This window comes from Pseudomonas mediterranea CFBP 5447 (assembly GCF_000774145.1).
Taxonomy (GTDB): Bacteria; Pseudomonadota; Gammaproteobacteria; order Pseudomonadales; family Pseudomonadaceae; genus Aquipseudomonas; species Aquipseudomonas mediterranea.
This window is the reverse complement of the sequence record NZ_KN322983.1, coordinates 172,628-287,970: the sequence shown is the minus strand read 5'-3', so window position 1 is coordinate 287,970 and position 115,343 is coordinate 172,628. Positions and strand designations below refer to the sequence as shown.

The 115,343-nt window shown below is 62.0% G+C and carries 90 protein-coding genes and 2 pseudogenes (2 of these 92 running past the window's edge); 55 read left to right on the top strand and 37 right to left on the bottom strand.

What is annotated here, in order from left to right; translation table 11 throughout:
* From pilO to gspM, 21 genes are all read left to right on the top strand, one after another.
* Positions 1-461: the 3' portion of a type 4a pilus biogenesis protein PilO gene (gene pilO, locus N005_RS06750; RefSeq protein WP_047700490.1), read on the top strand. The gene continues 163 nt to the left of window position 1, outside the view; only the last 461 of its 624 coding nucleotides appear in the window; the start codon falls outside the window, past its left edge; its stop codon occupies positions 459-461.
* Between the two features lie 14 nt (positions 462-475).
* Positions 476-1,000, top strand: coding sequence for a pilus assembly protein PilP (locus N005_RS06745; protein ID WP_392397492.1), 525 nt, complete (start codon positions 476-478; stop codon positions 998-1,000).
* The gene (locus tag N005_RS06740; protein WP_047700488.1) at positions 997-3,069 is read left to right on the top strand and encodes a type IV pilus secretin PilQ; all 2,073 of its coding nucleotides are present in this window, start codon (positions 997-999) and stop codon (positions 3,067-3,069) included. The genes N005_RS06745 and N005_RS06740 overlap by 4 nt, the downstream gene beginning before the upstream one ends.
* A 4-nt stretch (positions 3,070-3,073) precedes the next feature.
* On the top strand, positions 3,074-3,592 hold the full coding sequence (gene aroK / locus N005_RS06735) for a shikimate kinase AroK (protein ID WP_041020548.1): 519 nt from the start codon (positions 3,074-3,076) through the stop codon (positions 3,590-3,592).
* A gap of 148 nt (positions 3,593-3,740) precedes the next feature.
* Positions 3,741-4,841: a 3-dehydroquinate synthase gene (gene aroB, locus N005_RS06730; protein ID WP_047700487.1), complete on the top strand. Its 1,101-nt coding sequence runs from the start codon at positions 3,741-3,743 to the stop codon at positions 4,839-4,841.
* Positions 4,842-4,851: 10 nt separating this feature from the next.
* A complete protein-coding gene (locus N005_RS06725; RefSeq protein WP_047700486.1) occupies positions 4,852-6,429 on the top strand; it encodes an AAA family ATPase in 1,578 nt (525 codons plus the stop codon).
* Positions 6,430-6,779: 350 nt separating this feature from the next.
* The gene (gene gltB, locus N005_RS06720) at positions 6,780-11,228 is read left to right on the top strand and encodes a glutamate synthase large subunit (protein ID WP_047700485.1); all 4,449 of its coding nucleotides are present in this window, start codon (positions 6,780-6,782) and stop codon (positions 11,226-11,228) included.
* Positions 11,229-11,261: 33 nt separating this feature from the next.
* On the top strand, positions 11,262-12,680 hold the full coding sequence (locus N005_RS06715; protein WP_039592434.1) for an FAD-dependent oxidoreductase: 1,419 nt from the start codon (positions 11,262-11,264) through the stop codon (positions 12,678-12,680).
* Between the two features lie 186 nt (positions 12,681-12,866).
* Positions 12,867-13,934 carry a uroporphyrinogen decarboxylase gene (gene hemE, locus N005_RS06710; protein ID WP_047700484.1) on the top strand — a complete coding sequence of 356 codons (1,068 nt, stop codon included), beginning with the start codon at positions 12,867-12,869 and terminating at the stop codon, positions 13,932-13,934.
* A gap of 335 nt (positions 13,935-14,269) precedes the next feature.
* Positions 14,270-15,736: an N-acetylglucosamine-binding protein GbpA gene (gene gbpA / locus N005_RS06705; RefSeq protein WP_047700483.1), complete on the top strand. Its 1,467-nt coding sequence runs from the start codon at positions 14,270-14,272 to the stop codon at positions 15,734-15,736.
* A gap of 67 nt (positions 15,737-15,803) precedes the next feature.
* Positions 15,804-16,319 (top strand): type II secretion system protein N, encoded by a 516-nt coding sequence (locus tag N005_RS06700; protein WP_047700482.1) that lies wholly within the window; start codon positions 15,804-15,806, stop codon positions 16,317-16,319.
* Positions 16,320-16,327: 8 nt separating this feature from the next.
* Complete coding sequence (gspD, locus tag N005_RS06695; RefSeq protein WP_047701015.1) at positions 16,328-18,244, top strand: type II secretion system secretin GspD; 1,917 nt, start codon at positions 16,328-16,330, stop codon at positions 18,242-18,244.
* Positions 18,241-19,713, top strand: a complete 1,473-nt coding sequence (gene gspE, locus N005_RS06690; protein WP_047700481.1) for a type II secretion system ATPase GspE — start codon at positions 18,241-18,243, stop codon at positions 19,711-19,713. The genes gspD and gspE overlap by 4 nt, the downstream gene beginning before the upstream one ends.
* A gap of 4 nt (positions 19,714-19,717) precedes the next feature.
* Positions 19,718-20,926: a type II secretion system inner membrane protein GspF gene (gene gspF, locus N005_RS06685; RefSeq protein ID WP_047700480.1), complete on the top strand. Its 1,209-nt coding sequence runs from the start codon at positions 19,718-19,720 to the stop codon at positions 20,924-20,926.
* A 3-nt stretch (positions 20,927-20,929) separates the two neighbouring features.
* Entirely contained in the window at positions 20,930-21,385 is a 456-nt protein-coding gene (gspG, locus tag N005_RS06680) for a type II secretion system major pseudopilin GspG (protein ID WP_047700479.1), read from the top strand.
* A 2-nt stretch (positions 21,386-21,387) separates the two neighbouring features.
* Positions 21,388-21,855 carry a type II secretion system minor pseudopilin GspH gene (gspH, locus tag N005_RS06675; RefSeq protein ID WP_047700478.1) on the top strand — a complete coding sequence of 156 codons (468 nt, stop codon included), beginning with the start codon at positions 21,388-21,390 and terminating at the stop codon, positions 21,853-21,855.
* Complete coding sequence (gspI, locus tag N005_RS06670; RefSeq protein WP_047700477.1) at positions 21,848-22,231, top strand: type II secretion system minor pseudopilin GspI; 384 nt, start codon at positions 21,848-21,850, stop codon at positions 22,229-22,231. The genes gspH and gspI overlap by 8 nt, the downstream gene beginning before the upstream one ends.
* Positions 22,224-22,757: a type II secretion system protein GspJ gene (locus N005_RS06665; RefSeq protein ID WP_047700476.1), complete on the top strand. Its 534-nt coding sequence runs from the start codon at positions 22,224-22,226 to the stop codon at positions 22,755-22,757. The genes gspI and N005_RS06665 overlap by 8 nt, the downstream gene beginning before the upstream one ends.
* Positions 22,754-23,599 carry a type II secretion system protein GspK gene (locus N005_RS06660; RefSeq protein WP_047700475.1) on the top strand — a complete coding sequence of 282 codons (846 nt, stop codon included), beginning with the start codon at positions 22,754-22,756 and terminating at the stop codon, positions 23,597-23,599. Before N005_RS06665 ends, N005_RS06660 begins: the two co-directional genes overlap by 4 nt.
* Positions 23,599-24,702 (top strand): type II secretion system protein GspL, encoded by a 1,104-nt coding sequence (gene gspL / locus N005_RS06655; RefSeq protein WP_047700474.1) that lies wholly within the window; start codon positions 23,599-23,601, stop codon positions 24,700-24,702. The genes N005_RS06660 and gspL overlap by 1 nt, the downstream gene beginning before the upstream one ends.
* Positions 24,702-25,157: a type II secretion system protein GspM gene (gene gspM / locus N005_RS06650; protein ID WP_047700473.1), complete on the top strand. Its 456-nt coding sequence runs from the start codon at positions 24,702-24,704 to the stop codon at positions 25,155-25,157. The genes gspL and gspM overlap by 1 nt, the downstream gene beginning before the upstream one ends.
* A gap of 152 nt (positions 25,158-25,309) precedes the next feature.
* Here the strand turns inward: gspM and N005_RS06645 are convergent, their stop codons facing one another.
* Positions 25,310-26,566, bottom strand: coding sequence for an MFS transporter (locus tag N005_RS06645; RefSeq protein ID WP_414057986.1), 1,257 nt, complete (start codon positions 26,564-26,566; stop codon positions 25,310-25,312).
* Between the two features lie 140 nt (positions 26,567-26,706).
* On the opposite strand from N005_RS06645, the gene N005_RS06640 reads away from it, so the two are divergent.
* The 3 genes from N005_RS06640 to N005_RS06630 are packed head-to-tail and all read left to right on the top strand — an operon-like array spanning position 26,707 to position 28,254.
* The gene (locus N005_RS06640) at positions 26,707-27,642 is read left to right on the top strand and encodes a LysR family transcriptional regulator (protein WP_047700471.1); all 936 of its coding nucleotides are present in this window, start codon (positions 26,707-26,709) and stop codon (positions 27,640-27,642) included.
* A gap of 22 nt (positions 27,643-27,664) precedes the next feature.
* Positions 27,665-27,970 carry a type II toxin-antitoxin system RelE/ParE family toxin gene (locus tag N005_RS28050; RefSeq protein ID WP_081993227.1) on the top strand — a complete coding sequence of 102 codons (306 nt, stop codon included), beginning with the start codon at positions 27,665-27,667 and terminating at the stop codon, positions 27,968-27,970.
* Entirely contained in the window at positions 27,967-28,254 is a 288-nt protein-coding gene (locus N005_RS06630; RefSeq protein WP_047700469.1) for an addiction module antidote protein, read from the top strand. Before N005_RS28050 ends, N005_RS06630 begins: the two co-directional genes overlap by 4 nt.
* A 47-nt stretch (positions 28,255-28,301) precedes the next feature.
* On the opposite strand, the gene N005_RS06625 is transcribed toward N005_RS06630, so the two are convergent.
* The 21 genes from N005_RS06625 to N005_RS06525 form a co-directional block, all read right to left on the bottom strand.
* Positions 28,302-32,318, bottom strand: coding sequence for a dermonecrotic toxin domain-containing protein (locus N005_RS06625; RefSeq protein ID WP_047700468.1), 4,017 nt, complete (start codon positions 32,316-32,318; stop codon positions 28,302-28,304).
* A 310-nt stretch (positions 32,319-32,628) separates the two neighbouring features.
* Positions 32,629-33,075 carry a hypothetical protein gene (locus tag N005_RS06620; RefSeq protein ID WP_047700467.1) on the bottom strand — a complete coding sequence of 149 codons (447 nt, stop codon included), beginning with the start codon at positions 33,073-33,075 and terminating at the stop codon, positions 32,629-32,631.
* Positions 33,076-33,105: 30 nt separating this feature from the next.
* Positions 33,106-34,332 (bottom strand): beta-ketoacyl-ACP synthase, encoded by a 1,227-nt coding sequence (locus N005_RS06615; RefSeq protein ID WP_047700466.1) that lies wholly within the window; start codon positions 34,330-34,332, stop codon positions 33,106-33,108.
* Positions 34,332-35,060: a 3-oxoacyl-ACP reductase FabG gene (gene fabG, locus N005_RS06610; RefSeq protein ID WP_047700465.1), complete on the bottom strand. Its 729-nt coding sequence runs from the start codon at positions 35,058-35,060 to the stop codon at positions 34,332-34,334. The genes N005_RS06615 and fabG overlap by 1 nt, the downstream gene beginning before the upstream one ends.
* Entirely contained in the window at positions 35,057-35,524 is a 468-nt protein-coding gene (locus tag N005_RS06605; protein ID WP_047700464.1) for a hotdog family protein, read from the bottom strand. The genes fabG and N005_RS06605 overlap by 4 nt, the downstream gene beginning before the upstream one ends.
* Entirely contained in the window at positions 35,521-36,717 is a 1,197-nt protein-coding gene (locus N005_RS06600; protein ID WP_047700463.1) for a beta-ketoacyl-[acyl-carrier-protein] synthase family protein, read from the bottom strand. The genes N005_RS06605 and N005_RS06600 overlap by 4 nt, the downstream gene beginning before the upstream one ends.
* Positions 36,714-37,208 carry a DUF3261 domain-containing protein gene (locus N005_RS06595; protein ID WP_047700462.1) on the bottom strand — a complete coding sequence of 165 codons (495 nt, stop codon included), beginning with the start codon at positions 37,206-37,208 and terminating at the stop codon, positions 36,714-36,716. Before N005_RS06595 ends, N005_RS06600 begins: the two co-directional genes overlap by 4 nt.
* A complete protein-coding gene (locus tag N005_RS06590; RefSeq protein ID WP_047701014.1) occupies positions 37,205-37,933 on the bottom strand; it encodes a class I SAM-dependent methyltransferase in 729 nt (242 codons plus the stop codon). The genes N005_RS06595 and N005_RS06590 overlap by 4 nt, the downstream gene beginning before the upstream one ends.
* Before the next feature lie 5 nt (positions 37,934-37,938).
* Positions 37,939-39,186 carry an NAD(P)/FAD-dependent oxidoreductase gene (locus N005_RS06585; protein ID WP_047700461.1) on the bottom strand — a complete coding sequence of 416 codons (1,248 nt, stop codon included), beginning with the start codon at positions 39,184-39,186 and terminating at the stop codon, positions 37,939-37,941.
* A gap of 51 nt (positions 39,187-39,237) precedes the next feature.
* Positions 39,238-41,577: an MMPL family transporter gene (locus tag N005_RS06580; RefSeq protein ID WP_047700460.1), complete on the bottom strand. Its 2,340-nt coding sequence runs from the start codon at positions 41,575-41,577 to the stop codon at positions 39,238-39,240.
* Positions 41,561-42,154, bottom strand: a complete 594-nt coding sequence (locus tag N005_RS06575) for an outer membrane lipoprotein carrier protein LolA (protein ID WP_047700459.1) — start codon at positions 42,152-42,154, stop codon at positions 41,561-41,563. The genes N005_RS06580 and N005_RS06575 overlap by 17 nt, the downstream gene beginning before the upstream one ends.
* Positions 42,151-42,576: an acyl-CoA thioesterase gene (locus N005_RS06570; RefSeq protein ID WP_047700458.1), complete on the bottom strand. Its 426-nt coding sequence runs from the start codon at positions 42,574-42,576 to the stop codon at positions 42,151-42,153. The genes N005_RS06575 and N005_RS06570 overlap by 4 nt, the downstream gene beginning before the upstream one ends.
* Positions 42,569-44,113: an HAL/PAL/TAL family ammonia-lyase gene (locus tag N005_RS06565; RefSeq protein WP_047700457.1), complete on the bottom strand. Its 1,545-nt coding sequence runs from the start codon at positions 44,111-44,113 to the stop codon at positions 42,569-42,571. Before N005_RS06565 ends, N005_RS06570 begins: the two co-directional genes overlap by 8 nt.
* A complete protein-coding gene (locus N005_RS06560; protein ID WP_047700456.1) occupies positions 44,094-45,038 on the bottom strand; it encodes a lysophospholipid acyltransferase family protein in 945 nt (314 codons plus the stop codon). Before N005_RS06560 ends, N005_RS06565 begins: the two co-directional genes overlap by 20 nt.
* Entirely contained in the window at positions 45,035-45,769 is a 735-nt protein-coding gene (locus N005_RS06555) for a glycosyltransferase family 2 protein (RefSeq protein ID WP_047700455.1), read from the bottom strand. The genes N005_RS06560 and N005_RS06555 overlap by 4 nt, the downstream gene beginning before the upstream one ends.
* Positions 45,770-45,930: 161 nt before the next feature.
* Positions 45,931-47,610, bottom strand: a complete 1,680-nt coding sequence (locus tag N005_RS06550; RefSeq protein WP_047700454.1) for an ApeI family dehydratase — start codon at positions 47,608-47,610, stop codon at positions 45,931-45,933.
* Entirely contained in the window at positions 47,607-48,152 is a 546-nt protein-coding gene (locus tag N005_RS06545) for a COG4648 family protein (protein WP_047700453.1), read from the bottom strand. Before N005_RS06545 ends, N005_RS06550 begins: the two co-directional genes overlap by 4 nt.
* Positions 48,149-48,403 carry an acyl carrier protein gene (locus tag N005_RS06540; protein WP_030140951.1) on the bottom strand — a complete coding sequence of 85 codons (255 nt, stop codon included), beginning with the start codon at positions 48,401-48,403 and terminating at the stop codon, positions 48,149-48,151. Before N005_RS06540 ends, N005_RS06545 begins: the two co-directional genes overlap by 4 nt.
* A 9-nt stretch (positions 48,404-48,412) precedes the next feature.
* On the bottom strand, positions 48,413-48,670 hold the full coding sequence (locus N005_RS06535; RefSeq protein ID WP_024779865.1) for a phosphopantetheine-binding protein: 258 nt from the start codon (positions 48,668-48,670) through the stop codon (positions 48,413-48,415).
* Positions 48,651-49,460, bottom strand: a complete 810-nt coding sequence (locus N005_RS06530; RefSeq protein WP_047700452.1) for a lysophospholipid acyltransferase family protein — start codon at positions 49,458-49,460, stop codon at positions 48,651-48,653. The genes N005_RS06535 and N005_RS06530 overlap by 20 nt, the downstream gene beginning before the upstream one ends.
* Positions 49,436-50,164: a beta-ketoacyl synthase chain length factor gene (locus N005_RS06525; RefSeq protein ID WP_047700451.1), complete on the bottom strand. Its 729-nt coding sequence runs from the start codon at positions 50,162-50,164 to the stop codon at positions 49,436-49,438. The genes N005_RS06530 and N005_RS06525 overlap by 25 nt, the downstream gene beginning before the upstream one ends.
* Before the next feature lie 347 nt (positions 50,165-50,511).
* Here N005_RS06525 and N005_RS06520 point away from each other — a divergent pair, with 347 nt between their 5' ends.
* Positions 50,512-51,282, top strand: coding sequence for a ParA family protein (locus tag N005_RS06520; protein ID WP_047700450.1), 771 nt, complete (start codon positions 50,512-50,514; stop codon positions 51,280-51,282).
* A gap of 120 nt (positions 51,283-51,402) precedes the next feature.
* Here N005_RS06520 and trxC read toward each other — a convergent pair whose 3' ends face one another.
* Complete coding sequence (trxC, locus tag N005_RS06515) at positions 51,403-51,837, bottom strand: thioredoxin TrxC (protein ID WP_047700449.1); 435 nt, start codon at positions 51,835-51,837, stop codon at positions 51,403-51,405.
* A gap of 146 nt (positions 51,838-51,983) precedes the next feature.
* Here trxC and N005_RS06510 point away from each other — a divergent pair, with 146 nt between their 5' ends.
* Positions 51,984-52,262, top strand: coding sequence for a hypothetical protein (locus tag N005_RS06510; RefSeq protein ID WP_047700448.1), 279 nt, complete (start codon positions 51,984-51,986; stop codon positions 52,260-52,262).
* A 165-nt stretch (positions 52,263-52,427) separates the two neighbouring features.
* On the opposite strand, the gene selO is transcribed toward N005_RS06510, so the two are convergent.
* The 4 genes from selO to N005_RS06490 form a co-directional block, all read right to left on the bottom strand.
* Entirely contained in the window at positions 52,428-53,891 is a 1,464-nt protein-coding gene (selO, locus tag N005_RS06505) for a protein adenylyltransferase SelO (protein WP_047700447.1), read from the bottom strand.
* Positions 53,892-53,927: 36 nt separating this feature from the next.
* Positions 53,928-57,290 (bottom strand): mechanosensitive channel MscK, encoded by a 3,363-nt coding sequence (mscK, locus tag N005_RS06500; RefSeq protein WP_047700446.1) that lies wholly within the window; start codon positions 57,288-57,290, stop codon positions 53,928-53,930.
* A 36-nt stretch (positions 57,291-57,326) separates the two neighbouring features.
* Positions 57,327-59,069 carry a potassium/proton antiporter gene (locus N005_RS06495; protein ID WP_047700445.1) on the bottom strand — a complete coding sequence of 581 codons (1,743 nt, stop codon included), beginning with the start codon at positions 59,067-59,069 and terminating at the stop codon, positions 57,327-57,329.
* A gap of 201 nt (positions 59,070-59,270) precedes the next feature.
* Positions 59,271-60,929 carry a methyl-accepting chemotaxis protein gene (locus N005_RS06490; RefSeq protein ID WP_052126362.1) on the bottom strand — a complete coding sequence of 553 codons (1,659 nt, stop codon included), beginning with the start codon at positions 60,927-60,929 and terminating at the stop codon, positions 59,271-59,273.
* Between the two features lie 257 nt (positions 60,930-61,186).
* Between N005_RS06490 and N005_RS06485 the strand changes: the two genes are divergently transcribed.
* The 4 genes and pseudogenes from N005_RS06485 to N005_RS29935 all read left to right on the top strand — a co-directional run bounded on the left by N005_RS06485 (position 61,187) and on the right by N005_RS29935 (position 63,756).
* Positions 61,187-61,417 carry a hypothetical protein gene (locus tag N005_RS06485; protein WP_041024593.1) on the top strand — a complete coding sequence of 77 codons (231 nt, stop codon included), beginning with the start codon at positions 61,187-61,189 and terminating at the stop codon, positions 61,415-61,417.
* Positions 61,414-61,716, top strand: a complete 303-nt coding sequence (locus N005_RS06480) for a cell division protein ZapA (RefSeq protein ID WP_047700444.1) — start codon at positions 61,414-61,416, stop codon at positions 61,714-61,716. The genes N005_RS06485 and N005_RS06480 overlap by 4 nt, the downstream gene beginning before the upstream one ends.
* Positions 61,717-61,818: 102 nt before the next feature.
* Positions 61,819-62,889 (top strand): annotated as a pseudogene (locus N005_RS29940) (cache domain-containing sensor histidine kinase); the annotation flags it as partial.
* A 21-nt stretch (positions 62,890-62,910) separates the two neighbouring features.
* Entirely contained in the window at positions 62,911-63,756 is an 846-nt protein-coding gene (locus N005_RS29935) for a methyl-accepting chemotaxis protein (protein WP_408003360.1), read from the top strand.
* Between the two features lie 264 nt (positions 63,757-64,020).
* Here N005_RS29935 and N005_RS06470 read toward each other — a convergent pair whose 3' ends face one another.
* Together N005_RS06470 and putA are read right to left on the bottom strand one after the other, a co-directional pair.
* Complete coding sequence (locus N005_RS06470; RefSeq protein WP_047700442.1) at positions 64,021-65,823, bottom strand: acyl-CoA dehydrogenase; 1,803 nt, start codon at positions 65,821-65,823, stop codon at positions 64,021-64,023.
* A gap of 242 nt (positions 65,824-66,065) precedes the next feature.
* Positions 66,066-70,019, bottom strand: a complete 3,954-nt coding sequence (gene putA / locus N005_RS06465) for a trifunctional transcriptional regulator/proline dehydrogenase/L-glutamate gamma-semialdehyde dehydrogenase (protein WP_047700441.1) — start codon at positions 70,017-70,019, stop codon at positions 66,066-66,068.
* 457 nt (positions 70,020-70,476) lie between these two features.
* Between putA and putP the strand changes: the two genes are divergently transcribed.
* On the top strand, positions 70,477-71,961 hold the full coding sequence (gene putP, locus N005_RS06460) for a sodium/proline symporter PutP (RefSeq protein WP_047700440.1): 1,485 nt from the start codon (positions 70,477-70,479) through the stop codon (positions 71,959-71,961).
* Positions 71,962-72,107: 146 nt separating this feature from the next.
* Here putP and N005_RS06455 read toward each other — a convergent pair whose 3' ends face one another.
* Complete coding sequence (locus tag N005_RS06455; protein ID WP_047700439.1) at positions 72,108-72,602, bottom strand: DUF2165 family protein; 495 nt, start codon at positions 72,600-72,602, stop codon at positions 72,108-72,110.
* 264 nt (positions 72,603-72,866) lie between these two features.
* On the opposite strand from N005_RS06455, the gene N005_RS06450 reads away from it, so the two are divergent.
* The 3 genes from N005_RS06450 (at position 72,867) to N005_RS06440 (ending at position 76,576) form a co-directional block, all read left to right on the top strand.
* Positions 72,867-74,924, top strand: a complete 2,058-nt coding sequence (locus N005_RS06450) for a type VI secretion system Vgr family protein (RefSeq protein ID WP_047700438.1) — start codon at positions 72,867-72,869, stop codon at positions 74,922-74,924.
* Positions 74,921-75,652 (top strand): DUF4123 domain-containing protein, encoded by a 732-nt coding sequence (locus N005_RS06445; RefSeq protein WP_047700437.1) that lies wholly within the window; start codon positions 74,921-74,923, stop codon positions 75,650-75,652. The genes N005_RS06450 and N005_RS06445 overlap by 4 nt, the downstream gene beginning before the upstream one ends.
* Before the next feature lie 84 nt (positions 75,653-75,736).
* Positions 75,737-76,576: a 23S rRNA (adenine(2030)-N(6))-methyltransferase RlmJ gene (locus N005_RS06440; protein WP_047700436.1), complete on the top strand. Its 840-nt coding sequence runs from the start codon at positions 75,737-75,739 to the stop codon at positions 76,574-76,576.
* A 277-nt stretch (positions 76,577-76,853) separates the two neighbouring features.
* Here the strand turns inward: N005_RS06440 and msrA are convergent, their stop codons facing one another.
* The 5 genes and pseudogenes from msrA to aceE all read right to left on the bottom strand — a co-directional run bounded on the left by msrA (position 76,854) and on the right by aceE (position 86,609).
* Complete coding sequence (gene msrA, locus N005_RS06435; RefSeq protein ID WP_024779845.1) at positions 76,854-77,501, bottom strand: peptide-methionine (S)-S-oxide reductase MsrA; 648 nt, start codon at positions 77,499-77,501, stop codon at positions 76,854-76,856.
* Between the two features lie 135 nt (positions 77,502-77,636).
* The gene (locus N005_RS06430; RefSeq protein ID WP_047700435.1) at positions 77,637-80,330 is read right to left on the bottom strand and encodes a putative bifunctional diguanylate cyclase/phosphodiesterase; all 2,694 of its coding nucleotides are present in this window, start codon (positions 80,328-80,330) and stop codon (positions 77,637-77,639) included.
* 193 nt (positions 80,331-80,523) lie between these two features.
* Positions 80,524-81,903: an alkaline phosphatase D family protein gene (locus N005_RS06425; protein WP_047700434.1), complete on the bottom strand. Its 1,380-nt coding sequence runs from the start codon at positions 81,901-81,903 to the stop codon at positions 80,524-80,526.
* Positions 81,904-82,309: 406 nt separating this feature from the next.
* Positions 82,310-83,952, bottom strand: a pseudogene (gene aceF, locus N005_RS06420) (dihydrolipoyllysine-residue acetyltransferase).
* An 11-nt stretch (positions 83,953-83,963) separates the two neighbouring features.
* Complete coding sequence (gene aceE / locus N005_RS06415; protein ID WP_047700433.1) at positions 83,964-86,609, bottom strand: pyruvate dehydrogenase (acetyl-transferring), homodimeric type; 2,646 nt, start codon at positions 86,607-86,609, stop codon at positions 83,964-83,966.
* Between the two features lie 383 nt (positions 86,610-86,992).
* On the opposite strand from aceE, the gene glnE reads away from it, so the two are divergent.
* From glnE to N005_RS06340, 15 genes are all read left to right on the top strand, one after another.
* Positions 86,993-89,932, top strand: coding sequence for a bifunctional [glutamate--ammonia ligase]-adenylyl-L-tyrosine phosphorylase/[glutamate--ammonia-ligase] adenylyltransferase (glnE, locus tag N005_RS06410; RefSeq protein WP_047700432.1), 2,940 nt, complete (start codon positions 86,993-86,995; stop codon positions 89,930-89,932).
* A gap of 339 nt (positions 89,933-90,271) precedes the next feature.
* The gene (gene waaF / locus N005_RS06405) at positions 90,272-91,306 is read left to right on the top strand and encodes a lipopolysaccharide heptosyltransferase II (RefSeq protein WP_047700431.1); all 1,035 of its coding nucleotides are present in this window, start codon (positions 90,272-90,274) and stop codon (positions 91,304-91,306) included.
* 1 nt (position 91,307) lies between these two features.
* On the top strand, positions 91,308-92,366 hold the full coding sequence (waaC, locus tag N005_RS06400; RefSeq protein ID WP_047700430.1) for a lipopolysaccharide heptosyltransferase I: 1,059 nt from the start codon (positions 91,308-91,310) through the stop codon (positions 92,364-92,366).
* Complete coding sequence (locus tag N005_RS06395) at positions 92,366-93,487, top strand: glycosyltransferase family 4 protein (protein ID WP_047700429.1); 1,122 nt, start codon at positions 92,366-92,368, stop codon at positions 93,485-93,487. The genes waaC and N005_RS06395 overlap by 1 nt, the downstream gene beginning before the upstream one ends.
* A complete protein-coding gene (gene rfaP, locus N005_RS06390; protein ID WP_047700428.1) occupies positions 93,487-94,293 on the top strand; it encodes a lipopolysaccharide core heptose(I) kinase RfaP in 807 nt (268 codons plus the stop codon). The genes N005_RS06395 and rfaP overlap by 1 nt, the downstream gene beginning before the upstream one ends.
* The gene (locus tag N005_RS06385; RefSeq protein WP_047700427.1) at positions 94,293-95,027 is read left to right on the top strand and encodes a lipopolysaccharide kinase InaA family protein; all 735 of its coding nucleotides are present in this window, start codon (positions 94,293-94,295) and stop codon (positions 95,025-95,027) included. The genes rfaP and N005_RS06385 overlap by 1 nt, the downstream gene beginning before the upstream one ends.
* On the top strand, positions 95,024-95,776 hold the full coding sequence (locus N005_RS06380; protein ID WP_047700426.1) for a lipopolysaccharide kinase InaA family protein: 753 nt from the start codon (positions 95,024-95,026) through the stop codon (positions 95,774-95,776). Before N005_RS06385 ends, N005_RS06380 begins: the two co-directional genes overlap by 4 nt.
* Positions 95,776-97,227 (top strand): lipopolysaccharide kinase InaA family protein, encoded by a 1,452-nt coding sequence (locus tag N005_RS06375; RefSeq protein WP_047700425.1) that lies wholly within the window; start codon positions 95,776-95,778, stop codon positions 97,225-97,227. Before N005_RS06380 ends, N005_RS06375 begins: the two co-directional genes overlap by 1 nt.
* 278 nt (positions 97,228-97,505) lie before the next feature.
* Positions 97,506-99,263, top strand: coding sequence for a carbamoyltransferase family protein (locus tag N005_RS06370; RefSeq protein ID WP_047700424.1), 1,758 nt, complete (start codon positions 97,506-97,508; stop codon positions 99,261-99,263).
* Complete coding sequence (locus N005_RS06365) at positions 99,247-100,377, top strand: glycosyltransferase (RefSeq protein ID WP_047700423.1); 1,131 nt, start codon at positions 99,247-99,249, stop codon at positions 100,375-100,377. The genes N005_RS06370 and N005_RS06365 overlap by 17 nt, the downstream gene beginning before the upstream one ends.
* Positions 100,377-101,273, top strand: a complete 897-nt coding sequence (locus N005_RS06360; RefSeq protein WP_047700422.1) for an antimicrobial resistance protein Mig-14 — start codon at positions 100,377-100,379, stop codon at positions 101,271-101,273. The genes N005_RS06365 and N005_RS06360 overlap by 1 nt, the downstream gene beginning before the upstream one ends.
* A gap of 8 nt (positions 101,274-101,281) precedes the next feature.
* A complete protein-coding gene (locus N005_RS06355; protein ID WP_047700421.1) occupies positions 101,282-102,715 on the top strand; it encodes a PIG-L deacetylase family protein in 1,434 nt (477 codons plus the stop codon).
* Between the two features lie 46 nt (positions 102,716-102,761).
* A complete protein-coding gene (locus N005_RS06350) occupies positions 102,762-103,646 on the top strand; it encodes a DUF6625 family protein (RefSeq protein ID WP_047700420.1) in 885 nt (294 codons plus the stop codon).
* On the top strand, positions 103,643-104,797 hold the full coding sequence (locus N005_RS06345; RefSeq protein ID WP_047700419.1) for a glycosyltransferase: 1,155 nt from the start codon (positions 103,643-103,645) through the stop codon (positions 104,795-104,797). Before N005_RS06350 ends, N005_RS06345 begins: the two co-directional genes overlap by 4 nt.
* Positions 104,794-105,678 (top strand): glycosyltransferase, encoded by an 885-nt coding sequence (locus N005_RS06340; RefSeq protein ID WP_047700418.1) that lies wholly within the window; start codon positions 104,794-104,796, stop codon positions 105,676-105,678. The genes N005_RS06345 and N005_RS06340 overlap by 4 nt, the downstream gene beginning before the upstream one ends.
* Before the next feature lie 58 nt (positions 105,679-105,736).
* Here the strand turns inward: N005_RS06340 and N005_RS06335 are convergent, their stop codons facing one another.
* Entirely contained in the window at positions 105,737-107,593 is a 1,857-nt protein-coding gene (locus N005_RS06335) for an O-antigen ligase family protein (protein ID WP_047700417.1), read from the bottom strand.
* A gap of 155 nt (positions 107,594-107,748) precedes the next feature.
* Between N005_RS06335 and msbA the strand changes: the two genes are divergently transcribed.
* The 6 genes from msbA (at position 107,749) to N005_RS06305 (ending at position 114,816) form a co-directional block, all read left to right on the top strand.
* The gene (msbA, locus tag N005_RS06330) at positions 107,749-109,551 is read left to right on the top strand and encodes a lipid A export permease/ATP-binding protein MsbA (protein WP_047700416.1); all 1,803 of its coding nucleotides are present in this window, start codon (positions 107,749-107,751) and stop codon (positions 109,549-109,551) included.
* Positions 109,552-109,981: 430 nt separating this feature from the next.
* Positions 109,982-110,590 carry an adenylyl-sulfate kinase gene (gene cysC, locus N005_RS06325; protein ID WP_047700415.1) on the top strand — a complete coding sequence of 203 codons (609 nt, stop codon included), beginning with the start codon at positions 109,982-109,984 and terminating at the stop codon, positions 110,588-110,590.
* 142 nt (positions 110,591-110,732) lie between these two features.
* On the top strand, positions 110,733-112,154 hold the full coding sequence (gene hldE, locus N005_RS06320) for a bifunctional D-glycero-beta-D-manno-heptose-7-phosphate kinase/D-glycero-beta-D-manno-heptose 1-phosphate adenylyltransferase HldE (protein WP_047700414.1): 1,422 nt from the start codon (positions 110,733-110,735) through the stop codon (positions 112,152-112,154).
* A 100-nt stretch (positions 112,155-112,254) separates the two neighbouring features.
* Positions 112,255-113,229 (top strand): glycosyltransferase family protein, encoded by a 975-nt coding sequence (locus N005_RS06315; protein WP_047700413.1) that lies wholly within the window; start codon positions 112,255-112,257, stop codon positions 113,227-113,229.
* 5 nt (positions 113,230-113,234) lie between these two features.
* Positions 113,235-113,936, top strand: a complete 702-nt coding sequence (locus N005_RS06310; RefSeq protein WP_047700412.1) for a hypothetical protein — start codon at positions 113,235-113,237, stop codon at positions 113,934-113,936.
* A gap of 73 nt (positions 113,937-114,009) precedes the next feature.
* On the top strand, positions 114,010-114,816 hold the full coding sequence (locus N005_RS06305; RefSeq protein ID WP_047700411.1) for a hypothetical protein: 807 nt from the start codon (positions 114,010-114,012) through the stop codon (positions 114,814-114,816).
* 2 nt (positions 114,817-114,818) lie between these two features.
* On the opposite strand, the gene N005_RS06300 is transcribed toward N005_RS06305, so the two are convergent.
* On the bottom strand, positions 114,819-115,343 hold the 3' portion of the coding sequence (locus N005_RS06300; protein WP_047700410.1) for a hypothetical protein. 441 nt of this gene lie beyond the right edge of the window; the window shows 525 of its 966 coding nt (coding positions 442-966); the start codon falls outside the window, past its right edge; its stop codon occupies positions 114,819-114,821.

Genomic DNA, 115,343 nt, shown 5'->3' with positions numbered 1-115,343 from the left:
AGGATCAGTTGCAGCAGGTGCGCGAGGAAGAAAATACCCTCAAGGCGCAATTCGCGGGCAAGGCCCACATGGCCGCGAACCTGGAGCGCTACATCGAACAGATGAAGCAGATGGAAACCTCCTTTGGGGTGCTGTTGCGGCAGTTGCCCAGCGACACCGAGGTACCGGGCCTGCTGGAAGACATCACCCGCACCGGCCTGGGCAGCGGACTGGAGTTCGAGGAAATCAAACTGCTGCCCGAAGTGACCCAGCCGTTCTACATCGAACTGCCGATCCAGATCACCGTGACCGGTGGCTACCATGACCTGGCGACATTCGTCAGCGGGGTTGCCGGGCTGCCCCGCATTGTCACGTTGCACGATTTTGACATCGCCCCCGCGGACCCCGAAGGGGGATCGAAGCTGCGCATGAGCATCCAGGCCAAGACCTACCGGTACAACGAGCAGGGGGCACAGCCATGAAGCCGCTCCACTGCATGGGCCTGCTGGCCGGGCTGGTGGTGCTGGCCGGCTGTAACAACGACAGTGGCTTCGAGGACCTGGACGCCTACATGAATGAAGTGCGGTTGCGTCCGCCCGGCAAGATCGAGCCGACGCCGACCTTCAAGCCAAACGAAACCTTCACCTACAACGCGTCCGACCTGCGCAGCCCGTTCTCACGGCAGGTGCGGGTGGATCAGACCGAGCGGCAAAAAGGTTCGCGCAATGTCCAGCCCGATCCGAACCGGGTCAAGCAGTACCTCGAAGGCTTCAACATCGAACAGTTTGAAATGGTTGGCACGATCGCCAATGCCAGTGGCTCCTATGCGCTGCTGCGCGGTGCGGGCGGGGTGCACCGGCTCAAGGTCGGTGACTACCTGGGGCGCAACGACGGGCGAATCGTCGCCATCGGTGCCACCCAGGTCGATGTGGTCGAAATCGTTCCCGATGGCGAAGGTGCCTGGCTGGAGCGACCACGGACCATTCCTTTGAAAGAGCACTCAGTGGAACTCGAACAATGAACAGGATTTTTACCGCCTTCGGTGTTTCGCTATGGATGGCGCTGATGTCACCGATGGTGCTTGGGGCGAACCTGAAGACGCTGGATGTCGCGGCTCTGCCGGGGGACCGGGTCGAGTTGAAGCTCGCTTTCGATGGGCCTCCACCCACGCCCCGGGGCTATACCACCGAGCAACCGGCCCGGATCGCCCTGGACCTGCCAGGGGTGACCAACCAGTTGGCGCGCAAGACCCAGGACCTTGGCAGCGGCAATGCGCGCAGTGCCACAGTGGTCGAGGCGGGGGATCGCACCCGGTTGATCATCGGCCTGACCCAATTGGTGCCGTATAACGCTCGGGTCGAAGGTAATAATCTGTTTGTGGTGGTCGGCAAGGGCGCGGAGCCCAGGACTGCCGCCCAGGCCCCGCGCCCGGCAGCTGCCGGGGTGGTGCCTGCCAGGAGCAGCGCGCCGGTGGGCAGGGCCATCCGTGGCGTGGACTTCCAGCGCGGGACCCAGGGTGAAGGCAATGTAGTAATCGACCTGTCGGACCCGTCCATCGCGCCGGATATCCAGGAGCGGGAAGGCAAGATCATCCTCAACTTCGCCAGGACCCAATTGCCTGAACCGCTGCGGGTGCGCCTGGACGTCAAGGACTTCGCCACCCCGGTGCAGTTCGTCAACGCCAGCGCCGGGTCCGACCGGGCCACCATCAGCATCGAGCCCGGCGGTACCTTCGATTACTCGACCTACCAGACCGACAACAAACTGACCGTCAGCGTCCGGCCCATGACGGTCGAGGACTTGCGCAAGCGCGACACCGACCGTGCCGCCTACAACGGTGAAAAACTGTCCCTGAATTTCCAGGACATCGAAGTGCGCTCGGTCCTGCAACTGATTGCCGATTTTACCAACCTGAACCTGGTGGCAAGCGACACGGTGCAGGGCGGTATCACCTTGCGGCTGCAGAATGTTCCATGGGACCAGGCGCTGGACCTGGTGCTGAAGACCAAGGGGCTGGACAAGCGCAAGGTCGGCAATGTGTTGCTGGTCGCCCCCGCCGATGAGATTGCGGCTCGCGAGCGCCAGGAACTGGAGTCCCAGAAGCAGATTGCCGACCTGGCGCCGCTGCGGCGAGAGCTGTTGCAGGTCAACTATGCGAAGGCGGCGGACATCGCCAAGCTGTTCCAGTCGGTGACCAGCGCCGAGGCGAAAGCCGATGAACGCGGCACGATCACGGTGGATGAGCGAACCAACAACATCATCGCCTACCAGACCCAGGACCGGCTCGACGAGTTGCGCCGGATCGTGGCCCAGCTGGATATTCCGGTGCGCCAGGTGATGATCGAGGCCCGGATCGTCGAGGCCAACGTCGATTACGACAAGAGCCTGGGCGTGCGTTGGGGCGGCTCGGTGCAGAACCAGGGCAACTGGAACACTTCGGGTGTGACCAACGGCAGTTCCACCACCATCGGCACGCCGGGCAGCACCAGCACCAACCAGCCATTCGTCGACATGGGCGCGGCGGGCAATACCTCGGGCATCGGCATTGCATTCATTACCGATAACGTACTGCTGGACCTGGAACTGACGGCCATGGAGAAAACCGGCAACGGGGAAATCGTCTCCCAGCCCAAGGTGGTGACGTCGGACAAGGAAACCGCAAAAATCCTCAAGGGCACGGAAATCCCCTACCAGGAAGCCAGTTCCAGTGGGGCTACCTCGGTGTCGTTCAAGGAAGCCTCGTTGTCGCTGGAGGTGACCCCGCAGATCACGCCGGACAACCGCATCATCATGGAGGTCAAGGTCACCAAGGATGAACCGGACTACCTGAACAAGGTGCAGGAGGTGCCACCGATCAAGAAGAACGAAGTCAACGCCAAGGTGCTGGTCAATGACGGCGAGACCATTGTGATTGGCGGGGTTTTCTCAAATACTCAGAGCAAGGTTGTAGATAAGGTGCCATTTCTTGGCGATGTGCCGTATCTTGGCCGCCTTTTCCGGCGTGATCTGGTTTCGGAGAAAAAATCCGAGCTGCTGGTATTCCTCACTCCGCGTATCATGAACAACCAGGCGATTGCTGTGAGTCGTTGATTCTGTGCGAAATTTGATTCTTGTTGGGCCGATGGGCGCTGGAAAAAGCACCATCGGCCGTTTGCTGGCCAAAGAGCTGCGCCTGCCGTTCAAAGATTCCGACAAGGAAATTGAATTGCGCACGGGCGCGAATATCCCATGGATTTTCGACAAGGAAGGCGAACCAGGCTTTCGTGATCGCGAGCAGGCGATGATCGCCGAGCTGTGCGCATTCGAAGGTGTGGTGCTGGCCACGGGGGGCGGGGCCGTGATGCGCGAAGCCAACCGTCGGGAACTGCACGCCGGCGGCCGGGTGGTCTACCTGCACGCCTCCGTCGAACAGCAGGTCGGTCGTACCGCCCGGGATCGCAACCGTCCGCTGTTGCGCACTGCCGATCCGGCCAAAACCCTGCGGGACCTGCTGGAGCTGCGCGATCCGCTGTACCGGGAGATCGCCGACCTGGTGGTGGAAACCGACGAACGGCCCCCGAGGATGGTGGTGCTGGAGATTCTCGAACGTCTGCAGCAGTTGCCTCCCCGTTAATCCGCCATGGGAAATGCGCTATCCTCGGCGTCTCGCCGTCATCCGCCCGGATGTGGCAGATGGTCGACGAGTGGCGTCAGAGCAGACACCGTGGACTTTTCGTTAATTGCAGGCAGGATGCCTGATTCCATCTTCACCGTGGGGACACATGCAGACACTAAAGGTCGACCTGGGCGAGCGCAGCTACCCGATTCACATTGGCGAAGGCTTGCTGGACCAGCCGCAACTGCTGGTGCCGCATATTGCCGGGCGGCAAGTGGCGATCATCTCCAACGAAACCGTCGCCCCTTTGTATCTGGAGCGCCTGACCCGCAGCCTGTCCGCCTTCTCGGTCATTTCCGTGGTGTTGCCCGACGGCGAGGCGTTCAAGAACTGGGAAACCCTGCAACTGATCTTCGACGGCCTGCTGACCGCGCGGCATGACCGGCGCACCACGGTGGTGGCCTTGGGCGGTGGGGTGATCGGCGACATGGCCGGTTTTGCCGCGGCCTGCTACCAGCGCGGCGTCGACTTCATCCAGATCCCTACCACGTTGCTGTCCCAGGTCGACTCGTCGGTGGGCGGCAAGACCGGCATCAACCATCCGCTGGGCAAGAACATGGTCGGCGCTTTCTATCAGCCCAACGTGGTGCTGATCGACACCGCTACCCTCAATACCCTGCCGTCCCGTGAGTTGTCCGCAGGGCTCGCGGAGGTCATCAAGTACGGGCTGATCTGCGACGAACCGTTCCTGGGCTGGCTCGAAGAGAACGTCGATCGCCTGCGGGCGCTGGACCAGGCGGCCCTGACCTACGCCATCGAGCGTTCCTGCGCGGCCAAGGCCGCGGTGGTCGGTGCCGATGAGCGGGAGTCGGGTGTACGGGCCACGCTCAACCTCGGCCACACCTTTGGACACGCCATCGAGACCCACATGGGGTATGGTGTCTGGCTACATGGCGAGGCGGTGGCGGCCGGTACGGTCATGGCCCTGGAAATGTCCGCGCGCCTGGGCTGGATCAGCGAGCAGGAGCGTGATCGCGGCATTCGCCTCTTCCAGCGCGCCGGGCTGCCGGTGGTGCCTCCCGAGGAAATGACCGAGGCCGATTTCCTCGAACACATGGCAATCGACAAGAAAGTGATCGATGGTCGTCTGCGTCTGGTGCTGCTGCGCCGCATGGGCGAAGCGGTGGTGACCGACGATTATCCGAAAGAGGTTCTACAGGCCACGCTGGGCGCGGATTATCACGCCCTGGCTCAGCTTAAAGGTTAATGAGATTCCGATGACTAGTTTGCATGCCGACGAGGCTTTCCTCGGCCATTTCCAATTGAGTCACGACCCCTTCGCTCCACGGGTCCCCGGCTTCAAGTTCTTCCCGGCCCAGCGCAAGCCGGTGCTGGGTCAGTTGCATCACCTGGCGCGCTACAGCCAATTGCTGCTGGTGGTCACCGGCCCCCAGGGCAGTGGCAAGACCCTGCTGCGCCAGGCGCTGGTGGCCAGCACCAACAAACAGTCGGTGCAAAGCGTGGTGGTCTCGGCCCGTGGTGCCGGTGATGCCGCCGGTGTGTTGCGCCAGGTCGCCCAGGCGCTGAACCTGGCCCAGGCTGAAGTGGGCGCGATTCTCGACCAGATCGTCCAGTTGGCGCTGACCGGGCAGGAAGTCTATCTGCTGGTGGATGATGCCGAGCAGCTCGACGAGTCGGCCTTGGAAGCCTTGCTGGCGCTGGCGGCCGGTGCGCCGGAAGGGCGTCCCCATGTGTTCCTGTTTGGCGAGTCGTCGCTGATCGCCGATCTGGACCAGCTGGAGCTCGAGGAAGAGCGCTTCCATATCATCGAACTGGCGCCCTACACCGAAGAAGAAACCCGCGAATACCTGGATCAGCGTCTTGAAGGCGCGGGTCGGGGTATCGAACTTTTTACCGCCGATCAGATCTCTGAGATTCACGAAGGTTCCGGCGGCTGGCCTGGCAACATCAACCAGGTCGCTCGCGATGCCTTGATCGAAGTCATGATTGCCAGCCGCTCAGCGGTGAAGCGTCCAACCATGGGGTTCAACATGCCGAAGAAACACGTATTGGCGATTTCCGCCGTCGTCGTGGTCGCGGTCGTCGCGGCCTGGCTGATGCCGGGTCGCAACAAGGCGCCGACGACCGGCGCACCTGCCAACGAACAGGCACAACTGCCCCTCGGCCAGGGGGCGCCGAAGCCCAATGGCGGCGCGCCGGCGGTGGAATTTGCCGGCAGCACCCAGCCGATGCCGCTGCCGCTGGTCGGCCAGTCGCAACCGGTCATGCGCGGGCCACTGGCCGAAGCCGCCGGCGGAATTACCGAGGGCGACGATGGCGCGGCACCACCGATCGACGACGGCGACACGCCGCCGACCGTGACCACCACGGCGCCGCCTGAGGGCGTGCCTGCCGGCCCGGCTCCGACACCGACACCGACACCTGCTCCGGCCGCCAAGCCGACCCCGGCGCCGACCCAGGTGGCAACGGCCAAACCTGCCCCGGCGCCGGCCGCCAAGCCGACGCCTGCCCCGGCGGCCAAGCCTGCCGCACCGGCCAAGGCCGCGGGTGGCAACTGGTATGCCGGTCAGGCACCGGGCAACTACGTCGTACAGATTCTCGGCACCAGCTCCGAAGCCACTGCTCAGAACTTCGTCAAGGAGCAGGGCGGCGAGTATCGTTATTTCAAGAAAGTCCTCAACGGCAAGCCGCTGTATGTCATCACTTATGGCAGCTTTGCCAGCCGTGATGCAGCTGTTTCCGCTATCAAGGCCTTGCCAGCGAAGGTTCAGGCTGGTAAACCTTGGCCTCGCACTGTCGCCAGCGTCCAACAGGAACTGGCTGCAACTCGCTGAAGATTCGGCGGCCTTACCCAGGCCGCCTCTCCCGGCAACCTCAACATTTCCGCAAGAGCGAGCGACCTGTCAGGCCGCGCGCCTTGTGGTGTCTGCGTCACAGTAGCGTTTGAGTCGTAGCGGTCGAACCCAAAAAAGTTTTGACTAGCACAGCATATAGCTTTAAACCTTTCACAAATGCGACATGAATTTGCGACGTTTCGTCGTCAAATTTGTGGGTGTCTGTGTCGGCATGTACAATGACCTCCCTTTTGCCCCCGCAAAGCCGGCGTACGTTCGGCGCGACATGCAACTGGCTGAATTGAAAAGAAATTTGTCTCGATAAGAGGCAGCCTGGTGAGAAAGTGTCTATGAAAGCAGGTCTGTACCAACCAGATGAATTCAAGGATAACTGTGGTTTTGGCCTGATAGCCCACATGCAGGGCGAGCCCAGCCATACCCTTTTGCAAACGGCCATTGAGGCCCTGACCTGCATGACCCACCGTGGTGGGATCAACGCCGACGGCAAGACCGGCGACGGCTGTGGCTTGCTGATTCAAAAGCCTGATGAGTTCCTGCGTGCCATTGCCCAGGAAACGTTTGGCGTCACCCTGCCCAAGCAGTACGCCGTGGGCATGGTGTTCTTCAACCAGGACCCGGTGAAGGCCCAGGCCGCTCGCGAGAACATGGACCGCGAGATCCTGGCCGCCGGCCTGCAGCTGGTCGGCTGGCGCAAAGTGCCGATCGATACCAGTGTCCTCGGTAGCCTGGCCCTGGCGCGCCTGCCGCAGATCGAACAAGTGTTCATCGCCGGCGAAGGCCTGAGCGACCAGGAAATGGCGATCAAGCTGTTCAGCTCCCGTCGTCGCTCGTCCGTGGCCAACGCCGCCGACACCGACCACTACATCTGCAGCTTTTCCAACAAGACCATCATCTATAAAGGCCTGATGATGCCGGCGGACCTCACCGCCTTCTATCCGGACCTGAGCGACGAGCGCCTGAAAACCGCGATCTGCGTGTTCCACCAGCGCTTCTCCACCAACACCCTGCCGAAATGGCCGTTGGCCCAGCCATTCCGCTTCCTCGCCCACAACGGCGAGATCAACACCATCACCGGCAACCGCAACTGGGCCCTGGCCCGTCGCACCAAGTTCGCCAACGACCTGATGCCCGATCTCGAAGAGCTCGGCCCGCTGGTCAACCGCGTGGGCTCGGACTCCTCGAGCATGGACAACATGCTCGAACTGATGGTGACCGGTGGCATCGACCTGTTCCGTGGCGTGCGCATGCTGGTTCCGCCAGCGTGGCAGAACGTCGAGACCATGGACCCGGACCTGCGGGCGTTCTACGAATACAACTCCATGCACATGGAACCGTGGGACGGCCCGGCCGGTATCGTCATGACCGATGGCCGCTATGCCGTGTGCCTGCTGGACCGTAACGGTCTGCGCCCGGCGCGCTGGGTCACCACCACCAACGGTTTCATCACCCTGGCATCGGAAATCGGCGTCTGGAACTACCAGCCCGAAGACGTCATCGCCAAGGGCCGCGTAGGCCCGGGCCAGATCTTTGCCGTGGACACCGAAACCGGCCAGATCCTCGACACCGACGCCATCGACAACCGCCTCAAGTCCCGTCATCCGTACAAGCAATGGCTGCGCAAGAACGCCCTGCGCATCCAGGCGACCATGGAAGACAATGACCACGGCTCGGCTTTCTACGACGTCGACCAGCTCAAGCAGTACATGAAGATGTACCAGGTGACGTTCGAAGAGCGTGACCAGGTGTTGCGTCCGCTGGGCGAGCAGGGCTACGAAGCGGTCGGCTCCATGGGTGACGACACGCCGATGGCTGTGTTGTCGCAGCGTGTGCGCACGCCATACGACTATTTCCGCCAGCAGTTCGCCCAGGTGACCAACCCACCGATCGACCCGCTGCGCGAAGCGATCGTGATGTCGCTGGAAATCTGCCTGGGCGCCGAGCGCAACATTTTCCAGGAGTCGCCGGAGCACGCCTCGCGGGTGATCCTCAGCTCGCCGGTCATTTCCCCGGCCAAGTGGCGCTCGCTGACCAACCTCGACCGTCCGGGCTTCGCGCGTCAGGTCATCGACCTGAACTACGACGAAAGCGTCGGCCTCGAAGCGGCCATCCGCAACGTCGCCGATCAGGCTGAAGAAGCCGCGCGCGCCGGTCGGACCCAGATCGTGCTCAGCGACCGTCACATCGCGCCGGGCAAGTTGCCGATCCATGCATCCCTGGCCACGGGGGCGGTGCACCATCGCCTGACCGAGAAAGGCCTGCGCTGCGATTCCAACATCCTTGTCGAAACCGCCACCGCCCGCGATCCGCATCATTTCGCGGTGCTGATCGGCTTCGGTGCCTCGGCGGTGTATCCGTTCCTGGCCTACGAAGTGCTCGGCGACCTGATCCGCACCGGTGAAGTGCTGGGCGATCTCTACGAGGTGTTCAAGAACTACCGCCGGGGCATCACCAAGGGCCTGCTCAAGATCCTCTCGAAAATGGGCATCTCGACGATCGCCTCGTACCGCGGTGCGCAACTGTTCGAGGCCATCGGCCTGTCCGAGGAAGTCTGCGAGCTGAGCTTCCGTGGCGTGCCGAGCCGTATCAAGGGTGCGCGTTTCGTCGACATCGAAGCCGAGCAGAAAGCCCTGGCTGCCGAAGCCTGGAGTCCGCGCAAGCCGATCCAGCAAGGCGGCCTGCTGAAGTTCGTCCACGGCGGCGAATACCACGCCTACAACCCGGATGTGGTGAACACCCTGCAAGCCGCTGTGCAGCAGGGCGACTACACCAAGTTCAAGGAATACACGGCGCTGGTGGACAACCGCCCGGTGTCGATGATCCGCGACCTGCTCAAGGTCAAGACCCTGGACACCCCGCTGGACATCAGCGAAGTGGAACCGCTGGAATCGGTGCTCAAGCGCTTCGACTCCGCCGGTATTTCCCTGGGCGCCCTGTCCCCGGAAGCCCACGAAGCCCTGGCCGAAGCCATGAACCGCCTTGGTGCGCGTTCCAACTCCGGTGAAGGCGGCGAGGATCCGGCGCGCTACGGCACCATCAAGAGCTCGAAAATCAAGCAGGTTGCCACCGGCCGCTTCGGTGTGACGCCGGAGTACCTGGTCAACGCGGAAGTGCTGCAGATCAAGGTTGCCCAGGGTGCCAAGCCCGGTGAAGGCGGCCAGCTGCCCGGCGGCAAGGTCAACGGCCTGATCGCCAAGCTGCGCTACGCGGTTCCCGGCGTGACCCTGATTTCGCCACCGCCGCATCACGACATCTACTCGATCGAAGACTTGTCGCAACTGATCTTCGACCTCAAGCAGGTGAACCCGCAGGCGCTGGTTTCGGTGAAGCTGGTGGCGGAAGCCGGCGTCGGCACCATCGCCGCCGGCGTGGCCAAGGCCTATGCCGACCTGATCACCATCTCCGGCTACGACGGCGGCACCGGTGCATCGCCGCTGACCTCGATCAAGTACGCCGGTGCGCCATGGGAACTGGGCCTGGCGGAAACCCACCAGACCCTGCGCGGCAACGACTTGCGCGGCAAGGTCCGGGTGCAGACCGACGGTGGCCTGAAAACCGGCCTCGACGTGATCAAGGCCGCCATCCTCGGCGCCGAGAGCTTCGGCTTCGGCACCGCGCCGATGATCGCCCTGGGCTGCAAGTACCTGCGTATCTGCCACCTAAACAACTGCGCCACCGGCGTGGCGACCCAGAACGAGAAACTGCGCAAGGACCACTACATCGGTACCGTCGACATGGTGGTGAACTTCTTCACCTACGTGGCCGAAGAAACCCGCGAGTGGCTGGCAAAGCTGGGCGTGCGCTCCCTCGAAGAGCTGATCGGCCGTACCGATCTGCTGGATGTGATCGAAGGGCAGACCGCCAAGCAGCATCATCTGGACCTGACGCCGTTGCTGGGCAGCGATCTGATCCCGGCGGAGAAGCCGCAATTCTGCCAGGTCGACCGCAACCCGCCGTTCGACAAGGGCGAGTTGGCCGAGAAAATGGTCGACATGGCCGCTTCGGCGATCAACGACCTGAGCGGTGCCGAGTTCAGCCTGGACATCTGCAACTGCGACCGTTCCATCGGCGCGCGGATCTCCGGCGAAATCGCCCGCAAACACGGCAACCAGGGCATGGCCCAGGCGCCGATCACGTTCCGCTTCAAGGGAACTGCCGGCCAGAGCTTCGGCGTCTGGAACGCCGGCGGCCTGAACATGTACCTGGAAGGCGATGCCAACGACTACGTGGGCAAGGGCATGACCGGCGGCAAGCTGGTCATCGTTCCGCCCAAGGGCAGCGTCTACAAGACCCAGAACAGTGCCATCATCGGCAACACCTGCCTCTACGGCGCCACCGGCGGCAAGCTGTTCGCCGCCGGCACCGCGGGCGAGCGTTTTGCCGTGCGCAACTCCGGGGCCCACACCGTGGTGGAAGGCACCGGGGATCACTGCTGCGAATACATGACCGGCGGTTTCGTCTGTGTCCTGGGCAAGACCGGTTACAACTTCGGCTCTGGCATGACCGGTGGTTTCGCCTACGTGCTCGACCAGGACAACAGCTTCGTTGACCGGGTCAACCACGAACTGGTGGAAATCCAGCGGATCAGCGGCGAGGCGATGGAAGCCTACCGCAGCCACCTGCAACGCGTGCTGGATGAGTACGTCGAGGAAACCGACAGCGAGTGGGGTCGTGAACTCGCGGAAAACCTCGATGACTACGTGCGTCGTTTCTGGCTGGTCAAGCCGAAGGCTGCCAACCTGAAGTCGTTGCTTTCCAGCACTCGTGCCAACCCGCAGTGATATGCGCCTGAAGAGTTTGATGAGGTTTTAACAATGGCTGAACGTCTGAATAACGACTTCCAGTTCATCGATGTCGGGCGCAAGGATCCGAAGAAGAAACTGTTGCGTCAACGCAAGAAAGAGTTCGTCGAGATCTACGAACCGTTCAAACCCCAGCAGTCGGCCGACCAGGCCCACCGCTGCCTGGGCTGCGGCAACCCGTACTGCGAATGGAAGTGCCCGGTGCACAACTTCATTCCCAACTGGCTGAAGCTGGTGGCCGAGGGCAACATCCTCCAGGCCGCCGAGCTGTCCCACCAGACCAACACCCTGCCGGAAGTCTGCGGCCGGGTGTGCCCGCAGGATCGCCTGTGCGAAGGCGCCTGCACCCTGAACGACGGCTTTGGCGCGGTGACCATCGGTTCGGTGGAGAAGTACATCACCGACACCGCGTTCGCCATGGGCTGGCGCCCGGACATGTCCAAGGTCAAGCCGACCGGCAAGCGCGTTGCCATCATCGGTGCCGGCCCGGCGGGCCTGGGCTGTGCCGACGTACTGGTACGCGGCGGCGTGACTCCGGTGGTGTTCGACAAGAACCCGGAAATCGGTGGCCTGCTGACCTTCGGCATCCCCGAGTTCAAGTTGGAAAAGACCGTGCTGAGCAATCGTCGCGAAGTCTTCACCGGCATGGGCATCGAGTTCCGCCTGAACACCGAGGTGGGCAAGGACGTGACCATGGAGCAACTGCTCGAAGAATACGATGCCGTATTCATGGGCATGGGCACCTACACCTACATGAAGGGCGGCTTTGCCGGCGAGGACCTGCCGGGCGTGTACGATGCATTGGACTTCCTGATCGCCAACGTCAATCGCAACCTGGGCTTTGAAAAGTCGCCGGAAGATTTCGTCGACATGAAGGGCAAGAAGGTGGTGGTACTCGGTGGTGGCGACACGGCGATGGACTGCAACCGTACTTCGATCCGCCAGGGTGCCAAGTCGGTGACCTGTGCTTACCGTCGTGACGAAGCCAACATGCCCGGCTCGCGCAAAGAGGTGAAGAACGCCAAGGAAGAAGGCGTGAAGTTCCTCTACAACCGCCAGCCGATTGCCATCGTGGGTGAAGACAAGGTCGAAGGCGTGAAAGTGGTCGAGACCCGTCTCGGCGAGCCGGACGCCCGTGGCCGCCGCAGCCCCGAGCCGATCCCCGGCTCCGAAGAGATCATCCCGGCCGACGCCGTGGTGATCGCCTTCGGCTTCCGTCCAAGCCCGGCGCCCTGGTTCGAGCAGTTCAGCATCCAGACCGACAGTCAGGGGCGCGTCGTGGCCCCGGAACAAGGCCAGTACAAGCACCAGACCAGTAACCCGAAGATCTTCGCCGGTGGCGACATGGTCCGTGGTTCCGACCTGGTGGTGACGGCAATCTTCGAAGGCCGCAATGCGGCGGAAGGGATCCTGGATTACCTGGGGGTCTAAAGACCCAGCTGCAAGCTATAAGCTTCAAGCTACAAGTTGAAAGCAGGCGCACTTGTGGCTTGCCGCTCATAGCTTGCAGCTGCTTTTATGCGACAAATTGCCCCGATAGATAAAAGGCACGGCTCTTGCCGTGCCTTTTGCTTCGCGCTCTGAGAAAATGCCCGCACTTTTTTTCCGGATGCCGACATGACTGCCCTGAAGAACGACCGTTTCCTGCGCGCCCTGCTCAAGCAACCCGTAGACGTGACCCCTGTGTGGATGATGCGCCAGGCCGGCCGCTATCTGCCGGAGTACCGCGCCAGCCGCGCCAAGGCCGGCGACTTCATGAGCCTGTGCATGAACCCCCAGTTCGCCTGCGAAGTGACCCTGCAACCGCTGGATCGCTACCCGCAGCTGGACGCGGCCATCCTGTTCTCCGACATCCTCACGATTCCCGACGCCATGGGCCAGGGCCTGTACTTCGAGACGGGCGAAGGCCCGCGCTTCAAGAAAGTCGTCAGTACCCTGGCCGATATCGAAGCGCTGCCGATTCCCGATCCGCAGAAGGACCTGGGCTACGTCATGGACGCGGTCAGCACCATCCGCCGCGAACTCAACGGTCGCGTGCCGCTGATCGGCTTCTCCGGCAGCCCGTGGACCCTGGCCACCTACATGGTCGAAGGCGGCTCGTCGAAGGATTTCCGCAAGACCAAGGCCATGCTCTACGACAATCCGCAAGCCATGCACCTGTTGCTGGACAAGCTGGCGCAGTCGGTGACGGCTTACCTCAACGGTCAGATCCTGGCCGGTGCGCAAGCGGTGCAGATCTTCGATACCTGGGGCGGCAACCTGTCGGCGGCGGCGTACCAGGAGTTCTCCCTGGCCTACATGCGCAAGATTGTCAGCGGCCTGATCCGCGAGCATGAAGGGCGCAAGGTCCCGGTGATCCTGTTTACCAAGAACGGCGGCCTGTGGCTGGAAAGCATCGCCGATGCCGGTGCCGACGCCCTGGGCCTGGACTGGACCTGCGACATCGGCAACGCCCGCGAACGGGTCGGTCACAAAGTCGCGTTGCAAGGCAACATGGACCCGACCGTACTCTACGCCAAGCCTGAAGCCATTCGCGCTGAAGTCGGGCGTATCCTCGCCAGTTATGGCAAGGGCAGCGGCCATGTGTTCAACCTCGGCCATGGCATTACCCCGGAAGTCGATCCGGAACATGCCGGTGCATTCCTGCGGGCGGTGCATGAGCTGTCGGCGCAATATCACGCCTAGTGGACCCCGCTAAAGCAGCCTGTCCGGTCCAGTGTCGGACAGGCTTTTTTTTGCGTGCTGTTCATCTATTCAACATCAATTAGTCGGTTGTTTGGCCTGGCGTGTTTGTTGTTTATGGCGGCTGGCTTCTTATGTGTAAGAGCTTTCTTTCACCATGTAAGAAAAATAGATTCAGAGATCCTTCCTTCTACCTAGAGAGATTTACCCTACATAGCAAACTTTGAGTTTTCTATAAGGTTCGGCGCTTGAAAGGTGCGGCGCTGAGCACTCCCGCATGCCTTTCAAGATGACGGTGATACGTCTTCCCAATCTCGAATGACTAGCCTGGAACTTATATGAAAAACAACTTCTACAAGAGCACGGTATTGACGGGATGTGCTTCCTCCTTGGTTCTCTTGTCGACCTTGATAGTGTCCCAGGGCGCGCTTGCCCATGGCTTCCTGGAAGTACCGCCTTCGCGTGCGTTGTTGTGCCAGAAAGGCGAAAACAAAAACTGCGGCGGCGCGCAATACGAACCCCAGAGCACAGGTGAAACCTTCAAGGGTTTCCCCAACGGAGCAGGCGGGGCGCCCCTGCAGGGACCGGTTGACGGAAAAATTGCCAGTGGTGGCCACCCGCTGTTTTCCGCCCTTGATGCGCAATCGGCCACGCGCTGGCACCTGACCGAGATCCGCGACCGCAACATCGCCTTCCAATGGCAATACACCGCGGTGCACCCGGCGACACGGCATGAGTACTTCATTACCCGCGATGGCTGGAACCCGAACGAAGCGCTCAAGCGTGCCTCGTTCGACAGCACGCCGTTCTGCACGGTGGATGGCGGCAACCAGACGCCGAAACCGGGTGCCCGGCACAACTGCGTCATACCCGACAGCAAGTCGGGACATCATGTGATCCTGGCGGTCTGGACGGTGGGTGACACCGACAACGCGTTCTACGACCCGGCGGACGTGAACATCCTCGCCGAAGCCGCGCTGCCGGGAGGCTGGTCGCCGGTGGGCAGCATCGCATCGTCGACTCCACTGCTGGTGGGCGACAGGGTCAAGGCGCGAGCATTCTCCGCCAGCGGCGAAAATCCCTCCTACAGCGTGGCTGTCGGCATCGACTCGGCCGAGGAGGGTCGGCCTGAGAACTGGTCGTTCAAACTGGCCGAAGCCATCAACCAGGCCCATCCACTGATTCGTGCGGGTATTCGCGACGATGACGGCAATATCACCCCGGTCCGCGGCACTAACAACCTGTACGCCCAGAAAGAAAGCGGCGTGAGCCGGTATGAAGTGCAACTGGACATGCAGGAAGACGCTGGCGCCAGCATGTCGATTGCGTCCCTGCAGCCGGAATACGTACTCGACAAGGGCCGCGTCAGCATGACGTTCGCGGCGCAGACGAACCGCCGGATGAACCTGGAAGCGACGTTGCTCGATGAGAAGAACAAGCCGGTGGGGGTCGTGAGCCAATCCGCAGGTGAAGGCAACACCGGGCTGAGCATGGACGTGCGCAGTGCGCCGGGGGCCCACACCCTGACGCTGGTAGGCACCACCGAGGACGGGCGCACCACGCGCCAGGAAACTCGCACCGTCACCCTGACCGGTGAGGGCGCAGACGTCGAATACGATTTCGTGTTCCCTGAAAACCTCGGTGAGTACACCGCCGGCACGAAGGTATTGCAGCCCAAGACCAACGAGGTCTTCGAGTGCAAGCCGTTCCCCGCGTCCGGTTACTGCAAGCAGTACAGCCCGACGGCGAACGGTTTCGAGCCCGGTGTCGGTGCTTCCTGGCAGAGCGCCTGGGACAAGCTGTAAGTCCTGACGGGAATGGCGTCAGGCAATCCGCACGGGTTGCCTGCTGCCTTCAAGCGAGAGCGCGGTGATGCATTCAAATTATTTCTTCGCACGGCACGCTTTGTGGCTCGTGCCGCTGTTGCATGGCGTATTCCTGGTCGGGCAGGAATGGCGTTTTCGCCAGGCATTGGGCCGTGAAGTGCCGACGGTCGTCGAATCGCCGGTCGTCCCGGCTGGCCGCTCGCCCAATGTTCAAGCCGTGGCCACCGTGCTCGGTCTCGCGCCTGCCGGTGCCCACTTGCCCAGTGCCGAGCCGATGACCTTGCAAGCCAGTTTTGTCGTTGCCCAGGGCCTGTCGCGGGCATTGCTGGCTGACGCTGCAGGCGCGCGCATTTACCAGGTGGGTGAGCGCTTGCCCAGCGGCAGCGTGCTGCGTCGGGTGGAGGCCGACCATGTGACGTTATGGCGCAACGGACGTGAAGAGCGCCTGGCCCTGCAACAACAGGCGAAGCCCTGGTTGCGCCGGGTGGGTCTCGAAGATGAACGCCCTGCGACGGTTGATTCTCCGCAATACGTACGCCCGGTGGCCGGGCATCCAGAGTGATCGAATTCATGAACAGCGTTATCCGCAGCCGTGTCTCCCACGTGTTGCTCTGTCTTGCCGTGTCCTGTCCGCTGATGTTTGCCACCGTGGCGCGGGCCGAAGAGGCGCGTTGGCAACTGGCAATGAACAATGCCGAATTGCGCGATGTGGTCGAAGAAATATCCGCGATCCTGGGCAAAACCGTAGTGCTCGATCCGAGGGTGTCGGGACGCATCTCCGTCATGTCCCGCGAGGCCTTGGATCGCGAAGGCGTGCGTCGGTTGTTCTATTCGGTACTCGATGCCCACAACTTCACCGTGATCGATGAAGGCGAGCGGATCCTGATCACCCCGGTTGCCGATGGCAGGACCCGGGCCGGTTCCGGCGACACGAAAGACCCGGCGCCCTCGCAGTTCGTCACCCGGGTCATCGACTTGCAATCGAGCATTGCAGCCGACGTTGCCGGACTGATCCGCCCCCTGGTATCGGGTGCCGGCTACATCGGGCCTTCGGTTTCCGCCAACGCGTTGGTAGTGACCGACACGGCCGCCAATGTGCAGCGCATCACTCGGGTCGCGCAGCAATTGGACTCGGGACACAACCGCAATCATGAGGTGGTGCAGTTACGTCATGCCAGGGCCGGGGATATCGCGTCGATCCTGGAAGCTTCCGGCAATAAGCGCGAGGGCGACACCGCCGGCTCGGTGATTGCCGACGCGCGCGGCAACCGCCTGGTGATCATCGGCGCACCGCGGGTGCGTCAACGCCTGGCCGAACTGGCCCGGACCCTGGACGTTCCGGCCTCCGCGGCCGAGGACACTGCGCGGGTCATCCGCTTGCGCCACAGCGATGCCAAGCAATTGGCCGAGGTGCTGGAGGGCGTCGGGCAAGACAAGAAAGCCGCACCGGCCCAGGCCGGCCTGCGGGAAAGCGCTGCCGCCAACCCGTTCATGATCAAGGCCGACGAAAGCCAGAATGCCCTGGTGTTGATCGCCGAGCCGGCCCAGGTCCGCACCATCGAGAATATCGTCCGGGAGCTGGACCAACCTCGGGCCCAGGTGCTCATCCATGCCGCCATCGTTGAAATTTCCGGAGACATTGCCGAGGCGCTGGGGGTGCAGTGGGGGATCAAGAGTGGCGGCGCGGAGGGGGTCATCAGTTTTTCGGGAACCAACACGCCGATCATCGGTGAGCTGAACCCCAAGGACGTCGACGGTGTGCTCCTGCGGTTAGGGGGGGATCGCTTCAGTGCACTGATATCGGCCCTGGCGAGCAATACCCGCAGCAACCTGCTCTCCACGCCCAGCCTGCTGACCCTGGATAACCAGGAGGCGGAGATCATTGTCGGCAAGAACGTGCCGTTCAAGACCGGCTCCTACGCCACCAACGGCAGCGGTGCGGACAATCCCTTTACCACGGTGGAGCGCAAGGACGTCGGCATCAGCCTCAAGATCAAGCCCTACATCAACCAGGGCTCCTCCCTGCGCCTGGAGGTCCAGCAGGAGGTCTCGGACATCGCCCCGTCTGTTGCCGGCGTGGACTCCTCGGACCTGATCACCAACAAGCGGGCCCTGAAGAGCACGATACTGGCGGACGACGGCGAGATCATCGTGATCGGCGGCCTGATCCGCGACGATGTCCGTTCCCAGGAAAGCGGCGTGCCGCTGTTGCGCAGCATTCCGTACCTGGGTGCGCTGTTTCGCTGGACCCGCGACACCCAGACCAAAAGCAACCTGATGGTGTTCCTGCGGCCGACCATCGTGCGTGGCAAGGAAGACCTCGCGGAGGTCAGTCGCCAGCGCTACGACGCGCTCCGGGAACTGAGCAAGCCGGGCTCGCGGCAGAATAATTCGCTGTTGCTGCCCCGCGACGCTCGCCAGTTGTTCGAGTCCTCCATGGAGCCGTCGTCGACAGATCCGCTGCTGCAGAAACGGGGTGACCTGTGAGCGATTCCCTGGCCCCGCTGCCCTTTGGCTTTGCCCGGCGCCACGGCGTGCTACTGGACGGCGAAGGGACGACCATGAGCCTGGTGATGCGTTGCGATACGCCGCTGACTGCGCTGGCTGAGGTTCGCCGGCGATGTGGCCGGGAACTGCCGATCCAGGTGCTGGAGCCCGCGCAATTCGCCACGCGCCTGGCCTGTGTCTATCGCCAGGGCCAGAGCGCTGCCGAACAGGTGGCTCAGGGGCTGGACGAGGAACTGGACTTGCTCAGCCTGGCCGATCAGTTGCCACAGACCGCGGATTTGCTGGAGCAGCAGGGCGATGCGCCGATTATCCGCTTGATCAACGCGCTGCTCAGCGAAGCGGTTCGCGAACAGGCATCGGACGTGCACCTGGAAACGTACGAACAGTATCTTTCGGTACGCATGCGGGTCGACGGCCAACTGCGGGAAATGCTCCGTCCGCGCCGTGAGCTGGCCAGCCTGCTGGTATCGCGGATCAAGGTCATGGCGCACCTGGATATCGCAGAAAAACGAGTCCCTCAAGACGGCCGGATGGCGTTGCGGCTGGCCGGGCATGAGGTCGATGTGCGGGTCTCGACGCTGCCGTCGGCCCATGGCGAGCGAGTGGTATTGCGCCTGCTCGACAAGCAGGCCGGGCGTCTGGAGCTGCCGCGTCTGGGCCTGCCAGACGACACCCTGGCGAGCCTGCGTCGGTTGCTCGCCAAACCCCACGGTATCGTGTTGGTGACCGGCCCCACGGGCTCGGGGAAAACCACCAGCCTGTACGCGGCGCTCAGCAGCCTCAACCACCAGAGCCGCAACATCCTCACTGTCGAAGACCCGATCGAATACCACCTGCCGGGCATCGGCCAGATGCCGGTCAACCCGAAGGTCGACATGACCTTCGCCCGTGGCTTGCGAGCCATTCTGCGCCAGGACCCGGACGTGGTGATGGTGGGCGAGATTCGTGACCGCGAGACGGCCGAGATCGCCGTCCAGGCCTCCCTGACCGGTCACCTGGTGTTGTCGACCCTGCACACCAACAGCGCCGTCGGTGCGATCACGCGGCTGGTGGACATGGGCGTGGACGCTTATCTGCTGGCCTCGTCCCTGGCCGGCATCGTCGCGCAACGGTTGTTGCGGGCCCTGTGTCCATCCTGCAGGACCCCCTATGTCGCCGACGCCGCCACCTGTCGGCGCCTCGGGCTCGAGGCCGAGGCCGGGCCTCGGCTGTTCAGGGCCATGGGGTGCGATGACTGCCAGGCGGGTTACCGGGGGCGTTTCGGCATTTATGAGCTGGTCAGTGTCAGCAGCCCGCTGTCGCAACTGATTCACCAGGGAGCGGCCGAACCGGCGCTGGCGGCCGAGGCGCGCAAGACCTCCCGCAGCCTGTTCCAGGACGGGCGCCAGCGGGTCCTGGAAGGGCTGACCAGTGTCGATGAACTGCTGCGCATCACCCAGGAGGATTAGCGCAATGCCGACTTTCGATTATCGGGCCGAAGATGCCCAGGGCCGGCGCTGCAAGGGGCGGGTGGAGGCCGACAGCGCCCGTCATGCCCGTCAGCTCTTGCGCGGGCGCGGATTGTTGCCCTGGGAGCTGCGCGAGGGCGAGGCGCAAGCCACCCTGGCTGCCCGCTTCGTCGGGGCGCGACTGAGCCCGGCCGACCTGGCGTTGTTGACGTTGCAACTCTCCACGCTGATCCAGGCCGGGCTCCCCCTCGAAGAATCCCTGCGGGCCGTAGCGCAGCAGAGCCAGAAGCGTCGCGTCGTCCACCTGTTGTCGGCGGTGCGCACGCGGGTAATGGAAGGCCACGCACTGGCCACGGCACTGAAAGCGTTTCCCCAGGCCTTCCCCGAGCTGTTCTGCGCCACCGTCGCGGCGGGCGAACAGTCCGGTCACCTGGGCCAGGTGCTGGAACAACTGGCGACCTACACCCAGGCGCGCCAGGCGTCTCGCCAGCGCATTCAGTTGGCGCTGGTATATCCGCTGATTCTGCTTTTGGCCTGCGTGGCGATCGTCGCTTTCCTGTTGGGCTATGTGGTGCCGGATGTGGTGAAGATTTTCATCGACAGTGGCCAGCCGTTGCCCTGGCTCACCCAGGCGCTGATCGCGGTGAGCGATGGGATGCGCCGCTATGGAGCGCTGATGCTGGTGGCCCTGGCTGGATCGTTCGGGCTGTGGCGCTGGAGCCTGCGCCAACCGCTGTGGCGCCTGCGCTGGCATCGCCTGCTGCTCAGGCTGCCGCTGCTGGGCGACGTGTTGCGGGCGATGGAAGCCGCCCGATTCGCCAGCACCCTGGCAATCCTGAGCCAGAGCGCCGTGCCTTTGGTCGAGGCCTTGCACATCGCCGCGCAGGTGATTGGCAACCTGACCATCCGCGCCCGCATGGCCGACGTTGCCCGTTCGGTACGCGAAGGCGGAACCCTGACCCGTGGCCTGGAACTGGGCGGCGATATTCCACCGCTGATGCTGCACATGATCGCCAGCGGTGAACGGGTCGGCGAACTGGATCGCATGCTGGCCCGTGCCGCCGAACAACAGGAGGCCAGCCTCGCGGCGCGGATCGCGCTGGTGGTGAGCCTTTTCGAACCGGCCATGTTGGTGGTGATGGGCGGCGTTGTGCTGCTGATCGTCATGGCCATTCTCCTGCCTATCTTGAGCCTCAACCAATTGGTGAATTGATCGATGAAACTTCAAAACAACCGGCCCGCACGCCGTCAACGCGGCTTTACGCTGATCGAAATCATGGTGGTGGTGGTCATCATCGGCGTGCTGGGCGCCATGGTGGTGCCGCAGTTCATGAGCCGACCCGATCAAGCCAAGGTCACGGCCGCCCGCACCGATATCCAGGCGATATCCACTGCACTGGAAATGTACCGACTCGACAATTTCCATTACCCGTCGACCCGGCAGGGCCTGGACGCACTGAGTAAACGTCCGTCTGGCACGCCGGTGGCGAGAAACTGGAACCCCCAGGGCTATCTGAAAAGCCTGCCGATCGATCCCTGGGGCACCCCCTATCAGTATCTCAACCCCGGCCTCAAGGCCACCGATGGCAGCTACGACCTGTACTCGCTGGGGGCCGATGGCGAGCCGGGCGGTGACGGCGCGGCGGCCGACATCGGCAACTGGGGCGAATGAACATGGGCCGTCGCTGTCGGGGTTTCACCTTGTTGGAGTTGATGGTGGTCATCGTCCTGATCGGCGTGCTGGCGGGCATGGTCAGCCTCGCCATTGGGCCAAGCCCGGCGCGTGAGGCCCGGCAGCAGGCCCAGGATTTCATCCGTGTGGTGCAGCAGTTGCGCGAGCGGGCGGTGCTGGATGGGGTGGAATACGGCGTGCGGGTACAGCCTCGCGGCTATCAGGCATTGCGACTCGACTCCCGGGGCTGGACCGCCATGGCGCCCCTGCACCGGTTACCGGAAGGCATGACGCTGGGGCTGGAGCAGGACGGTCACGCCTGGGTCCTCGACGAGGCGTCAGGCGCGCCGCAATTGCTGATGCTCAGCAGCGATGAGATCAGCCCGTTCAGGTTGCTGGTGAAAGTCGCCGGCCAGCGTATTGCGCGGGTGTCGAGTGATGGTCTGGCGGAGCCGTCGATTGATGAGTGAGTTTCGCCGACCGGCCGCCTGCAAGGGATTTACCTTGCTGGAGGTCATGATCGCCCTGACGATTTTCGCCACGGTGGCAGCGGCCGCGCTATCGGCCAGCCAGTTCGTGCTCAGGCAAAGTGCAGTCCTGGAGGACCGCCTGTTTGGTGCCTGGGTGGCCGACAATCAATTGAGCGAGCTGCGCCTGCAAGCTGCCACTGCACCGGGCCGACAGCAACTGACCCGGTCTCTCGGGCGTCGCGAATGGACCCTGCAACAGCGCATCGCTCCGGCCCGCGACCCGCGCCTGCTTCAAGTCGAGATCCAGGTCAGCGGCGCTGGCAGCGCGTCCAGCGTGCATCAAACGACCGGGTGGATCCGCAACCGTCATGAATAGGCAGGCGGGGTTCACCTTGTTGGAACTGGTCATCGCCATCGCCCTCTTCGCGCTGCTCGGCCTCGCCGGTTGGCGCCTGTTCGACGCTGTCGTACGTACTCAGCAGGGGGCCGGTCAGTACGAGCGGGAAATCAGGGCCTTGCAGCGTGCCGTGGGCGTGATCGAGCGCGACGCGTGGCAGGCCGTGGCCGGCTCTGTCGTGCTCGGGCCGGGTCACCTGCAATTGCAGCGCAGTCATTGGCGCAATCCACTGGACCAGCCTCGCAGCGAGCGGCAGACGGTGAGCTATCGACTCGAAGGCGCAGCGTTGTGGCGCGACAGCTTTGGCGAAGGAACGACCACTCTGCAGCGGCAGAAACTGCTCGATGATGTCCGCAGCCTGAGTTGGCGCCTGTTTGACTCGCAACGGGGTTGGCATGGCGAAACCGCGGGCGACGGCTGGCCGCTGGCATTGGAACTGAACGTGTCGGTGGGGCGCTTCGAACAGATCCGTCGGGTGCTGCTGTTGCCGGGAGTGTTGCCATGACGCATCAACGCGGGGTGGCGTTGATCAGTGTGCTGCTGGTGTTGAGCCTGGCCTTGCTGCTGGTCGGTGGAATGCTGCGCAGCCATCGCCTGTTGCTGCACAGCAGCGCGCAACAGCTGCAACAGGTCCAGTTACGCCAATCGGGCCTGGCCGCCGAGGCCTGGGCGCGCGCCGTGCTGGAAGACAGCGTGAATAACCAGGCCGGGTCCGTCGACCTGAGTCAGGACTGGGCCCGTCTGGCGCCTGCCCTGGCGCTGGACGACGCCGGGATCGAGGTTGATATCGAAGACCTGTCCGGGCGCCTGAACCTCAGTCCATTGTTGGCCCGCGGGCAAGTCGATCAAGTGACCTTGGGACGCTGGGCCCGGTTGCTCACCTCGCTGGATTTACCGGAGCTGTCGTTGCCCCAGGTCGGAACGGTCCAGGAGTTGAGCCAGTTGCGTCTGTTGCCCGGCATCGACGGTCAGACCCTGCGACGCCTGGAACCTTGGGTGGCGGTGCTGCCCATGGACGCGCAGCTGAATATCAATACCGCACCGTTGCAGCTCTTGATGGTTCTGGACGGCATGGACGCCGGCGCCGCAAAGACCGTCATCGAACGGCGTTCCGACGCCCCCTACGCCAGCGTCCAGGCCTTCACCGGCGACCCGTTGTTGTCCGGCCTGGGCCTGAGCAGCCATGGCCTGGGGGTGAGCAGTCGCTGGTTCCGGATCACCGTGAGCGTGACTCAAGCGGACCGCCACCTGCGCCTGGCCTCGGACATCGAACGAGATTCCGCGACCGGGCACTGGACTGTTCGCCAGCGTCGCTTTTTACCTCTCAGCCCCAGTGAGCTTCCTTGATGAAAACCTGGCTATACCTGACCGCCGAGGGCGCGGGCGCCCCTTGTGCCAACTGGCGTTGCTGCGTGTGGTCGCCCTCGGGCGAGCGCCGTTGCCTGCCTTTGCACGAAGCCGCTCGTGAGTTGAACGGGCGGGTCGTCGATGTGCTGTTGCCGATGGAAATGTGCAGCTGGATGCGTAGCGATCCCTGGCCCTCTCGACGCCAGCCCCGACCCCAGGCCCTGGCATTTGCCATCGAAGAGCAGTTGAGCGAGAACCTCGAAGCGCTGCACATCGGCATCGGTCTACGAGACCGTCAACAGTGCTATCCGCTGCTGGTGATCCAGCGGGCCCGGCTCCAGGCGCTACTGGCGTTGCTCGACGCGCATGGCATCGATGTCCGGGCGATACATGTCGATGCCGAACTGATCGCCAAGGACAAGGCTTTCGGGGTGCGCTGGTTCGGCCGCTGGCTGTTGGGTGGGGCATTGCCGGCGCGGATGGCGCTGTCGGCCCAGGCCTTGGCGACACTCAAGCAGAGCCTGCCCGGGGACATCCACTGGCTGGACGAAGCCACTGACCGCCCTGGCATCGACGAGTGGCTACTGAGCCGCGAGGGGCATCCCATCAACCTGTTGCAGGGCGAGTTCCGACGGCGGCGTCAGCATCTACCCTGGCGCGGTGCGGCGACGGCCGCGCTGGGCATGTTCCTGCTTGCTTGGGCGTTCACTGAAGTGCGCATCGGCTTTCTGCAAAACGAAACCCGCCGTCTGCATGCGCATGCCGAGCAGCAATTCAGGTCGCTGTATCCCGGACAGGATCCTGTCGTTGACCTGGCGGCGCAGTTCCAGGCAATGCAGCAACGTCGCTCTCAGAACCCGGCCACCCAGGTCGCTCGGCTGGTCCGCCTGACAGAGCAGGTGATCGGCGCCAGCCTTGTCGAGGTGCAGCAGATCGAGTACCGAGAGCGCGAAGGCTGGAAAATCCAGCTGACCGCCAACAGCTTCATCGAACTTGAGCAACTGCGTGAGCGCGGACAGCAAAACGGTCTCCCGCTCACCTTGGGCAGCGCCAGCAAGCAGAGCAACCGGGTACAGGCGACGCTCACCCTGGAGGACAGTTGATGAGTCTCAATGGATGGACACACCTGAAACAGGCCTGGGAAAGCATGTCCGGCCGCGAGCAACGGTTGTTGCTGGGCCTCGCCGGGCTGGTCCTGGTGGTCGTGGGCTATACCTCGATCTGGCAACCCACCCGCCAACGCCTGGAGATCGCTGAGCGACAGTATCGCCAACAGGCGCAACTGACCGCACGGATCCAGCGCGCCGAGCCCGACCGGGATGCCAGTGCCGCGCTGCGTCCATTGTCGGTACGGGTCAACGACAGCGCGACAGCAGCGGGCCTGGAAATAGCCGAAATGGAGATCGAGGGCGATGCGTTGCGGCTCACTGTCACCGGCGATGCCAATCCGCTGCTTCATTGGTTGGATCGTCACGAGCGGGACGGCGCGGCCATGGGATCGCTGGCCTTGAAAGCGCGCGATGGCGTGTTGGAGGCGCGGGTGGTGTTGCGTCAGTGATTGGCTGACATGTGCCTGATGCCAGTCAGTTAACAATCAAACGGCGCAAACCCTGTGGGAGCGAAGCTTGCTCGCGATGGGGCAGACCAGCCGACATTGTTGTTGGCTGACTTACCGTAATCGCGAGCAAGCTTTGCTCCCACAGGAGGTGTTCAGACCGGCATGTTGCCGGGCAGCAGCGGCAATTTCGCCAGTTTTACCGCCACCGACAACGCCACCAGCAGCAACGCGCCGATGAACAGGCCGACACCGTTCCATCCACCCAGGTGCCAGGCCACGCCGCCAGCGGTGCCGGCCACGCTCGAACCGGCGTAATAGCTGAACAGATAAAGCGACGATGCCTGGCCTTTGGCGGTCAGGGCGCGGCGGCCGATCCAGCTGCTGGCGACCGAGTGGGCGCCGAAGAAGCCGAATGTGAAGACCAGCATGCCCGGGATCACCAGCGCCAGGGGTGTGGCCATGGTCAGGGCGAGACCGGCCAGCATCAGTGCGATGGTGGCCCAGAGCATCTTGCGTCGACCGAGCTTGTCCGCCAGTGCGCCGACTTTGGCCGAGCTGTAGATGCCCGACAGGTACACCACCGACAGCAGTCCGACGAAGGCCTGATCCAGATGATAAGGCTCGGCCAGCAGGCGATAGCCGATGTAGTTGAATAACGTCACGAAGGCGCCCATCAGCACGAAGGCTTCGAGGAACAGCAACGGCAAGCCGGCGTCGCGAAAGTGCCGGGTGAAGCCGTCCAGCAAGCTGCGTGGGTGCAGCGAGCGCGGGCGGAAGTTGCGCGACTCGGGCAGGATCCTCCAGAACACCGCCGCGGCGACCAGGGCGAGGCTGCCAATCACCAGCATCGCGGTGTGCCAGCTGACGAAATCGATCAGCACCCCGGTGATCAGGCGCCCACACATGCCACCGATGGCGTTGCCGGCGATGTACAGCCCCATCGCCAGGCCGATGTGCTTGGGATGGATCTCTTCGCTCAGGTAGGTCATCGCGACGGCGGCCAATCCGCTCAACGACAGGCCCACCAAGGCCCGGAGCAGCAGTACGCCATGCCAGGTCGGCATCATGGCGCTGGCCACCGTGCACAATGCGGCGGCGAACAGTGCGGTGACCATCACCGACTTGCGGCCGATGCGGTCGGAAATCGGCCCGGTGATCAACAGGCCGACGGCGAGCAGGCCGGTCGCCACCGACAGGATCAGGCTGCTTTGCGCCGCGTTGACGGAAAACTCCCTGGACAGCAACGGCATCATCGGCTGCACGCAATACAACAGGGCAAAGGTCGCAAAGCCGCCGCAGAACAGCGCCAGTACCGTGCGGATGAACATCGGCGTGCCTTTCTCGATGTAGATGTCCTTCAACTCGGTAACGACGTCGTCCTGCACGCGGGGTGGTATTTCATGGGCCAGTGGCGCGACAGCAGTTTTCACGATGGACCTCGCAGGGCACGATCAGGGCAGGCAATGAGAAAAGCATATAGCCGGCTAATGTTTCTATCCAATATATTGTTCGACCTGTTTAAGACGTTTAACGACCTATTGGGTAGCCCATGGAATTGCGTCACCTGCGTTACTTCATCGCCGTGGCTGAAGAGCTGCATTTCGGCCGCGCCGCACTGGCCCTGGGCATTTCCCAACCGCCCCTGAGCCAGCAGATCCAGGCGCTGGAGCAGGAGATAGGCGCGCGCCTGTTCGAGCGCACCAATCGTCGGGTCGAGTTGAGCGAAGCCGGGCGGTTGTTCCTCGAAGAGGCGCGGCGGGTACTGGCCCAGGTCGACAAGGCTGCCGACGTGGCGCGTCGCGCCCAACTGGGGGAGCTGGGTGAGCTGAAGATCGGTTTCACCTCTTCCGCGCCGTTCAACTCCACCATTCCCCAGGCAATCTTTTCGTTCCGCCAGCGGTTCCCGGCCGTGCACTTGAACCTGCGGGAAATGAGCAGTACCCAGGTGGCCGACGCGTTGCTGGACGAAACAATCGAGATCGGCATCATGCGCCCCCTGCCGCTGCCCGACGCCTTGAGCGAAATCGAACTCAGCCGCGAACCGCTGGTGGCAGTGCTCAGTTCCAAACATCCGCTGGCCCGGAGCAGCGACGAAGGCTTGTTCCTCTCGGCCCTGGCCCAGGAACCGTTCGTGTTCTTCCCCCGCAGCTACGGCAGCGGCCTCTATGCGCAACTGCTGAGCCTGGCCCGCGACGCCGGTTTCAGTCCCCACTTCGCCCAGGAAGCCGGCGAAGCCATGACCATCATCGGCCTGGTGGCGGCGGGGTTGGGCGTCTCGGTACTGCCGGCGTCCTACCAGCGGATACGGGTCGATGGCGTGGTCTATCGGCCATTGCTCGATCCGGCGGCGGTGTCGGCGGTGTGGCTGGTGCAGCGTAAGGACCAGCGTTCGCCGATGGCGAAGGCGTTTGTGGCGTTATTGGCTGAAAATACCGGTATTTCCGGTTCTGAAGGACGGCTTGATGTTGGCTTGAATGGTTTGTAGCTCAAGAGCTACACTGCGCGATATGACGGAGATTATTCGAAGCTGTACCTTTTCCGGCTGGCTCTCAAAGCTGGCAGACAGCCGCGCCAGAATTCGCATTCAGGTTCGAATCGATCGCATGGCTGATGGAAATCTGGGAGATGTCAAAGCTATAGGAGAAGGTTTGAGCGAAGCGCGTATCGATTATGGTCCCGGCTATCGAATCTATTTCATGCAGCAAGGCCGACAGTTGATCATTTTGCTGTGTGGCGGTGATAAAAGCAGTCAGACCCGTGATATCAAACAAGCCAGGCTCATAGCGAAATCCTGGCAGGAGCAAAACCCATGACCGAACAATTCACTCGTTGGGACTCTGCCGAGTACCTCAAGACCGAAGAGGACATGGCCAATTATCTGGATGCATGCATGGAGGAGGCCGGAGACGATCCCGCATTCATCGCAAAAGCCCTGGGGACCATTGCACGAGCTCGCGGAATGAGCCAAGTGGCCCGTGATGCAGGGTTGTCACGTGAGAATCTTTATCGTGCCTTGTCGGGGGAAGGCAATCCTGAATTTGGAACCATTTTGAAGGTTGTCAGAGCGTTGGGGTTGAAGCTGCATGCCAGTACTTGATCGATGACCACCTGCATGAATAAGGGCGCCCTTCGGCGCCCTTTTTCTTAGCCTTCCCAAACCGTCGCAGGACCATTGGCGTGGTAGTCGTAGAACCCTCGGAGTATCCAGCTATCGCCCTCGCGTTCAAACGCGGCGCGCCATGCGCCTTTGCCTCCGCCCGGGGTCAGTTGGGCCATGGTGTACCAGTAATATCGGTTGATTTTCTTGGTGGTTATTCTTCCCGCGCGAATATCTTCCGTGATGACTTGGACCCTGGTTTTCGCCGCCTCTGAGAAGCTGGCGTAGGACATCTGGGTTTCGGCCAATGGGCTGTTGGTGACGGTGAACTTGTCCCGTGCCGGCGATGGGGTGGGCAAAACCGGGGAGGGAATGGTGGGTGTTGTACCTTCCACTTTGTGGGTTCGAGCCTGGGTCACGATCTCGATATCGAACGGTTCGTAGTTGGCGAGTGTACGGCTGAAGTTCGTGATGTCTTCGCCGGTGAGCAACGTGACGTTGCGTTGGGTCCGGCCTTTGTGGGCGATGATGTAGGGTACTCGATTGTTTCTGATCTCCGTCAGCAGCCCGGGCTTGTGCCGGCGTTGCTTCTCCTGCCGAAGAGCCGCAATCAACTCGTCATAGCATTCGTCCGACGCCAGGTATTTTTCCCGGGCGGCCTTTGCTTCTGGTTCATTACCCGGGAATAACGTTTGTGCCTTGGCAGCCAGCCTGGCCTCCACGGCATTGAGCATTTCCCGGGTGCCTTGCGCGATCTTATCCATGGCCACCTTCTTCCTGCTTCCTTTGGAGGTGAAGGCCATGAATACGGCGCCGGTGATGTTATCCGTGATGATCGTTGTATTGACCCGAATCCGGTCTTCGGTAAAGAACATGCTCCTGTGTGACAGTATCGTGTCGTAGATTTTTATTTTCTGAATGTCGTTCAAGGTAACGTTGAATACGTTTGCTTCGATGTCCTTACTGCTAAGGACGACGATGCTCCACGTATTCATCTTGTCCAATAACGCCTGCTGGAAGGCTTTGCGCCTGGACAGGTTGCCGCGCCCCTGAGTCCAATCGAGTATTTGGGCGTGGTAGCGGTTTATGTCGAGGGCACCTATATCGGCCATGCTCTCGCGAAGAAGGCGTTCGGCCAATGCTTCAGGCATGGACTGGAAAATGTCCCTGGCGGTGCTGACTGCTTCGAGGGAAGGGTAGCGATTCATGACCAGTACGCCTTCCACCAACGCATTGCAGGTTCGTTGTTGCGGGGTTTCCGGAGGCCGGCCGAGCAGGCTCTGGAGCGCCCCGCCTCCGCGTAACCGATGCCGCTCTTCAACGCGCCAGCCGTCATTTTCCCAAGTGACTGTCCGCTGGTCCGTGCGATTGTTCGGTGAGTAAATAATTTGCTCGCCTGCCTGGACCGCCGTTTTGTAGTAGTCCTTCCCCAGCTTCAGGTAGCCCTGTCCGCTTGCGTCGCGGTAGCGGTGGCGTCCCTCGGCTATCAATCCATGTCCGTCGAAGCCGTTGAGGCGATAGGGTGCCAGCTCCGGATCCGGCATGCGGGGGATGGTGGAAAGCCTCGGCCGTGCGTGGCGCCGATGACGTCCCGCGCGGGCCATGATCAAATCCTGTCCGGCCTCGGCCATGACCTCTCCCAACCCGCTGATGAAATCAGACGTCCACTGGCGGAGGCTGCCATTTTCATCGTCTATCGCCGACACCGCGGCACCGCCCGCCATTGTCGGCAGGATCGCGCGACCCAACAGGCCGCCCAGCCGCCCTACCGGGAACACCGACATGGCGCCGGTCAACAGCATGACCCCGTTTCGGCGCCCTTCCTGCGCGGCAGCGCTATCGCGCTCGGCATTGCTCACCGTCAACATTTCCGTGGTTCTGATCGCGTGGGTGATCTGGGTTTCATGCAACACCTGGAGCAGGTTCGCTTCAACCGCGGGCGAAGCGATCTTCCTGGCGAAATCGTGCTGAGCCCGATCCTTCACCCACGCGAAGACGGACTGCGCGACTTTCTTGATCTTCTGCTCGAATGTCAGATCTTCCGACAGCGGTACCAGGCTTGCGAACTGCTCGGCCTGTTCCAGTAACGGCAACTGCGAGATGAGCCATCGGGTCATCTCCGGTGTGGCGGTAAGCGTCTGCACCAGGGTGGTTTCCAGGGTCCGGCTGCTGGTCGCATCCACGTCGCGGAACGTCTTGCCGTCCGGCGCGCCCGGCGTGTACAGCGTCAGCGAGGGGCGGCTCGCCAGCGTCTTGACCCCAAACGCCAGTATTTCTTTCAGTACGCTATCGCCCCAGTGCAACTGACGAACCACCACCTCATGCCCACCAACCTTGCCGCGCCCTGCCGCCACGGGGCTGTCCAGCGCCGCCAGCACCAGTTTCAATCCGGTATTGTCACGGTCGTGTCGCAGGTCGCCGGAGATGTGCGCCGCCCAGACCTGGGCTCGCATCTGCTTGGCTTTCAGGGCCATCCATTGCGCCTGCGTTCGCCGGGCTACAACTTGCAACTCGGTCGGCAGCCGGGCGCCGACATTGGCCCTTTCGATGATCTCTACAATCTGCGCAAAACTCAGCGGCCCTTCTACGGTGGGCCGAGGGGCATTGCGTTCGTCTAGCGTCAGATTGGACATCGCCCACTCCGTCAGGGAACGGCGGTCATCGATGACACCCCTGACGCTGCCTTGCGATATCCCGGAGCCAAACGGTGACCCGCCGGTGGGGGCATGGGGATCGATCAACTGCTTCCTGATACTCAGCGACACGTCTTCAGGGTCGACCGGTGGGTATTTCTCGCGGATGACACCCGCCAACAAAGTGCGGGTCCGGGCATGCAGGGCCTCCGGGGTCGCCAGCGTCACGGGGGCTGGCGCAGGGACCGTTTCCACCATGGTTGTCTGCACTGCCTGGGTCGCCTCCCACCACGCCAGGCGGTCGCTGCCGGTGACGTGGGGGTTGGTGTGCAACCAATCATCGAGTTTTTTCAGGCCCAGCCGCAGCTCACGTTCATCCAGGGCAGACGCCAGGTCCAGCCGATCCCCCAGATCCGCCGCCGCATCCAGCCTGTTCACCCACGCCGCGATCTCCTCTGCTTCTGCCGGGCCGCTGAGCAAGACACTGCCTACGGCGTTCTTTTGCGACGCCCGCAGTTCGGTGATCAAGCGGACCAGGAAGTTTTCGGCTATCGGTGCAGTGTCGATCTCGTCCCCGGGATTACTGTCTTCCAACAGGCTGGCCTTGAGCGCTTCCAGGTTGTCGTAGATGTGCAGTGGTTCGCCTGGACGGTATAGCAGCGCGCTTCCCGGCTCGCTGGCATTGTCATGTTGCGTCAGCACGACGGCTCCCGGCATGGGCACGCTGAAAGCCCACCGGTGCGGGGTCAGGCTCAGGCTATGCACACCGGGACGCTGATATTCGGTCATGTGGGCACGCGACGCCGCGCTCGGTGCCGGCAGGGCACGCTCTGTCACTGCCCGGTGCATTAGTGTGCTCAGCGTTCCGTCCAGCTTGTGAAGGTCCGCCTGGGCCTTGAGCTGTGTAGCCAGTTCACTGGACAACCAGGCGCCGATATTGCGGCCCGCCCTCGAATCGGCAGGTCTCCAGAAGTCGTCCAGCGCCTGGGTCAACAGCGCCTTGCACGAATCCGGCGTGATGCCGAGCAGTTGCTTGAGGTCTTCCTTTGCCTCATTGCTGTTCAGGGCTGGAGGGGCATCCGTGGCGTTATTCTGCTGAATGACCAAATCAATGATGTCTGGTTCGTCGAAGAGCTCGCGGACATCCAGTTTGCCCGCGATCGCCCGCCAGAAAAGCGTGTCGAGGCGGGTTGTGGTCCTGCCCCCTTCCTTGCGCCTGCATATGAATATTTCCTTGGCGGTGACGTTGCCGGGCAAGGCGGCAAAGGTCTTGCCGAGCCAGTCAGCCAAATGCTTTTCAAGCTGCTTCGAGGCACGTGGAACGGTGTCGTTCAGGCGGATCATCTTTTGCTGCGAGCTTTTCAACAGGCTGACCAGCGGGGCTCTTGGGTCCACGGCGCTATCGGTCTGTAGGGGTGTGTCTTCCAACATGGGCTCTTCCTGAGAAGTTTTCGGAAGAACAACCTATTGAAGAAAGGGGATGACTGGGTGGTAGATAGATACCGCACGTGGCGGTGTCGGGCAGGGTAGGAGGGACAGTGGATCGTTGTGGGAGCCGAGCTTGCTCGCGATAGCGGTGGATCAGCTTGCATCGCTGTCGACTGACCTGCCCCTATCGCGAGCAGGCTCGCTCCCACAGTGGATTTTCAGTGAACCAGACATCTGCGCCGGGCACAGAACCCTTGTGGGAGCGAGCCTGCTCGCGATGGCGGCAGGCCAGGCTACATCAATGCCGGAAGGCTCACTGCACCTTCGACAGATCCCCTTTCAATGCCACCCCAGCCATGATCGCGCCGGCATGGCATTCATAGGTTGTAGCGTCCTTGCGCTCGTTGCTCTTGTAGAAGCTGACGATGTTGGTCACGGCGTTGGCGCCGGCATTCTTGGCCGCCTGGTGCAAGCTGATCAGCGCCGATTGCAGCACCCATTCGCAGGCCGCTTCGTCGGACTTGTTGAAGGCGTTGGTTTTCTTGTTGGTCACTGCTCCGGGACTGATCACGGTGACGTTGCCGGCCGGTTTGTTGCCCGCCAGGTAGAACTTCACGCTGCCATCGATCTTGCCGGTGCGGATGGCTTCGGCGACGACCTTGTCGAAAGGCAGGTACAGCGCGGTATCACGGGCCTGGCTGAGGGTCGGCAGGGTGCTGAGCAACAGGGCGGCGGTAACAGCGATTTTCTTCAACGACATCATGGTCTCCTTGACCAGAGGGGAGGGAAGTCAGCGCCAGCGACGGAAGATCAACGAAGTGTTGACCCCGCCAAAGGCGAAGTTGTTATTCATCACGTACTCATTGCTCATCGACCGGAACTCGTTGCGCAGGTAATCGAGCTGGCCGCATTGAGGATCGATCTCGTCGAGATTGCAGGTATGCACATACCGGTCGCGGTTCATCATCTCGATGCTGAACCAGGACTCCAATGCCCCGCAGGCACCCAAGGTATGACCCAGGAAGCTTTTCTGCGAACTGATGGGCATGTGTTCACCGAACAGGCTGCTGGTGGCCAGGGTTTCGGCAATGTCGCCCTGTTCGGTGGCGGTCCCGTGCCCGTTGACGTAGCCGATGGCGGAGGGTTCGAGGCCCGCATCTTCCAGGGCCAGCTCCATGGCCCGGCGCATGGTGACCAGCTCGGGACGAGTGGCATGCTGGCCGTCGGCGTTGCTGCCGAAGCCGACGATTTCGGCATGGATCCGCGCACCGCGGGCCAGGGCATGTTCCAGTTCTTCCAGGACCAGCATGCCGGCACCTTCACCGATCACCAGGCCATCGCGGCCCTTGTCGTAAGGGCGCGGGCTGGTCTGCGGCGCATCGTTCTTCAGGCTGGTGGCGTAGAGCGCATCGAAGACCATCGCTTCGGTCGGGCACAGTTCTTCCGCGCCGCCGGCAATCATCAACGGCAGGCGCCCGAACTTTATCGCCTCGTAGGCATAGCCGATGCCATGGCTGCCACTGGTGCAAGCGCTGGAGGTGGGAATCATCCGTCCGGTAAGCCCGAAGAAAATGCTGATATTGGCCGCCGTGGTATGGGGCATCATCCGCACGTAGGAGTTGGCGTTCAGGCCTTCGGCCACGCTGTTGAGCAGCATGTTGCCGAACGCCTTGACCTCGTCGGTGCTGCCGGTGGACGAGCCGCAGGACACGCCCATGCGCCCGTCCTTGATCGACTCGTCGCCCAACAGGCCGGCGTCGGCCAGGGCCTGTTCCGCCGCGGCGACCGCCAGGCGCGAGACCCGGCCCATGCTGCGCAGCTGCTTGCGCGTCCAGTGGGGCGGGACCTGGAAATCGTCGATGGGGCCGGCCAGGCGGGTGTTCAGTTCAGTGAAGCGGTCCCATTCGTCCATGCGCCGGATGCCGCTGCGGTTGGCGGCGAAGTTGGCGGCAATGGTCTCCCAATCGCTGCCCACGGAAGTGATGCCGGCCATGCCGGTGACGACGACGCGCTTCATCAGCACAAGCCTCCGTTGACGGCCAGGACCTGCCGGGTGATATAGCCGGCCTCGGCGGACATCAGGAAGTTCACCGCGCCGGCCACTTCTTCCGGAGTGCCCATGCGCTGGGCGGGAATCATTTTCATCAGTTCTTCCACGGGTACGTTTTCATCGAGCATGGCGGTGTCGATCAGTCCTGGCGCGACACAATTGACGGTGATCTTGCGCTTGCCGAGCTCGATTGCCAACGCCTTGGCCGCACCGATCAGTCCGGCCTTCGATGCGCTGTAGTTGACCTGGCCACGGTTGCCGATCAGCCCCGAAACCGAAGTGATGCAGACGATCCGTCCGGCGGCGCGACGACGGATCATCGGCATCATCACCGGATGCAGCACGTTGTAGAAACCGTCGAGGTTGGTGCGCATCACCGTGTCCCAATCGTCTTCGCTCAGTGCTGGAAACGCACCGTCGCGGGTCAGGCCTGCGTTGAGCACCACGCCATAGTAGGCGCCGTGGGTTTCGACGTCGGCCTCGAGGATGACTTTGCAGGCGGCACGGTCGGACACGTCGAATTGCAGGACCCGGGCCTGGCGACCGAGGGCCTGGATCTCGGCCTGGACGGCTTCGGTTTCGGCACGACCGCTGCGGCAGTGCAGCACGATGTCATGCCCGGCCTGGGCCAGGCGCAGGGCGATGGCGCGGCCGATGCCACGGCTGGAGCCGGTGACCAGTACGGATTCAGTCATGGCTGGTTTCCTGTTGCGGACGGTTCATGGAGGTAATGGGCGGACTGCGGCGGACGGAACACGTTGAGCCGGGCCGTGGCATGGATGCCGGGCGCTTCGATATGACACTCGAATACACCCATGCCGTTGTCGTCTTCCAGCGAGCGCACGCCACGGATGTCCAGTTCGGTGCCGGCAGGAAAACAGTCGACGTTGCATTCGAACTTGCGGGTGCCGAGCAGGAAGCCCAGTTCAACGGCGTCCCCGCGTCGACGCGCATGGCAACCGGCAAAAGCGGCGACGCTCTGGGCCATCAGCTCGATGCCGACCCAGGCTGGCAGGCTGCCGTCGTCGCGGTTGAACAAGCCACCGGGCTTGATGGTGGCATGGGTGTGGATCTGTTCGTCATCGAAGGCGACGACGCGGTCGATGAGGATCATGTCGCCTGCGTGGGGCAGCAGCTCGGCGAGTGGCCAGTCAATCATGGGGCATCTCCGATAATCAGGCTGACGTTGTTGCCGCCGAAGGCAAACGAATTGCTCATCAGGCGACGGGGGCCGGTCGGGTTCAGGCGGCTGTCGGCGCGGGTCCAGGCCAGGGCCGGCAGAGCAGGATCGGCCTGGCCGTCCCAGACATGAGGCGGCAGCGCCCGGTCAGGGTTTTCCGCGCTCAGGCTCAACCAGCAGAAGGCCGCTTCCAACGCGCCGGCCGCGCCCAGGGTGTGGCCGGTCATGGGTTTGGTGGAGGAACAGGGTACTCCGTGGGGGAACAGGCCGGCCACCGCATGGCTTTCCATGGCGTCGTTGTGTTGCGTGGCGGTGCCGTGCAGGTTCAGGTAGTCGATCTGGCTGGCCGCGAGGCCCGCGCAGAGCAAGGCTTTTTCCATGGCCTGGCGAGCGCCGCGGCCACTGGGTTCCGGGGCGGAAATATGATGGGCGTCGGAACTGGCGCCATCACCGAGCAAGGCAATCGGCGTTCCATTGCCCGGCGTCTTGCTCATCAGAAACAGCACGGCCGCCTCGCCGATGTTGATGCCGCTGCGGTTCACCGAAAACGGATTGCAGCGTTCGTCCGATACCGCTTCCAGCGCCGAAAAACCGTTGAGGGTCAGCTTGCACAGACTGTCCACCCCGCCACACAGCACCGCATCGCACAGGCCCAGGTCGAGCAGGCGCCGGGCGCTCATCAAGGCGCGGGCGCTGGAAGTGCAGGCGGTGGAGATCACATAGGACGGGCCGCTCAGGCCGAGCCAGTCGGAGAGGAAATTGGCCGGCGCGCTGAGTTCCTGCTGCTGATAGTCGTAGCCGTCCGGGAAGCGCTGCTCGCGCAGGTAATGGGCAATGCCCTGGCTGGCCTCGTCGATCCCCGAGGTGCTGGTGCCCAGCACAATGCCGATGCGCGCACCACCGTAAGCCTGGATGGCCCGGTCGATCTCGGCACGGATCTGCAACCCGGCTTCCAGCAGCAGCTGATTGTTGCGGCTGCCATGGGCGGCCAGGGTTTCGGGGATGGGGGCCAGAGCACCCGTCACCGAGGCCACCGGCAGGGCACGCTCGGCCACCCACCCGGCTTCGACACGCAGGCCCGAGCAATCGCCGGCGAACAGGTTGCGCGCCACTTCATGTTTGTCGCGGCCCAGGGCACAGATCACACCGAGGGCATTCAAATAGGCGGTCATGGCGCGCTCTCGGTCAGCGGTGTGATGCGGTAATGGGGGCCTTGGGGCAGGTTCAGTTGGAAGTCCATTGGCTGCTGGTAACGCACCTGCCAGCGGGAGTCCAGGGTTCGTTGCGCAGCCTGTTGCCGGGCGCTCGGGTAATTGCCGGACAGCTCGGTTTCAGGCGTCAGGGCGAACAGCAGCGCGGCGAACAGCTCCCGCGCTTCGGCGTTGGGTGGCAGCAGGCCGTCGGCTTGCCACTGGCCGTCGATCAGGCGCTGACGGGCCAGGGGAATACCCAGCGGATCCATCATCGACCAGCGAATACCGGTGTCTTCGCGCTGGATCACCAGCAGCCAGTCCTGGCGCTGCCCGGCCAGTTGTCGCTCGATGTGCAACTGCAGCGGCAGCGCCAGGGTGGGCGTGCGCTCGGGCAGTGGCGCGTGGCTGGCGCAGGCGCCGAGCAGCAACAGGCAGCCGATCAGCAAGCCGCCGAGGCAGGTACGGATCATGTGCCAACCCCTTCGACGGGCTTGCGGGCCACGACGTTGACCAGGGTTTCCTCCCGCTCGCCGAACGGTCGGGGGCGGCGCAGGCCAAAACGCTCCAGCAGGCCGAAGTCCTTGGCGCGACTCCACCACAGGTAGGGATAGGACACGTTGCCGGTTTCGAATTGGAACCCTTGCCGGCGGATCATCTCCAGGTACTGCGCGGCGCTTTTCTGTACATGCATGGGATGGCGGAACAGCCAGCGGATGACCCAGGTATCGATGTAGGCCTCGGTGGATTCGGCGAACATCAGATAACCGCCGGGCTTGAGCACGCGATAGAACTCGGCCAGGGCTTTTTCCTGTTCCACCAGATGATGGAAGGTCTGGTGACAGAACAGCAGGTCGACGCTGGCATCCGGTACCGCCAGGGTTGCGCAGTCGCTGCCGACCAGCTCCACGGCCATGCCCTGGCGGGCCGCTTCTTCGGCGCTCAGCGCCAGGCTGTGGGGATCGGCATCGACGCCGATCAGCCGTTGTGGCGTGAACGCCTGGCGCAGGTACTGGAACGATTTGCCCTGGCCGCAACCGGCATCCAGTAGCACCGGGGCGGCCGGCAATGGTGCGCTGAACAGGTTGCGCAGGTCATTGATCGCCACGCGCAGCACATGGTGCTGCCAGGTGTGGCTGCGCAGGAACCAGAAGCCGAAGCGGGTTTCTTCGACGTAGTTGTCGCTGAGGTAGTTCATCTCGTTCATGGGGCCGGGCTCGCACAGATTTCCGAGAGCATGCGCAGGCGACGCTTGGGTTCGCTGACGAACGGGTTGCGTTGGTCCCAGGCATAACCGGCCAGGATCGAGCTGATCATGCGGCGGATATCGGCAGAACCTTCGGTATAGAAGATCACGTCCTGGAAGGTGCCGGCGTACCAGCCCTCGACGTAGCAGCGGAAGGTATCGACGCCGCGCTTGAGTGGTTCGGCGAATTCGCTTTGCCAGTCCACGCTTTCGCCTTGCAACTGACGATGCAACACGTCGGCCGCCATGCTTGCCGAGCGCATGGCGATGGTCACGCCGGAGGAAAACACCGGGTCGAGGAACTCCGCGGCGTTGCCCAGCAGGGCGAAACCTGGACCATGCAGGGTTTTGACATTGGCCGAGTAGCCGCCGATGGTCCGTGCCGGGGTGTCCCACACGGCGTTCTCCAGCACCTTGGCGAGGCTGGGAGTCTCATCGATGAAACTCCGCAGGCAGGCGTCGAGGTCGTCGGTGCGGCCGGCAAAATGTTCCGCCGCCGCGACCACGCCAACCGAGCAGCGCCCGCCACTGAACGGAATGGTCCAGAACCAGATGTCGCGCTGGGTCGGGTGGGTGGTGATGAGGATTTTCTCCCGGTCGAAGGCCGGCGCATCGATGCGGTCCTCGACATGGGTGAAGACGGCCTGGCGCACCGGGAAGTTCGACGGCGCCTCAAGGTCCAGCAAGCGCGGCAGCACTCGACCATAGCCGCTGGCGTCGAGGACGAAATCGGCCTCGATCCGATATTCGCTGCCGTCCTCGCGCTGCACGCCCAGTTGCGGCTTGGCGAGGTTGAAATCGACCCTGGCGATGGCTTCGCCGTAGCGAATTTCCACCCCATGCAATGCGGCCTGGTCGGCCAGCAGCTTGTCGAAATCGGCGCGTTGTACCTGGAAGGTGGTGGGCTTGCCTTCGCTGAAGGTGTCGCCGAAATCGAAGGCGCTGTAACGCTCGCCCCAGGCGAAGGCCGCGCCGTTCTTGCGTTGGAAGCCGGCGGCATTCACCGCGTCGAGCATGCCGGCCTCTTCGACGAAGTCCAGGCAATGGGACAACAGGCTCTCGCCGATGGAGAACCGGGGGAAATGCTGGCGTTCGATGACCAGCACATCGTGGCCCTTGCGCTTGAGCAGTGCGGCCGCGATGGCGCCGGACGGCCCCGCGCCGATGATGACGACCTGGCGACGTTCCATTTCAGTTGCAGGCATTTGGACTCCTTGCCGAGGCAGCGATGTTCGAGTGTGAAGAGGGCGTAATCATCATTGGGCGGGTTCCAGCACAGGTGTTGCATGCGCCTGGCGTCCGGCCCACGGCGCCAGCATGAAGCTGAATGCCAGCCCCAGGCTTACCGCCAGGCCGAAGTTGCTCACCGCCGGCGTACTGGATAGCGCCAGCAGGCCGAACGACAGCCACGTGGTGACCGCCGCGAGCAGGGTGCCCAGCAGGCTCACGGCGGCGCCGCCGATCTGCTCGCGCATCAGGATCGCGTAATCGACGCCGATGGCCGTCACCAGCAACAGACCGAACAGGCTGAACAGCGTCAGCGGTTGCCCCAGCCAGCCCAGGCTCGCCAGGCTGCACAGCGCGGCCAGCAGCGGCAGGGCGACGATGCGCAACGCTGCCCTGGCGCCGAACGGCCAGATCAATACCAGCACGATCAGTACGCAGGAAGCCAGCTTGAGCTCGGCGGCGCTGATCTGTGTGGCGGCGAACACCCGGTTCAGATCGCCCAGGCGATCCACCAATTGCACACCGGGCAGATCCACCGCCTGCAAGCGCAGCAGCGCCGCATCGTTCAAGCCTTGCAGGCTGACCATCGCGGCCACGCCTTGCGCCGTCGGGCCGAGCCAGAGGGGACGGTACGGCTCGGCCAACGGACCGGACAGGGCGGCATCGATGTCTTCCACCGGCAAGGCCTGCAATTGGGCCAGCTCCGCCTGCAAGGCCGCGACCGGCACGCCGAGATCCAGCAGCGGTTGCCAGAACGCCGGGAGCCGCGCCAGGGCTTCACGTACCTTTTGCTGCTCGGCCGGCGGGCTGACCAGTTGGTTCAGCGACAGGTAGCCCTGGAGTTTTTCCAGGCCGATCAACTGGTCCAGCCGTTCGTTGAGGGCGGTCTGGCGCTCCAGCAGTTGGGATTGATTATCGGCACGGATCAGGAAGAACTGGCTGGTGGGCTGGAAACCGGTGATACGGGCGATGTCGCGGGCCTCGTCGGTCAGGTGCTGGGGCGTGCCGATCCATTGGCGGATGTCATTCTTCGTGTTCAGGTGCCAAAGCCCACCGGCGCAGAAAATCAGCAGCAACGCCAGCAGGATCGGCGTGGGAACCCGGGCCAGCAGTGCTTCGCGGACCTTGAGCAACTGTTCGCAGAACTGTAGCGGCCATTGGGCGGGACGCAGGTCGGTGCCCTTGAGCAGCGCTGGCAGCAGGCAGACCGCCGTCAGGTAGGCGCCGAGCAGCCCGGCGGCGGAAAATACCGCGATCTGGGTCAGGGCCGGAAAGGGCGTCCAGGCCAGGGCCAGATAGCCGATGCAAGTGGTCGCCAGGCTCAGGCTCAGCCCCGGCAGGGTCAGGCGCAGGGCCGGCCAGCTGCGCCAGGGCTTGAGGCTCCAGCTCTTGGACAGGTAGTGCAGCGGATAGTCCACCGCCACGCCGATCAGGCTCGAGCCCAGCACCAGGGTCATGACATGCATGCGCCCGAACAGCGCCACGCAGGCCACCGCGCCGAACAGCATGCCCACCAGCACCGGCAGGAACGCCAGCCATACCCGCAGGCGTCGGAAGGCCAGCAACAACAGCAACAGAATGCCGACGGTGGCGCCACCGCCGACCCAGGTGATTTCCCTGGAGGCCTGTTGCTGGCCGCTGGCGGCGTACAGCAGGCCGCTGGCCGCCAACAGCTGGCCCTGGGCCTGGCTCGCCTGGTCACGGCTGCGTTGCAGCAGATCGGCCACTTGCAGCGGCAGGTTCATGTCGAAGGCGTTGCCTTGGGTGCGAGCCCGCAGCATCACCCAGCTTTTGCCGTCGGCATCGGCGATCAATGCACCGCTGCCCACATCCAGCTGTATCGCGCCGCGCTGGGGCTGGCTGTTCTGGATGCGCCCGGTCAGGCCCAGCCAGTCATCCTGGCTCGGTACCAGGCTGAAGCCGCTGAGCGGGTCGAACAGGGCTTGCACCCGCTGCTGGATGAACGCCTGGGGCTGCTCGATCAGTTGCTGACGGTCCGCAACCGAGAGCATCGCCAGGCGCCCGTTCAGCAATTGCGTACGCAGCGCCGGCAAATCGGCTTGCAGCGTCCACTGGACCTTATCGAACAGGCCGCTGGCCTGCCATTGTTCGCCAAGGGTTTGCGCCAGGGCGATGGCTTGCTGGCGGTCGGCATGACCGACCAGCACCAGCACCTCGCGATTCAGCGGTTCCTGCATGCGCTGCTCTGCGACAAGCTCCAGGGCATCGGGGGACGTGCCCGGCACCAGCTCCATGAGATTGACCGACAGTGGTGCACCGTTGCGCCATTGCCAGCCGGCGAGCGCCAGCACCGCCAGCAGCAGGATCAGGAACAGCCGTGGCAGGCTGCGTTCACTCGGCAAAGTCATGTTGCTCCGCTTCGCTCAAGGGTTGCGTGGCGACGCTATCCTGCATGCGCAGCACCGTGCGGTCGCCTTGGGTTTCCAGCAGCTCGATGCGCTGCACCAGCTCGCCGCCGTCGATGTTGATCTGGTTGAACACCTGTTTGAGCAGCACCGAACGCGGGGTCAGGGTCAGTTTCCACTGTTGCGGCTCGCCCGACAGGCTCAGTTCGAAGTCCCGCAGCAGGCCGCTGCTGTCGCCCTGCAACACGGCCAGGAACAGCCGGTTCTGCTCGGCGCCGGCGCTCTTGTTCGGCAACATTTGCCAGGCGTTGCCGTCCCGTCGGGCGATGCCCTGGGCGGTAATGCGGTAATCCTGTTGCAGCGGCGTCTGCAGCAGCCACAGCAGCCCTTGTTTTTTTGCCAGCACGAAATGTCCCTTGCTGACGAGCGGTTGGGGCAGGGCGCGCAGGTGCTTTTCCTGGATGAACTGGCCGTGGATGACATCCGGGCGGGCCAGCTGTTCGCTCAGTTGCTGCAAGTCGAAGGCCTGGGCCAGGGGCGACAGGCAGAACAGTAGCAACCAGAGGGACAGGCGCTTCATGACAGTTTCCTTTCGACGGCGTCGACAAACACCTTGGGCGAGGCCAGCAGCATCTCGCGTGTCGTGACGTCCACGGCCACCTGCACCGAGCTGGCACGGGTCAGGCGTTCGCCGGTGAGCGTGTCGCTGATCAGGTAGTTGATCTTCAATCGGTTCTCCCACTCCACCAGGCTGGCGCGCACAGTCAGGGCCTGGCCGAACACCGCGCTGCGCACGTAACGCAGTTGCAGGTCGATCACGGGCCACGCGTATCCAGCGGCGAGCATGTCGTTGTAGTTGTGGCCGATCTCATCGAGCAAGGCGCAGCGGGCCACTTCCAGGTATTTGACGTAGTGGCCGTGCCAGACGACGTGCATCGAATCGACATCGAAAAACGGTACGACAATCTGCGTTTCGACATGCAGCACGCCCTGGCTACGCATGCAGCCTCCAATGTTGCTCGGCGATGCGTCGCAGGCACAGGCGCAGTTCGCCTTCCAGGGCGCGGTCTTCGATGACCGGCGGGAAATCCGTAGCCAGTTGTTCGTGCATGGCGGCCAGGGCCGGTGGCAGCGGTCGCGCGTCTTCGGCACGGCTGCGCAGCCACACGCCCTGGTTGGCCGCCAGCAGTGTCGCGGCGGCGACCTGTTCGGTCAGCTCCAGTACGCGGATCGCATCCCGGGCGGCGATGGTGCCCATGCTGACCTTGTCCTGGTTGTGGCACTCGGTGGAGCGCGAGAACACGCTGGCCGGCAGGGTGTTTTTCAGGGCTTCGGCGGTCCAGGCGCTGGCGCCGATCTGCACGGCCTTGAAGCCATGGTTGAGCATCGCCCGCTCGGCGCTGGCGCCGGACAGGTTGCTTGGCAGGCCATGGTTGTAGCGCGCGTCCACCAGCAGGGCGAGTTGGCGGTCGAGCAGGTCGGCGACGTTGGCCACCAGGTTCTTCAGGCTGTCCATGGCGAAGGCGATGTGACCGCCGTAGAAGTGCCCGCCGTGCAACACCCGCTCGGCTTCGGCGTCGATGATCGGGTTGTCGTTGGCGCTGTTGAGTTCGGTCTCGATGAACGCGCGCAGCCAGCTCAGGCTGTCGGCCAGCACGCCGAGCACATGGGGGGCGCAGCGCAGGGAGTAGCGATCCTGCAGGCGATGCAGCGGCGCGGTCGGCGCGTCGATCGCCAGGTCCTTGCGCAGCCACGCGGCGACCTGCATCTGTCCCGGGTGTGGCTTGGCGGCGAACAGGCGCTCGTCGAAGTGTTCGGGGTTGCCTTGCAAGGCGACGACGTTCAGCGCGGTGATGCGGGTCGCCAGTTGCAGCAGGTAGTCGGCCCGGGCGAAGGCCAGGCAGGCGAGGCCGGTCATCACGGCGGTGCCGTTCATCAGCGCCAGGGCTTCCTTGGGCCGCAGCACCAGCGGTGTCCAGCCCAGTTCGCGGTGTACATCGGCGGCCAGCCGGCGCTCGCCACGGTACATGACTTCACGTTCACCGGAGAGTGTCGCGGCCACATAGGACAGCGGCGTCAGGTCGCCGCTGGCGCCCACCGAGCCCTCTTCCGGAATCAGCGGCAGGATGTCGTGTTCGAGAAAAGCCTGGAGACGTTCGAGCAGTTCAACCCGTACCCCGGAGACGCCATGGCACAGCGACTGCAAGCGCGCGGCCAGCACCGAACGGGTGGCCTGGGCATCCAGCAGCTTGCCCAGGCCGCAGCCGTGGAAGGTATACAGGTGGCGTGGCAGGGCCTCGACGTGGTGCAACGGCACAGCCACCACACAGGAGTCGCCGTAGCCAGTGGTCACGCCGTAGATCACCCCTTCCTTGTCCAGCAGGGAGTCGAGAAATTGCGCACCCTTGGCGATGCGCTGGCGGAACGCCGGGTCATCCTGCAACTGTGTCGGCGCCTGGCGGTTGGCCAGGGCCAGCACGTCTTCGATGCGCAGGGCGCGTTCGCCGAAGGTTACCGGCTCAAGAGTGGGCATCGTCATCGGTCTTCCAGAATGGGTAAAAGTTGAACCACTGTTGGGGGGCCTGGAGGCAATACTGCGCCAGGCGCTCGGCGTAGCGACCGGCCCAGTGGGCGATCACTTGCTCGCGTTCGGTGCGTTTCCACACCACGGCATTGGCGAAGGGCTCGAGGGTGACGCGATAGCGCCCCTCGTGCTTGAGGCACATCAGCAGGTTGACCGGACATTTCAGCAGGCCGGCCATCAGCCACGGCCCTTGGGGGAACGCGGCCGGGTGCCCCATGAAATCCACGGTCACGCTGCGCCCGCCGTGCAGCGGTACGCGGTCGCCGGCAATCGCCAGCCACTCGCCACGCTCCAGGCGCTCGCTCAGTTGCAGCATCACCGCCGGATCCAGTTCGCTGACCTGGATCAGCCGCAGGTGCGTGGCGCCGGCTTCACCCAGCAGCCGATTGAATTGTTCGGCATGCTTGGTGTGCACCAGCACGTTCATGGTGACTTTTTCGCCCAACTCGGCCAGGGCCCGGCACATTTCCAGGTTGCCCAGGTGCGCGCCCACCAGCATCTGCCCGCGGGCACCACGCAGGTGATTGCGCAGCAGTGCCGTATCGACGATTTCGATCTGGTCGATGCTCAGCTTGCCGTTCCACACGTCGAGCTTGTCCAGCAGCGAGTCGGCGAACGCCATGAACTGTCTGAAAACTTTCCGGTGGGTGGGGCGCAGCTCGATACGGCCGCTCCAGTCGGCCAGGCGCTGCTGATACTGCCAGGCTGCCTGGCGAGCGCTGCGACCGAAAATGAAGAAGTACAGGACGATGCCGTACAGCAACGGGCTCAGCAGACGACGGCCGAGCACTTTGGCGGCGAACGCGGTGAGTTTCATCAACCAGAAACTGCCGCGCTCCTGACGATCGGCCCAATGCTGCTTGTCTGCCTGAAGACTCATGCCCGCCACCGTCGCCAGAGAATCAGGGGAGCACGGACCAGCATGCCGAAGAACAGGCGGGTGTGCATGCTGGAAATCAGCACGTTGTCGTGGAACAGGCGGAAGTGCGAAACCCCGTCCTGGGGGTAGTGGACCCGGGTGCGCAGCCAGCGCATCGGCTGGTTACGCCAGGCCAGTCGCACGAGGATGTCCGAATCGAAATCCATGCGCTTGCCAATGTTCGCCGAGTTGATCAGCGCCAGGGTCGCCGGCAGGGGGTAGACCCGGAAGCCGCACATGGAATCGCGGATCTGCAGGGACAGGCTGTTGATCCAGACCATGACGTGGGTCAGGTAGCGAGCGTACAGGCGACCTTTTGGCACGCTGGCGTCGTATTGCGGGTAACCGCAGATCAATGCTTGCGGGTGGGCGCGGGACTGGTCGACGAAGGTTCTCACATCATCGAGGTCGTGCTGTCCATCGGCGTCCACCTGCAAGGCATGGCTGAAGCCCAGGCGCGAAGCTTCCCGCAGGCCGGTCATGACGGCGCCACCCTTGCCCTGGTTGACCGCCAGCCTGACCAGGTGAACCCGCTCATCGACCGCCAGCCGCTCCAGCACCGCCGCGCAGGCCGGGCTGCTGGCGTCATCGACCAACACGCAGGGCAGGTTGTTGGCGAGCAACGCCTGGACTACCGAGGCGATGGCGGTTTCGTGGTTGTAGACGGGGATGACGGCGCAGGGGTTATGCATGTCTTTTGCCTTCCACCGAATCCTTGTGGCGAGGGGATTCATCCCCGCTGGGTTGCGCAGCGACCCCAAGTCCTGTGCAGCACCACAATTCGTTGGCGAGTGCTTCGCACTCGAGCGGGGATGAATCCCCTCGCCACAATGGGGCGATGTGTTCAGGAAAATCAGGCATCAGCCGCCCCCAGCACAATCCGCCCACTGGAACACGCCGCCGTATCATTGCGGTAGGCGAAATACAGCTTGCCGCGCTCGCGGTCGAAGCGCAGGTGCAGCTGGATTTCATCGCCGGGACGGACCAGTTGCTGGAACTTCAGCACTTCCATCCCGATGAAGCGCGGTGGCAGGTCCAGCAGTTGCCGGCCCAGGTTCAGGGCCCAATCGACCTGCACCACGCCGGGCAACACCGGGGCAGTAGGAAAGTGGCCGCTGAAGTACGCCAGGTCCGGCGGCACGACCAATTGCAGGCTCCATTCGCCGTCGGTCTCGACCTGCTCCAGTACGTCAGGCGTCTTTGCGCGCGGTGCCGTCAGCAGGGCTTCGACCTCTGCCTGGGGCAGCTTGCCTTGGGCGTTGAGGGGCAACTGGCGCAGCCAGCGCCAGCGCCGTGGCAGGGCCAGTGTTTCGCAATGTCCGCTCAGGTGGCGGCGCAAGGCTTCGGTCACGGCGCGACGGCCCTGGTTACGCAAGGCGCGCAGGCCGGCTTCACTCAGTACCAACAGCGCGCCGAGGGAGGCACGATTTTCCCGTACCACCCCCAGCCGTGCTTCGCTCACCCAGTCGTGGGCCACCAGCGCCTGTTCCAGCATCGGCAGGGAGATGCGCTTTTCTTCGAGCTTGACGATGCGGTCCAGGCGTCCGAGCAGTTCGAAGCGCCCATCGGCGCCAATCCGTGCCGCGTCGGCGGTGTGTTCCACATGACCGGGCGGCAGATAGGGCGAGGCGATCAGCAAGGCGCCGTCGCTGTCCTGGCTCAGTTCGACGCCAGCAAAGGGCTGCCACCGTTCCTCGCCCTGACGCCAGGCGATACCGCCGGTTTCCGAACTGCCGAATATTTCCGTCGGCCATTGGCCCAGGCGTTGCCGCAGGCTTTGGGCGGCTTCGGCCGGCAAGGCGCCGCCGGAGGAAAACACCCGGCGCACGCTGCTCAAGGCCGTCCAGTCGAGGTTGTCGCCCATGCGCTTGAGCAGCGCCGGGCTGGCGACCCAGGCGAAGACCGGGTGCTCGCGGCTGGCACGTTGCAGGTCTTCCGGAAACGCCAATTGCCGACGCACGAACGGCCGTCCCGCGCACAGCGGCCACAGGACCCGGAACAGCAGGCCGTAGATATGCTGGGCGGCGACGCTGCCAATCATGCAGGCCGGGCCCAGCTCGGCGCCCCACAACTCCTCCAGGGCCTGGACCTCATTGCTCAGCTGACGCAGGTTTTTCTCGATGCGCTTGGGCTCGCCGCTGGAACCGGAGGTGCACAGGCTCAGCCAGCATTGGTCGAGGTCCAGCTCGACAGGCTCCAAGGGGGCTTGTCGCAAGTCGCCAGGATGGGTATCGCCAGGCTGCTCGGTCAACCACAGGTCGACCTCGGCCGACCAGCGCTGGCGGGTCTGGGCCTGCAGGTCGGCCGGAAGCAGGACGCGCACCCCGGCACGCCAGGCACCGAGCAGGGCGATGGCCAGGTCGGCGGCGTCTTCCAGGTGCACGGCCATACGCTGTACACCGCGAGCGCGCAGGCCAGCGGCCAGGCACAGCGCCTCGTCCCGCAGCTGCGAATGGCTGAGTGCCGGATCGACTGCAACTGCGCGCTCCGGCTGAGCCTTGAGCAATATCTGCTCAAGTTTTATCCAATTCATGGGCGGCCTCTTACCTTTTGTCGTATGAGCCATTCAATGGCAAACAGCAGCCCCATCAATCCGTAGGAAATCAGGCCGGTGTACAACATCCACCAACTCAGCGGCGCCCAGAGGGTCAGGGCGGCGGCGAGCAAACCGTTACACAGGAAAAACACACTCCAGGCCACTGTGACCTGGCGGGTATACACCACCGCTTTTGCCGGCAGCTGCGGTTCACGCAGGCGGGCTATGCGCTCGATCACCGGCGGACCGTATTTCAGGCTCAGGGCGAACATCCCGAGCATGAAGGCACTGATCAGTACCGGATACCAACGCAGCAGGAGCGGGTTATCGAACAGCGCGAGCAACCCGCAGAACACGATCGCCGCGACCGCCATCCAGAGATTGCCGGGCCCGCGGTCAACCAGCAATGCCCGGGCCAGCCACAGGCTACCCAGCAGCAGGCCGAACTGCCAGGGGGCGAAGTGCTCCATGCCGAAATACACCGCAAAGGGGTACAGCAGGCCCGCCAATAGCAGGCCAAGGCCAATCAGCCGGCTCATGCGGCCGGTTGGACCAGTCGATAGACCGCCTCGACCACGTCGTTGACGGTGCGTACGGACTTGAATTCTTCAGCCGCGATTTTCTTGCCGGTCTGGCGCTTGATGTGGTCGATCAGATCGACCGCGTCGATGCTGTCGATTTCCAGGTCCTGATACAAGTTCGATTCCAGCGTCACGCGCTCAGGGTCCAGTTCGAAAAGCTCAACCAGGGCATCGCGCAGGGTGTTGAAAATGTCGTCACGAGTTTGCATGGTCCGGTCTCAAGCGCGTTTTGCAGTGACGAAGGCCGCAAGGCTTGCCACATTGCTGAAATGGTTGCGGGTGTCCTTGGCGTCGGCATCTATCTTGATGCCGTACTGTTTCTGAATGGCCAGGCCAAGCTCCAGGGCATCCACAGAATCCAGGCCCAGGCCTTCGCCGAACAGGGTCTGGTGGTCACCGATGTCGTCGACCTCGATATCCTCCAGGCCGAGGGCGTCGATGATCAGCTGTTTGATGTCACGGTGCAGATCGCTCATCTTCGGCGAGCTCCTTGATGAAATAGTGATGCAAAAAGTCGTTGAGCCTGCGCGAAGCAAGGGGCGGCGGGCCGAGCGTGGCGAACGCCCCTGGATCTATATCGGCCCCCACATGGAAACTGAAGTGCACGCGCCGTTGGGGAATGCGGTACCAGGGTTCGGCCTTGGTCAGGGTGGTCGGGCTGACCTTGATGGTCACGGGCGTGAGGATTTTCGCACCCCGCAGGGCAATGGCCGCGGCGCCCCGATGAAAGGCCGGCGCCTGGCCTGGCTGGGTGCGCGTACCCTCGGGGAACACAATCAGGGCCTGGCCATCTTTCAGGGCGTCGCTGGCGGCGTCGAGCATGTCCATGCTGCCGTCGTTGCTGATGTATTGGGTCGAGCGCAACGGGCCGCGGGTGAAGGGGTTGTCCCAGAGGCTTTGCTTGACCACGCAGTTGGCATCGCGCACCAACCCGATCAGAAAGACCACGTCGATCAGCGACGGATGATTGGCGATGATCATTTGTCCGGGACGGCCAAGTTTTTCTGCGCCGTCGATCTGATAGGTGAGCACGCCGGTGCGGGCCATGAACCGGATGAAGAACCAGAACAGCCGCCCAACCGTGCGCCGGGCCCGTTGCCGATGGGCCTCGGGATCGCCGGGCCACCAGGCCAGCAGCGGAAACACCAGCAACCGCAGGCACAGCCCGCCCAGCCCGAACAGGGCGAAGCTTGCCGCGGTCGCGAACAGGCGCCAGTAATAGGCGTCGCGATGCTTGCTTGTCACCGGTTGCGTTGCCAGGTCCATACGCGATTCTTCCAGGCATGTTGGCAGGTGGTTTCGTTGTTCAGCAGCGTGCGCAGCAGGTCCAGGGCATGGGGCCAGTCGCTGCCCGACGGTTGAGCCTGTGGGGTGGACAAGGCCAGTTGCCAGTCGTCGCCCGGAGTCAGCAGCAGCCCTATCGCATAGGGAAACGGCACGTCGTCGACCCAAGGTGCATAGACCTGGGGTGGTTGTTCTTCGGTGATGACCAGCAGCACCGCCGGCGCGCCCTCATTCAACAGCGCGGCAGCTTCCAGAACGCCATGTTCCAGCCCATCGCCTGTGGCGGCCAGGGCGGTCATCTCGCTGGTTTCGTTGCGCATGATCGACCACAGGCCGATCACTGCGTTGTGCACCGACAGGCTGAACTGGGTGGGCGACAACGGTTGGTCGGCTGCCAGGTCCTTGAGAATCTCGAAGGTGCGCGGGGTTTCCCCGTGGCGGGAAATAAAGACCAACGGCAGGTCCGGCCGGCCTTCGGCCAGGGGCCAGCCGACACTGAAGGCCATCCGCGCCAGGCGGCTGAGACGACGGCGCTGCATGGCCGGCAGGAACGAAACATCAGGGGCGGCGTCGTTGACGGGCAATATCACCGGCTGTCGGCTCCACGCCTGCCAGTCGTCCACGCTTTCGAGCCCAGGGGCCCATGCGCGCCATTGGGCGATATTGAATTTGATCAAAAGATTCATCCCACCCCTGCGGGCTTCTTATTGTCACGGTTCAGTGGTTGACCCGCGTCCAACCCAGCATGGTCTTGCGACCCAAATGGCGCGCATTATCCCGGTGCCGTTGGCTTGTAGCAAACAATGGTTACATATAAGCGGGAAAACCTGATGATGGGTTCGTCACGGCTCGGGCGTCTCATTATCGCGATTATGTCGAGCCTGTCTGTCAGATGCTTCTGTCATCCTTGGAGCGGATTGACGCTTAGTGACCGGAAAAAGCCACTAACGCTGTAGTCCACCCATGCTGAAGGTAGCGAAGCGGTGTCATCGCCTACTACACTCGGGAATCTTTGATACACGGAGGTTTTGACATGCGGCGCGTGGTATTCAATCAGAAAGGTGGCGTGGGCAAGTCCAGCATCGCCTGCAATCTGGCGGCGGTCAGCGCCAGCGAAGGGTATCGCACGTTGTTGGTGGACCTGGATGCACAGGCCAATTCCACCCAATACCTGACCGGCCTCACCGGCGACGATATCCCGATGGGCATTGCCGATTTCTTCAAGCAGACCTTGTCGTCCGGACCCTTTTCAAAGAAGAACAAGGTCGATATCTACGAAACGCCGTTCGATAACCTGCATGTCATCACCGCCACCGCCGAACTGACGGATTTGCAGCCCAAGCTTGAGGCGAAGCACAAGATCAACAAGCTGCGCAAATTGCTCGAAGAGTTGGACGAGGACTACGACCGGATTTACCTGGATACCCCGCCGGCCCTGAATTTTTACGCGGTTTCAGCGTTGATTGCGGCAGATCGCGTATTGATCCCTTTCGATTGCGACAGTTTTTCCCGTCAGGCGTTGTATGGCCTGTTGGCGGAAATCGAAGAGCTCAAGGAGGACCATAACGACGGCCTGGAGATCGAAGGCATCGTGGTCAACCAGTTCCAGGCCCGGGCCAGCCTGCCGCAACAGATGCTCGACGAACTGATCGCCGAGGGCTTGCCGGTACTGCCGGTGTACCTGAGCAGTTCGGTGCGCATGCGCGAGTCCCACCAGGCCAGCCTGCCGCTGATTCATCTGGACGCACGGCACAAGCTGACCCAGCAGTTCGTGGAATTGCACGGGTTGCTGGAAAACGCCTGATCAACAGGCCTCTGCCGCCCATGTGGGAGCGAGCCTGCTCGCGATAGCGGACTGACAGGCACCTCGATGTTGAATGTGCTTGCGCATCGCGAGCAGGCTCGCTCCCACAGTGAAGGGGGTTCAAATGCCCTGGCTGCGCAACCAGCTCATCAACTGCGGCAAGGGCAACGCGCCGCTCTGGCGCGCGACCTCCTTGCCGTTCCTGAACAGGATCAGGCTGGGAATCGAACGAATCCCCAGTTGTGCCGACAACTGCTGATTGGCTTCGCTGTCGAGTTTAGCCAGGCGGCATTTGCCGGTCAGTTGCGTGGCAGCCTGTTCGAATACCGGCGCAAAGGATTTGCAGGGCCCGCACCAGTCCGCCCAGACATCCACCAACAACGGCAGGTCGCCTTTGATCTGGCTGGCATAGTCGCCCTGTTTCAGTTCGAACGGTTTGTCCAATAGCACCGGGGCCTTGCAGCGCCCGCACTTGGGCTGGTCGCCCAGACGTTCGGCAGCCAGGCGATTGAGCCCGTTGCAATGGGGGCAGGGAATCAGCATCGGGTCAGGCATGGTGGGCTCCAGAAGACAGTCATGACGCTGATCTGGTGTCGGCGAGGCGGTTTATCAAGGCTGCCATTCATCAGATGCGCCGCACTGACGCCCTCAGATGACCTCAAAAAACCACAACGCATCTGTTCGCAACCCCAGGAGGTCCCATGAGCCATCCTCGAGAACCTGTCACGCGCGCACCGCAGGACAACCCCAACGACGACGGCTGGGTGCTCGGCACCGCCGGTCGCGACGAAGACCCGAATGCCGCTCCCGCCTACGCAACCGATCGCCGCCACGAACGAGACGAACTGACCCCGGAAGACGCCCGCGGCCTGCCCGGCTACCCCGAGAAAAAAACGCCGACCAAACCGGCTGACAAGGATGTCTCCGAGACAGAGCCGGGAATCGAGACGCCCGAGCAGGGGAACGACAAGGTTGGGTGAGTGGATAATGCCGGTCAGCCAAGAATAAAACCGGGCACAGCTTTTGTGGCGAGGGAGCTTGCTCCCGCTGGGCTGCGCAGCAGACCCAAGCTTTTTGACGCGAGCGCTACGCACTCGAGCGGGAGCAAGCTCCTTCGCCACAGGGCATTCATCGTCCAATGCGTCTCAGGACGAGCAACTGATCTCCAGATGCTTGCCCCACTCCGGCGGCCGTTGCGCATAGCTGTCCATGCCCGGCTGCTTCTCGAACGGGCGGCTCAGCACGGTATGCAGGCGGCGGACCTCTTCGTAGTCGCCTGATTCGGCGGCATCGATAGCGTTCTGCGCCAGATAGTTGCGCAGCACGTACAGCGGATTCACCGCATGCATGCGGACACGGCGTTGCTCCTGATCGAGGCTGCCTTCACGGCCGACGCGGGCGATATAAAGGGCGCCCCAGGCGTCGAAACCCTTGAGGTCGACGAAGTCGTCACGCAGTGTGGCGACGGCCTGTTCTGGAGATTGATCGCCCAACCGGCGGAAGAACAGGCTGTAGTCGACGCCGCTGTTCTGCATCAGTTGCAGCAGGCGCTCCACCAGCTTCTGGTCATCGTCCTCGGCGCGGGTCAGGCCGAGGCGTCGGCGCATCAGGTCCAGGTAATGGGCCTGGTAAAGCGGCAGGTACAAGCCCAGGGTCTCGCGCAGGGCTTCGACGCTGATGAACGGCGTCAGGGCCTGGGCCAGGGCGCTGAGGTTCCACTGGCCAATGGGCACCTGGTTACTGAAGGAATAACGGCCCTGGTCATCGGAATGGTTGCAGATGAAATTGGCGTCGAAGTCATCGAGGAAGGCAAACGGCCCGAAGTCGAAGGTGATGCCCAGGATCGACATGTTGTCGGTGTTCATCACGCCATGGCAGAAGCCATAGGCCTGCCATTTCGCAATGAGTTCGGCGTTGCGTTCGACGATTTCGCGGAACATCGCCAGGTACGGTTCCGGTTGTTCACGGCATTCGGCGAAGTGCAGGTTCAGCACGTGTTCGGCAAGGGCTGCATGCAGCTCGGGTTTCTTGGTGTAGTAGAAATACTCAAAGTGACCGAAACGCACATGGCTCGGCGCCAGGCGCAGCACCATGGCGGCGCGCTCCTGCTTTTCACGCCACACCGGGGTGTCCGAGCCGATCACGCACAAGGCGCGGGTGGTGGGGATGCCCAAGGCGTGAAGCGCTTCGGATGCCAGGAATTCACGGATCGAGGAGCGCAACACCGCCCGCCCGTCGCCCATCCGTGAGAACGGCGTCTGGCCCGCGCCCTTGAGGTGCAGGTCCCAGTGTTCGCCGGCTTCGTTGTACACCTCGCCCAGCAGCAGGCCTCGGCCATCACCCAGTTGCGGGTTGTAGTGGCCGAACTGATGCCCGGAATACACCATCGCCCGAGGCTCGGTTTCGGCCCACAGCTTATGCCCGCCGAACAGCTCGGCGAACAGCGGCGCCTGGGCTTCGGCCGGGTCCAGGTCCAGCAGCGCCATGGCGGCGGGACTGGCGACGACCAGCCGTGGGTTGTCGATGGGTTCGGGCAGCACATGGGCGGAAAAACCGTCGCCCAGGCGGGCGAAGCGGTTATCGAAGGACAAGGTTTCCAGCGTTTTCATGGCCGTCTCCAGCGCGATGCCCGGTGGCACCGCGCGTCAGTCGAGTGTGTCTTGCGGCGGCTCTGGCACCGGCTTGATGCTGGCTACGGTCGAGGGCACGGGCGTGATGGTTTTCTTCTCGGGCTCGGCGGGCACCAGCTTGTATTCCTGGCCGCTGAGGTTCTTCAGGTAGATTTCCATCTGCCGGAAGGAGATGTTGATGTGCTCCTTCTTGAACTCACGGTTGATGAAGCGGTTGATCTCGTCCAGCACCGGGTTACGGTCGCCGAGATCGCGCACATGCATGCGCAACTCGTGGTCCAGGGTACTCTCGCCGAAGTTCAGGAAGTACACGATCGGTTCCGGTTCCTTCAGTACCCGCGGGTTGTCGCGGGCAGCCTTGAGCAGCAGTTCCCGGACCCGATCCAGGTCCGAGCCGTAGTCCACGCCCAGTTTCAGGGTTACCCGGGTGACCGTGTCGGTCAACGACCAATTGATCAACTGCCCGGTAATGAAGGTCTTGTTCGGGACGATGATGTCCTTGCGGTCGAAGTCGGTGATGGTGGTCGCACGGATGCGGATCTTGCTGACCGTGCCCGACAGGTTGCCGATGGTGATGGTGTCGCCAATCCGTACCGGGCGCTCGAACAGGATCATGATCCCGGAAATGAAGTTGGCGAAGATCTCCTGCATGCCGAAGCCCAGGCCCACCGATAGCGCAGCCACCAACCATTGCAACTTGTCCCAGCTCACGCCCAGGGTGGACAAGGTGGTGACGAAGCCGACGCCGGCGATCACGTAGGACAGCAACGTGGTGGTGGCGTAGGCGCTGCCCTGGGCCAGGTTCAGCTTCGACAGCACGAACACTTCCAGCAAGCCGGGCAGGTTGCGCGCCAGGGCGAAGGTGATGCCGATGATGATCAGCGCGCCGAGCAAGTCGCCGATGCTGATGGGCACCATGCTCATGTTGACGCCGGTGCCGCTGGTGTATTCGTAGAGGGTGATGTTGTCCAGGTACGAGAACACGCTGATCAGGTCCGACCAGACCCAGTACAGCGCGGCGATGAAGCCGCCCAGCAGGGCCAGGCGAATCAGGCGCAGGGACTGTTCGTTGACCTTCTCGATGTCCAGGGTCGGCTCCTCGACCACGGCTTCGCCATCGCCGGCTTCCTTGGCCGCCTGGCGCTTGGCCAGGGCGCGCTGGTAGGCCAGCCGTCGGGCCGCTACCGACAGGCCGCGTACGAAGGTGGCCTCGATCACCAGCCAGAACATCAGCAGGTACAGGGTATTGATCAGCCGGTCGCTGAGCTTCAGCGCGGTGTAGTAGTAGCCGAAGCACACCGCCACGAACAATGCGATGGGCAGTGCGGTGAAGATCACCCCGACGGCCCTGCGGAACAGGGAGGCGTTGCGGTGTGTCGGGCTGCTGAGCAGCAGGCGGCTGAGCAACCAGGCCATCAAGGCGTAGCAGGTCAGGACCACGGGCATGCCCAGTACGTCATCGGCCAGTGTCGAAGGCTGCAACTCGGCTACCGCCACCACGGCGACCAGCGCCAGTACCACCAGCCCGAGTCGACGGATCCAGCCCTGGAGGAATTCGACCTGCGGTTTCTCCCAGCGGAAGTGCAACTCGGCCACGCCGCCGGGTGCCAGGATGCGATAGGCGGTATAGAACACCAGCCAGGCCTGGCCGATCTGCAACAGGGCTGCGCCAAGGTTGGCGTTCTGGCCGCGGGCATCGATCTGCAAGGCAAGGCCGCACAGTGCCAGCCCCAGGGCGACCGGCATCGCCAGCAGGATGTTGATCAGGATCGCCTGGGGCGTGTGCCATTGGCTGTCGCGCTTGAAGTGGCCGACGTCCTGGTGAACCTTGTTCAAGCGGGCATAGAGATGCTTGCGTCGCCACAGCAGCGCCCCGATCAGCAAGGCCAAGGGCAGGAACAGCAGCGGCCGCTGTGTCAGGCCGTCGGCCAGTTCGCTGAGGCTCGATGTCCAGGGTAATGAGTCGACCTGCTTTTCCAGGCGCGTCGGCACGCCGCGCATCCATTCGAAATCCAGCGGCTTGTTGCTGGGAATCCAGAACATCTGTTCTTCGAGCGTCGCCCGCAGGTTTTGTGCGGTGCTGAGCAATTGCTTCTGGTTGAGCTGCAGCGTGATGGATTCGTTGAGCACCGCACTCAATTCGCGGCTCAGGCGTTCCAGCAGGTCGATGCGGGTCAGGGCCAGGTCCAGCAGGGTCTTGCGCAATTGCGGCGTGACTTGCTCCGACGGTTGGGACGCCAACAGGCTGTCCACGTAGGCGCTCGGATTGTTCAGCAGCTCCCGTTGCTGGCTGACTTCGAACTGGTACAAGCGGATGTCGGCGATCTGGTCGGCGAGGTTCTGGTCCAGTTTCAGGCGCGGCAGGGTCTGGCGCTGCTTGTAGAGGATCTTGGAGAGCAACAGGCTGCCTTTGAGCACACTGATCTGTTCGTCCAGGGCCGCGTCGGTCTGGGTGACGCTGTCCAGCAACTGTTTGGTCTGCAGGTTCTGCTGGGTCACCTCGTTGAGGCGGTCGGTACTCTTGAGCAGGTAGTCGGAGAGCTTCAGGTTAGTCGCGCTTTCGGTTGCCAGCAGGCTGCTGCTGCCGGCCTTCTGGGCTTCGATGGACTGCTGGGTCACCGTCTCCTGGGATTGGGCCAGGCGCTTCTGGTTGATCAGGTTCTGCAGGTCCTGGATTTCCTGCTCCATGCGGGCGATCTTTTCCATCAACAGGTCGTGCTGGCCATTGCCCAGGTCCTGCAGTTGGCTGTTGCCGGCCAGTTCCTGGCGACGCAACGGAATCAGCGCGTTGAGGGCCGCCAGTTCGGCGTTGAACTGGTCGCGTTGTTCGGCGCTGAGGGTCTTGCCGGCGTCCCTGCCGGCCTTGAGGATGTTGTTGATCTGCTGGATGCGGGTCTGGCTGCTGGCGATTTCGGCCTGGGCGCGCTCGGGGCGGGTCTGGGCGGTGATGATCAGGCTGTTGGCATCGGCGAGGGCTTTTTGCAGGTCGCCCTGCTGGGTGGAGCGCTCCGTCAGCATTTGCTCGAGCTGGGGAATCGGCAGGTTGGCATAGCGCTGCGCCACGGGGACCACGGCGGTGTTCTTGAGCCGCGCCAGTTCACGCTGGTTTTCGATGTTCTGTTTCGGTGCGCTGGCCAACTGTTGCTTGAGGGCGAGCAGCTTGCGTTCGTAGTCGGCCTTGCTGGCGAGCTGGGCCAGGGTGTCCTGCAATACGGCTTGCAAGGCTTTCTGGTCGGCTTCCGGCAGCTTGCGGTCGGCAATCTTGTCCAGGCTGGCCTGCACCGAGTCGCTGGTGGGCGGTTCGGCAGCGTGCAGCGTGGAGACGGAAAGACTCAGGCCCAGCAGGGCGATGGCGAAGAAAGAGCGCAGGGTAGGCATAGAGACCGGACGAGCAAATTGAAGAATGGGAGCAGTTTAGAGGAACAAGCCGGGACCCGGGCGACTTCCTTCGGGGAATCTGACGCCCACTTTGCCGATCTTGTTCCCGTCCATGGCCGCGACGGTCCACAAGGTGTTGTTCCAGTCCACCTGGTCGCCGACCACCGGCGCGCCACCGACTTTCTGGGCAATGAAGCGGCCCAGGGACATGTCCGGATCGATGCCGTCCAGCTTCAGGCCGTACAGGGCGGCAACCGCGGCCAGCTGGGCGTCTCCTTCGAGTACGAAGTCACCGAAGAAGCGCAGATCCAGGCCCCGTTGCGGCGCCTGGCTGAAGAGTTTTCCAAGGGCCGGCAGGTCATGTTCATGACCGATCACGCAGAGCAGATCGTCGGTTTCCAGCACCGTACTACCCGACGGATGGAGCAGTTGCTGGCCACGAAACAGCGCCGCGATACGGGTGCCATCGGGCATTTTCAGGTCCCGCAGGGGCGAGCCGATGCACCATTTTTCCGCCCCGAGGCGATAGATGAACAGCTCCCACTCGCTGGTGACATGTACCTCCAGCGCCGCCCGTGAGATCGGCAAGGGTTCCGGCGGGACCGTGACGTGCAGCAACTTGGCGACCCAGGGCAGGCTCGTGCCCTGGACCAGCAGCGATACCAGCACGATAAAGAACGCCAGGTTGAAATAGAGCTGGGCATGGGGCAGGCCGGCCATCAGCGGGAACACCGCCAGGATGATCGGCACCGCGCCACGCAGGCCGACCCAGGAGATGAAGGCTTTCTCGCGACCATGGAAGGCCTTGAAGGGCAGCAGGCCGACGATGACCGACAGCGGCCGTGCGAACAGGATCATCCACAACGCCAGGCCCAGGGCGGGCAGGGCGATCGGCAACAGGTCGTGGGGCGTCACCAGCAGACCCAGCACCAGGAACATGCCGATCTGTGCCAGCCAGGCCATGCCGTCGAGCATGTGCAGGATGCCGTGGCGGCTGCGCACCGGGCGATTGCCGATGACCAGGCCGCACAGGTACACCGCCAGGAAGCCACTGCCGTGCAGGGCGTTGGTCAGGGCGAACACGGCCAGGCCGCCGCTGATGACGAGAATCGGGTAAAGGCCGTTGGCCAGGTTGATCCGGTTGACCAGTTGCAACATCAGCCAGCCGCCGCCCAGGCCGAGCACCGCACCGATGCCGAACTCACGCACCAGATGCCCCACCAGGCTCCATTCCAGGTCGGTCTGGCCGCTGGCGAGCATGCCGATCAGGGTCACGGTCAGGAACACCGCCATGGGGTCGTTGCTGCCGGACTCGATCTCGAGGCTGGCGCTGACCCGCTCGTTCAGGCCTTTGCCGCCCAGCAGCGAGAACACCGCCGCGGCATCGGTCGAGCCGACAATGGCGCCGATCAGCAGGCCCTGGATCAAATTCAGATTGAACAGCCACGCCGCCGCCAGACCGGTCAATCCGGTGGTGATCAACACTCCGACCGTTGCCAGCGACAGCGCCGGCCACAAGGCCACTCGGAAACTCGAGACCCGCGTACGCAATCCACCGTCCAACAGAATGACGGCCAGCGCGAGGTTACCGACCAGATAGGCCGTGGCGTAGTTGTCGAAAAGAATACCGGCCCCATCGACGCCGGCGACCATGCCCACGGCCAGGATGATCACCAGGATCGGGATGCCCAGTCGGGAAGAAAGAGAACTGACCAGGATGCTCGCACCCACCAGCAACGCGCCGATCAAGAACAGGCTGTTGATGGTCGTCGCAGTCAAAGGCAGTACTCCGGGAAAACTGAAAGACGGGCACAAACTGACCATGCAGTCTGCGTGCCAGCGATTCTAACCTGTTGAAATGCGATGCTGTCAAAAAAGCTTTTGGGTTTCAAAGCCGTTGTGCCCTGAGCGGGGCCTGTGGCGAGGGAGCTTGCTCCCGCTCGGCTGCGAAGCAGTCGTTAAATGGTGAGCGTACATCAGCTACAAACGTAGGGATTTGATTGGGGGCCGCGCCGCGGCCCAGCGGGCCGCGGCCAGGCGCGACAAGTCCACCGCCAGGCGCGACAGTTCGGCACTGGCGGCGCTGGTCTGGTTGGCGCCGGTGGCCGATTGCACCGACAGGTCGCGGATGTTCACCAGGTTGCGGTCCACTTCACGGGCCACTTGGGCCTGTTCTTCGGCGGCGCTGGCGATCACCAGGTTGCGTTCGTTGATTTCGACGATGGCGGTGTTGATGGTGTCCAGGGATAGGCCGGCGCCGCGGGCGATGTTCAAGGTCGACTCGGCGCGTTCGGTGCTGTTGCGCATCGAGTCCACGGCCTGTTCCGTGCCGCTCTGGATGCTGCCGATCATGCGTTCGATCTCGCTGGTCGACTGCTGGGTGCGATGGGCCAGGGCGCGCACTTCGTCCGCTACCACGGCAAAGCCGCGACCGGCTTCACCGGCACGGGCGGCTTCGATGGCGGCGTTCAGGGCCAGCAGGTTGGTCTGGTCCGCCAAGCCGCGGATCACATCCAGCACCTTACCGATGTCGCGGGATTCATCCGCCAGGTTGCCAATCAGCGTGGCAGTGCCTTGCACGTCGGCGCTCATGCGTTCGATGGCGCTGACGGTTTCCTGCACCAGGTCCCGACCGTCGCCAGCGGAGGAGGTAGCGTTCTTCGAGGCTTCGGAGGTGCTGACCGCATTGCGCGCCACTTCTTCCACGGCGCTGGTCATTTCATTGACCGCGGTGGCGGCCTGTTCGATTTCGTTGTTCTGCTGGGTCAGGCCACGGGCGCTTTCGTCGGTGACGCTGTTGAGCTCTTCGGCGGCGGAAGCGAGTTGGGTCGCCGAGCCGGAGATCCGCTGCAGGGTATCGCGCAGTTTTTCCTGCATGGTCGCCATTGCCCGCAACAGGCGACCGGCTTCGTCATTGCCATCCACGGTGATCGGCCGGGTCAGGTTACCCTTGGCGATTTCTTCGGCGGCACCCAGGGCGCTGCCAATCGGGCGGGTGATGCTGTTGGTCAGCAGCCAGGCGAACAGCAAGGTCAGGCCGGTGGCGATGACCAGCAGAACGACGACCCAATTGAAAGCGGTCGAGTACTGTTGCGTAGCGCCTTGGTTGAGCGCTTCGGCTTGCTGATTGTTGATCTCCATCAAGCGGTTGATGACGACATTGATGGCGTCGGAATTGCTCAGCAGCTCAGTGTTGAGCAGGGTGCGCAATTCATCAATCTGATTGTTGCGTGACAGCGTCTTCATCCGTTCTTCGAGCTGACGATACTGACCCAGCAGTTGCACGTACTGGTCATAAGCGGCCCGCTCTTCAGGGGCGCTGATGAGTTTTTCATAGGCGGTCTGGGCCGCGCGGATCTGTTGGTTGCGCTGTTCGAACAGCTCGAAGGTTTTCTGTTGGATATCCGGCTCGCGGTTGACCAGCAAGCGATAGGACAAGACGCGCAGACGCAGGGTGAGCTGGGTGAATTCGTCCAGGGCCTGGATGCTGGGCACGCTGTTCTCGACGATGTTTTCACCGGAGCTGCGGATTTTGCTCATCTGGGTCAGGGCGAACACCCCGAGCGCCAGCATCAGGGCGCCGATCAGGGCAAACCCCAGGAACGCCCGCGGCGCGATATTCATATTACGTAGGGACATGGAAGGTACCGGGAAGAAGCGCGTCCGTGCGGGCTGTGGCTGGTGTCACTGACTTATCGGTCATGGGGTTGAAGTCTTGAGGCCGCTGCGTGCTTTTGTCGCACAGTCGCATCGTCGGTGCGACGAAGGGCAGGAACCAGATTCCCCATTCGCAGTCTCTACAACTCGCCAGCGAAGCACCGTCGTCCTGCAAGCCATGGCATCGGCGGTGACTTTTCTTTATCGTACGCGCCCCCTGAAAAAGCCTGGAAATCAATATGTTGGAAACATCCCTCAGCCAGCTGGAGCAACTGGTCAATGACCTGGTGCAACAGAATCGTCACCTCACCGGCCTGAACGAAACCCTGAGCGCGGAACTTGCCAGGGCCAAGGATGAAAACGAAAGCCTGCAACTGAGCCTGATGGAACAGGAAGAACTCCACGGCACTACCGCCGCCCGTATCCAGGCATTGATCGAGCGGGCCAGCACCGGTCCTGTCAGCGCATGAGGCACGGCGCCGATGGGGTGACGGTGATCTCGATCCTGGGAGAAGACTATTCGATCAAGGCACCGGCCGGGCAGGAACAGGCCCTGCTGGACGCCGCTGCGATGCTCAAGGCTGCCCTGGCCGACACCAAGAGAAAATACCCGACGCTGATCGGTGACCGTCTGTTGGTATTGGCAGCAATGAACCTGTGCTCGCAGCAGATGGAAATGCAGAAGCGGCATCAGGCAGAGCTCGATCGTTACCAAGAGCAGGTCAGCGCCACGGTCGATGTCATCTCCAAGACCATCCAGCAAGCCTGAAAATAATATGAGTACACCCAGGCAGTAGATTGTCGATAAGTTTGTATACAATCGGCATGGCTGTTGCAGCGTTTCCAGCATCTTATTCCCTGGGGGTGCTTCATGTGGTTCTGGCGACGCAGTATTCAGTGGCAGTTGATCCTTGGCATGGGCACCGCCCTGCTGGTGAGTATTCTCATCGTGGTTGGCGTTTATACCCTCGTGGTCAATCGCCTGGCCCAGCAGTACCTCGTGGAGCAGGCGTTGCCGTCGAGCATCGAAGCGACACGCAATGACATCGAGCGAATTCTGGTCCAGCCGTTGACGGCCGCCAAGGACATCGCCAGCAACAGCATGGTCAAAGAGTGGCTGGCCGGGGGTGAGGACAGCGCAGCTACAGCCGGCTTCGTGCGTTATCTGGAAGGTATCCGCGCTGGGCATAACGCCTTTACCGTGTTGATCGTAGGCGCCAATTCCGGTCGCTACTACACGGAAAAAGGCCTGGACCGGACCCTTGCCCGGAGCAACCCTTCCGATGGTTGGTTCTACTCCTTCCTGGATGGCAACCAGCCGCGCACCCTCAATATCGACAGTGACAGCGCCACGGGTGAGTTGACGTTGTTTATCGACCTCAAGGTCGAGCAGGCCGGCAAGGTTGTCGGCATTGCCGGGCTTGGCCTGCGGCTCAAGGCATTGTCGCAACTGATCGAGAACTTCAGCTTTGGCGAGCGCGGCAAAGTCTATCTCGTGCGGTCTGACGGCCTGATCCAGGTTCATCCCGAAGCCCGGTTCAGTGGCAAGCGTCAATTGTCCGAACAGATCGGTGCCCCCGCCGCGCAGGCAGTCATGGGACAAAAGGGGCTTGCCAGCAGCACATTCGTGCGCGACGGTGAAGACTTCCTCGCCTTGAGCCTGCCGCTGCGTGATCTGGGCTGGACCCTGGTGGCCGAAGTGCCCCAGTCGCAGATCTATGCCGAGGCCCGTCGCGCCATGTGGATGAGCTGTTTTATCGGCCTCGGAGTGGCATTCATATGCCTGCTTCTGGTGGTACTGCTGGCTCGCGGATTGATCCGTCCGATTCGCCAGGTAACAGCGGCGCTGGTTGCGATCGGTAGCGGTGGTGGAGATTTGACCCACCGGTTAGATTCCAGTCGTGCCGACGAGCTGGGTGACCTGGCGCGAGGTTTCAATCGCTTCCTGGAAAGCCAGCGGGGCATGATCGGTGAAGTGCTCGCCACCAGCGAGCGCCTGCGCACGGCTGTCGGCCAGGTAGCGCTTGTGGTGGACAACACGGCCCAGCGCTCCGGTCGGCAGCAGGAGATGACGGACATGGTTGCCACTGCCGTTCACGAAATGGGCCTCACGGTGCAGGAAATCGCCCAGAATGCAGGCAATGCTGCTGTAGCGTCTCAAACCGCCCGGGATGAAGCGTTGCAGGCCCGGGAGGTGGTGGGCGGTTCGATCCGGCATATTGAAAGCATGTCCGATGAGATCGGCGTTGCGGCGGCGGCCGTGGGGGAACTGGCGGATCAGGTAGCGTCCATCGATCAGGTGCTGGCGGTGATTCGCGGTATTTCGGAGCAGACCAACCTGCTGGCACTGAACGCGGCCATCGAAGCCGCCCGCGCCGGGGACATGGGGCGTGGCTTTGCCGTCGTGGCCGATGAAGTCCGCACCCTGGCGCGACGGACCCAGACGTCCACCGATGAAATCCAGCAGATCATCGGCAGCCTCAAGCAAGGGGCGGAAAATGCGGTGTCGTCGATGCACACCGGGCAAGCGGCTACGGGGACAGGGGTCGAATCGAGCCAACGTACCGGTGTTTCGCTGACAGCCATTACTGGGCAGGTCGAGCGCATCAGCGACATGAATCATCAGGTGGCGACGGCTACTGAAGAGCAGTCGGCGGTGACTGAGGAGATCAACCGCAACGTACAGGGGATTTCTGACCTGGCTCGGGCCACGGCTGGAGAGGTCAGGGCTTGTCGCGAGGATTGTCGGACCTTGCAGCGCCTGGCGGATGATCTGGCTCGGCAGATGGGAGGCTTCAAGTTGAGTTGAGAGGGGGCTCCGGTTCCTATTGTGGCGGGCTTGCTCGCGAAGGCGGCCGATCTATTTCTCCCGGCCGTAGCCGGTCCATCTGTGGGAGCGAGCCTGCTCGCGATGGCGTCCTGACAGCCGACGTCTCTCTTTCGGCTGTACGCCGGCCCAATTGTGCCGGGCTCCGACCATTCCCACAGATGTAGGTCGGGTGTCAGGCCGCCATCGCGGGCAAGCCCCACAATGGATTGGGTGTAGCCGGGGGAGAAATAGTCCGGCCCCGGCTCAGAACCACTCGTCCCGCATCGCCAGGCACGTGTCGTCCCGTGTCTCGAGCAGCGCCAGTTCATGATGGCAACCGGGCACTTCCCACGTCAGGAAGTACCGCGCCGCTTGCAGCTTGCCTTGATAGAAATCGCTATCGGCTGCGTTGCCCCTGGCGAGGCCTTCCTCGGCACGGATCGCCTGCTCCAGCCAGCGCCAGCCGATCACCATGTGGCCAAACACCTTGAGGTACAGCGCCGAATTGGCGAGGCTGCTGTTGACCTTGCCTCGGGCCAGGTCGGTCAGTAGACCAAGAGTCACTGATTGCAGACGTGCCACCAGGGCTTCCAGTGGCTGACGCAGGGGCGTCAATGATTCGTACGCCTGGGCGCGTTCGGTGGTGTCGGCCACCAGGCGGATCAGTTGCTTGAGCCCGGCGCCGCCGTTCTGCGCCAGTTTGCGTCCCAGCAGGTCCAGGGACTGGATGCCGTGAGTACCTTCGTGGATCGGGTTCAGTCGGTTGTCGCGGTAATACTGCTCGACCGGGTACTCGCGGGTGTAGCCATGCCCACCGAGGATCTGGATCGCCAGTTCGTTGGCCTTCAGGCAGAACTCCGACGGCCAGGATTTGACGATCGGGGTCAGCAGGTCCAGTAGCTCATGGGCGCGCCTGCGCTCGGCCTCGCTTTCAAGGGTGGTGGTGTCGTCGAACAGCCGCGCCGCATACAGGCCCAGATCAAACGAACCTTCAACGTAGGCCTTCTGGGTCAGTAGCATGCGGCGTACGTCGGCATGCTGGATGATCGCCACGGGCGCGGTGCTCGGGTCCTTGCTGTCTGGTACCCGGCCCTGTGGGCGTTCGCGGGCGTAGTCGAGGGAATACAGATAGCCGGCGTAACCCAGCATCACCGCGCCCATCCCGACACCGATCCGGGCCTCGTTCATCATCTGGAACATGTAGCTCAAGCCGTGGTGCGGTTTTCCCACGAGGTAGCCGACACATTCGCCGTTGTCGCCAAAGTTCAGCGCCGTGGAGGTGGTCCCGCGCCAGCCCATCTTGTGGAACAACCCGGCCAGGAGCACGTCGTTGCGCTGGCCGAGGCTGCCGTCGTCGTTGACCAGGAATTTGGGCACGATAAACAGTGAGATGCCCTTAACACCTGGCGGTGCGTCCGGCAGTTTTGCCAGGACCATGTGCACGATGTTTTCCGACAGCGGATGATCGCCTCCGGAAATGAAGATCTTGTTGCCCTTGAGTCGATAGGTGCCGTCGGACGCCGGCTCTGCACGTGTACGAATATCCGCTAGCGAAGAGCCCGCGTGGGGTTCGGTCAGGGCCATGGTGCCGAAGAAGCGACCCTCGATCATCGGCTGCAGAAAGCGGCGTTTCTGCTCCTCGTCGCCAAAGCTCTCGATCAGGTTCGCCGCGCCCATGGTCAGGAACGGATAGGAAGTCGATGCGGCATTGGCGGATTGAAAATGGGCAAAGCAGGCCTGGGACAGCAACGTGGGCAGTTGCATGCCTCCAGCCTCGAAACTGCGCGCGGCGTTGAGGAAGCCGGCCTCCAGGAAGGCATCCACAGCCGGTTTCACCTCTGGAATGAGGACGGCCTGGCCGTTTTCGTAGCGCGGTTCGTTTTCATCGTTCTTGCGGTTGTGGGGCGCGAAATACTTCTCGGCGATGCTGCGGGCCGTACCGATGGCCGCATCGAAGGTTTCGCGATTGTGCTCGGCGAACCGCTCGCGCTGGGTCAGGCCCTCGGCATCGAGGACTTCATACAGCTCGAAAGCCAGATTGCGGGAACTGAGCAACGTCTCGGACATGGCGGCCTACCTTTCTTTGGAATGGGGCCGAGTCTAGAACCGGAAATAGAGGCTGAACAGGATGATTGATGGCAGTGATGGAGAGGTGAGGGCGACACTAATCCCATGTGGGAGCGAGCCTGCTCGCGATGGCGGCCTGTCAGTCACATCTGCTTCGGATGTGACTCCGCTATCGCGAGCAGGCTCGCTCCCACAGGGGCTGTACAGGCTGAGTAGCTATTGCGGCCACCCAGCCTATTGCGTTAACCGATGGTCATCAGGCTGGCGTTACCGCCCGCCGCAGCGGTGTTGACGCTCAGCGCCCGCTCGATCACCAGGCGTTCCAGCGCGATGCCGGTTTCGCCCTGGGACAGGCCATGGACCCCGACGATGGCGCCGGCGCGCTTGGCCACTTGCTGGCAAACACTGCGCAGTTGATCCGAGTCGCCGTGATGCAGGACCGCGTCGTACACCACATCGTCCTTGGTCCAGTCGGATACACGCTGAATGCGCGCCTGGATGTCCTTCGGCAAACGTGCGAACAAGGCCTTGCTCGTGTCGGTTTCCGGCCACACGGCCGAGCCACCCACGGCCAGTACGGCGGCTAGTTGCGTCAGCAGATCGCCTTCCACGTCGGCCAGGCACAGCACGTGCTCGCGCGGCAGGATGGCATAGCTGTTGCGTTCGCCGGTCGGACCGGTCAACTGGCGGGTGATACCGCTTTGCGACTGGGCCGCGAATTGCACGCACAGGGCGCTCAGTTCGGCGAGCTTCTGGCTGTCGGCCCAGGCTTGCAGGGCGGTCAGCGGTTTGCTCATGGCTTCACGCAAGCGCATGTCCGGAGCGTTGACAGCATCGCTACGGACGAAGGACTGCTGGATCGCATCGGTAGGACGTGTCGACAGCAAACGGTACAGGTAAAGCGGACCACCGGCTTTCGGACCGGTGCCCGACAGGCCTTCGCCACCGAACGGCTGTACACCGACCACGGCACCGACGATGTTGCGGTTCACGTAGACGTTGCCGGCATGGACGTTGTCGATCACCTTGGCGATGGTTTCGTCGATACGGGTATGCACGCCCAGGGTCAGGCCATAGCCGGAGGCATTGATCTGGTTGATCAACTGGTCCAGTTCCTTGCGCTTGTAGCGCACCACGTGCAGCACCGGACCAAAGATCTCGCGTTGCAGCTCATCGAAGCTTTCCAGCTCGATAAGCGTTGGCATCACGAAGGTACCGCGCTTGCACTCGTCGCTGTCGGCGATTGCCATCTGGTAAACAGTGCGACCTTTGTCGCGCATGGCCTGGATGTGCTTTTCAATGCCGGCCTTGGCTTCGGCATCGATCACCGGACCGATGTCGACGGACAAGCGTTCAGGATTGCCGAGGCGCGATTCGGCCATGGCGCCCTTGAGCATTTCGATGACACGGTCTGCGGAATCTTCCTGCAAGCACAGGACCCGCAGGGCCGAGCAACGTTGGCCGGCGCTGTCGAAGGCCGACGACACCACGTCGATCACGACTTGTTCGGTCAGGGCCGAGGAGTCGACGATCATGGCGTTCTGGCCGCCGGTTTCGGCGATCAGCGGGATCGGGCGACCCTGGTTGTCCAGGCGGCCGGCGATGTTGCGTTGCAGCAAACGGGCGACTTCGGTGGAACCGGTGAACATCACACCCTTGACCCGCTCGTCGCCCACCAGTCGTGCACCGACGGTTTCGCCACGGCCCGGTAACAGCTGCAGCACGCCTTCCGGGATGCCGGCTTCGAGCATCAGGCGCACGGCTTGGGCGGCAACCAGTGGCGTTTGCTCAGCCGGTTTGGCCAGTACCGGGTTACCGGCGGCCAACGCGGCAGCGACCTGGCCACTGAAGATCGCCAGGGGGAAGTTCCACGGGCTGATGCAAACCACAGGGCCCAATGGGCGGTGGGCATCGTTGCTGAAGTCGTTGCGCGCCTGCACTGCGTAGTAGCGCAGGAAATCCACCGCTTCGCGGACCTCGGCGATGGCGTTGGCGAAGGTCTTGCCGGCTTCCCGGGCCAGCAGGCCCATCAGTGGCTGGATCTCGCCTTCCATCAGGTCCGCGGCGCGCTCGAGGATCGCAGCGCGTTCGGCCGGCGGCGTGGCTTGCCAGATCGGTGCGGCGTTGAGGGCGCACTGGATGGCGTTGTCGACGTCTTCAACCGTGGCTTCCTGCACCTGGCCGACCACATCGCGGTGGTCGGAGGGGTTCAAAACCTGCGCCGGGGTTTCTTCACTGGCGGCGCAACCGAGAATCGGCGCGGCTTTCCAGTCATTGTGGGCTGTCGCCAGCAGGGCGCAGGACAGCGAGGCCAGGCGATGTTCGTTGGCCATGTCGATGCCGCTGGAGTTGGCGCGTTCGCTGCCGTACAGGTCGCGCGGTAGCGGAATGCGTGGGTGCGGCAGGCCGAAGCCGCCTTCCAGGGTCGCCATCTGCTCGATGCTGGCCACCGGGTCGGCTACCAGTTCCTGAATGGAAATCGATTGGTCGGCGATGCGGTTGACGAACGAGGTGTTGGCGCCGTTTTCCAGCAAGCGACGGACCAGGTAGGCCAGCAGTGTTTCGTGGGTACCGACCGGGGCGTACACGCGGCACGGACGGTTCAGCTTACCTTCGGAAACCTTGCCTACAACCTGTTCGTACAGAGGTTCACCCATGCCGTGCAGGCACTGGAATTCGTACTGCCCTGGGTAATAGTTCTGACCGGCGATGTGATAGATGGCCGACAGCGTATGGGCGTTGTGTGTGGCGAACTGCGGGTAGATGACTTCCGGTACCGACAGCAGCTTGCGCGCGCAAGCGATGTAGGAAACGTCGGTGTACACCTTGCGGGTATACACCGGATAGCCTTCCAGGCCCTCGACCTGGGCGCGCTTGATCTCGCTGTCCCAGTAGGCACCTTTTACCAGGCGGATCATCAGGCGATGACGGCTGCGGCGGGCCAGGTCGATGACGTAGTCGATCACATACGGGCAGCGCTTCTGGTAGGCCTGGATCACAAAGCCAATGCCGTTCCAGCCGGTCAGCTTCGGTTCGAAGCACAGGCGCTCCAGCAGATCCAGGGACAGTTCGAGACGGTCGGCTTCTTCGGCGTCGATGTTCAGGCCGATGTCGTATTGCTTGGCCAGCAGGGTCAGCGACAGCAGGCGCGGGTACAACTCGTCCATGACGCGTTCGTACTGGGCGCGGCTGTAACGCGGGTGCAGGGCCGAAAGCTTGATGGAAATGCCAGGGCCTTCATAGATCCCACGGCCATGAGAAGCCTTGCCGATGGAATGAATGGCTTGTTCGTACGAGGCCAGGTATTTTTGGGCGTCATGTTCGGTGAGTGCGGCTTCACCCAGCATGTCGTAGGAATAGCGGAAACCCTTGGATTCGAATTTGCTGGCGTTGGCCAGGGCTTCAGCGATGGTTTCGCCGGTGACGAACTGCTCGCCCATCAGGCGCATGGCCATGTCGACGCCCTTGCGGATCATCGGCTCGCCGCTTTTGCCGATGATACGGCTCAGGGACGAAGTCAGGCCGGCTTCGTTGTGGGTGGCGACCAGTTTGCCCGTCAGCAGCAGGCCCCAGGTAGCGGCATTGACGAACAGCGACGGGCTGTTGCCCAGGTGCGGCTGCCAGTTGCCGGTGCTGATCTTGTCGCGGATCAGAGCGTCACGTGTGCCTTTGTCCGGGATACGCAACAGTGCTTCTGCCAGGCACATCAGTGCCACGCCTTCCTGGGAAGACAGGGAGAACTCCTGCAACAGACCCTGGACAATACCGGCACGACCACCGGCACTCTTCTGATTGCGCAGTTTCTCTGCGATCGACGCCGCCAGCTTGTTGGTGGCTTCGGCCATTTCGGCCGGCAGGCGAGCCTGTTCGATCAGCATCGGCACCACTTCCGGCTCGGGGCGGCGATAAGCGGCGGTAATGGAGGCGCGCAGCACCGATTGCGGCAGGATGCTCTCGGCAAATTCCAGGAAGCACTGGTGGGCGTGGTCGACCTGGACATCGCCAGCATCGTCGCCCTCTGCACGGATCGAGCCGTTCAGCTCGGTCAGGGTTGCACCACCCTCGAGTTTTTCCAGGTAATTGAAAATTGCCTGCTTGATCAGCCAATGAGGCGTGCGATCAATCGAGGTTGCGGCCGCTTTCAGGCGTTCGCGGGTCGGGTCATCGAGTTTGACCCCAAGGGTGGTGGTAGCCATATTTTTATCCTCATGTTTACCACGTACGGCGTGGCATCAGCTGGCGCAAGATTAGCTGTGAGCTGATTGAGGTGCAACCGGGTGCAACCCTTTTTTTGACGAAATATCAAACAGCTCGTCAGGAATAAAACCTCGACATGTCTATCTCGCACTGCCTTAGTGCTTTGGCTTCTAGCCGGACCTGGTTGACTGCACTAAAAGGGAGCAAAAACACCGGTTTTTTTGAGAAAACCGATCAGGTGCAACTGATTTGAGCGAAACTGGTTGCACCTTATTTCGTTTGTTGAATAGCATTCGCGGTCAAGGTGCAACCGGTTCAAGCCGAGGGCATCGGCTGATGGCTTTCCTGGGGAAACATCAGTCATACATTCGCGGGCCTGCAAATCGTCACCATACGTCTTCGTTGTCGACGCTTTCTCTGCCACCGCTACATAAAAACAAAGCCAGGGCGTAACTCATGAGTGTTAGTAATCCAACCCTGATCACCTTCGTGATCTACATCGCAGCCATGGTCCTGATCGGCCTGATGGCTTATCGCTCCACCAACAACCTTTCCGATTACATCCTGGGCGGCCGCAGCCTGGGCAGCGTCGTGACCGCATTGTCCGCCGGTGCCTCGGACATGAGTGGCTGGTTGTTGATGGGCTTGCCCGGTGCCATCTATATGTCCGGCCTGTCGGAAAGCTGGATCGCCATCGGCCTGGTCGTCGGTGCCTATCTGAACTGGCTGTTCGTCGCCGGTCGCCTGCGGGTGCAGACCGAGCATAACGGCGACGCGTTGACGCTGCCGGATTACTTCGCCAGCCGCTTCGAAGACAAGAGCGGCCTGCTGCGCATCATCTCTGCGGTGGTGATCCTGGTGTTCTTCACCATCTACTGTGCCTCCGGCATCGTGGCCGGTGCCCGCCTGTTCGAAAGCACCTTCGGCATGTCCTACGAGACCGCGCTGTGGGCCGGTGCCGCGGCGACCATCGCCTATACCTTCGTGGGTGGTTTCCTGGCCGTGAGCTGGACCGACACGGTACAAGCCACCTTGATGATCTTCGCGCTGATCCTGACACCGATCATCGTGCTGCTGGCCACCGGCGGCGTGGACACCACGTTCCTGGCCATCGAGGCGAAAGACCCGACGTCGTTCGACATGCTGAAGAACACCACCTTCATCGGCATCATCTCGCTGATGGGCTGGGGCCTGGGGTACTTCGGCCAGCCGCACATCCTGGCGCGCTTCATGGCCGCTGATTCGGTCAAGTCCATTGCCAATGCCCGTCGCATCTCCATGACCTGGATGATCCTGTGCCTGGGCGGCACCGTGGCTGTCGGCTTCTTCGGCATCGCCTACTTCTCGGCACATCCGGATGTGGCCGGCCCTGTGACCGAGAATCCGGAGCGCGTATTCATCGAGTTGGCGAAGATCCTCTTCAACCCATGGATTGCCGGTGTACTGCTGTCGGCCATCCTGGCAGCCGTGATGAGTACCTTGAGCTGCCAGTTGCTGGTGTGCTCCAGTGCCCTCACCGAAGACTTCTACAAAACCTTCCTGCGCAAGAGCGCTTCCCAGGTGGAACTGGTCTGGGTCGGCCGCGCCATGGTGCTGCTGGTGGCGTTGGTCGCCATTGCCCTGGCTGCCAACCCGAACAACCGTGTACTGGGTCTGGTGAGCTACGCCTGGGCCGGTTTCGGTGCCGCGTTCGGTCCTGTGGTCCTGATCTCCGTGATCTGGAAAAACATGACCCGTAACGGCGCCTTGGCCGGCATCCTGGTGGGTGCGATTACCGTAATCGTCTGGAAGCACTTCGAGCTGCTGGGCCTGTACGAAATCATCCCGGGCTTCATCTTCGCCAGCCTGGCCATCTACGTCGTCAGCAAGATGGGCACGCCTACCACCGGTATGGTGCAGCGCTTCGAAGCGGCCGAAAAAGATTTCCGCCTGAACCAGTAAGCCTGTTCGGCGGGGCCTTGATGGCCCGCTGAAGGTTGTATCGAGAAACGGCCCGTCGCCAATGGAGACGGGCCGTTTTTTATGCTCGACTGCCCGAGAACACCTCTGGCCCCTGTGGGAGCGAGCCTGCTCGCGATAGCAATGGGTCAGCTCCGATCTGCATCAGGCTGATTGAGAAAGATCAGCACACCCAGCAACGCCATGTAGAACCTGAACGCCGCATCCTGGCCATTCCAGACGTCCGATTGCCACATCAGGAACCATTCGCCACCGACGACCATGAAACCAAAGAACCAGACGAAGAACCCCGCCGTCAGGCCGGCGATGACCCAGCGCTTGGCCTGCGCGAAAACCCTGCTGTCAGCCTTGCGTGCCAACCATAGCTCCAGCGCGCCGTAGCCCAGCAACCCGGCCGTGATCGCTTCGCCGAGGATGATCAGCCAGTAGGCGCCATGCCACATCCATGGCTGAGTGATAGCGCGGTAGCGAGCGGCGTTGTCCGGGAAGGTGGTGTCCATGCTCAGCACGTGCTGGACGAAGTTGAAGTTGGATCGGTAGTCCGTGACGTTATTGAACACCGTCAGGAAGGCGAATGCGGCGAGTGCCAGGGTCATTGCGATTTTTGCGTAACGAGCCGTCATGGGTGCGTCCTTTGCATTTTTGCGACAAAAGGCACGTTAGCACGCCCGCATGCAGTACCGAGGGGCGTCGTGCTGTCAGAAACCGCTGATTCATTCGTACGACGACCGGCCACGACGCGGAACGTGCCTATCGGAAAAAACACCGTACTTTGGCGGCTGTTATCCCTCTGCCTGTAAGGCAAATCTGTTTTTCATGACATCCCATCAACTCTCCGTATGACTCATGCAGAATCCCCCGCCTTTCATTCTGCTGAGATACATCGGATGTTCTCGCCTGCCAACCAACCGCGCTTCACCCTGACGCTCGACAGCGGGCCGAATGAACTCAAGGTGCTTGAGTTCACGGGCCAGGAAACCATCAGCCAACCCTATCGCTTTGACCTGGAACTGGTGAGTGAGCGAGCGGACCTGGCATTGGAAGCGCTGCTGCATCGCCAGGCCTACCTGGCCTTCGATCAGCAGGGGCGTGGCATCCACGGCCAAGTCTACAGCGTAGCCCAGGGCGATTCGGGCAAGCGCCTGACCCGTTACCAGATCAGCTTGGTGCCGCGCCTGGCGTACTTGCGTCACCGTATCAACCGACGGATTTTCCAACACTTGAGCGTGCCGTCGATCATAGCGCGGGTCTTGAAGGACCATGGCATCCAGGGCGATGCGTTTGAGTTCAACCTCGGCGGACAATATCCCGAGCGGGAATACTGTGTGCAATACGGTGAAAGCGATCTGGCATTCATCGAGCGCATCTGTGCCGAGGTCGGTATTCATTACCACTTCCGTCACAGTCCTGACGGCCACCTGCTGGTCTTCGGTGACGATCAGACGGTGTTTCCCCGTTTGCCCGAGTCGACGCGGTATTTGCCAGGCAGTGGCATGGTCGCCGGAGAGCCGGCGATCAAGCGGCTGGCTGTTCGCCTCCAGACCCGGACCAGCGCTGTGACACTGTGCGACTACGATTTCCGTAACCCCAGCCTGCCTTTGCAAACCAGCCTGGACAGCCAGCAGCAACCCGTGCTGGAGGACTATCGCTACCCCGGCCTGTTTTCCGACCGCGATCATGGTCGGCACCTGACCCGGCGCGCCCTGGAGCGTCATGGGGCTGATTTCCGCCTGGCCGAAGGGCGCAGCGACCAATGCGCCCTGGTCAGTGGACATTTCATGCGAATCGATGGGCACCCGCGGGAGCAGTGGAACGACCTGTGGCTCCTGACGCAGATCACCCACCGCGGACGCCAACCGCAAGTGCTGGAGGACATGGTCACAGAGGGCGAGGATGAGTTCCAGGGCTACAGCAATACCTTTCTGGCGACGCCGTGGGACGTTTTCTTCCGGCCGCCGCTGCTTCATGAGAAACCTGCCGCCCACGGTTATCAGCCTGCGGTGGTGAGCGGACCTGTCGACAGCGAAATTCATTGCGACGAGTTCGGACGGGTCAAGGTGCAGATGATCTGGGATCGCGACGGTGAGGGTGACGAGCATTCCAGTTGTTGGCTGCGGGTAGCCACCGGCTGGGCCCATGATCGATATGGCAGTGTGATGATTCCCCGGGTCGGCATGGAAGTCCTGGTGGGCTTCATGGATGGCGATGTGGACAAACCACTGGTGGTAGGTTGCTTGCCCAACGGTGCCAACCCGTTGCCGCTGGATCTGCCGGCGGATAAGACCCGCAGCATATTGCGCAGCCAGAGCAGCCCTGGCGGGGGCGGTTATAACGAGCTGCGCATCGAGGATCGCAAGGGGGCCGAGGAGATCTACCTGCGGGCCCAGCGAAACTGGACCCAGCATGTGCTTCATGACCAGCGCGTGCAGGTCGATCACGAGCGCAGCGTTGTCGTCTCCGGCACGGCACGGCATGAGCTCAAGGCCGAAGAGTTGCGTATCACCCATGGGCGGCGCCAGGTCGAAGTGCGGCAGGACGATCACTTGATGGTGACTGGCGAGCGGCACATCCGCGTGACCAGCCAGGCGCTCAGTGCCAGCCAGCATTTCCATGTCGGCGCTGGTCAGCAGATCGTGCTGGATGGCGGCGCCAGTGCGACCGTCCAGGCCGGTGGGCACTGGATCAGCATCGGCGCGGGCGGGATTTTCAGTAGCGTGCCCATCGAGGTCGGCGGCGGGCCGATGGCGGTGATCCGCGCGACGCCGGGCTCGCCGGATCATCCCGAGAAGCTTGTGGCTGCCGTGGCCGCTCCACTGTCGTTGGCGCAAATCCTCAGCCTGCAAGGCCCGGCGCCGTTCTGCGAAGAATGTGAGCGGTGCAAGGACGGCATCTGTGCACCGTTGTCCAGGTTTTCCAAACCCACTGTTATCCAGGAGCGCCCATGAATACGAGTCAGTCGCCTCAGGCCTGGCTTGGGCAGCACCCGTTGCAAGCATCCGAGCAGCTTTTCGCTATCTTCAGCAATGCCAGCAGCGCCAAGCCGCTGGCGGCCTGGAGGCGCTCGATGGCGTTGGTGCCCGGTCCGATCTGGGCGGACACGCCTTACGCTGACTGGGAGCCCGTCATGCCCTATGTGGGCGCAGTCTCTGTCGACAGTGAGTTTCTTCAATGGGTTGCGACGACCGACTCGCTCGATTGGGGTTGGCTGGCGGTGTCTTCGGTCGGTCAGGAGGTCCTCGTCGAGCATCTGCGTGGGCTCACTCAGGTGCTGTTGCCGGGCGGCCAATCGGCTTTTTTCCGTTTTTGGGATGGGCGTTTCGTGCAGTCCATCCTGCAGTCCGATGACGTCGATGCCGGGCAGTTACTGCCGGTCATCAGTCGTTGCCTGGTCAACGGTCGGGCCCTGGAGATCCTGGGAAATGCCCAGCAGCCGCCACGAACTTTCCCCTGGTGGGAGGTGCCGCCCGCATTGGTGAAAGCATTGGCGGGCAGCACGATGGACTGCCTTCTGGATAACCTGCTCAGGTGGCTGGACGAAGAGCATCCGCAGCTGTCCGAGCGCGTCGATGAGCGCATCCTGCGGCGCAAGGTTGCACATTTTCTTGAAGTACATGGGGCGGTTCAGGGGGTAAAAGGGCAACTGCATGGGTACCTGTTGCAAGAGCTCGGCTGAGCGGATACCTGTGCCCGCTCGGCTGCGAAACCCTGACGTTCGACGTGCTTCGAGGTAAACTTGTCGCCCTTCGCAGGAGCCGCCATGAACTATCGCCACGCCTTCCACGCCGGCAACCACGCCGATGTGTTCAAACACCTGACCTTGACCCGCCTTATCGCGCTGATGGCGCGCAAGGAACAGCCCTTCGCCTACCTCGATACCCATGCGGGCATCGGGTTGTATGACTTGCAGGGCGACCAGGCCAATCGTACCGGTGAATACCTGGAAGGCATCGCGCGCTTATGGAGGCAGGACGATCTGCCGCCGCTCACCGCCGACTACATGAAAGTACTGCACGAGATGAACCCGGACGGACAGTTGCGCTATTACCCGGGTTCACCAGAGCTGGCGCGGCGTCTGACGCGCCCACAGGATCGGGTCTTGCTCAATGAAAAGCACCCCGAGGATGGGGTGTTGCTCAAGGACAACATGAAGGGCGATCGCCGTGTGGCGGTGCATCTGGGCGAAGGTTGGCATGTGCCCCGTGCCTTGCTCCCGGTGGCGGAAAAACGCGGCTTGATGCTGATCGATCCGCCCTTCGAAAAACTCGACGAAATGCAACGCTGCGCCGCCTCCCTCAAGGAGGCCATTGGCCGGATGCGCCAGACGGTGGCCGCGATCTGGTACCCGGTGAAGGATCAGCGGATGCTGCGGCGCTTCTACCAGGACCTGGCCGGCACGGGCGCGCCAAAACTGTTGCGAGTGGAATTGCTGGTGCATCCGCTCGCCACCCCCGACAGCCTGAATGGCTCCGGCCTGGCGATTGCCAACCCGCCGTGGGGGCTGGAGGAGGAATTGCGTGAGCTGTTGCCGTGGCTGTCGAAAAAACTCGGTCAGACCCAGGGTGGATGGCAGATGGACTGGTTGATTGCCGAGCGTTGACCTGGCGAGTTCGATGTTGTCTGGCAGGGCCCTATCGCGAGCAGGCTCGCTCCCACACTGGTCCGGGTGAATCCGGTATCTGCGTCTGAACACAAATCCCCTGTGGGAGCGAGCCTGCTCGCGATAGCGGTGGGTCAGCTTGCATTGATGTTGACTGTGCCGCCGCCATCGCGAGCAGGCTCGCTCCCACATTGATCCGGGTGAGTCGGGTATCAGCGTCTGGACGCAAATCACTTGGGGGGCGGGCTTGCTCGCGAAGCTTTTCGAGGCTGGAAAGTCAGATCGGGCAGGTCACACCCGTCCCGCCAATCCCGCAATAGCCCTCGGGGTTCTTCGCCAAGTACTGCTGGTGGTAAGCCTCGGCGTAGTAGAAGGTCGGTGCTTCGTCGATTTCGGTGGTGATTTCCCCGAGGCCGGCCTTGGTCAGTTCAGCCTGGAACACCGCCTTGCTCTTCTTCGCCGCTTCCAGTTGTTCGGGTTTGGTGCAATAGATCACCGAGCGATACTGGGTGCCGATGTCGTTGCCCTGGCGCATGCCCTGGGTCGGGTTGTGCAGTTCCCAGAACATTGCCAGCAGTTCTTCGTAGCTGACCTTTTCCGGTTCGTAGACCACCAGCACCACTTCGCTGTGGCCGGTCAGGCCCGAGCAGACCTCTTCGTAGGTCGGGTTGGGGGTGAAGCCGCCGGCGTAGCCCACCGAGGTGCTGTAGACCCCTTCACGTTGCCAGAAGCGACGTTCCGCGCCCCAGAAACAGCCCAGGCCGAAAATCGCGAACTCTACATTGCCGGGAAATGGGCCGAGCAGCGGGTTGCCGTTGACGAAGTGTTGATCCGGAACCTTGATCGGGGTTTCACGGCCAGGCAAAGCTTGTTCTTGAGTAGGGAGCACGTTTTTGTTCACCAGAATTTCCGAGCGCAAGACCATTATCAGTCCTCTCAGTCAGATTGAGTTGAGCGAAATAGACCCCAGTGTGCCCAATGCCGATGGGTTAAGAAAGACTGAACTGTGGTGCATTGGGGCTGCGGCGCAGCCCAGCGGGGATAAATCCCCTCGCCACAGTCAGTCTATTGGACCGCGCGGGTAGCGCTTGAGCTTCTCGATCAGCTCCGAGCCGGGGATGGGCCGGTCGAACAGGTAGCCCTGGCCGACATCGCAGCGATGGCGACGCAGGAACGCCAGTTGCTGGGCGGTCTCGACCCCCTCGGCCACTACCTTGAGTTTCAGGTTGTGGGCCATGGCGATCACCGCGGAGGTGATTTCCATGTCGTCCTGGTTGTCCGGGATCTCATGGATGAAGCTGCGATCGATCTTGATGATGTCGATCGGGAATTTCTTCAGGTAGCTCAGGGATGAATAGCCGGTGCCGAAGTCGTCCATGGCCAGGGTCAGGCCCAGGCGCTTGAGCTGGTCGAGCTGCAAGTGGGTGTCTTCGGTGGCTTCCAGCAGCAGGCCTTCGGTCAGCTCCAGTTCCAGCAGCCGTGAGGGCAGTTGTTCTTCCTTGAGGATGCTGGCGATCGAGGCCACCAGGTCCGGGTCGGAGAACTGCTTAGGCGACAGGTTGATCGCCACCTGCAGGTTGCCCAGACCGGCGGCGGTCAACTGCTTGCTCATGCGGCAGGCCTGGCGGGCGATCCACTTGCCGATGGGGATGATCAGGCCGGTTTCCTCGGCCACGCTGATGAACTGGTCCGGCCGGATCATGCCTTTTTCCGGATGGTTCCAGCGCAGCAGCGCTTCCATGCCCAGCAGGCGACCGCTGCGCAGGCACAGCTTGGGCTGGTAGAACACGTCGAGTTCGTTCTGGGTCAAGGCGCGGCGCAGGTTGTTCTCCACGAACAGCTTGTAGCTGGCCTCGGCGTTCAGTGCTTCGGTGAAGACCTGGACCTGATGCTTGCCGTTGGCCTTGGCCTTATGCAGGGCAAGCCCGGCGTTGCGCATCAGAGTCTGGGGATCGCGGCCATGCAGCGGGGCGCAAGCCAGGCCCACGGAGCCGGTCACGCTGATCAGTTGGTTATCGACGAACATCGGCTTGTCGAGCGTCATCAGCAACTGGCTGGCGACCTGTTGCCCGGCCTCCAGGTCGGTGTCATCCAACAGCACGGCGAATTCGTTACTGGCGAAACGCGCCAGGCTGCCGCTGGGGCTCAGGCTGTTGCGCAAGCGCCGGGCCAGGCTGATCAGCAGTTTGTCACCGGTCTGGTGGCCGAGGCTGTCGTTGATGCGTTTGAAGTTGTCGATGTCCACCAGCAGCAGGCTGATGGGCGAGTCGCTGTCCCGGGCGAAGCGTTCATCAAGGTTGCGAATGAACGCCGGACGGTTGCCCAGGTTGGTCAGGTTGTCGGTGTAGGCCAGGCGTTCGATGCGCTGCTGGGCCAGCTTGGTCTGGGTAACGTCTTCGTAGATGCCGATGTAGTGGGTCAGCTCGCGGTTGTCACCGTAGACCTTGGAGATCGACAGTTGGCCCCAGTAGGGTTCCAGGTTCTTGCGCCGACTCTTGAACTCGCCTTGCCAGCTATTGCTCTGGGCCAGGGCCGAGGGCGCGTCGAACAGCAACTCACTGAGGTTTTCCAGGGCCGGCAATTCGGAGAGGCGCTGGCCGTGGACTTCCTCGGTGGTGTATTGCGTGATGGCGGTGAAGCTCGGGTTGACGTACTCCACCACACCGTCGCAGTTGACCAGCAGGAATGCGTTGGCGCTCTGCTCCACGGCACGCTGGAACAAGTGCAGGGCGCTGGTGGCGATGCGGCGGTTGTGGTTGTTGATGACCTGAGCGAACTGGTCCGCCAGTTCACCGGCAAAGGCGATCTCGTCCGACTGCCAGGCACGGGTAGCGCCTACCTGCTCCAGGCACAACACGCCCACGACCTGGCCGTCGATCCGCACGCTGGCATCGAGCATGGCGTTGACGTTGCGGGCGCGCAGGCTTTCAGCCATTTCCCGGGTGCGTGGGTCGCGTATCGCGTTATGGGCGTCGATGGCGCGGCAGGTCTGCAGCGCTTCCATGTAGTCGGGATACTCATTGGCGTCGATCACGTCCGGCCGGAAGTATTCCTGGGAAGCGCGGTTATAGGCGGAGATCGGCACCAGCTTGTCGTCCTCCAGGGTCCAGATGCTGGCGCAATCGATCTGGTAGATGTCGCAGGCGCTGCGGGTGATCAGTTCGGCAGCTTCCAGCAAGGAATTATTGGCGCTGTAGCGCTGGCGGGTGAGCAGCAGGATGAGGTCTTGTTGGGCGCGCACGCGGTCCAGATGCTGCAGCTGCTCCTGCTGGGCGCGCTGGTTCAGCTCCAGGGCGATTTGCAGGCGCGAGTTCTGGGTTTCCAGATCCAGGGCCGGCATCGATGGCTCGTTTTGCAGCAGGTTGTCCACCGCCAGCAGGTAGCCGCGCAGCAGGTGGCGGTTGTGCTGTTTGTACGCTTCACCCATTTCCAGCAGGTTCATGGGGCCCTTGGCGGTGTGAAGCGTATAGCGGATCAGGTAATGCGGGGCCTGGGCCAGTTGCTCTTGGATGGCGTCATGCAGTTGGTAGCGCGCCTCAGGCTCCATCAGGCTGGCGTAGGGCGAGCTGACCAGCGAGCAAAGCTCAACCGCTGGCAGACCGAAGTAACGTTCGCAATTGGGGTCGAGGAACAGCAGTGCCCAGCTCGCTTCATTCAGCCGCTCGAAACGCAGCATACCGAGCCGCGAGGGCACCGGTAACTGCGTCACTACCTCGGCCGCCATACGGCTGGCGGCATCGGGTTGGCTTTTCATGGGGAAACTCGCTTCGAGAATGCTGATCGCGCCGGGCTGACGCCCCTCGTTATCAAGGATTGCCGCAAGGTTGCATCATTGCGACACTGGCTGACAAGAGAGATGAAGGCTAAGTGCTATAAACCTTATCGGCCGACAAGCGGATTTCTCCAGTCGCCAGCCGATCAGAGGGCTTGGCGGGGGCTACCGTTCGTCAGCGCAACGGGATATCGACCACCTGCAGAGGATGCCCGTCACGGTCGTGAAAGGTCACGTGAAGGCTCTGGCCCGCGACATGCAGGTGTGCGAAGTTGTCCTGGCTGATCACTGTGCTGGTCAGCTCATAGTGATAGTCACCGTTTTCGGTCCGGGCCATGGGCGGCTTGAAAATAAAATTCGCCGCAGTGGCGTAAGGCAGCAGTCCGCTGTTGCAAAACGGCGAGGCAACGATGGTATGCACCTCGAAGTCGCAATCCTGGCTATGACACAGTCGGCTGGTCAGGGAGCCATGGACATCACCGGATACGAAGATCACATTCTTTATCCCATGGCGACGAATCCACTCCAGCAGCCGCAGGCGCTGTTGCGGGAAGGCCTGCCAGGCGTCGCCATCATCGAGTGCGCGGTCGGGGTAGAACATGACACTGGTGACGATGAATTTGACCCGGGCAGTGCTGCTCACCAGCCATTCGAGCAGCGACCGCTCCTGCTCGACATCCAGGATGCGCCGGTCGACCATCGATACGTTACGTCGTGTCCGGCTGTCAGTGACGAACCATTCGATGTCGCCGTGAGCGAACTGATACCAGTAGTGCGGCAGCGACCTGCTCAATATGCCGTCGCTTGAGAGTTCGCGGGCCGGACCATGACTGGCTTGATAGAGTTCGTAAGCGCTCATGGCGTTGGCGTAGAGAATGTCGTCATCGACTTGTCTGTTGGCCGGCCAGTTGTCTTCGATTTCATGGTCGTCGAGGATCATGTAGGTCGGTACGGCGGACATCAACCTGCTGATGTGGGGCTGGGAAAAGACAGTGCGGTACTTGAACAGGATGTCCTTGTAGGTCCGGTCCGGGGCCACAATGTTCAAGTCGTCGAGATAAACCTGGTCTCCCATCATCAATACGCCGCTGATCGGTGGATTGGCCTGGTCGACGACGCGCTGGATGCCGGCGAACGTGCGGTCGCCGAGTTCGGGGGCTGCGGGGACGCCGGCGGTGATTCGCAGATACCGGCAAGAACCCACGATATAAGCGTACTGAGTGCCGGTTTTCGCCGACGGGGTGCGCAACCGATGGATGTCCGCGGGCCATCGCTGTGACAGTTCCGGGGCGGCTGAGTGAGGCGCGGTGAACCAGCCGGCCTGGTATTCATAGACGGTGCCGGCCTGCAGGTTCCTCAAAATGATCACATCGGTCATGTCGCGATGGGCATGCAACTGGATGAAGTGCTCATTCGTCCATCGCGCATCACCCTGGCGCCTGTAGCGAAGTCCGGCGAATACCGGAAGCCTGGGGTCTTTGTCGCCGCGCAGGAAAATTCGTGCGTGATCGGTCGTGGTGTGGCCGACAATCGGGCCGACGGTAGGTTTGAACATGTTCGAGTCCATTCGAAATGCAGCATTCTAAAAGTACTTGTGCGAGCAAAAAGTTGTCGCTGCGTGCCGATGCTAAAGCTCGACGCTGAATAAATACTGATAGGAAAGGGGACACAAGTTGTGGGTAATGACTGATAGATGACGTAGGAAAGGTCGCCTGCAAACGGCCTGATGCTTGTCAGTCAAGGCGATGACCCGTGGGAGCAAAGCTTGCTCGCGATCTGGGCGAGTTCAGTCGATAACGATATTGGCTGATCCACCGATATCGCGAGCAAGCTTTGCTCCCACAGGTTCTGGTGCGTTTATAGCGGGCAAAAAAAGCCCCGCCATCGGCGGGGTTGAGGTACGAGCGTGGCGCTCGGAAAACAGCGGTTCGGCTGGCCCTCCGTGAGGAGGGCCGTCCGGTTTACAGCAGGATGGTGCGGATGTCGCCCAGCAGGTCGCTCAGACGCTTGGTGAAGCGTGCTGCGGCGGCACCGTTGATCACGCGGTGATCGTAGGACAGCGACAGCGGCAGCATCAGCTTGGGCTGGAAGGCTTTACCGTCCCAGACCGGCTGGATGGTGGCCTTGGAAACACCCAGGATCGCCACTTCCGGCGCGTTGACGATCGGCGTGAAGCCGGTGCCGCCAATGTGGCCGAGGCTGGAGATCGTGAAGCAGGCGCCCTGCATGTCGTCGGCGGTGAGCTTCTTGTTCCGGGCTTTTTCGGCCAGGGCAGCGGCTTCGCCGGCCAGTTGCAGCAGGCTCTTCTGGTCGACGTTGCGGATGACCGGTACCAGCAGGCCTTCCGGGGTGTCGACGGCAAAGCCGATGTGCACGTATTTCTTGCGGATCACCGCCTTGCCGCTCGGGGCCAGGGAGCTGTTGAAGTCCGGCAGCTCCTTGAGCAGGTGCGCACAGGCCTTGAGCAGCAACGGCAGTACGGTCAGCTTCACGCCGGCCTTTTCCGCCACGGCTTTCTGCGCAACGCGGAAGGCTTCCAGCTCGGTGATGTCGGCCTGGTCGAACTGCGTCACGTGCGGAATGTTCAGCCAGCTGCGGTGCAGGCTCGACGCGCCGATCTGCATCAGGCGAGTCATGGCCACTTCTTCGGTTTCGCCGAAGCGGCTGAAGTCCACTGCCGGGATCGGCGGGATGCCCGCGCCGCCGGTGGCGCCTTCGGCCGGTGCGTTCTTGGCCTTCTGCATCATGGCCTTGACGTAGGCCTGCACGTCTTCCTTCAGCACGCGACCGTGTGGACCGCTCGGGCCGACGGCGGACAGCTCGACGCCGAACTCGCGGGCCAGCTGACGTACCGCAGGGCCGGCGTGGACCTTGGCACCGCTTGGTGCCGGTGCGGCGGCAGGGGCTGGAGCGGCCTCGGCCTTGGCGGCAGGTCCGCGGCAGCCGGAGCCGGCGCGGCTTCAGCCTTGGCCGGTGCAGCAGCAGGGGCTGGCGCTGGAGCGGCCGGCGCGGCGGCGCCAGCCACTTTCAGCTTCAGGATCAGGTCACCGGTGCCGACTTCGTCTTCCAGCTTGATCTCGACGCTTTCCACCACGCCGGCGGCCGGCGACGGGATTTCCATGCTGGCCTTGTCGGACTCCAGGGTGATCAGCGACTGGTCGGCTTCGACGGTGTCGCCGGCCTTGACCAGCACTTCGATGATCTTGGCCTTGCCCGACGAACCGATGTCCGGGACATGGATGTCCTGGACAGTGGCGGCGGCAGGCGCAGCGGCCGGAGCCGGAGCGGCTTCGGCAGCCGGAGCGGCAGCAGGCTTTTCAGCCGGCGCCGGGGCAGCCGCAGGAGCCGCCGCTTCAGGTGCCGCAGCGGCGCCTTCGACTTCCAGCTCCAGCAATTCGTCGCCTTCTTTCAGGCGGTCGCCCAGCTTCACTTTCAGGCTCTTGATGACGCCGGCCTTCGGCGCAGGCACTTCCATGCTGGCCTTGTCCGACTCAAGTGTCAGGATGCTCTGGTCGGCTTCGATACGGTCGCCGACCTTCACAAACAGTTCAATTACTTCACCTTCACCGCTGCCGATGTCAGGTACGCGAATGAGTTCGCTCACGGAAATTCTCCTCAGCAGTCCAGTGGGTTGCGTTTTTCCGGATCGATGCCGAACTTGGCGATGGCTTCGGCCACCACTTTGGGTTCGATATCGCCACGGTCAGCCAGGGCTTCCAGGGCTGCCAACACAACGAACTTACGGTCGACTTCGAAGAAGTGACGCAGCTTCTTGCGGCTGTCGCTACGGCCGAAACCGTCGGTGCCCAGCACCTTGAATTCCTTGGAAGGAACCCATTGGCGGATCTGCTCGGCGAACAGCTTCATGTAGTCGGTGGAGGCGATGACCGGACCTTTACGGCCGTTCAGGCACTCTTCGACATAGCTCAGTTTCGGCTTCTGGCCAGGGTGCAGGCGGTTGCTGCGCTCCACGGCCAGGCCGTCGCGACGCAGTTCGTTGAAGCTGGTCACGCTCCAGACGTCGGCGCCGATGTTGAACTCTTCGCGCAGGATCTTCGCTGCTTCACGCACTTCGCGCAGGATGGTGCCGGAGCCCATCAGCTGGACGTGGTGAGCGGCTTCGCGGGTGTCTTCCTCGAGCAGGTACATGCCCTTGACGATGCCCGCCTCCACGCCGGCCGGCATGGCTGGCTGCTGGTAGGACTCGTTCATCACGGTGATGTAGTAGAAGACGTCCTGTTGCTCTTCGGTCATCTTCTTCATGCCGTCCTGGATGATCACCGCCAGCTCGTAGCCGTAGGTTGGATCGTAGGTGCGGCAGTTCGGGATGGTGCCGGCCAGCATGTGGCTGTGACCGTCTTCGTGCTGCAGGCCTTCGCCGTTCAGCGTGGTCCGGCCGGCGGTGCCGCCGATCAGGAAGCCACGGGTACGGCTGTCGCCAGCGGCCCAGGCCAGGTCGCCGATACGCTGGAAGCCGAACATCGAGTAGAAGATGTAGAACGGCAGCATCGGCTGGTTGTGGCTGGAGTACGAAGTACCGGCGGCAATGAAGGAACTCATGGCGCCCGCTTCGTTGATGCCTTCCTCGAGGATCTGGCCTTTTTTGTCTTCGCGGTAGAACATCACCTGGTCTTTATCGACTGGCTCGTAGAGCTGGCCGACGGACGAGTAGATGCCCAACTGACGGAACATGCCTTCCATACCGAAGGTACGGGCTTCGTCCGGGATGATCGGAACGATGCGCGAGCCGATTTCCTTGTCCTTGACCAGTTGCGCGAGGATCCGCACGAAAGCCATGGTGGTGGAGATTTCACGGTCGCCCGAGCCGTCCAGGATCGCCTTGAGGGTGTCCAGTGGCGGGGTCGGAACGCTGAAGCTCTTGGCGCGACGCTGCGGTACGAAACCGCCCAGTGCGGCACGGCGCTCGGCCAGGTAACGGGCCTCGGCGCTGCCTTCTTCAGGCTTGAAGAACGGCAGGTTTTCCAGCTCGCTGTCTTTCACCGGAATGTCGAAGCGATCGCGGAACAGCTTCAGGCTGTCGACATCGACTTTCTTGGTGTTGTGCGCGGTGTTCTTCGCTTCGCCGGCACCAGTGCCATAACCCTTGATGGTCTTGGCCAGGATGACGGTCGGTTGTTCCTTGTGGTTGACCGCCTGGTGGTACGCCGCGTAGACCTTGTACGGGTCGTGGCCGCCACGGTTGAGTTTCCAGATCTCGTCGTCGGACAGATCGGCAACCATGGCCTTGAGTTCAGGCGTGTTGAAGAAGTGCTCGCGGACGAACGCGCCGTCCTTGGCCTTGTAGTTCTGGTATTCGCCGTCGATGACTTCGTCCATGCGACGTTGCAGGATACCGTCGACGTCCTTGGCCAGCAGTGGATCCCAGAAACGGCCCCAGATGACCTTGTTGACGTTCCACTGGGCGCCACGGAACACGCCTTCGAGTTCCTGGATGATCTTGCCGTTGCCGCGAACCGGGCCGTCGAGGCGCTGCAGGTTGCAGTTGATGACGAAGATCAGGTTGTCCAGCTTCTCGCGGCCGGCCAGGGAGATCGCGCCCAGGGATTCCGGCTCGTCGCACTCGCCGTCGCCCATGAAGCACCAGACTTTCTGCTTGCCCGGCTGGATGAAGCCACGGGCTTCCAGGTACTTCATGAAGCGTGCCTGGTAGATCGCCTGGATCGGGCCCAGACCCATCGAAACGGTCGGGAACTGCCAGAAGTCAGGCATCAGCCAAGGGTGCGGGTACGAAGACAGGCCGTTGCCGTCCACTTCCTGGCGGAAGTTGTTCATCTGGTCTTCGGAGATACGACCTTCCATGAACGCACGGGCGTAGACGCCTGGCGATGCGTGACCCTGGAAGTAGATCAGGTCGCCGCCGTGTTCGTCGGTCGGGGCCTGGAAGAAGTAGTTGAAGCCGATGTCATACAGCGTCGCGCTGGAAGCGAAGCTGGAGATGTGACCGCCCAGGTCAGAATCTTTCAGGTTGGTGCGCATGACCATGGCCAACGCGTTCCAACGTACCAGCGAGCGAATGCGGCGTTCCATGAACAGGTCGCCAGGCATGCGTGCTTCGTGGGTAACGGGGATCGTGTTGCGGTACGGCGTGGTGATGGCGTAGGGCAGTTGCGAACCGCTGCGGGTTGCGAGTTCGCCCATACGGGTCATCAGGTAATGAGCACGGTCTTCGCCTTCTTTGTCGAGAACCGATTCCAGGGCGTCCAGCCATTCCTGGGTTTCGACGGGATCGAGGTCTTGCATGGCTTGCTCCAGGGCGGAAAGGCTACCAGAATCGGTTGCCTGAGTTTGCGACTGGCCTTGTGGGCAGACGGTATAAAATTCTTGGATTGCCGAAGGTTGTTTCGGCGGCGTGTAGTTTTACTACAAATCGTCGGCTGTTTCAGCCTCTCGAATGTATAGACGAGTAGTAAAACTACACATGAAAGGCTTTTGGCCCCTCGTTCCGTTGTGAGAATAATCGTTACTGTTGGTCTTTTGCTAACTCGAACAGGTAAAAACTTGATGCCGGCTGCCAATAAAATCAGATTTTCAGCTATTTATCATCTTTGTTCGACAGTCAATCAGGTAGTGGCTTTTGAAAAAACACTACATCCAGCCTTTCCCGCGCCGATCAAGGATAGACCATGAGCCTGCCCCTGCTTGCCGAAATACCGGCCATTCTCCAGTCATTGGTCAGCCGTGCCGAGCAGTCGTTCCGTGCGGCGGTTGCCTTGCTGGACGACGACCTCGGCCTGTCCACCTGGACGCCTGAGCGCTGGAAGGAGTTCCAGCGCGTCGCGGCCGCCAGTGACTTTGTCATAGAGCAGAGCCTGCGCGAACCTTCGATGCTACTGGAACTGGTGCGCAGTGGCGAACTGGACCGCAGCCTGGCCGCCGGCGAAATGTGCGCGCAGATCGGCGCGGCGGTGCAGGCCGCCGAGAGCGAGGATGAATTGGGACGCGTCCTGCGCCGCCAGCGGACCCGCCAGCAGGTGCGGATCATCTGGCGCGACCTGAACCGCAAGGCCGACCTCGTCCAGACCTGTCGCGATCTTTCGGACATGGCCGATACCTGCATCGACCAGGCCTACCAATGGCTGTACCTGCGCCTTAGCCAGCAATTCGGCACGCCCACCGGCCGGCGCAGCGGCGCCGCGCAGCACATGGTCATCCTGGGCATGGGCAAGCTGGGTGCGGTGGAGTTGAACCTGTCGTCGGACATCGACCTGATCTTCGCCTATCCCGAGGGCGGTGAAACCGTTGGCGTGAAGCGACCTCTGGATAACCAGGAGTTCTTCATCCGCGTTGGCCAGCGCCTGATCAAGGCCCTGGATCCCATGACCGTCGACGGTTTCGTGTTCCGCGTCGACATGCGCCTGCGTCCTTATGGCTCGGCCGGTGCGTTGGTGCTGAGCTTCAACGCCCTGGAGCAGTATTACCAGGACCAGGGTCGCGACTGGGAGCGCTACGCGATGATCAAGGCGCGGGTGGTGGCGGGCGACCAGGTGGCGGGTGCGCAGTTGCTCGACATGCTGCGTCCGTTCGTTTATCGCCGTTACCTGGACTTTTCCGCGATCGAAGCGCTGCGCACCATGAAGCAGCTGATCCAGCAGGAAGTGCGGCGCAAAGGCATGGCCGACAATATCAAGCTGGGGTCGGGGGGTATCCGTGAAGTGGAGTTCATCGCCCAGGCATTCCAATTGATCCACGGCGGGCGTGACCTGAGCCTGCAACAGCGTCCGTTGCTGAAAGTGCTGGGCACCCTGGAAGGCCAGGGTTATCTGCCTGCCAAGGTGATCGACGAGCTGCGCCAGGGCTATGAATTCCTGCGCTATACCGAACATGCGATCCAGGCCATTGCCGACCGCCAGACCCAGATGCTGCCGGACAGCCCCCAGGACCAGGCGCGTATTGCATTCATGCTGGGCTTTGCCGACTGGGCGGTGTTCCACGAGCAATTGATGTATTGGCGTGGACGCGTGGCCTGGCATTTTGGCCAGGTCATCGCCGATCCGGATGAAGAAGAGGGCGGCGAAAGCGAAGTGGTGGTGGGCGGCGAATGGCTGCCGTTGTGGGAAGACAGCCAGGACGAAGAAGCCGCGTGCCGCCAGTTGGAGGAAGGTGGTTTCGTCGATGCGCCCAAGGCGCTGAAGGCGCTGGCCGTGCTGCGCACCAGCCCGCAACTGCGCGCCATGCAGCGTCTGGGGCGTGAACGGCTGGATGCATTCATTCCGCGCCTGCTGGCCCAGGCGGTGGAGCATGCCGACCCGGATCTGGTGCTCGAGCGGGTATTGCCCCTGGTGGAGGCGGTGGCCCGTCGCTCGGCCTATCTGGTGCTGCTGACGGAAAACCCCGGCGCCCTGCGGCGCCTGCTGACGCTATGCGCGGCGAGCCCGTGGATTGCCGAGCAGATCACTCGTTTCCCACTGTTGCTGGATGAATTGCTCAATGAAGGCCGTCTGTTCAAGCCGCCCTTGGCGCCGGAGCTGGCGGCGGAGTTGCGCGAACGCCTGACGCGGATTCCCGAGGATGACCTGGAGCAGCAGATGGAAGCCTTGCGGCATTTCAAACTGGCGCACCGGCTGCGGGTGGCTGCGTCGGAAATCGCCGGCAGCCTGCCGCTGATGAAGGTCAGCGATTACCTGACCTGGCTCGCCGAGGCGATCCTCGAACAAGTCCTGGCCCTGGCCTGGCGCCAGACGGCGGCCAAGCATGGCGTACCGTTGCGCACGGACGGCAGCCTGTGCGATCCGGGCTTCATTATTGTCGGTTACGGGAAAGTCGGCGGCCTGGAATTGGGGCATGGTTCCGACCTGGACCTGGTGTTCATCCACGACGGCGACCCCCAGGCGGAAACTGACGGGCCCAAACCCATCGACGGCGCGCAGTTCTTTACCCGGCTTGGCCAACGGATCATCCATTTGCTGACGGCCCAGACCAACTCCGGGCAGCTATATGAAGTGGATATGCGCCTGCGGCCGTCCGGGGCGTCGGGGTTGCTGGTCAGTTCCCTTGGGGCATTTGCCCGTTACCAGGAAAATGAAGCCTGGACCTGGGAGCACCAGGCGCTGGTGCGGGCCCGGGTGTTGGTGGGCAGCCAGGATGTGGGCCAGGCTTTCGAGAAGGTCCGGGCGCAGGTGCTGGGACGCAAACGCGACCTGCCGACGCTGCGCCAGGAGGTCAGCGAGATGCGGGCCAAGATGCGTGACAACCTTGGCAGCAAGGCCACGGCCGCCGGGACCGCGCCAAACGCTTTCGAGGCCACGGCGCCCTTCGATCTCAAGCAGGACGCCGGAGGTATCGTCGATATTGAATTTATGGTGCAATACGCGGCCCTGGCGTGGTCCGAGGAGCACCCATCGCTGGCGCGCTACACCGATAACATCCGCATTCTGGAGGGGTTGCAAGAGGTTGGCCTGATGCCGCCCGAAGATGCCACCCTGCTGCGCGAGGCCTATAAGGCCTACCGCTCCGCCGCCCACCGCCAGGCCTTGCAGAAAGAGGCTGGGGTGATCACCGGCGACCAGTTCGTGGATGAGCGTCGACAGGTGCTGCGGATCTGGCGTGAGCTGGGATTGAGTTGAGTATTGGATGTGGGAGCGGGCTTGCTCGCGATGGCGGAGTGTCAGGCAACTTTGATGTTGGATGTGCCGGCCTCATCGCGAGCGGGCTCGCTCCCACGATGGATTTGTGGTGTTTGATGTATTGGGGTAGATGAGGACCCCTGTGGGAGCGAGCCTGCTCGCGAAAGCGGAGTGCCAGGCGACATTGATGTTGGCTGTGCCGGCCTCTTCGCGAGCAGGCTCGCTTCCACAGTGCATTGGTGATGTGTTGTAGATTGAAGGCAGCAGGCAACGACCTAGGCCACAGTGATTCTCGAGGCGGGGAGGCGTAGGCCTCCCCGTATCGTTTTTGGAAAGCACATGAATATTCTGATCGTTGGGCCCAGTTGGGTCGGTGACATGGTGATGGCGCAGACACTGTTCCAGTGCCTGAAGCAGCTCCACCCGCAATGCGAAATCGATGTCCTGGCCCCCGAGTGGAGCCGGCCGATCCTGGAGCGCATGCCGCAAGTACGCAAGGCCTTGAGCTTTCCGCTCGGTCACGGTGTGCTGGAGCTGGCGACCCGTCGACGCATCGGCAAGTCCCTGGCCGGTCAATACGACCAGGCGATCCTGTTGCCCAACTCGTTGAAGTCCGCATTGGTGCCGTTCTTTGCCGGCATCCCCAAGCGTACCGGCTGGCGCGGCGAGTTTCGCTATGGCCTGCTCAATGACGTGCGCACGCTGGACAAAGACCGCTATCCGCTGATGATCGAGCGTTTCATGGCCCTGGCCTATGCGCCGGGTGCCGAGTTGCCCAAGCCCTACCCACGCCCTGATCTGCAGATCGACCCGGTGACCCGCGAAGCGGCGCTGGCCAAGTTCGGCCTGAGCCTGGACCGCCCGGTGTTGGCGCTATGCCCAGGCGCCGAGTTCGGCGAGTCCAAGCGCTGGCCTGCGGAGCATTACGCCCAAGTGGCCGAGGCGAAGATCCGCGAAGGCTGGCAAGTCTGGCTGTTCGGTTCGAAAAACGATCATTCAGTGGGCGAAGACATTCGCTCGCGGCTGATTCCGGGCCTGCGGGAAGAGTCGGTGAACCTCAGTGGCGACACGTCCCTGGCGGAGGCCATCGACCTGTTGTCCTGTGCCGATTCGGTGGTGTCCAACGATTCCGGGCTGATGCACGTGGCCGCCGCGCTGAACCGTCCGTTGGTGGCCGTCTACGGCTCCACCTCGCCGGGCTTTACGCCACCGTTGGCCGACAAGGTCGAAGTCGTGCGCCTGGGCATCGAATGCAGCCCGTGCTTCGATCGTACCTGCCGCTTCGGTCATTACAATTGCTTGCGCCAGCTCATGCCGCCGTCGGTGAACGATGCCCTGGCACGTTTGCAGGGCACCCCCGTGGAGGTCCGGTAAGTTGCGGGTATTGCTGATCAAGACTTCGTCGCTGGGCGATGTGGTCCACACGCTGCCGGCGCTGACCGACGCGGCGCGGGCGATTTCCGGCATCCGCTTCGATTGGGTGGTGGAAGAGGGTTTCGCCGAGATTCCGACCTGGCACCCGGCCGTCGGCAAGGTCATCCCGGTGGCGATCCGTCGCTGGCGCAAGAACCTCTGGCAGACCATCAAGAGCGGCGAGTGGCGCCGCTTCAAGCAAAGTATGCGCGCCGAAAAGTATGACCTGGTGATCGATGCCCAAGGCTTGCTGAAAAGCGCCTGGCTGACCCGCTACGTCAAGGCGCCGGTGGCTGGCCTGGATAAAAATTCGGCCCGTGAACCCCTGGCGGCGCGCTTCTATTCCCGTCGCCTGGCGGTGGCGCGCGGTCAGCATGCGGTAGAGCGCGTGCGCCAATTGTTCGCCGTGGCGCTGGGCTATGACTTGCCCCAGAGCCTGGGCAACTACGGCCTGAACGTCGATCGTCTGGTGGAACTGCCGCGCGCGTATCCTTATGTGGTATTCCTGCATGGCACGACCTGGGAATCCAAGCACTGGCCCGAGTTGTATTGGCGTGAGCTCACCGAGCGCATGGGCCAGTTCGGTGTGGTAGTGAAATTGCCGTGGGGCACCCCACAGGAAAAAGCCCGGGCCGAACGTATCGCCAAAGGGCTGCGCAACGCCTTGGTGCTGCCGAAACTGAATCTGGGCGGTATGGGCAAGGTCCTGGCCGGTGCCCAGGCCTGTGTGGCGGTCGATACTGGCCTCGGCCACCTGGCTGCCGCCCTGGACGTGCCGACCATCTCGCTGCTCGGCCCCACCAACCCGGTGCTGACCGGCGCCTATGGCAAGGGCCAGATCCATCTCGCCAGCGATTTCCCCTGTGCGCCTTGCATGCAGAAACAATGCACTTATCCGCCGACCGCCGAAGATGCCCGTCGGTTTGACCTGAAGCGCGAGCAGCCCTTGTGCTTTACGCGACTGAACCCCGAGCGTGTTGCCAGCCACCTGAGCACGTTATTGGCTGAGGAGCCGCGCTGATGCAATTGGCTTTTGTCCTTTATAAATACTTTCCCTTCGGCGGCCTGCAACGTGACTTCATGCGCATCGCCCTGGAGTGCCAGCGGCGTGGCCATCAGATCCGTGTCTACACGCTGATCTGGGAAGGTGACGTCCCGCCGGGTTTCGAAGTGCTGGTGGCGCCGGTCAAGGCGCTGTTCAACCATCGTCGCAACGAGAAACTCAGTGCGTGGATGGAAGCCGACCTGGCCAAGCGCCCGGTGGACCGTCTGATCGGCTTCAACAAGATGCCCGGCCTGGACGTGTATTACGCCGCCGACGGTTGTTTCGAAGACAAGGCGCAGACCCTGCGTAATTCCTTGTATCGGCGCTGGGGGCGCTACCGGCATTTTGCCGAGTACGAGCGAGCGGTGTTCGCCAGGGACGCCAGGACCGACGTGCTGATGATTTCCGAAGTCCAGCAGCCGCTGTTCATCAAGCATTACGGCACCCCGCTGGAGCGCTTTCATCTGTTGCCGCCGGGCATCGCCCAGGACCGTCGCCGACCCGCCGATGCCGACGCGATCCGTGCCGCGTTCCGTGCCGAGTTCGAGCTGGCTGATGACGATCTGTTATTGGTGCAGATCGGCTCCGGGTTCAAGACCAAAGGCGTGGATCGCAGCCTGAAGGCGCTCGCCGCACTGCCTGGCGAACTGAAAAAACGTACCCGGCTGTTTGTAATCGGCCAGGACGACCCCAAAGTATTTCAATTGCAGAGCGCCGCGTTGGGGCTCGGTGACAATGTGCGGTTCCTCAAGGGGCGTAGCGACATCCCGCGTTTCCTCCTGGGCGCCGACCTGCTGATCCATCCGGCGTACAACGAGAATACCGGCACCGTGCTGCTCGAAGCGCTGGTGGCCGGGCTGCCGGTACTGGTCAGCGCGGTGTGCGGGTACGCCCATTACATCGCCGAGGCCGACAGTGGGCTGGTGCTGGACGAGCCGTTCGAACAGGCGCAGCTCACCGAGTACCTGGAACGGATGCTGGGAGATGCCGATGCGCGGGCGGCCTGGAGCCGCAATGGTCTGGCCTTCGCTGAAACGGCCGACCTCTACAGCATGCCGCAGCACGCGGCCGATGTGATATTGGCGGAGCACCCGTAATGAAATTGATGCTGGCCGAACCGTTCAAGAGCCTTTGGGCCGGGCGCGATGCGTTCGCCGAAGTCGAGGCGCTCAAGGGCGAGGTCTACCGTGAACTGGAAGCCCGGCGCACCTTGCGCACGGAGGTGGACGGGCGCGGCTTTTTCGTGAAGATCCACCGGGGCATCGGTTGGGGCGAGATCGTCAAGAACCTGGTCACCGCCAAGCTGCCGGTCCTCGGTGCGGGGCAGGAGTGGACAGCCATCCAGCGCCTGCAGGAAGTCGGCGTGCCGACCATGACCGCCGTTGCGTATGGCGAAAAGGGCCAGAACCCGGCGGACCAGCATTCCTTCATCGTCACCGAAGAGCTGGCACCGACCATCAGCCTTGAAGATTTCAGCATCGACTGGGTCAAGCATCCGCCGCAACCGGCACTCAAGCGGGCCCTGATCGCCGAAGTGGCGCGCATGACCGGCATGATGCACCGTGCCGGGGTCAACCATCGCGACTGCTACATCTGCCATTTTCTGCTGCACACCGACAAACCGGTGACCCCGGAGGATTTCAAGCTCTCGGTGATCGACCTGCACCGCGCCCAGACCCGTCCGGCCATCACCACCCGCTGGCGCAACAAAGACCTGGCTGCGCTGTATTTCTCGGCACTGGATATCGGTCTGACCCGTCGCGACAAGCTGCGCTTCTTGAAGGGCTATTTTCAACAGCCGCTGCGCCGGATCCTGGCGCAGGAGGCCACCTTGTTGAGCTGGCTCGAAGCCAAGGCCAACAAGCTCTATGCCCGCAAACAGCGATACGGGGATGCGCTCTGATGTCGGGCTGGACACTGGAGCCGGCCTACGCCGAGCTGGCGCAGGATTTCGGCAGTCTCGACGCGGTGTTTGCCCTGCAAGGGGAGCGCCTGACCCGTGACCCGCTGTCGGAGGTGATCCGCGTACAGCGCAATGGCGTGAACTATTACGTCAAGCGCTACATCGGGGCCGGCAAGGGCTTGCGCCGTTACCTGGGCAAGCCGCGGGTCAAGTCCGAATGGCAGAACCTCAAGCGTTTCGCCAAGTGGGGCATCCCCACGGCCGAGGTCGTGGCATGGGGCCTGGAGCGTCACGGCGCGGCCTATGCCCGGGGAGCGTTGATCACCCGCGAACTGCCCCATACCGAAGACCTATCGGCCCTGGCCGACCGTCATGACCCTCGATTGACCGATCGCGCCTGGGTCGATGGAGTGAGCCGGCAACTGGCTGGCTACACCCGGACCATGCACGAGCATCGCTTCACTCATAACGATCTGAAGTGGCGCAATCTACTGATCGACGACCGGTCGCAGCTGTTCCTGATCGACTGCCCGAACGGTGATTTCTGGCGTGGCTTCTGGCTCAAGTACCGCATCACCAAGGACCTGGCGTGCCTGGACAAAGTTGCCAAGTATCACTTGTCGGCCACCCAGCGCCTGCGTTTCTACCTGCAATACCGCCAACGCGACCGACTCGATACGTGCGACAAGAAACGCATCCGTCACGTGGTGAGATTTTTCGAGGGGCGTGAATGACTGATTTCCTGGCCGCCGAAGACCGGCCATTGCTGGAGCGCCACGGGCTGGACAGTTTCGATGCCTTGTGGGCGCGGCAACTGGACGCGGTGGACGAACCCAATACCTCGGGAGACGGCTGGAGCAGCGTGTTCCGGCTGGAGCTGGAGGGGCGGGGCTACTACCTCAAGCGCCAGAGCAATTACCTGACCCGAACCTTGTCCCACCCCTTCGGTGAGCCAAGTTTTTCCCGGGAGTTTCGCAACATCAGCCGTTATCGCCAGTTGGGGATCCCGGCCCTGCAAGCGGTGTTCTACGGCCAGCGCAAGATCGACGGCGAGGTGCGGGCAATCCTGCTGACCCGGGCCCTGGACGGCTGGGATGACCTGGATTCGCTGGTGCAGGAGTGGCCGGCGCTGACGGTGGCGCAACGTTCGACCATTTTGAAAGCCTGCGGTCGCTTGGCGCGGCGGCTGCATGGCATGCATCAGGTCCATGGTTGCTTTTATCCCAAGCACATTTTTTTGCAAGCGACTTCCGATGGCTATCAGGCGCAGTTGATCGATCTGGAGAAGACCCGCCCGCTACTGTTCGGTCAGCGTGACAGAGTCAAGGATCTTGAGCCTTTGCTACGTCGCGCCTCGATCTGGAATGAAGGCGAGGTTCGCCAGTTGCTGGCTGCCTACCTGGACCAGCCGCTGGACGCCGCCCTGGTGGACCGCTGGTTGAGCCGCCTGACCGCTCGGCGCAGCCACAAGGAAGCCCGTTGATGCATTTGTCCGAATTGAAAAGCGCCGGTCGCAGTCCCGGCCTGCCTCTGAGCCTGGAGCTGGCCGATGCCGCCGGCCCCGCGCAACTGCAGTTGTTGTCGCTGTTGCGGGTGTTGCCGGGACAGCGTTATGTCGGCGCCGGCGTCTGGCGCGGCCGGCCGGTGCTGGCGAAGTTGCTGGTCGGCAGCAAGGCAGCCCGGCACTTCCAGCGCGAACTGCAAGGTGTGCGCCTGCTGGCGGAACAGGGTTTGACCACGCCGTTGCTGTTGGCCGACGGCCTGAAGGACGGCGAGGGCGGTTGGTTGCTGTTCGAGTTACTCGAAGGCGCCGAAAGCCTCGGGGATGCCTGGAAACAGGTCGAACAGTTGCCTCTGCTGGCCGACGAGCAAACGATGGTGCTGGCCGAGGCCCTGGGGGCCATTGCACAACTGCATGGCAGAGGTTTGTGGCAGGAAGACCTGCACTTGGACAACCTGCTGCGCCACGACGGTAAGCTTTATTTGATCGACGGTGCCGGCATCCAGGCCGAAACGCCGGGGCAGCCCTTGTCGCGACAGAAGGTGCTGGAAAATCTTGGGGTGTTTTTCGCCCAGTTACCCAAGTCCATCGAGCCGTTCACCGAAGAATTGCTGGTGCATTATCTGCTGGGCAACGCCGAACACGCGCTGCCCATGGAGGCCCTGCAGAAACAGATCGTCAAGGTGCAGGCCTGGCGGCTGAACGACTTCATGGAAAAGGTCGGGCGCGAATGCAGTCTGTTCAGCGTGCAGCGTGGGGCATTCGGCCTGCGGGCGATCCGGCGTGAAGAGGAAGCGGCCATGATACCGGTGCTGGCGCGGGCGGATGCCTTGCTGGACCAGGGCCACTTGTACAAGACCGGTGGCGCGGCAAGTGTCGGCAAAGTCGAGGTGGACGGCCGCACCCTGGTCATCAAACGCTACAACATCAAGAATTTCGCCCATTGGCTCAAGCGTTTCTGGCGTCCAAGTCGTGCCTGGCATTCCTGGCGCGAAGGCCATCGCCTGGCGTTTCTCGGCATCGCGACCCCCAAACCCCTGGCGTTGCTGGAAAAGCGCTTCCTGTGGCTGCGTCGTGGTGCCTACTTGGTGACCGAGCATCTGTCGGGCCCCGACATCATCGAGCGTTTTGCTCCTTACGTGGAAAATGGCGAGGCGCCCGAGTCCGAGTTGCTCGCCCTGGAGCGACTGTTCGCCGACCTGATCCGCGAACGCATCAGCCACGGCGACCTCAAGGGCCACAACCTGTTCTGGCAGCACGACCGCTGGGCCCTGATCGACCTGGATTCCATGTGCCAGCACCGCACCGACGCCAGCTTCGCCCCGGCCTATGCCCGGGACCGGGCGCGGTTCATGCGTAACTGGCCTGAAAGTAGTGCGTTGTATCGGGTGATCGATCAAAGCGTGCCCAAGGATATTTCCGGCGGGTCCTGAATCGGGCCTGCGGCCCTATCGCGAGCAGGCTCGCTCCCACATTAGTCTGCAGCGTACTGTGGGAGCGAGCCTGCTCGCGAAGGACGGAGTGCCAGGCACCTGAGCATTCAGGGCCTGCCCAGGTTTTACAGGCGCCAAGGCTCGCCACTCACCGCTAGAGGCTTACCGCCGCTTTTACGCTATAATCCCGCCCTTTAGCTGCCCAACGCCCCGGCGAGCGGCACATTCATTTTTCGCGGCGCTTGTCGCCCGTATGCAGACATAAGAGGCTAGACCCTGTGGCATTGACGATTCTTGGCCTGTCCGGCGCCCTTAGCCATGATCCTTCCGCAGCGCTGTACATAGACGGCAAGCTGATCGCGGCGGCCGAGGAAGAGCGCTTCGTACGCGATAAACATGCAAAGAACCGCATGCCCTACGAGTCGGCGAAGTTCTGCCTGGAACAAGCCGGTATCAAGCCATCCGACGTCGATGTGGTGGCGATCCCGTTCGCGCCGATCAGCCTGTTCGGCGAGGCGCGCTGGCACTACGCCAAGCGCTACTGGTACGCCCCGGACCGCGCCCTCGACGCGATCCTGATGGGTAACCGTCGCTACAAGCGCTATCGCCGCAAGATCGTCTGGTGCCTGGAGCAACTGGGCTTCGATCCGAAAAAGATCAAGATCGAGCCGGTCGAGCACCACCTGGCCCACGCCTCCAGCGCCTATCACTGCTCGGGTTTCCAGGAAAAAACCGCAATCCTGGGCATCGACGGCAAAGGCGAGTACGCCACGACCTTCTTCGGCTATGGCGAAAACGGCAAGATCCACAAGATCAAGGAATTCTACGACCCGGACTCCCTGGGTGGCCTGTACGGTGCGATCACCGAGTTCCTCGGCTTCGAAATGCTCGACGGCGAATTCAAGGTCATGGGCATGGCGCCTTACGGCGATGCCAGCAAGTACGATTTCTCCCGCCTGGCCTCGTTCGAGAACGGCCAGTTGGTGATCAACACCGAATACGCCAACGTGATCGGCCTGCGCCGCTATAAAGAGAAGGGCAAAGGCTTCTACTTCTCGCCGAAGCTGATCGAATGGCTCGGCCCCAAGCGCGAAGGCGACATCGCCGACGAGCCGTACATCCATTACGCGGCCAGCATGCAGGCGCTGTTCGAGAAACTCGCGCTGCAGATGATCGACCACTACCTGGGCGACGTGCTCAAGGAAACCGGCAAGCTGGCTTTCGCCGGCGGTTGCGCGTTGAACGTCAAGCTGAACCAGAAGATCATCGCCCGTAACGACGTCAAGGAGCTGTTCGTGCAGCCGGCTTCCGGCGACGCCGGTACCGCGGTGGGCGCGGCCGCCTATGTGTCCCATGCCCGTGGCGTGCCTGTAGAGAAGATGGAGCATGTCTACCTCGGCCCGGCCTACAGCAACGAAGACGTGATCGCCGCCTGCGCCCGTCATCCGAGCAAACCGGCGTGGCGCAAGATCGACAACACCCCCGAGCGCATTGCCAAAATCATGGTCGACGGCAACCCGGTGGCCTGGTTCCAGGGGCGCATGGAGTTTGGCCCGCGTGCCTTGGGCGGTCGCTCGATCATCGGTTGCCCGAGCGCCAGCGGCGTGGCGGATCGCATCAACGAACAGATCAAGTTTCGCGAGCGCTGGAGGCCTTTCTGCCCGTCGATGCTCGACACCGTCGCGCCGCAGATGATCAAGGTCGATCATCCCGCTCCTTTCATGACCTTCACGTTCGAAGTGGCCGAAGAGTGGAAAACCCGCGTACCGGAAGTCGTCCATGAGGACGGTACTTCCCGGGCCCAGGTGCTCAAGCGCGAATACAATCCGCGCTACTACGACATGATGAAGGCCCTGGAAGTCCTGACGGGCAATGGCGTATCCCTGAATACCTCGCTCAACCGCCGCGGCGAACCAATGATCTGCTCGCCGACCGACGCGCTGAACATGTTCTATGGCTCCGATCTGCAATACCTGATCATGGAAGACATTCTGGTGGTCAAAGACGGCGTGGACGCTTATGACTCGCTCGGCTGAGCGACATGTGCTGCAGTTCTGCCACGGTTATGACGGGCCGTTCCTCGACTGTGCCCGTCAATACGCCAACCTGTTCGCGGGCACCGGCTATCGCGTGACCACGGTGTTTCTCACCGGAGTCGCCGATGCCGAGGTCGCTGCTGGTTGTGCCTCGGACGAGGTGCTGTTCATGGAGTACAGCTCCAGTGCCGTGAGAGGCCTGAAGCTGGGCGCCATTGGTGATCTGCGCAAGATCGCCGCTTCGCGCAATTTCAGTTTCTGCATTGCCCACCGTTTCAAACCTATCTATATCGCCTTGCTCGGTACCGGGCTGCCGGTGATTGGCGTGCACCATGCCTTTGGCGACTACCAGCGGCCTACTCGCCGCCTGTTCGCGCATGTTTTCCGCAAGCGCCTGAGCTTGCTAGGGGTCTCCGATGCGGTGCGTGACGACATGCGCCGCTGCCTGCCGAAATGGCCCGCGAGCCGGATCCAGACTCTCTACAACCGCATCGACCTGGAGGCCGCTGAGGCTGGCCTGGTGTCCCGGGACGAGGCGCGGCATGCCATGGGGCTGGAAGCGAACGCCTGGATCGTCGGTAACGTCGGCCGTCTGCATCCGGACAAGGACCAGGCCACATTGTTGCGAGGTTTTGCCGCGGCTCTGGCGTATCTACCCGGCCACAGTCAGCTGGCAATTCTCGGCAAGGGACGCCTGGAACAGGACCTGCGGGAGCTGGCGCTGGAACTGGGTATCGCCGACCGCGTGCTGTTCCTCGGTCAGGTGCCTGAGGCGCGCCGTTACTTCCGGGCTTTCGACGTGTTTGCCCTGAGTTCCGATCACGAGCCGTTCGGCATGGTGTTGCTCGAAGCCATGGTCGCCGGCGTGCCATTGCTGGCCACGGCCTGTGGCGGGGCGAAGGAAGTGGTCGAAGGCGTAGGCATCCTGTTTCCCCTGGGCGACGCCGAACACCTGGCCCAGGGGCTGCAACACCTGGCGGCCATGGACGATCTGCAACGTCGTCAGTGCGCCGAGCTGATGCTTGACCGCTTGCGTGAACGCTTCTCGGATCGCGCGGTGCGCGAGGCATTCTGGCGTTTGCCCCAAGTCACCGAACTGGCGCCGAGGGCCTGATGCTCAATCGATTCCAAGGCTGGCGCGAGCGCGGCTGGACGGCCGTAGAGGCCCCGGTTTATGCCCAGGCCTGGCAGCGTTTTGGTGGCAGTGTGGCGACCCATCCCCTGGTGGTCGAACGCCTGGCGGCCCTGGCCGATATTCCCGTGCGTTACCTGGCATACGAACATCAGGGTGAGTTGACGGCGGCAATTGCGACCTGGGGCCGAGATCTGGCGCTGTCCAAGGACGTGCTCAAGCGCAGCGGCAAGAAAGGCCTGTTCGACCTGGGCAATGCCGAGCTGATCCTGCCGGCGGCGCCCGAGGCACAGGCGCCGTTGCGCCATCGCGGACGTTATCTCTCGGCCCTCAACGAAGGGCGTTTCAGCGGTCTGAAGGTGCAGCAGGAACAGCTGGCCATGGCGCGTACGCCGGAAGAGCTGTCCAAGAAGTTTCGCTATAACCAGCGCCGCGAGCTGCGTTTGCTGGAGGAAGCCGGTGGGCAGGTGCGGTCGGTCGATGAGTTTTCCAGCGCAGAGCTGGCGTCGATCTACTGCGACCTGTTCCAGCGCCGTTGGGGATTTGCGGCGACAGGCGCCGAGCGCATGGGCGAGGTGATCGAGCTGCTGCGCGAACTGCTGATCGGTTCGGTGATCTTTCTCAACGATGCCCCGATCGCCATTCAACTGGTGTATCGGGTCGAAGCGCCGGAGTGGATCAGCGTCGAGTACATCAACGGCGGCGTGGACCCGCAAACCCGCGAATTCAGTCCCGGCAGCGTGCTGAGCTTCCTCAATACCCAAAGCGCCTGGGAGCACGCCCGTGCCGCCGGCAAGCCGTTGCGGTTTTCGTTCGGCCGTGCGGACCGGGAGTACAAGGACCGCTGGTGCAACCCTGTACCGGTGTTTACCGTATGAGCCCGCCGATGAATCGCAAACAGCAGTTGCTCAAGCGCCATCGGCGCAACAAGCGCGTGGGCCTGTTGCTGGCACTGGTGGCGCTGGTCTTGCTGGGCCTGCTGGTCGCCTGGTGGTTGCCCTTGGTGTTGGCGGTATTGGGCTGGGTAGCACATGAAGCCTGGTTCGCCGATCATCTGTTCTATTCGCCCAAGGACGACTACCAGTACAGCTTCCCGCCTTTCACCCAGCAACCGAAGGTGCATCTGGATGCCGGTCGGCTGCGGCTGGATGAAGGGGTAATCCTGGACGATGGCGCGACGCTGATTCTCGCGTTGCAGGTCAAGAGTCGGTGGTTGGGGCGTTTCATCGACCCGGTCGTCGAGCTGTTGGGCGGAGACTGCCCGGATCGACAAACCTTCGAACGCGGCGTCAACGGCCTGCGCTACCTGAACCTCAGCGAGCATGGGGCGACGCTGTCCCGGGGCGAGCTGCGGCTGCGCGGGCGCTTTTGCCGTTTGCTGGGCGAGCCGATGCTCTGGTCCTTCAGCTCGCCAGAGGTACAACAACAGCGCGTGATGGTCATCGCCCCCCATGCCGACGATGCGGAACTGGCGGCTTATGGGTTGTACAGCCGGGCCGAAGACGCGTGGATCGTGACACTGACCGCAGGCGAAATCGAAGCCGAACATTATCGACAGATGGGGCTGGATCGCGTCGAGGCGGCGCGGCTCAAGGGCCGTCTGCGGGCTTGGGACAGCATCGCCGTGCCGCGCTGGGCTGGGGTGCCGCAAGGCCATTGCGTGCAATTGGGATACTTCTGTCTCCAGTTGGCAGCCATGCAGGCCGCGCCCACCCAGCCTCAGGGGTCTCGTGAGGCAGACCTGAGCGATACACGGCCGTTCCGCCGGTTAAATCCTTTTGCGCTGCCTGGCGATGCCGACGGCGCGCCGACATGGAACAACCTGGTGGCCGACTTGCGCGCGCTGTTGCTGATGGCGCGTCCTGAGGTCATTGTACTGCCGCATCCGACCTTGGATCCGCACCCTGACCATCTCTGCGCCCATCATGCCGTCCTGCAAGCCCTTGAAGGCCTGGAATGGCAACCCGGCACATTGTTGGGCTACGCCAATCACCTGCACGATAATGATCGCTGGCCCATGGGTGATGCCGGTACGGGCATTGCGTTGCCACCGTGTTTCGACCCGGACCGGCCGATGCATCCTGTCAGCCTGCCTTTGGCGCTGGCTGGCCAGCGCGACAAGGCCATGGCGTTGGGCATGATGCATGATCTGCAACCGCGAGCGCCCCTCAAACGGCGCCTGCGCCGTGCCATCCAGCGGTTGTTGGCGGGGCGCAAGGGCTCCGTTTATGGCGAGAATGAATTTTTTCGTAAAGCGGTCAGGTGCCACGAACTTTTCTGGCTTTTGAAACGTTCTGAAGTACACATAAAACCGAAATGACCCAAGTGGACTCCAGCGTCCTCGCCCAGATGAATGTGAGCTTGTCGTGATCAATTCTTGCCCGAGTATTCTTTTTATCATTCCGTATTTCGGGCGTTGGCCTTTCTGGATGCCTCTGTTCCTGGAAAGTTGTCGGCGTAACCCCGATATTGACTGGCTGTTATTCAGTGATTGTGGCGTGCCGCAGAATCTCCCTTCGAATGTGACTGTCGAGACCATTACATTCGAGGCGTACTGCCAATTGGTCTCCGAGCGGCTACATATCGAGTTCAGGCCAACGCAGGCCTATAAGCTGTGTGATATCAAGCCTGCCCTTGGCTACATCCATGTGGATCGCCTCGAAGGTTACGATTTCTGGGGCTTTGGCGACATAGACCTGGTGTACGGTGATCTTCGACAATATTTTACTGCCGAGCGCCTGGCTGCCCATGACTTGTTCTCAACCCACGAGCGACGCGTTGCGGGGCATCTGTGCCTGATACGCAACGTTGCGAGCATGCGGGAGGCGTTCAAGCTGATCAAGAATTGGCAACTTCGCTTCATGGATGATCGGCATCATGCCTTGGACGAAGGCGCATTCAGCCGTATTTTCATGTGGCGAAAAAACTTTCCCGAACCGCTGTTTTCCTTGGTTGGCAAGTTCAATCCATGGCGTCGACGCAGTGAGTTCACCGAGGCGTTCAGCACACCGGGCGGGTGCATAAAATGGCACGACGGTACTGAGGATTTTCCCCTTCGCTGGTTCTGGCGCAATGGTCGCCTGACCAATGATCGGGATGAGGACCGTGCGTTCCCCTATTTTCATTTCGTCTGCTGGAAGCGTAACGACTGGTCGGCATTGCCCGAGCCAGATCCTGTTTGGATACGAAGGCTGGCGACAGAGTCGGCCTGGATGATCGACGCGACAGGTTTCCATCAAGGAGCACTATGAGCCCGCGTTTGAAAGTGCTGCAGTTGCAGCCGGACTACAACGTCAAGCAGCATGATTTCGCCGATCTGGCGGAGCAGATTGTCAAGGCCCTGCCGCGTGAGCGCTACGAGGTGACGGCGGCTTTTCTGCGCGGTCGCCCAGGACCTGGCGAGGCGGTCAGTCGGGCTGATCGATCGGTTTATTTCGAGTTTTCGGATAAGTCGCTCAAGGGAGTACGCCTTCGTGCGATGTGGCGGTTGTACCAATTCTGCCGCGCGGAAAAATTCGATGTCGTGGTGTGCAACCGCTTCAAGCCCGTCAACATGATGCTGCTGCTCAATCGATGGTTGAAAATCCCATTGTGTATCGGCATTGCCCACGGGTTCGGAGAGTATGATCGGTTTTATCGACGCCGCCAGACACAGCGACAGGTGGACGGGCACTGGCGGTTCGTCGGCGTTTCGCCGGCCGTCAAGCAGTATCTCCTGGATTGTCAATGTGGATTCACCGAGTCCAATACTCACGCCATCACCAATGCCATCGATATCCAGCAGGCGGAAGCCTTGCAGCATTCGCGCGAGCGCGCTCGCGAGATGCTGGGTATCGGCCCTTCGGTGAGATTGGTTGGCGCCTTGGGGCGATTGGTGCCGGTCAAGGGACATACCTACTTGCTGCAGGCTTTTGCCGCACTCAAGGACAAATACCCCACGGCGCAGCTGGCAATCATCGGTGCCGGACGTGAAGAGTCCCGTCTGGCTGCGCAGATCAAGCAATTGGGCCTGGCCGATCGCGCGCATTTGCTCGGTTTCAAGGAAAACGCCCTGCAATATGTCAGAGCCTTCGATATCTGGACCATGCCCTCCCTGGCCGAGGGTCTGGGCCTGGCGCTGCTGGAAGGAATGAGTGGACATTTACCGGTGATCGCTTCGGATGTGCCTGCAATGTTGCCATTGATTCAAGGTGCCGGAGGCCTGGCGGTGAAGCCTGGTGATGTGCCGAGCCTGATAACCGCGCTCGATACCTATCTGGGGCTGTCGGATGCCGAACTCAAGGCCTGTGGCGAGCGAGCTTATCGCTACCTCGTCGAACAGCACGATATTGAAGTGTTCCGTCGGCAATACCTTGAGCTGATCGAGACCGGCCTGAATGAAACCTGTAAGGAGCAGCCATGAGTGCCGCGCAACCTGTCGTCACCGTGATCATCGCGTCCTACAATCATGGTCGCTACATTGAAGAATGCATTCTCAGTGTGGTGGGACAGACCTATCCGAACATCGAGTTGATGGTCATCGATGACGGCTCCACCGATGACAGCGTTGAACGTATCCAGCGTCTGCAGGCGGCCCATGGCTTCGACTTCCGGGTCCAGCAGAACCAGGGGTTGACCAATACGCTTAATGGAGCGATTGCCCGCGCCACCGGCAGCCTGATTGTGCCATTTGGTTCCGATGACATCATGCTGCCCGAGCGGATTGCCACTCAAGTGGCCTACATGGATGGCAAGCCCGAAGTTGGCATTTGTGCGGGCAACATCGAGCTGATCGATGCCGAAGGGAACCTCTACCCCGAGAGCCGCCAGAACCGCGACGTACCTTTTCGACGGCTCGATTTCGAAGACATGTTCATGGAGCGCAAACCTTATCCGCCGGCACCGACTCTGATGATACGTCGCGAGGCGCTGGAGAGGGTTGGAGGGTTCGATCCGGAGATTCGCCTGGAAGACCTGTTGATCGAGCTGAAGGTGACCCGGGCCGGGTACTACATTGATGGCCTGAGCGTATTGATGGCGCGCTATCGCAAGCACGCAACCAACTCCTACAAGAATCATCGGTTCATGACCGATAGCATCCTGCGTACCTATGCCTTGTTCGCCGATCATCCGCTCTACGAACAGGTGCGCTACAAGTTCCTCAATTCCATGTTCCTGAAGACGTCCAACCGTGACCATCAGTTCGCCCGGGAACTCCTTGCGCAGATTCCCTTCAAGGCATGGAACAAAAAAACCTGGCGAGGCCTGGGGCGCATGTTTTTCTGTCCGCTGGAAAAACACTGAGCCAGGGACGCCGGGACTGCCGCTTCAATGCTGAACGACGGTCCCGGCAAGTCGGTCATCATGCCCGGGCTGGATTACTCCCCGATAGAATGCGTTTTTGCAGGTCATCGACTGCCGGTTTCGAGGCAATCGTGGCGTAGCCATCGAGCAGTGCTTCAAGGTGTTGTTCGAAAAGCCATCCGTGATCTTCCGGGTAGCGCTGCATGTGGCGCAGGTTGCGCTGGCGAAGTGCGAGCCTGAGGGATGACGGATAAATGTACAGGTCCGCTATATCGATCAGGCCGAATTCGCCGCTTTCCAGCACCAGCACATTGCCCAGGTGCAAGGAGCGGAAGTAAACGCCTCGCTCATGCAACTGCGCCATGAACTTGCCAAAGCCCAGTACCAGAGAGTGGCGTTGCGCATCAGTAGCCGCGTCTTGCAGCGCCTGACGCAGGGTTGTCCCTGGCAAGGGCGCATAGCGCACCGCACTGCTGCCATCCTCCAGATAGTACAGGGCGAGTATCGTCGGGCTCTGGATGCCCAGGTTCTGCAGTTGCTGGCCATTGACGGCGAAGCGTTCGGAATATGGGTTGAAGCCCCCCGAGGTGTACCAGCGCCGTGCTCGAAACAGCTTGAGGAAGTCTCCCCCGGACAAGCGCAGGACTTTTGGCCCGAGCCCGTCCGACTCGATGACCTGGGCTTGTGATGAGATGGTTTCCAAGGCTTGTGGGGACAATTTTTCTACAGGCAGGTTGAGCAGGCGCCTGGCTCGATAGTTGATGCTCAGGGCGGCGATCAGAGCCAGTGGAATCCATAGCAGGAACCAATGCTCCTTGGGTCTGGAAAGAATGCCGCCACCTTCCGTCAGGCCTGCTCCCATGCCGTATATCAGCCATGTAGAAGCCATGACCAGGAAGGGTTGGACACGATAACGCCAGCTGCTGAGCAATCCCCAGAGTTGGAAAAACAGCCACGGGATAAAGCCGATGATTCCCACGTAGTACAACACGCCGAGGGCGAAGTTATGAGGTTCCGCCAACATGAAACCTATGCCCGCATCAATACTGAGGTCGGCGCCATAGCCGTGCCCGAGCCAGGGACGTTGGGCAATCTCTTGCAGGACGATCTGCCAGATCTCGAAGCGGTATGAGTTCCCACGGGCAAGTATCATCCCGCTGAACAAGATGCCTACGGCGACTCCACCACCGATCAGCAGTCCGAACAGGACTATCGAGCGGCGGTTCCAGCACAGGATGCCAACCCAGATGGCGGCGGCGACCAAGGCCACCAAGGGGGTCCTTGAGCCGGTGGCGACGACGGCGGTGAACATGACCAGGCCGGCGGGTATCGTCAACCAGAGGATCTGGCGATTCTTCCAGAGCATGCTCAGGCTCAGCCAGTAGACACAAAAGAATCCAAACAGATGGGAGCTGAGCAATGGGTTATCGAAGGCCCCTGCGCCGATCAGGCGCATTCCCTGGTGGTATACCTGGGCAAACATGATCAAGTTATACAGCGAGGCGAGCAGGGCGACACTCGCGGCGCCGAAGAGCAATGGGTGAAGAAGGTCGCTGCGATAGCGTACCAGCAGATAGCCTCCGGCAAACAAGAGCGAGGTGTGCAGAACGATTTTGACCTGGCGCGAGAAGTTTTCGACTTCGGGCGCCCACGAGACGCTGATAAGGGCCCAGCCGGCGAACAGTGCGAAAGCAATGAAAATCGGCTCGCGGATCAGCTCCTTCAGCACGCTCGGCCTCAGGCACAGGGCGATCAAGGTGGGTATGCTGAGCAGACCATAGAACAGTTTATGGTGCTGGCTGCGCCCGGGCAGGAAGAACAAGCCACACAGCAGCAGCAAGAAGCCAAGCGGAAGAATCCACTGACAAATGAAGTCGAAAACCCTGTTGGGTGTGACGGAGGCCCTGGATAGCATGCTTGGGAATTCATTCCTGGTGTTGGTGGACCATTCCGTGGGGAATGGCTTTTCAGCTTTTTGGAGCGGCGTAACAATAACAGCCTTACAGGTTTGCCAGAACACCGAAGAAGCTGTGTTAAAGTCATCGACCTTTTTATCGATATTCGCGTGATATGGCCGACTCCAGTCTTCCAGCAAGCCCCTCGAGCTTGAAAATCTATTTCCGCCTGCTGAGCTACGTGAAGCCCTATATCGGCTTGTTCGGGTTGAGCATCGTCGGGTTCCTGATTTTCGCGTCTACCCAGCCCATGCTTGGCTATATCCTCAAGTATTTCGTCGACGGCCTGTCCAATCCGAACGCGGTGCTGTTTCCGACGGTGCCTTACCTGCGCGACCTGCAGTTATTGCAAGCCGTGCCGTTGCTGATCATTGTCATTGCCGCCTGGCAAGGATTGGGATCGTATCTGGGTAATTATTTCCTGGCCAAGGTTTCGCTGGGGCTGGTCCACGATCTGCGGGTGCAGTTGTTCAATAATCTCCTGACCCTGCCCAACCGCTATTTCGACAAACATAACTCAGGTCACCTGATTTCCCGTATCACCTTTAACGTAACCATGGTGACGGGGGCGGCGACGGATGCGATCAAGGTCGTTATTCGAGAAGGCATGACTGTGGTCTTCCTGTTTGCCTCCCTGTTGTTCATGAATTGGCGCCTGACCCTGGTGATGGTGGCAATCTTGCCACTGATCGCGCTTATGGTCCGCACGGCAAGCAAGAAATTTCGCAAGCAAAGCAAGAAAATCCAGGCTGCAATGGGGGATGTGACCCATGTCGCCTCCGAGACCATCCAGAGTTATCGCGTGGTACGCAGTTTTGGCGGCGAAGTCTATGAGCAGAAGCGCTTCCTTGACGCCAGCCTGGGAAATACCGACAAGCAGTTGCGGATGACACGTACCGGGGCCATTTACACACCGTTGTTGCAGTTGGTGATCTACACCGCGATGGCCGTGTTGATGTTCCTTGTCCTGTTCCTGCGTGGCGATGCTTCGGCGGGTGACATGGTGGCCTATATTACGTTGGCTGGCCTGTTGCCCAAGCCTATCCGCCAGTTGTCCGAAGTCAGCTCCACCATCCAGAAAGGGGTGGCCGGGGCAGAAAGCATCTTCGAGCAGTTGGATGTGAAGCCGGAAGTAGACGCGGGTACGATCGAGCGTGACGTTGTCAGCGGACGGTTGGACGTCCGTCACCTGAGTTTCACCTATCCGGATACTGAAAGGCAGGTGCTGAACGACATCAGCTTTTCGGTCGAACCTGGTCAGATGGTTGCCCTTGTCGGTCGGTCGGGTAGCGGGAAGTCCACCCTGGCAAATCTGATTCCCCGTTTTTATCATCATGATGACGGTGAGATTTTGCTCGATGGTGTCGAAATCGAGCAGTACAAGCTTTTGAACCTACGCCGTCATATCGCGCAAGTGACTCAGCACGTAACGTTGTTCAGTGACACGGTTGCCAATAACATCGCTTATGGTGATCTGGCCGGTGCGCCGAGAGCTGATGTCGAGAAGGCGGCCCAGGACGCCTATGCCATGGACTTCATCAGGCAGTTGCCCCAGGGCCTGGACACCCAGGTTGGTGAGAACGGGGTGCTGTTGTCGGGTGGCCAGCGCCAGCGCCTGGCCATTGCCAGGGCTCTGTTGAAAAACGCGCCGTTGTTGATTCTCGACGAGGCAACCTCGGCGCTGGATACCGAGTCGGAACGGCATATCCAGGCGGCGCTGGATCAGGTGATGCAAGGTCGTACGACCCTGGTTATTGCCCACCGCTTATCGACCATCGAAAAAGCCGACCTGATCCTGGTCATGGACCAGGGGTGCATCGTAGAACGCGGTACCCACAGTGAGCTTCTGGCCCAGAACGGTTATTACGCGCGCCTGAATGCCATGGGGCTGGACGCTCCGGAGCATGATATTGCCTGAGTTGCAGCAGAGCCTGTGGGGTCGGGAGCGCTCGGCCTCCACCGGTATTTGCAACGCACCACAGCTTTAAGTTCGCGCTTGTTCGCGGACCGCTGGAACACGTAAGTCGGACCTGTGCCTTCTTGCGGGACAACAGCTGGTGAGCCATTCCGCGACTCTGATGACTTTATCGCTCACTGGCGTCATCCCGAACATTGCCAGGAAAATGCTGTTCGCGGCTCAAACCGATCTCCTCATCTATTCTTGGCCACTTGGACGTGAATTTCGTCGCCTATGAGGAACCTCTGCATCTTGATGACCAGAGGGCGAAGGCCAGGGAGGGTTGCAATCTTGCTCGATGCGAATTTTGGTAACGGTATGGAAGCATGCCGATGCGGGCCCCGTCGGCGGGTGCGGTGGGTGTACCAACGTGGCTACGAGATGCTCGGTTATGAATGAAACCTCAAAAGTGTCGCAGCAACAGGCACAGATTCGACCCGGCGCGCCAGTGCTCACGCCCCAGGACCGGGCGGCTATCAAGGCCCAGCGTCCACGTTGTATCTGGCTGACCGGTTTGTCGGGGGCGGGCAAGTCGACGCTGGCCAATGCCCTGGAAGTGCAGCTCAATCAGCGGGGTCTGCACACGGCGCTACTCGATGGCGACAACCTGCGCCAAGGGTTGTGTCGAGATCTGGGTATGGACGCCGAGTCGCGCAAGGAAAATATCCGCCGCATCGGCGAGGTAGCACGGTTGATGGTCGATGCCGGTCTGATCGTCATCGTGGCGGTGATCTCCCCGTTTCGGGCTGATCGTGAGGCTGCGCGGCAATTATTTGCTCAGGGGGCTTTTCTCGAGATTTATGTAAGCACCCCTTTTGAAGTCTGCGCCCAACGCGACCCCAAAGGACTGTACCGGGAAGCGCGCGCGGGCCGGATCAGGAATTTCACTGGCCTTGACAGCCCCTACGAAGCGCCCCTTGCACCGGACTGCCAGATCAATACTTGCGAGGTCGAGCTGACTGAAGCCTGCAAGCAATTATTGGCATTGCTGGAAAGCTGATTGGGGGTACGGGCATTGCGTCGTCATGAGCATGAGAGGGAATAGGTTTGCCGTCGAATATGGTGGCAAACAGCTATGAACGAGCCTTTGCAAACCCTGTGCTAATATCGCGCCCCTGTTCATTTTGTATGTGGGATGCTCCATGAAGTTGTCCATGCCGCGATTCGATCAAGCCCCTGTACTGGTGGTCGGCGATGTCATGCTCGACCGCTATTGGCATGGCGGTACCTCGCGGATCTCTCCTGAGGCGCCGGTGCCGGTGGTCAAGGTCGAGCAAATAGAAGATCGCCCTGGCGGCGCTGCCAACGTCGCTTTGAACATTGCTGCCCTTGGCGCGCCGGCCTCCCTGGTGGGCGTGACCGGCGACGATGAGGCCGCCGACACCCTTGGCAATAGCCTCAAGGGGGCCGGGGTGCGGGCGATCTTCCAGCGCATCGCGCACCAGCCGACCATCGTCAAGCTGCGGGTCATGAGTCGTCACCAGCAACTGCTGCGCATCGACTTCGAAGAACCTTTCGCCACGGATCCCCTGGCCCTCGGTGCCGAGGTCGATCAGTTGCTTGAAGGCGTCAAGGTGCTGGTGCTGTCGGACTACGGCAAAGGCGCGTTGAAAAACAACCAGTCGCTGATCCAGGCCGCCCGTGCCCGTGGCATTCCGGTAGTGGCCGACCCCAAGGGCAAGGACTTTACCATTTATCGGGGCGCGAGCCTGATCACGCCGAACCTCAGCGAGTTCGAAACCATCGTCGGCGGCTGTGCCGACGAACATGAGCTGGTGAGCAAAGGCGCGCAGCTGATGCACGACCTGGACCTCGGTGCCTTGCTGGTGACCCGTGGCGAGCATGGCATGACGTTGCTGCGTCCTGATCACCCGGCTTTGCACTTACCGGCCCGCGCCCGTGAAGTGTTCGACGTGACGGGTGCCGGCGATACGGTGATTTCCACCCTGGCCGCGGCCATTGCCGCTGGCGAGGACCTGCCCCATGCGGTGGCCTTGGCGAATCTGGCGGCGGGCATCGTCGTCGGCAAGCTTGGTACGGCGGCGATCAGCGCGCCGGAACTGCGACGTGCCATCCAGCGCGAGGAAGGCTCCGAGCGCGGCGTACTGGGCCTGGAACAACTGTTGCTGGCCGTTGACGATGCCCGTGCCCACAACGAAAGAATCGTCTTTACCAATGGCTGTTTCGACATTCTGCACGCGGGTCATGTGACGTACCTGGAGCAGGCCCGTGCCCAAGGTGATCGCCTGATCGTCGCGGTCAATGATGATGCTTCGGTGAGCCGTCTCAAAGGCCCTGGTCGCCCGATCAACAGCGTAGATCGGCGCATGGCGGTCCTGGCCGGTCTTGGCGCGGTGGATTGGGTGATCAGCTTCAGCGAAGGCACGCCGGAGAATCTGTTGCGCCAAGTCAAACCGGATGTGCTGGTCAAGGGCGGTGATTACGGAATTGACCAGGTTGTGGGCGCCGATATCGTCGCGGCCTACGGCGGCACCGTGAAGGTGTTGGGCCTTGTGGAGAACAGTTCGACGACGGCAATTGTCGAAAAGATCCGCAATCGTTGACGGATTGACGCATGCCGAGAAGCTCCGGCAGAACGATTCTGTTTGGGATAATGGATCTTCCCATGAATTAAGGCTTTTTCGCCCTCTGGTTGATTAGTTTATGAAAGTCATGCTGCTGGTGATGGATGAACAGCGAGTGATCCTTGATCGCCTCTATGAAGTCGTGCAAGAGAACTGCGACGACTGCACCATCTATCGCCTGAATAAGCCGCAACAGATGAACCTTGGCCGATTCCTGGCCTCGGTCAATCACGAGAACTTCGACCGGGTCGTGATTTTTTTCCGGGTAAAGCGCTTGGTCCGGCAACTGAGGGTGCTGAAGTGCGTGCCCGGGCTTATCTTCCTTGAGCACGACGCTTATCAGAACTACATGAGCGAGAGTAAATACAAGGGTGTCTACTCGCGTCTGTACCGCCGCCTGCCGAGTTGCCGAGCCCTGGTGTCGGGGGCTTTGGTGGCGCGTCGGATGCAAGCCGAGGACATCGATGCCGTGTTCGTTTCCAAGGGTTATGACGAGCGGATGTTGCGTAATACCGGCAAGGAGCGTGACATCCCCGTCGGTTTCCTCGGCAGTCTCAAGAGTACCGAATACGCTCAACGCAAGGCACTGCTTGAGTCCCTGGCCCGGCGGACCGGGATGCTGGTAGCCCGTACGAAGTCAGGTAGCGAGTATCTGGAAACGCTTAATCGCATCAAGATATTTGTCAGCGCTGACCTGGGCATGGGGGAGTTCATGATCAAGAACTTCGAAGCCATGGCGTGTGGTTGCGTGTTATTGGCCTGGAGCCAAGGCGAGGAGGATGAATTACTCGGCTTCAGGGACATGGAGAATGTCGTTTTCTACCATTCCGAGGAAGAGGCGGTGCAAAAGCTGGAGCTGCTGCAGCGGGATCCGGAACTGGCGGCGCAGATTGCCCATAACGGCCAGGCCTTTGCCGAAAGCCAATATTCTTTCGCCCGCGTAGGGCAGGCCTTGGCGGCCGAGATTCAGCGCGAAATGCGGACTTGGCAACCACCTTCGGCGCTTGTCCGCTGGTGGGTCAAGTTGCGCTACGGCATGAACGTACCGGGGTAGACACCATGGATCAAACCGTTCGCCCGCGTGACGAAATGTCGCTCGACGCATTGCCGGGCGGCCATCAATCGGTTTTGGGGGCGTTGCCCCAGGCATTGAAGGATTGCCTGGCCAAGGCTTCTCGTGTGGTGCTTGTGGCAAATAATCCGGCAATCACCGAAGCCGACTTCCGGGCGCTCGATATCGGCAGCGATGATGTGGTCGTGACATTCAACACATGCATGAAGGCGGCGTTTCTCACTCCGCAGAGCGTCAATGTGTTCGTGCACGGCTTCAATGCGCCCGACGCGTATTTTTTCGGCTTGCCCTACAAACTCCAGGTGCAGCGACTGTTCGAGCTGCCCGGAGCGCGTTGCTTCACGATGCTGGTGGGGTGCACCGGAGCCATGTCTCCACTGCCAGGCGTCGCGCTTTATCAGGAGCGCATTCCGCTGCCACCTTTGTGGAACTACCCCATCGACAGGGTGGACGGTAAACGCTATGTCGGTCCGTCTACCGGTTTCAATGCGTTGGTGGTGTTCGATTGGCTTCGTGGGAATTCGGGGTATACCTACCGATTGATGACCCTGGGGTTTTCCAACGAAGCTGGAAAATTCTGGAGCGGGCATGCCTGGGAATATGAGCGGCAATGGCTCCTCGAGGCCGATGTGACCGTCGTGCCGTTGCAGCACAAGCGTTGGTGGCAAGGTTGGTTTCGTCGCCGTTGAGTGGCATCGGGTCAGGTTCAAGGCCCATTCGGGCACTAGTGGCAAGTTCTATTCTTATGACAGGGCACGACGCGTGTTGAAAGTTGCGGTGGCATTTTTTGGTATTCCAAGAAACTCGCAGATCTGTTTCCCTTCCATTCGGGGAAACGTCCTGGCGCAGATCCCGACGGGGAGCGAAGTGCAGTGTTTTTACCACCTGTACAAGCTCGAAGAAGTTCACAATCCGCGATCTGGCGAGCAAGGCGAGCTGAGCGCAGGCAACTATGCACCGTTCGACGTCATGATAGGCCGACTCGATTCCACCCAAGGCGTTCTGGAGCGTTGGGACTTCGAACGGGTCAAGGCCTTGGGCGACACCTGGGCAGACGAGTACGCTTCGCTCAGGAATCTGATTTATCAACTCAACTCCTTGTACAACGTGACGGAAATGATGGAGTCGTTCGATCCGGATTTTGTCGTGTTCGTACGTCCCGATAATTTCTATCACACCGCACTTCCAACTTACGTGTTTGGGCATGCCAACGAACGCCGATCGAATGCCTACATACCGGATTGGCAATGGTGGGGCGGGTTGAATGATCGCTTTGCGATCTGTGGACGTGGTGCCTACGTGGCCTATGGCAAGCGTATCGAGCGCATTTTTGACTTCTGCAAGGCGACAGGTAGAAAACTGCATTCCGAGCGGTTGCTCAAATACGCGTTACAGCAGGCTCGAGTCAGAATATGCACTTTGCCTACTACCGCTTCACGGGTGCGAATCAATGGCGCTTTTGCCGAGGAGTCGTTTTCATCCAAGCGCGGGATGGGGAAGCGTGAGAATCGTTTTTTTCATCTGTTCGCTCAGTGTCGCACCTACATTGATAAGCGGCGTCCGACTTGATGTCATTTTTGTAGCGTGCCGCGGACCATGCGCATCAGGCCCATGGCCTTTGTGCGGAGCTTGGTCAGGCTTGGGCGGCGAGGAGGGGGTGTTGCCAGCCCTTGGTTCGCGATCCAATCCTTCCAGCGAATGCGCTCTTCGCGAACCACCCATCCCTCCTGGATAGCAAAGCTTTCTGCCAAGTGCAGGCCGCGTGTGCCGGCCGGGATGAGCTGGTCACGTTTGAGCGTATAGAGTTCTCCGGTCGGTTGGCCGTCGTGCAACGGCATCAGGTAGAGATCGGGACGCTTGCGGTCCAGGCGCGCCACCAACTGGTCGCCCTCCAGGCGTTCATCGACGTGAAACAGGCTCAGGGACTTGGCTTCCTTGGGCACTTCCAGGCGCAGATCGTAGATCAACTGCAGCGACGCCGTCGGCAGATGCACGTAAGCCCGTGGCCGCTCGATCAACTGCAGGTTGGCGCTGCGCACCGGACGGGCTGAGCCCGACAGCGGTGTCAGGCGAAACGGCAATGCCTCGCGATAGTG

Coding starts and splice junctions, on each gene's coding strand:
- N005_RS06745 (WP_392397492.1), top strand. CDS start 476: ATGGGCCTGCTGGCCGGGCTGGTGGTGCTGGCCGGCTGTAACAACGAC.
- N005_RS06740 (WP_047700488.1), top strand. CDS start 997: ATGAACAGGATTTTTACCGCCTTCGGTGTTTCGCTATGGATGGCGCTG.
- aroB (WP_047700487.1), top strand. CDS start 3,741: ATGCAGACACTAAAGGTCGACCTGGGCGAGCGCAGCTACCCGATTCAC.
- N005_RS06725 (WP_047700486.1), top strand. CDS start 4,852: ATGACTAGTTTGCATGCCGACGAGGCTTTCCTCGGCCATTTCCAATTG.
- gltB (WP_047700485.1), top strand. CDS start 6,780: ATGAAAGCAGGTCTGTACCAACCAGATGAATTCAAGGATAACTGTGGT.
- N005_RS06715 (WP_039592434.1), top strand. CDS start 11,262: ATGGCTGAACGTCTGAATAACGACTTCCAGTTCATCGATGTCGGGCGC.
- hemE (WP_047700484.1), top strand. CDS start 12,867: ATGACTGCCCTGAAGAACGACCGTTTCCTGCGCGCCCTGCTCAAGCAA.
- gbpA (WP_047700483.1), top strand. CDS start 14,270: ATGAAAAACAACTTCTACAAGAGCACGGTATTGACGGGATGTGCTTCC.
- N005_RS06700 (WP_047700482.1), top strand. CDS start 15,804: ATGCATTCAAATTATTTCTTCGCACGGCACGCTTTGTGGCTCGTGCCG.
- gspD (WP_047701015.1), top strand. CDS start 16,328: ATGAACAGCGTTATCCGCAGCCGTGTCTCCCACGTGTTGCTCTGTCTT.
- gspF (WP_047700480.1), top strand. CDS start 19,718: ATGCCGACTTTCGATTATCGGGCCGAAGATGCCCAGGGCCGGCGCTGC.
- gspG (WP_047700479.1), top strand. CDS start 20,930: ATGAAACTTCAAAACAACCGGCCCGCACGCCGTCAACGCGGCTTTACG.
- gspH (WP_047700478.1), top strand. CDS start 21,388: ATGGGCCGTCGCTGTCGGGGTTTCACCTTGTTGGAGTTGATGGTGGTC.
- gspI (WP_047700477.1), top strand. CDS start 21,848: ATGAGTGAGTTTCGCCGACCGGCCGCCTGCAAGGGATTTACCTTGCTG.
- N005_RS06665 (WP_047700476.1), top strand. CDS start 22,224: ATGAATAGGCAGGCGGGGTTCACCTTGTTGGAACTGGTCATCGCCATC.
- N005_RS06660 (WP_047700475.1), top strand. CDS start 22,754: ATGACGCATCAACGCGGGGTGGCGTTGATCAGTGTGCTGCTGGTGTTG.
- gspL (WP_047700474.1), top strand. CDS start 23,599: ATGAAAACCTGGCTATACCTGACCGCCGAGGGCGCGGGCGCCCCTTGT.
- gspM (WP_047700473.1), top strand. CDS start 24,702: ATGAGTCTCAATGGATGGACACACCTGAAACAGGCCTGGGAAAGCATG.
- N005_RS06640 (WP_047700471.1), top strand. CDS start 26,707: ATGGAATTGCGTCACCTGCGTTACTTCATCGCCGTGGCTGAAGAGCTG.
- N005_RS28050 (WP_081993227.1), top strand. CDS start 27,665: ATGACGGAGATTATTCGAAGCTGTACCTTTTCCGGCTGGCTCTCAAAG.
- N005_RS06630 (WP_047700469.1), top strand. CDS start 27,967: ATGACCGAACAATTCACTCGTTGGGACTCTGCCGAGTACCTCAAGACC.
- N005_RS06625 (WP_047700468.1), bottom strand. CDS start 32,318: ATGTTGGAAGACACACCCCTACAGACCGATAGCGCCGTGGACCCAAGA.
- N005_RS06620 (WP_047700467.1), bottom strand. CDS start 33,075: ATGTCGTTGAAGAAAATCGCTGTTACCGCCGCCCTGTTGCTCAGCACC.
- N005_RS06615 (WP_047700466.1), bottom strand. CDS start 34,332: ATGAAGCGCGTCGTCGTCACCGGCATGGCCGGCATCACTTCCGTGGGC.
- fabG (WP_047700465.1), bottom strand. CDS start 35,060: ATGACTGAATCCGTACTGGTCACCGGCTCCAGCCGTGGCATCGGCCGC.
- N005_RS06605 (WP_047700464.1), bottom strand. CDS start 35,524: ATGATTGACTGGCCACTCGCCGAGCTGCTGCCCCACGCAGGCGACATG.
- N005_RS06600 (WP_047700463.1), bottom strand. CDS start 36,717: ATGACCGCCTATTTGAATGCCCTCGGTGTGATCTGTGCCCTGGGCCGC.
- N005_RS06595 (WP_047700462.1), bottom strand. CDS start 37,208: ATGATCCGTACCTGCCTCGGCGGCTTGCTGATCGGCTGCCTGTTGCTG.
- N005_RS06590 (WP_047701014.1), bottom strand. CDS start 37,933: ATGAACTACCTCAGCGACAACTACGTCGAAGAAACCCGCTTCGGCTTC.
- N005_RS06585 (WP_047700461.1), bottom strand. CDS start 39,186: ATGCCTGCAACTGAAATGGAACGTCGCCAGGTCGTCATCATCGGCGCG.
- N005_RS06580 (WP_047700460.1), bottom strand. CDS start 41,577: ATGACTTTGCCGAGTGAACGCAGCCTGCCACGGCTGTTCCTGATCCTG.
- N005_RS06575 (WP_047700459.1), bottom strand. CDS start 42,154: ATGAAGCGCCTGTCCCTCTGGTTGCTACTGTTCTGCCTGTCGCCCCTG.
- N005_RS06570 (WP_047700458.1), bottom strand. CDS start 42,576: ATGCGTAGCCAGGGCGTGCTGCATGTCGAAACGCAGATTGTCGTACCG.
- N005_RS06565 (WP_047700457.1), bottom strand. CDS start 44,113: ATGACGATGCCCACTCTTGAGCCGGTAACCTTCGGCGAACGCGCCCTG.
- N005_RS06560 (WP_047700456.1), bottom strand. CDS start 45,038: ATGAGTCTTCAGGCAGACAAGCAGCATTGGGCCGATCGTCAGGAGCGC.
- N005_RS06555 (WP_047700455.1), bottom strand. CDS start 45,769: ATGCATAACCCCTGCGCCGTCATCCCCGTCTACAACCACGAAACCGCC.
- N005_RS06550 (WP_047700454.1), bottom strand. CDS start 47,610: ATGAATTGGATAAAACTTGAGCAGATATTGCTCAAGGCTCAGCCGGAG.
- N005_RS06545 (WP_047700453.1), bottom strand. CDS start 48,152: ATGAGCCGGCTGATTGGCCTTGGCCTGCTATTGGCGGGCCTGCTGTAC.
- N005_RS06540 (WP_030140951.1), bottom strand. CDS start 48,403: ATGCAAACTCGTGACGACATTTTCAACACCCTGCGCGATGCCCTGGTT.
- N005_RS06535 (WP_024779865.1), bottom strand. CDS start 48,670: ATGAGCGATCTGCACCGTGACATCAAACAGCTGATCATCGACGCCCTC.
- N005_RS06530 (WP_047700452.1), bottom strand. CDS start 49,460: ATGGACCTGGCAACGCAACCGGTGACAAGCAAGCATCGCGACGCCTAT.
- N005_RS06525 (WP_047700451.1), bottom strand. CDS start 50,164: ATGAATCTTTTGATCAAATTCAATATCGCCCAATGGCGCGCATGGGCC.
- N005_RS06520 (WP_047700450.1), top strand. CDS start 50,512: ATGCGGCGCGTGGTATTCAATCAGAAAGGTGGCGTGGGCAAGTCCAGC.
- trxC (WP_047700449.1), bottom strand. CDS start 51,837: ATGCCTGACCCGATGCTGATTCCCTGCCCCCATTGCAACGGGCTCAAT.
- N005_RS06510 (WP_047700448.1), top strand. CDS start 51,984: ATGAGCCATCCTCGAGAACCTGTCACGCGCGCACCGCAGGACAACCCC.
- selO (WP_047700447.1), bottom strand. CDS start 53,891: ATGAAAACGCTGGAAACCTTGTCCTTCGATAACCGCTTCGCCCGCCTG.
- mscK (WP_047700446.1), bottom strand. CDS start 57,290: ATGCCTACCCTGCGCTCTTTCTTCGCCATCGCCCTGCTGGGCCTGAGT.
- N005_RS06490 (WP_052126362.1), bottom strand. CDS start 60,929: ATGTCCCTACGTAATATGAATATCGCGCCGCGGGCGTTCCTGGGGTTT.
- N005_RS06485 (WP_041024593.1), top strand. CDS start 61,187: ATGTTGGAAACATCCCTCAGCCAGCTGGAGCAACTGGTCAATGACCTG.
- N005_RS06480 (WP_047700444.1), top strand. CDS start 61,414: ATGAGGCACGGCGCCGATGGGGTGACGGTGATCTCGATCCTGGGAGAA.
- N005_RS29935 (WP_408003360.1), top strand. CDS start 62,911: ATGATCGGTGAAGTGCTCGCCACCAGCGAGCGCCTGCGCACGGCTGTC.
- N005_RS06470 (WP_047700442.1), bottom strand. CDS start 65,823: ATGTCCGAGACGTTGCTCAGTTCCCGCAATCTGGCTTTCGAGCTGTAT.
- putA (WP_047700441.1), bottom strand. CDS start 70,019: ATGGCTACCACCACCCTTGGGGTCAAACTCGATGACCCGACCCGCGAA.
- putP (WP_047700440.1), top strand. CDS start 70,477: ATGAGTGTTAGTAATCCAACCCTGATCACCTTCGTGATCTACATCGCA.
- N005_RS06455 (WP_047700439.1), bottom strand. CDS start 72,602: ATGACGGCTCGTTACGCAAAAATCGCAATGACCCTGGCACTCGCCGCA.
- N005_RS06450 (WP_047700438.1), top strand. CDS start 72,867: ATGTTCTCGCCTGCCAACCAACCGCGCTTCACCCTGACGCTCGACAGC.
- N005_RS06445 (WP_047700437.1), top strand. CDS start 74,921: ATGAATACGAGTCAGTCGCCTCAGGCCTGGCTTGGGCAGCACCCGTTG.
- N005_RS06440 (WP_047700436.1), top strand. CDS start 75,737: ATGAACTATCGCCACGCCTTCCACGCCGGCAACCACGCCGATGTGTTC.
- msrA (WP_024779845.1), bottom strand. CDS start 77,501: ATGGTCTTGCGCTCGGAAATTCTGGTGAACAAAAACGTGCTCCCTACT.
- N005_RS06430 (WP_047700435.1), bottom strand. CDS start 80,330: ATGAAAAGCCAACCCGATGCCGCCAGCCGTATGGCGGCCGAGGTAGTG.
- N005_RS06425 (WP_047700434.1), bottom strand. CDS start 81,903: ATGTTCAAACCTACCGTCGGCCCGATTGTCGGCCACACCACGACCGAT.
- aceE (WP_047700433.1), bottom strand. CDS start 86,609: ATGCAAGACCTCGATCCCGTCGAAACCCAGGAATGGCTGGACGCCCTG.
- glnE (WP_047700432.1), top strand. CDS start 86,993: ATGAGCCTGCCCCTGCTTGCCGAAATACCGGCCATTCTCCAGTCATTG.
- waaF (WP_047700431.1), top strand. CDS start 90,272: ATGAATATTCTGATCGTTGGGCCCAGTTGGGTCGGTGACATGGTGATG.
- N005_RS06395 (WP_047700429.1), top strand. CDS start 92,366: ATGCAATTGGCTTTTGTCCTTTATAAATACTTTCCCTTCGGCGGCCTG.
- rfaP (WP_047700428.1), top strand. CDS start 93,487: ATGAAATTGATGCTGGCCGAACCGTTCAAGAGCCTTTGGGCCGGGCGC.
- N005_RS06385 (WP_047700427.1), top strand. CDS start 94,293: ATGTCGGGCTGGACACTGGAGCCGGCCTACGCCGAGCTGGCGCAGGAT.
- N005_RS06380 (WP_047700426.1), top strand. CDS start 95,024: ATGACTGATTTCCTGGCCGCCGAAGACCGGCCATTGCTGGAGCGCCAC.
- N005_RS06375 (WP_047700425.1), top strand. CDS start 95,776: ATGCATTTGTCCGAATTGAAAAGCGCCGGTCGCAGTCCCGGCCTGCCT.
- N005_RS06365 (WP_047700423.1), top strand. CDS start 99,247: ATGACTCGCTCGGCTGAGCGACATGTGCTGCAGTTCTGCCACGGTTAT.
- N005_RS06360 (WP_047700422.1), top strand. CDS start 100,377: ATGCTCAATCGATTCCAAGGCTGGCGCGAGCGCGGCTGGACGGCCGTA.
- N005_RS06355 (WP_047700421.1), top strand. CDS start 101,282: ATGAATCGCAAACAGCAGTTGCTCAAGCGCCATCGGCGCAACAAGCGC.
- N005_RS06345 (WP_047700419.1), top strand. CDS start 103,643: ATGAGCCCGCGTTTGAAAGTGCTGCAGTTGCAGCCGGACTACAACGTC.
- N005_RS06340 (WP_047700418.1), top strand. CDS start 104,794: ATGAGTGCCGCGCAACCTGTCGTCACCGTGATCATCGCGTCCTACAAT.
- N005_RS06335 (WP_047700417.1), bottom strand. CDS start 107,593: ATGCTATCCAGGGCCTCCGTCACACCCAACAGGGTTTTCGACTTCATT.
- msbA (WP_047700416.1), top strand. CDS start 107,749: ATGGCCGACTCCAGTCTTCCAGCAAGCCCCTCGAGCTTGAAAATCTAT.
- cysC (WP_047700415.1), top strand. CDS start 109,982: ATGAATGAAACCTCAAAAGTGTCGCAGCAACAGGCACAGATTCGACCC.
- hldE (WP_047700414.1), top strand. CDS start 110,733: ATGAAGTTGTCCATGCCGCGATTCGATCAAGCCCCTGTACTGGTGGTC.
- N005_RS06315 (WP_047700413.1), top strand. CDS start 112,255: ATGAAAGTCATGCTGCTGGTGATGGATGAACAGCGAGTGATCCTTGAT.
- N005_RS06310 (WP_047700412.1), top strand. CDS start 113,235: ATGGATCAAACCGTTCGCCCGCGTGACGAAATGTCGCTCGACGCATTG.